103 protein-coding genes, 1 tRNA gene, 1 other RNA gene and 3 riboswitches (1 of these 108 cut by a window edge) are annotated in these 113431 nt (G+C 63.9%); of the genes, 56 read left to right on the top strand and 49 right to left on the bottom strand.

The window, feature by feature from the left end:
- The 7 genes from PSV33_RS13900 to gyrA all read right to left on the bottom strand — a co-directional run.
- On the bottom strand, nucleotides 1-252 hold the 5' portion of the coding sequence (locus tag PSV33_RS13900) for an integration host factor subunit beta (protein ID WP_096664686.1). It extends 60 nt beyond the left edge of the window; the window shows 252 of its 312 coding nt (coding positions 1-252); its start codon is at nucleotides 250-252; the stop codon falls past the left edge of the window.
- A 69-nt stretch (nucleotides 253-321) separates the two neighbouring features.
- The gene (gene rpsA / locus PSV33_RS13895) at nucleotides 322-2007 is read right to left on the bottom strand and encodes a 30S ribosomal protein S1 (RefSeq protein ID WP_300562755.1); all 1686 of its coding nucleotides are present in this window, start codon (nucleotides 2005-2007) and stop codon (nucleotides 322-324) included.
- Between the two features lie 138 nt (nucleotides 2008-2145).
- Complete coding sequence (locus tag PSV33_RS13890) at nucleotides 2146-4128, bottom strand: bifunctional 3-phosphoshikimate 1-carboxyvinyltransferase/cytidylate kinase (protein WP_300562753.1); 1983 nt, start codon at nucleotides 4126-4128, stop codon at nucleotides 2146-2148.
- Between the two features lie 10 nt (nucleotides 4129-4138).
- Nucleotides 4139-5017, bottom strand: a complete 879-nt coding sequence (locus tag PSV33_RS13885) for a prephenate dehydrogenase/arogenate dehydrogenase family protein (protein ID WP_300562751.1) — start codon at nucleotides 5015-5017, stop codon at nucleotides 4139-4141.
- Nucleotides 5018-5055: 38 nt separating this feature from the next.
- Nucleotides 5056-6138 carry a prephenate dehydratase gene (gene pheA, locus PSV33_RS13880; RefSeq protein ID WP_300562749.1) on the bottom strand — a complete coding sequence of 361 codons (1083 nt, stop codon included), beginning with the start codon at nucleotides 6136-6138 and terminating at the stop codon, nucleotides 5056-5058.
- Nucleotides 6139-6229: 91 nt separating this feature from the next.
- Nucleotides 6230-6817, bottom strand: a complete 588-nt coding sequence (locus tag PSV33_RS13875; RefSeq protein ID WP_300562747.1) for a DUF2059 domain-containing protein — start codon at nucleotides 6815-6817, stop codon at nucleotides 6230-6232.
- Complete coding sequence (gene gyrA, locus PSV33_RS13870) at nucleotides 6817-9465, bottom strand: DNA gyrase subunit A (RefSeq protein ID WP_300562745.1); 2649 nt, start codon at nucleotides 9463-9465, stop codon at nucleotides 6817-6819. Before gyrA ends, PSV33_RS13875 begins: the two co-directional genes overlap by 1 nt.
- Before the next feature lie 253 nt (nucleotides 9466-9718).
- On the opposite strand from gyrA, the gene ompA reads away from it, so the two are divergent.
- The 4 genes from ompA (at nucleotide 9719) to ssrA (ending at nucleotide 12205) form a co-directional block, all read left to right on the top strand.
- Nucleotides 9719-10351 (top strand): outer membrane protein OmpA, encoded by a 633-nt coding sequence (gene ompA, locus PSV33_RS13865; protein ID WP_300562743.1) that lies wholly within the window; start codon nucleotides 9719-9721, stop codon nucleotides 10349-10351.
- 69 nt (nucleotides 10352-10420) lie between these two features.
- A complete protein-coding gene (gene ubiG, locus PSV33_RS13860) occupies nucleotides 10421-11128 on the top strand; it encodes a bifunctional 2-polyprenyl-6-hydroxyphenol methylase/3-demethylubiquinol 3-O-methyltransferase UbiG (protein ID WP_300562741.1) in 708 nt (235 codons plus the stop codon).
- A 12-nt stretch (nucleotides 11129-11140) separates the two neighbouring features.
- Nucleotides 11141-11806, top strand: coding sequence for an HAD-IA family hydrolase (locus tag PSV33_RS13855; protein WP_300562739.1), 666 nt, complete (start codon nucleotides 11141-11143; stop codon nucleotides 11804-11806).
- 12 nt (nucleotides 11807-11818) lie between these two features.
- Nucleotides 11819-12205: a transfer-messenger RNA gene (gene ssrA, locus PSV33_RS13850) on the top strand.
- A 115-nt stretch (nucleotides 12206-12320) separates the two neighbouring features.
- Here ssrA and PSV33_RS13845 read toward each other — a convergent pair.
- The gene (locus PSV33_RS13845) at nucleotides 12321-13601 is read right to left on the bottom strand and encodes a phosphatidylserine/phosphatidylglycerophosphate/cardiolipin synthase family protein (protein ID WP_300562737.1); all 1281 of its coding nucleotides are present in this window, start codon (nucleotides 13599-13601) and stop codon (nucleotides 12321-12323) included.
- Between the two features lie 164 nt (nucleotides 13602-13765).
- On the opposite strand from PSV33_RS13845, the gene PSV33_RS13840 reads away from it, so the two are divergent.
- On the top strand, nucleotides 13766-14494 hold the full coding sequence (locus PSV33_RS13840; RefSeq protein WP_300562810.1) for a 16S rRNA pseudouridine(516) synthase: 729 nt from the start codon (nucleotides 13766-13768) through the stop codon (nucleotides 14492-14494).
- Nucleotides 14495-14577: 83 nt separating this feature from the next.
- On the opposite strand, the gene PSV33_RS13835 is transcribed toward PSV33_RS13840, so the two are convergent.
- The gene (locus PSV33_RS13835; RefSeq protein ID WP_300562736.1) at nucleotides 14578-15357 is read right to left on the bottom strand and encodes an alpha/beta hydrolase; all 780 of its coding nucleotides are present in this window, start codon (nucleotides 15355-15357) and stop codon (nucleotides 14578-14580) included.
- A gap of 157 nt (nucleotides 15358-15514) precedes the next feature.
- Here PSV33_RS13835 and PSV33_RS13830 point away from each other — a divergent pair, with 157 nt between their 5' ends.
- The 10 genes from PSV33_RS13830 to PSV33_RS13785 all read left to right on the top strand — a co-directional run bounded on the left by PSV33_RS13830 (nucleotide 15515) and on the right by PSV33_RS13785 (nucleotide 25716).
- Nucleotides 15515-16459 (top strand): YncE family protein, encoded by a 945-nt coding sequence (locus tag PSV33_RS13830; protein WP_366945603.1) that lies wholly within the window; start codon nucleotides 15515-15517, stop codon nucleotides 16457-16459.
- A 154-nt stretch (nucleotides 16460-16613) separates the two neighbouring features.
- Nucleotides 16614-17432 (top strand): polysaccharide deacetylase family protein, encoded by an 819-nt coding sequence (locus PSV33_RS13825; protein ID WP_300562734.1) that lies wholly within the window; start codon nucleotides 16614-16616, stop codon nucleotides 17430-17432.
- A gap of 4 nt (nucleotides 17433-17436) precedes the next feature.
- Entirely contained in the window at nucleotides 17437-18405 is a 969-nt protein-coding gene (locus PSV33_RS13820) for a sterol desaturase family protein (RefSeq protein WP_300562732.1), read from the top strand.
- A 133-nt stretch (nucleotides 18406-18538) separates the two neighbouring features.
- On the top strand, nucleotides 18539-19465 hold the full coding sequence (locus PSV33_RS13815) for an EI24 domain-containing protein (protein ID WP_300562730.1): 927 nt from the start codon (nucleotides 18539-18541) through the stop codon (nucleotides 19463-19465).
- Between the two features lie 16 nt (nucleotides 19466-19481).
- On the top strand, nucleotides 19482-20306 hold the full coding sequence (locus PSV33_RS13810; protein ID WP_300562728.1) for a molybdopterin-binding protein: 825 nt from the start codon (nucleotides 19482-19484) through the stop codon (nucleotides 20304-20306).
- Nucleotides 20307-20542: 236 nt separating this feature from the next.
- Nucleotides 20543-21958, top strand: a complete 1416-nt coding sequence (gene glnA, locus PSV33_RS13805; RefSeq protein ID WP_300562726.1) for a type I glutamate--ammonia ligase — start codon at nucleotides 20543-20545, stop codon at nucleotides 21956-21958.
- A gap of 148 nt (nucleotides 21959-22106) precedes the next feature.
- Nucleotides 22107-22625 (top strand): hypothetical protein, encoded by a 519-nt coding sequence (locus PSV33_RS13800; protein ID WP_300562724.1) that lies wholly within the window; start codon nucleotides 22107-22109, stop codon nucleotides 22623-22625.
- A 25-nt stretch (nucleotides 22626-22650) separates the two neighbouring features.
- Nucleotides 22651-23739 (top strand): nitrogen regulation protein NR(II), encoded by a 1089-nt coding sequence (gene glnL / locus PSV33_RS13795; protein WP_300562722.1) that lies wholly within the window; start codon nucleotides 22651-22653, stop codon nucleotides 23737-23739.
- Nucleotides 23740-23787: 48 nt separating this feature from the next.
- Nucleotides 23788-25335: a nitrogen regulation protein NR(I) gene (gene ntrC, locus PSV33_RS13790; protein WP_300562720.1), complete on the top strand. Its 1548-nt coding sequence runs from the start codon at nucleotides 23788-23790 to the stop codon at nucleotides 25333-25335.
- A gap of 144 nt (nucleotides 25336-25479) precedes the next feature.
- Nucleotides 25480-25716, top strand: coding sequence for an HNH endonuclease signature motif containing protein (locus PSV33_RS13785; RefSeq protein ID WP_300562718.1), 237 nt, complete (start codon nucleotides 25480-25482; stop codon nucleotides 25714-25716).
- A gap of 77 nt (nucleotides 25717-25793) precedes the next feature.
- On the opposite strand, the gene xth is transcribed toward PSV33_RS13785, so the two are convergent.
- The 5 genes from xth to PSV33_RS13760 form a co-directional block, all read right to left on the bottom strand.
- Entirely contained in the window at nucleotides 25794-26576 is a 783-nt protein-coding gene (xth, locus tag PSV33_RS13780; protein ID WP_300562716.1) for an exodeoxyribonuclease III, read from the bottom strand.
- Entirely contained in the window at nucleotides 26573-27061 is a 489-nt protein-coding gene (locus tag PSV33_RS13775) for a dihydrofolate reductase (protein WP_300562714.1), read from the bottom strand. Before PSV33_RS13775 ends, xth begins: the two co-directional genes overlap by 4 nt.
- A 25-nt stretch (nucleotides 27062-27086) precedes the next feature.
- Complete coding sequence (locus tag PSV33_RS13770) at nucleotides 27087-27917, bottom strand: thymidylate synthase (RefSeq protein ID WP_300562712.1); 831 nt, start codon at nucleotides 27915-27917, stop codon at nucleotides 27087-27089.
- Between the two features lie 62 nt (nucleotides 27918-27979).
- Nucleotides 27980-29392 (bottom strand): FAD-binding oxidoreductase, encoded by a 1413-nt coding sequence (locus PSV33_RS13765; RefSeq protein WP_300562710.1) that lies wholly within the window; start codon nucleotides 29390-29392, stop codon nucleotides 27980-27982.
- Nucleotides 29393-29399: 7 nt separating this feature from the next.
- Nucleotides 29400-29786 carry a DUF2069 domain-containing protein gene (locus PSV33_RS13760; protein ID WP_300516361.1) on the bottom strand — a complete coding sequence of 129 codons (387 nt, stop codon included), beginning with the start codon at nucleotides 29784-29786 and terminating at the stop codon, nucleotides 29400-29402.
- A 33-nt stretch (nucleotides 29787-29819) separates the two neighbouring features.
- On the opposite strand from PSV33_RS13760, the gene PSV33_RS13755 reads away from it, so the two are divergent.
- Nucleotides 29820-31034: a YihY family inner membrane protein gene (locus PSV33_RS13755; RefSeq protein ID WP_300562708.1), complete on the top strand. Its 1215-nt coding sequence runs from the start codon at nucleotides 29820-29822 to the stop codon at nucleotides 31032-31034.
- 34 nt (nucleotides 31035-31068) lie between these two features.
- Here PSV33_RS13755 and PSV33_RS13750 read toward each other — a convergent pair whose 3' ends face one another.
- Nucleotides 31069-31800: a ribonuclease activity regulator RraA gene (locus PSV33_RS13750; RefSeq protein WP_300562706.1), complete on the bottom strand. Its 732-nt coding sequence runs from the start codon at nucleotides 31798-31800 to the stop codon at nucleotides 31069-31071.
- Nucleotides 31800-32153, bottom strand: coding sequence for an Mpo1-like protein (locus PSV33_RS13745; protein ID WP_300562704.1), 354 nt, complete (start codon nucleotides 32151-32153; stop codon nucleotides 31800-31802). The genes PSV33_RS13750 and PSV33_RS13745 overlap by 1 nt, the downstream gene beginning before the upstream one ends.
- A gap of 62 nt (nucleotides 32154-32215) precedes the next feature.
- On the opposite strand from PSV33_RS13745, the gene PSV33_RS13740 reads away from it, so the two are divergent.
- Nucleotides 32216-32584, top strand: coding sequence for a thioredoxin family protein (locus PSV33_RS13740; protein ID WP_300562703.1), 369 nt, complete (start codon nucleotides 32216-32218; stop codon nucleotides 32582-32584).
- On the opposite strand, the gene PSV33_RS13735 is transcribed toward PSV33_RS13740, so the two are convergent.
- The 6 genes from PSV33_RS13735 to PSV33_RS13710 form a co-directional block, all read right to left on the bottom strand.
- Entirely contained in the window at nucleotides 32576-33892 is a 1317-nt protein-coding gene (locus PSV33_RS13735; protein WP_300562701.1) for a cytochrome P450, read from the bottom strand. The genes PSV33_RS13740 and PSV33_RS13735 overlap by 9 nt on opposite strands.
- A gap of 37 nt (nucleotides 33893-33929) precedes the next feature.
- Nucleotides 33930-35414, bottom strand: coding sequence for a phospholipase D-like domain-containing protein (locus PSV33_RS13730; protein ID WP_300562699.1), 1485 nt, complete (start codon nucleotides 35412-35414; stop codon nucleotides 33930-33932).
- Complete coding sequence (locus PSV33_RS13725) at nucleotides 35411-35548, bottom strand: hypothetical protein (protein WP_300562697.1); 138 nt, start codon at nucleotides 35546-35548, stop codon at nucleotides 35411-35413. Before PSV33_RS13725 ends, PSV33_RS13730 begins: the two co-directional genes overlap by 4 nt.
- A gap of 170 nt (nucleotides 35549-35718) precedes the next feature.
- Entirely contained in the window at nucleotides 35719-36042 is a 324-nt protein-coding gene (locus PSV33_RS13720) for a high-potential iron-sulfur protein (RefSeq protein WP_300562696.1), read from the bottom strand.
- A 164-nt stretch (nucleotides 36043-36206) separates the two neighbouring features.
- A complete protein-coding gene (locus PSV33_RS13715) occupies nucleotides 36207-37028 on the bottom strand; it encodes an alpha/beta hydrolase (protein ID WP_300562694.1) in 822 nt (273 codons plus the stop codon).
- Nucleotides 37025-38323 (bottom strand): O-acetylhomoserine aminocarboxypropyltransferase, encoded by a 1299-nt coding sequence (locus PSV33_RS13710; RefSeq protein ID WP_300562692.1) that lies wholly within the window; start codon nucleotides 38321-38323, stop codon nucleotides 37025-37027. The genes PSV33_RS13715 and PSV33_RS13710 overlap by 4 nt, the downstream gene beginning before the upstream one ends.
- A gap of 169 nt (nucleotides 38324-38492) precedes the next feature.
- Between PSV33_RS13710 and PSV33_RS13705 the strand changes: the two genes are divergently transcribed.
- Nucleotides 38493-38957, top strand: a complete 465-nt coding sequence (locus PSV33_RS13705; RefSeq protein WP_300516340.1) for a CBS domain-containing protein — start codon at nucleotides 38493-38495, stop codon at nucleotides 38955-38957.
- A 157-nt stretch (nucleotides 38958-39114) separates the two neighbouring features.
- Here the strand turns inward: PSV33_RS13705 and PSV33_RS13700 are convergent, their stop codons facing one another.
- Nucleotides 39115-39279 (bottom strand): hypothetical protein, encoded by a 165-nt coding sequence (locus PSV33_RS13700; RefSeq protein WP_366945602.1) that lies wholly within the window; start codon nucleotides 39277-39279, stop codon nucleotides 39115-39117.
- A 178-nt stretch (nucleotides 39280-39457) separates the two neighbouring features.
- On the opposite strand from PSV33_RS13700, the gene PSV33_RS13695 reads away from it, so the two are divergent.
- The 3 genes from PSV33_RS13695 (at nucleotide 39458) to PSV33_RS13685 (ending at nucleotide 43536) form a co-directional block, all read left to right on the top strand.
- Nucleotides 39458-41155 (top strand): ATP-binding protein, encoded by a 1698-nt coding sequence (locus tag PSV33_RS13695; protein WP_300562690.1) that lies wholly within the window; start codon nucleotides 39458-39460, stop codon nucleotides 41153-41155.
- Between the two features lie 67 nt (nucleotides 41156-41222).
- Complete coding sequence (aroC, locus tag PSV33_RS13690) at nucleotides 41223-42317, top strand: chorismate synthase (protein WP_300562688.1); 1095 nt, start codon at nucleotides 41223-41225, stop codon at nucleotides 42315-42317.
- Nucleotides 42318-42330: 13 nt separating this feature from the next.
- Nucleotides 42331-43536 (top strand): MFS transporter, encoded by a 1206-nt coding sequence (locus PSV33_RS13685; RefSeq protein WP_300562686.1) that lies wholly within the window; start codon nucleotides 42331-42333, stop codon nucleotides 43534-43536.
- A gap of 92 nt (nucleotides 43537-43628) precedes the next feature.
- Here the strand turns inward: PSV33_RS13685 and PSV33_RS13680 are convergent, their stop codons facing one another.
- Nucleotides 43629-44510, bottom strand: a complete 882-nt coding sequence (locus tag PSV33_RS13680; protein ID WP_300562684.1) for a DMT family transporter — start codon at nucleotides 44508-44510, stop codon at nucleotides 43629-43631.
- 179 nt (nucleotides 44511-44689) lie between these two features.
- On the opposite strand from PSV33_RS13680, the gene PSV33_RS13675 reads away from it, so the two are divergent.
- Both PSV33_RS13675 and PSV33_RS13670 read left to right on the top strand, forming a co-directional pair.
- Complete coding sequence (locus tag PSV33_RS13675; RefSeq protein ID WP_300562682.1) at nucleotides 44690-44812, top strand: hypothetical protein; 123 nt, start codon at nucleotides 44690-44692, stop codon at nucleotides 44810-44812.
- A gap of 12 nt (nucleotides 44813-44824) precedes the next feature.
- Nucleotides 44825-45313, top strand: a complete 489-nt coding sequence (locus PSV33_RS13670) for an aminoacyl-tRNA hydrolase (RefSeq protein ID WP_300562680.1) — start codon at nucleotides 44825-44827, stop codon at nucleotides 45311-45313.
- A 107-nt stretch (nucleotides 45314-45420) separates the two neighbouring features.
- Here PSV33_RS13670 and PSV33_RS13665 read toward each other — a convergent pair whose 3' ends face one another.
- Both PSV33_RS13665 and PSV33_RS13660 read right to left on the bottom strand, forming a co-directional pair.
- Complete coding sequence (locus tag PSV33_RS13665; RefSeq protein WP_300562677.1) at nucleotides 45421-46116, bottom strand: hypothetical protein; 696 nt, start codon at nucleotides 46114-46116, stop codon at nucleotides 45421-45423.
- Nucleotides 46117-46238: 122 nt separating this feature from the next.
- On the bottom strand, nucleotides 46239-46646 hold the full coding sequence (locus PSV33_RS13660) for a phage holin family protein (RefSeq protein ID WP_300562675.1): 408 nt from the start codon (nucleotides 46644-46646) through the stop codon (nucleotides 46239-46241).
- Between the two features lie 299 nt (nucleotides 46647-46945).
- Between PSV33_RS13660 and PSV33_RS13655 the strand changes: the two genes are divergently transcribed.
- From PSV33_RS13655 to PSV33_RS13645, 3 genes are read left to right on the top strand one after another with little or no spacing between them, the layout of a single operon-like run.
- The gene (locus PSV33_RS13655) at nucleotides 46946-47548 is read left to right on the top strand and encodes a hypothetical protein (protein ID WP_300562673.1); all 603 of its coding nucleotides are present in this window, start codon (nucleotides 46946-46948) and stop codon (nucleotides 47546-47548) included.
- A gap of 55 nt (nucleotides 47549-47603) precedes the next feature.
- Nucleotides 47604-48365 carry an AzlC family ABC transporter permease gene (locus tag PSV33_RS13650; RefSeq protein ID WP_300562671.1) on the top strand — a complete coding sequence of 254 codons (762 nt, stop codon included), beginning with the start codon at nucleotides 47604-47606 and terminating at the stop codon, nucleotides 48363-48365.
- Nucleotides 48362-48703 (top strand): AzlD domain-containing protein, encoded by a 342-nt coding sequence (locus PSV33_RS13645; RefSeq protein ID WP_300562670.1) that lies wholly within the window; start codon nucleotides 48362-48364, stop codon nucleotides 48701-48703. The genes PSV33_RS13650 and PSV33_RS13645 overlap by 4 nt, the downstream gene beginning before the upstream one ends.
- Before the next feature lie 318 nt (nucleotides 48704-49021).
- Here the strand turns inward: PSV33_RS13645 and gcvP are convergent, their stop codons facing one another.
- The 9 genes from gcvP to PSV33_RS13600 form a co-directional block, all read right to left on the bottom strand.
- Nucleotides 49022-51991, bottom strand: coding sequence for an aminomethyl-transferring glycine dehydrogenase (gene gcvP, locus PSV33_RS13640; RefSeq protein ID WP_300562668.1), 2970 nt, complete (start codon nucleotides 51989-51991; stop codon nucleotides 49022-49024).
- An 87-nt stretch (nucleotides 51992-52078) separates the two neighbouring features.
- Nucleotides 52079-52447, bottom strand: a complete 369-nt coding sequence (gcvH, locus tag PSV33_RS13635; protein ID WP_300562666.1) for a glycine cleavage system protein GcvH — start codon at nucleotides 52445-52447, stop codon at nucleotides 52079-52081.
- Between the two features lie 25 nt (nucleotides 52448-52472).
- Nucleotides 52473-53615, bottom strand: a complete 1143-nt coding sequence (gcvT, locus tag PSV33_RS13630) for a glycine cleavage system aminomethyltransferase GcvT (protein WP_300562664.1) — start codon at nucleotides 53613-53615, stop codon at nucleotides 52473-52475.
- 45 nt (nucleotides 53616-53660) lie between these two features.
- A riboswitch (glycine riboswitch) is annotated at nucleotides 53661-53762 on the bottom strand.
- Nucleotides 53763-53784: 22 nt separating this feature from the next.
- A riboswitch (glycine riboswitch) is annotated at nucleotides 53785-53887 on the bottom strand.
- Between the two features lie 17 nt (nucleotides 53888-53904).
- Entirely contained in the window at nucleotides 53905-54483 is a 579-nt protein-coding gene (locus tag PSV33_RS13625; protein WP_300562662.1) for a hypothetical protein, read from the bottom strand.
- Nucleotides 54484-54552: 69 nt separating this feature from the next.
- Nucleotides 54553-55830 carry a TRAP transporter large permease gene (locus PSV33_RS13620; protein WP_300562660.1) on the bottom strand — a complete coding sequence of 426 codons (1278 nt, stop codon included), beginning with the start codon at nucleotides 55828-55830 and terminating at the stop codon, nucleotides 54553-54555.
- A gap of 55 nt (nucleotides 55831-55885) precedes the next feature.
- A complete protein-coding gene (locus PSV33_RS13615; RefSeq protein ID WP_300518592.1) occupies nucleotides 55886-56380 on the bottom strand; it encodes a TRAP transporter small permease in 495 nt (164 codons plus the stop codon).
- 86 nt (nucleotides 56381-56466) lie between these two features.
- Complete coding sequence (locus PSV33_RS13610) at nucleotides 56467-57453, bottom strand: TRAP transporter substrate-binding protein (RefSeq protein WP_300562659.1); 987 nt, start codon at nucleotides 57451-57453, stop codon at nucleotides 56467-56469.
- Nucleotides 57454-57552: 99 nt separating this feature from the next.
- Nucleotides 57553-58560, bottom strand: a complete 1008-nt coding sequence (denD, locus tag PSV33_RS13605; protein ID WP_300562657.1) for a D-erythronate dehydrogenase — start codon at nucleotides 58558-58560, stop codon at nucleotides 57553-57555.
- Nucleotides 58561-58577: 17 nt separating this feature from the next.
- Nucleotides 58578-60263 carry an electron transfer flavoprotein-ubiquinone oxidoreductase gene (locus PSV33_RS13600; protein ID WP_300562656.1) on the bottom strand — a complete coding sequence of 562 codons (1686 nt, stop codon included), beginning with the start codon at nucleotides 60261-60263 and terminating at the stop codon, nucleotides 58578-58580.
- A 139-nt stretch (nucleotides 60264-60402) separates the two neighbouring features.
- On the opposite strand from PSV33_RS13600, the gene PSV33_RS13595 reads away from it, so the two are divergent.
- Complete coding sequence (locus PSV33_RS13595; RefSeq protein ID WP_300562655.1) at nucleotides 60403-61185, top strand: SDR family oxidoreductase; 783 nt, start codon at nucleotides 60403-60405, stop codon at nucleotides 61183-61185.
- Between the two features lie 72 nt (nucleotides 61186-61257).
- The gene (locus tag PSV33_RS13590; protein WP_300562654.1) at nucleotides 61258-61677 is read left to right on the top strand and encodes a thioesterase family protein; all 420 of its coding nucleotides are present in this window, start codon (nucleotides 61258-61260) and stop codon (nucleotides 61675-61677) included.
- Nucleotides 61678-61748: 71 nt separating this feature from the next.
- Here PSV33_RS13590 and PSV33_RS13585 read toward each other — a convergent pair whose 3' ends face one another.
- Nucleotides 61749-62324: a peroxidase-related enzyme gene (locus PSV33_RS13585; RefSeq protein WP_300562652.1), complete on the bottom strand. Its 576-nt coding sequence runs from the start codon at nucleotides 62322-62324 to the stop codon at nucleotides 61749-61751.
- Nucleotides 62325-62460: 136 nt separating this feature from the next.
- Between PSV33_RS13585 and PSV33_RS13580 the strand changes: the two genes are divergently transcribed.
- The 6 genes from PSV33_RS13580 to PSV33_RS13555 all read left to right on the top strand — a co-directional run bounded on the left by PSV33_RS13580 (nucleotide 62461) and on the right by PSV33_RS13555 (nucleotide 67450).
- The gene (locus tag PSV33_RS13580; protein ID WP_300518610.1) at nucleotides 62461-62829 is read left to right on the top strand and encodes a carboxymuconolactone decarboxylase family protein; all 369 of its coding nucleotides are present in this window, start codon (nucleotides 62461-62463) and stop codon (nucleotides 62827-62829) included.
- Nucleotides 62830-62929: 100 nt separating this feature from the next.
- Complete coding sequence (locus PSV33_RS13575; RefSeq protein ID WP_300562651.1) at nucleotides 62930-63847, top strand: hypothetical protein; 918 nt, start codon at nucleotides 62930-62932, stop codon at nucleotides 63845-63847.
- A gap of 129 nt (nucleotides 63848-63976) precedes the next feature.
- A complete protein-coding gene (locus PSV33_RS13570; protein WP_300562650.1) occupies nucleotides 63977-64315 on the top strand; it encodes a hypothetical protein in 339 nt (112 codons plus the stop codon).
- Nucleotides 64316-64622: 307 nt separating this feature from the next.
- Nucleotides 64623-64982 carry an HPF/RaiA family ribosome-associated protein gene (locus PSV33_RS13565; protein WP_300562648.1) on the top strand — a complete coding sequence of 120 codons (360 nt, stop codon included), beginning with the start codon at nucleotides 64623-64625 and terminating at the stop codon, nucleotides 64980-64982.
- A gap of 225 nt (nucleotides 64983-65207) precedes the next feature.
- Nucleotides 65208-65960, top strand: coding sequence for a metallophosphoesterase family protein (locus PSV33_RS13560; RefSeq protein WP_300562646.1), 753 nt, complete (start codon nucleotides 65208-65210; stop codon nucleotides 65958-65960).
- On the top strand, nucleotides 65957-67450 hold the full coding sequence (locus PSV33_RS13555) for a bifunctional serine/threonine-protein kinase/universal stress protein (RefSeq protein ID WP_300562644.1): 1494 nt from the start codon (nucleotides 65957-65959) through the stop codon (nucleotides 67448-67450). Before PSV33_RS13560 ends, PSV33_RS13555 begins: the two co-directional genes overlap by 4 nt.
- A gap of 58 nt (nucleotides 67451-67508) precedes the next feature.
- Here the strand turns inward: PSV33_RS13555 and PSV33_RS13550 are convergent, their stop codons facing one another.
- The gene (locus tag PSV33_RS13550) at nucleotides 67509-68063 is read right to left on the bottom strand and encodes a PAS and helix-turn-helix domain-containing protein (protein WP_293595501.1); all 555 of its coding nucleotides are present in this window, start codon (nucleotides 68061-68063) and stop codon (nucleotides 67509-67511) included.
- Between the two features lie 112 nt (nucleotides 68064-68175).
- Here PSV33_RS13550 and PSV33_RS13545 point away from each other — a divergent pair, with 112 nt between their 5' ends.
- From PSV33_RS13545 to PSV33_RS13475, 15 genes are all read left to right on the top strand, one after another.
- Nucleotides 68176-68880, top strand: a complete 705-nt coding sequence (locus PSV33_RS13545; protein ID WP_300562642.1) for a CoA transferase subunit A — start codon at nucleotides 68176-68178, stop codon at nucleotides 68878-68880.
- A 99-nt stretch (nucleotides 68881-68979) separates the two neighbouring features.
- Nucleotides 68980-69618 (top strand): CoA transferase subunit B, encoded by a 639-nt coding sequence (locus PSV33_RS13540; protein WP_096664899.1) that lies wholly within the window; start codon nucleotides 68980-68982, stop codon nucleotides 69616-69618.
- A 552-nt stretch (nucleotides 69619-70170) separates the two neighbouring features.
- Nucleotides 70171-71616 carry an AAA family ATPase gene (locus tag PSV33_RS13535; RefSeq protein ID WP_300562638.1) on the top strand — a complete coding sequence of 482 codons (1446 nt, stop codon included), beginning with the start codon at nucleotides 70171-70173 and terminating at the stop codon, nucleotides 71614-71616.
- Between the two features lie 77 nt (nucleotides 71617-71693).
- Nucleotides 71694-73400, top strand: a complete 1707-nt coding sequence (mshL, locus tag PSV33_RS13530; protein WP_300562636.1) for a pilus (MSHA type) biogenesis protein MshL — start codon at nucleotides 71694-71696, stop codon at nucleotides 73398-73400.
- Nucleotides 73401-74536: 1136 nt separating this feature from the next.
- Entirely contained in the window at nucleotides 74537-75112 is a 576-nt protein-coding gene (locus PSV33_RS13525) for a tetratricopeptide repeat protein (protein ID WP_300562634.1), read from the top strand.
- The gene (locus PSV33_RS13520) at nucleotides 75109-76824 is read left to right on the top strand and encodes a GspE/PulE family protein (protein WP_300562632.1); all 1716 of its coding nucleotides are present in this window, start codon (nucleotides 75109-75111) and stop codon (nucleotides 76822-76824) included. Before PSV33_RS13525 ends, PSV33_RS13520 begins: the two co-directional genes overlap by 4 nt.
- A complete protein-coding gene (locus tag PSV33_RS13515; RefSeq protein WP_300562630.1) occupies nucleotides 76824-78026 on the top strand; it encodes a type II secretion system F family protein in 1203 nt (400 codons plus the stop codon). The genes PSV33_RS13520 and PSV33_RS13515 overlap by 1 nt, the downstream gene beginning before the upstream one ends.
- A gap of 2 nt (nucleotides 78027-78028) precedes the next feature.
- Entirely contained in the window at nucleotides 78029-79618 is a 1590-nt protein-coding gene (locus PSV33_RS13510) for a hypothetical protein (protein WP_300562628.1), read from the top strand.
- Nucleotides 79615-80247 (top strand): hypothetical protein, encoded by a 633-nt coding sequence (locus PSV33_RS13505; RefSeq protein ID WP_300562626.1) that lies wholly within the window; start codon nucleotides 79615-79617, stop codon nucleotides 80245-80247. The genes PSV33_RS13510 and PSV33_RS13505 overlap by 4 nt, the downstream gene beginning before the upstream one ends.
- Nucleotides 80244-80807 (top strand): hypothetical protein, encoded by a 564-nt coding sequence (locus PSV33_RS13500; RefSeq protein ID WP_300562624.1) that lies wholly within the window; start codon nucleotides 80244-80246, stop codon nucleotides 80805-80807. Before PSV33_RS13505 ends, PSV33_RS13500 begins: the two co-directional genes overlap by 4 nt.
- 21 nt (nucleotides 80808-80828) lie before the next feature.
- Nucleotides 80829-81782 (top strand): type II secretion system protein, encoded by a 954-nt coding sequence (locus PSV33_RS13495; protein ID WP_300562623.1) that lies wholly within the window; start codon nucleotides 80829-80831, stop codon nucleotides 81780-81782.
- Nucleotides 81783-81847: 65 nt separating this feature from the next.
- On the top strand, nucleotides 81848-82465 hold the full coding sequence (locus tag PSV33_RS13490; RefSeq protein WP_300562621.1) for a response regulator: 618 nt from the start codon (nucleotides 81848-81850) through the stop codon (nucleotides 82463-82465).
- Nucleotides 82462-83622 (top strand): ATP-binding protein, encoded by a 1161-nt coding sequence (locus tag PSV33_RS13485; protein WP_300562619.1) that lies wholly within the window; start codon nucleotides 82462-82464, stop codon nucleotides 83620-83622. Before PSV33_RS13490 ends, PSV33_RS13485 begins: the two co-directional genes overlap by 4 nt.
- Nucleotides 83623-83698: 76 nt before the next feature.
- The gene (locus PSV33_RS13480; protein WP_300562617.1) at nucleotides 83699-84340 is read left to right on the top strand and encodes a type II secretion system protein; all 642 of its coding nucleotides are present in this window, start codon (nucleotides 83699-83701) and stop codon (nucleotides 84338-84340) included.
- A 232-nt stretch (nucleotides 84341-84572) separates the two neighbouring features.
- Entirely contained in the window at nucleotides 84573-87257 is a 2685-nt protein-coding gene (locus PSV33_RS13475) for an ABC transporter substrate-binding protein (protein ID WP_300562616.1), read from the top strand.
- A 35-nt stretch (nucleotides 87258-87292) separates the two neighbouring features.
- On the opposite strand, the gene PSV33_RS13470 is transcribed toward PSV33_RS13475, so the two are convergent.
- From PSV33_RS13470 to PSV33_RS13460, 3 genes are all read right to left on the bottom strand, one after another.
- Nucleotides 87293-87366, bottom strand: a tRNA-Gly gene (locus PSV33_RS13470).
- Between the two features lie 54 nt (nucleotides 87367-87420).
- On the bottom strand, nucleotides 87421-87861 hold the full coding sequence (locus PSV33_RS13465; RefSeq protein ID WP_300562614.1) for a DsrE family protein: 441 nt from the start codon (nucleotides 87859-87861) through the stop codon (nucleotides 87421-87423).
- A complete protein-coding gene (locus PSV33_RS13460; RefSeq protein ID WP_300562612.1) occupies nucleotides 87858-89336 on the bottom strand; it encodes an NAD-dependent succinate-semialdehyde dehydrogenase in 1479 nt (492 codons plus the stop codon). Before PSV33_RS13460 ends, PSV33_RS13465 begins: the two co-directional genes overlap by 4 nt.
- Before the next feature lie 207 nt (nucleotides 89337-89543).
- On the opposite strand from PSV33_RS13460, the gene alaS reads away from it, so the two are divergent.
- Entirely contained in the window at nucleotides 89544-92168 is a 2625-nt protein-coding gene (alaS, locus tag PSV33_RS13455) for an alanine--tRNA ligase (RefSeq protein WP_300562610.1), read from the top strand.
- Nucleotides 92169-92201: 33 nt separating this feature from the next.
- Here the strand turns inward: alaS and PSV33_RS13450 are convergent, their stop codons facing one another.
- The 6 genes from PSV33_RS13450 to PSV33_RS13425 form a co-directional block, all read right to left on the bottom strand.
- Nucleotides 92202-92702 carry a 6,7-dimethyl-8-ribityllumazine synthase gene (locus PSV33_RS13450; RefSeq protein ID WP_300562608.1) on the bottom strand — a complete coding sequence of 167 codons (501 nt, stop codon included), beginning with the start codon at nucleotides 92700-92702 and terminating at the stop codon, nucleotides 92202-92204.
- Between the two features lie 102 nt (nucleotides 92703-92804).
- A riboswitch (FMN riboswitch) is annotated at nucleotides 92805-92959 on the bottom strand.
- 91 nt (nucleotides 92960-93050) lie between these two features.
- Nucleotides 93051-93521, bottom strand: a complete 471-nt coding sequence (locus tag PSV33_RS13445) for a RidA family protein (RefSeq protein ID WP_300562606.1) — start codon at nucleotides 93519-93521, stop codon at nucleotides 93051-93053.
- Between the two features lie 175 nt (nucleotides 93522-93696).
- Entirely contained in the window at nucleotides 93697-94641 is a 945-nt protein-coding gene (locus PSV33_RS13440) for a transglutaminase family protein (RefSeq protein WP_300562605.1), read from the bottom strand.
- Between the two features lie 37 nt (nucleotides 94642-94678).
- Nucleotides 94679-97444, bottom strand: a complete 2766-nt coding sequence (locus tag PSV33_RS13435) for a circularly permuted type 2 ATP-grasp protein (protein ID WP_300562603.1) — start codon at nucleotides 97442-97444, stop codon at nucleotides 94679-94681.
- Nucleotides 97445-97599: 155 nt separating this feature from the next.
- On the bottom strand, nucleotides 97600-98244 hold the full coding sequence (locus PSV33_RS13430) for a LysE family translocator (protein WP_300562601.1): 645 nt from the start codon (nucleotides 98242-98244) through the stop codon (nucleotides 97600-97602).
- 7 nt (nucleotides 98245-98251) lie between these two features.
- Nucleotides 98252-98752 carry a hypothetical protein gene (locus PSV33_RS13425; RefSeq protein ID WP_300562599.1) on the bottom strand — a complete coding sequence of 167 codons (501 nt, stop codon included), beginning with the start codon at nucleotides 98750-98752 and terminating at the stop codon, nucleotides 98252-98254.
- Between the two features lie 103 nt (nucleotides 98753-98855).
- On the opposite strand from PSV33_RS13425, the gene PSV33_RS13420 reads away from it, so the two are divergent.
- Nucleotides 98856-99824, top strand: coding sequence for a YafY family protein (locus tag PSV33_RS13420; protein WP_300562598.1), 969 nt, complete (start codon nucleotides 98856-98858; stop codon nucleotides 99822-99824).
- Here PSV33_RS13420 and PSV33_RS13415 read toward each other — a convergent pair.
- Nucleotides 99805-103491, bottom strand: coding sequence for a DUF2126 domain-containing protein (locus tag PSV33_RS13415; protein ID WP_300562596.1), 3687 nt, complete (start codon nucleotides 103489-103491; stop codon nucleotides 99805-99807). The genes PSV33_RS13420 and PSV33_RS13415 overlap by 20 nt on opposite strands.
- Before the next feature lie 225 nt (nucleotides 103492-103716).
- Here PSV33_RS13415 and PSV33_RS13410 point away from each other — a divergent pair, with 225 nt between their 5' ends.
- The 5 genes from PSV33_RS13410 to PSV33_RS13395 all read left to right on the top strand — a co-directional run bounded on the left by PSV33_RS13410 (nucleotide 103717) and on the right by PSV33_RS13395 (nucleotide 110063).
- On the top strand, nucleotides 103717-106332 hold the full coding sequence (locus tag PSV33_RS13410) for a DNA internalization-related competence protein ComEC/Rec2 (RefSeq protein WP_300562594.1): 2616 nt from the start codon (nucleotides 103717-103719) through the stop codon (nucleotides 106330-106332).
- A 104-nt stretch (nucleotides 106333-106436) separates the two neighbouring features.
- Entirely contained in the window at nucleotides 106437-107963 is a 1527-nt protein-coding gene (locus PSV33_RS13405) for a circularly permuted type 2 ATP-grasp protein (RefSeq protein ID WP_300562592.1), read from the top strand.
- Complete coding sequence (locus tag PSV33_RS19875; RefSeq protein ID WP_366945601.1) at nucleotides 107963-108136, top strand: alpha-E domain-containing protein; 174 nt, start codon at nucleotides 107963-107965, stop codon at nucleotides 108134-108136. The genes PSV33_RS13405 and PSV33_RS19875 overlap by 1 nt, the downstream gene beginning before the upstream one ends.
- A gap of 3 nt (nucleotides 108137-108139) precedes the next feature.
- On the top strand, nucleotides 108140-109099 hold the full coding sequence (locus PSV33_RS13400; protein ID WP_300562590.1) for an alpha-E domain-containing protein: 960 nt from the start codon (nucleotides 108140-108142) through the stop codon (nucleotides 109097-109099).
- A 142-nt stretch (nucleotides 109100-109241) separates the two neighbouring features.
- Nucleotides 109242-110063 (top strand): transglutaminase family protein, encoded by an 822-nt coding sequence (locus PSV33_RS13395; protein WP_300562588.1) that lies wholly within the window; start codon nucleotides 109242-109244, stop codon nucleotides 110061-110063.
- 25 nt (nucleotides 110064-110088) lie between these two features.
- On the opposite strand, the gene mltB is transcribed toward PSV33_RS13395, so the two are convergent.
- Both mltB and PSV33_RS13385 read right to left on the bottom strand, forming a co-directional pair.
- On the bottom strand, nucleotides 110089-111030 hold the full coding sequence (mltB, locus tag PSV33_RS13390) for a lytic murein transglycosylase B (protein WP_300562806.1): 942 nt from the start codon (nucleotides 111028-111030) through the stop codon (nucleotides 110089-110091).
- A gap of 269 nt (nucleotides 111031-111299) precedes the next feature.
- Entirely contained in the window at nucleotides 111300-113312 is a 2013-nt protein-coding gene (locus PSV33_RS13385) for a DUF3488 and transglutaminase-like domain-containing protein (protein ID WP_300562587.1), read from the bottom strand.
- Nucleotides 113313-113431: the final 119 nt, after the last annotated feature.

The raw sequence follows: 113431 nt of genomic DNA, 5'->3' as shown, positions 1-113431 counted from the left end.
TTTGCCCGGCTTGAAATGGGGAACACGTTTTTCCGGGATCGCAACGCTTTCGCCAGAGCGCGGGTTACGACCCATGCGCGGCGGGCGCCGGTTGATCGAAAAACTGCCAAAACCACGAATCTCTATGCGGTGCCCACGCACCAGCGCATCGCTCATGGCGTCAAGAATTGTCTTGACGGCATATTCGGCATCGCGGTGGGTCAGCTGGCTGAAACGTGCAGCCAGTTCCTCGACAAGATCGCTTCGGGTCATAAAAATCAGGGGACAGAGAAATGGCGTGCCGTTCCGGGGAGCGGGCACGCCATGTCTCGGAAGTCCGGTTTACTTCTCGTTGTTGTCCAGCTTGGCGCGCAGCAGGGCGCCCAGGTTGGTCAGGCCGGCGCTTTCACGCGAAGACTGCTGGCTCAGGGTCGCCATGGCTTCCTGCTGGTCAACGTTGTCCTTGGCCTTGACCGACAGCTGGATGTTGCGGGTCTTGCGATCCACGTTCACCACGACTGCGGACACTTCGTCGCCTTCTTTCAGAACGTTGCGCGCGTCTTCGACGCGGTCACGGCTGATTTCGCTGGCACGCAGGTAACCGATGATGTCTTCGCCCAGATCGATCTCTGCGCCCTTGGCGTCAACCGTCTTGACCTTGCCGGTCACAACCGCACCCTTGTCGTTGATCGACACGAAGGTGGTGAACGGGTCGGAATCAAGCTGCTTGATACCCAGGGAGATACGCTCGCGGTCCACATCGACTGCCAGCACGATGGCTTCGACTTCCTGGCCCTTTTTGTAGTTGCGAACGGCGGCTTCGCCGGGTTCGTTCCACGAGAGGTCGGAGAGGTGCACCAGGCCGTCGATGCCGGCAGCCAGGCCCACAAAGACGCCGAAATCGGTGATCGACTTGATCGGGCCCTTGACGCGGTCGCCGCGCTTGGTGTCCTGCGCGAACTCTTGCCACGGGTTGGCCTTGCACTGCTTCATGCCCAGGCTGATGCGGCGCTTGTCTTCGTCGATTTCCAGAACCATGACTTCGACTTCGTCGCCGAGGTTGACGAGCTTGCTCGGGGCCACGTTCTTGTTGGTCCAGTCCATTTCGGACACGTGGACCAGGCCTTCGATGCCTGGCTCGAGTTCGACAAACGCGCCGTAGTCGGCGATGTTGGTGATCTTGCCGAAGAGGCGCGTGCCTTGCGGGTAGCGGCGGTTCACGCCCATCCATGGGTCGTCGCCCATCTGCTTCAGACCCAGCGAGACACGGTTTTTCTCGGTGTCGAACTTCAGGATCTTGGCCACGATTTCCTGGCCAGCCGTCACCACTTCGCTCGGGTGACGCACACGGCGCCATGCCATGTCGGTGATGTGCAGCAGGCCGTCGATGCCGCCCAGGTCCACGAAGGCACCGTATTCGGTGATGTTCTTGACGATGCCCTTGACGGCAGAGCCTTCTTTCAGGGTTTCCATCAGCTTGGCGCGTTCCTCGCCCATCGAGGCTTCGACCACTGCACGACGTGACAGCACGACGTTGTTGCGCTTGCGGTCGAGCTTGATGACCTTGAATTCCATGGTCTTGTTCTCGTACGGAGACAAGTCCTTGACGGGGCGGGTGTCGATCAGCGAGCCGGGCAGGAAGGCACGGATGCCGTTGACCAGAACGGTCAGGCCGCCCTTGACCTTGCCGCTGGTCTGGCCAGTGACAAATTCGCCCGATTCGAGGGCTTTTTCCAGGCTCATCCACGAAGCCAGGCGCTTGGCCTTGTCGCGGGAGAGCAGGGTGTCGCCGTAACCGTTTTCGACCGAGTCGATGGCCACGGAAACAAAGTCGCCGACCTGGACTTCGAGTTCGCCCTGGTCGTTCTTGAATTCTTCGAGGGGGACATAAGCCTCGGATTTGAGTCCGGCATTCACAACCACGTGGTTGTGATCAATACGCACTACCTCGGCGGTAATGACTTCGCCCGTACGCATTTCGGAGCGTTTCAGCGATTCTTCAAAGAGGGCGGCAAAAGATTCAGACATTGATTTTCCTAATCCACAGAGCAGGTTTCCGACGGCACCATTGCTATCGTTTTTAGAGCTGACTGCGGCGGTTGTGTGCGGGTGACCCGCGGTTAAGTTAAATGATCCCGCTGACCGTGCACTGGCGTGCGTTGAGTGTCAGAAGGGCCGGCTGCCTTGCCACCAGTCCAGCACCTGGGCTACCGATTCTTCAATCGACAGCTCGGAGTTGTCCAGGGGCCTGGCGTCATCAGCAGGCTTCAAAGGGGCGGATTGTCGTGACATGTCACGCGCGTCCCTAGCCTCCAAATCCTGCTCAATCGCGGCTATTGTAGCCGGAATTCCCTTTGAAATCAATTGCTTATGGCGCCGTTCCGCCCGGTGCCGGGCACTTGCCGTCAGGAAGATTTTCAGCGCGGCGTCCGGGAAAATCACGGTGCCCATGTCGCGCCCGTCGGCCACCAGTCCGGGCAACTGCCGAAAGCCCCGCTGCAGCTCGGTCAGGGCGTCGCGCACGGCAGGATGCACCGACACCCGGGAGGCGGCCATGCCAGCGGCTTCGCTGCGGATGGCGTCCGAGACGTTTTCCTGACCGAGGAAGACCTGGTCGCCCTGAAAACGCACCGGCAGGGTGCGCGCAACGGCCGCGACACCGGCTTCGTCATCGAGCGCCACGCCGTCCCGACCGGCGGCAAAGGCCGTCAGGCGGTACAGGGCGCCCGAGTCGAGATAGTGGTAGCCGAGGCGATGCGCCACCAGGGCGGCCAGCGTGCCTTTGCCCGACGCGGTGGGGCCGTCCACGCAGATCACCGGGATCAGCCGGCGCTCGGTCACCGACACCGATAACAGGGCTTCGAAGTAGTCCGGAAAGGTCTTGGCGACACATTTCGGATCCAGAATGCGCACCGGCAGGCGTGCCGGGTTGAAGGCCGCCAGCGAAAAACACATGGCCACGCGATGATCGTCGTAGGTGTGGATGGCGGCCGTTTTCCACCGGATTGGCGGCGTGATGCGGATGTAGTCGGCACCTTCCTCCACGTTGGCGCCCAGCTTGCGCAACTCGCAGGCCATCGCGGCGATGCGGTCGGTTTCCTTGACGCGCCAGCTGGCGATATTGCTCAGCGTGGTGGTGCCGTCGGCATACAGCGCCATCACAGCCAGTGTCATGGCCGCATCGGGGATGTGGTTGCAGTCCAGGGTGACGGCCTTGAGCGGCCAGGCGCCGCGCGAGATGCGCAAGGTGTTGGGCGAGCTGTCGATGCGGGCGCCCATCATCCGGGCTGCTTCCACAAAGCGGATATCACCCTGGATGGAGTCTGCGCCCACGCCCTGAATCTCTATGCCATTTTGGCCTTCAGCCCCCGCTGCTATTGCGCCAAGCGCTATGAAATAGCTAGCAGATGAGGCGTCCCCTTCGACATGGATCTCGCCGGGCGAGCGGTAGCGGCTGCCCCCCGGAATGGTGAAACGCTGCCAGCCCTCGCGGTGGACGGTGATGCCAAAGCGCGCCAGCAGGTTCAACGTGATTTCGATATACGGTCGGGAGATCAGCTCGCCGACGACATCGATGGAAATATCCCGTGTGGCGACAAGGGGCAGGGCCAGCAGCAGGGCGGTCAGGAACTGGCTGGAGACATCGCCACGCACGCGAATGGGCGCATCCAGCGTCAGTTGGCCGGTACGGATGCGCAGCGGCGGAAAACCGTCGTCGTCCAGGTAGTCGATGGCGCAACCCAGGCCGCGCAGCGCATCGACGAGGTCGCCGATCGGGCGCTCATGCATGCGTGGCACACCCGACAGCTCAAAGTCGCCGCCCAGCAGCGCCAGCGCCGCCGTCAGCGGCCGCATGGCGGTGCCCGCGTTGCCGAGATAGAGCCTGGCCTGCCTTTGCGCCAGCTGGCCGCCCAGGCCGTCGATGACGGCGCTGTTGCCGCTTTGCGCCACCGTGCAGCCGAGCTGTCGCAGGGCGGCAAGCATCACGGCTGTGTCGTCGGAAGCGAGCAGGTCATGCACCGTGGTGCGGCCTTGGCTCAGCGCTGCGAGCAGCAGGACCCGGTTGGAGATGCTTTTGGATCCGGGCAGGTGCACGCTGCCACCGGCACCCGTCAGTGCTGGAATGTCCAGGAACTCGGTATCGAACATGGCCCCGCGCCTATTTGATGGCTTTGGGGGGGGTGATCCGCCAGTTGGCGCGGGTATGGCTGGCGTGGTCGATACCTGCCTCCAGCGCATCGCCGTCGCCGCTGCTGATCAGTTTTTCAAGCGAATGCAGGGTGGCCTGGAAAATTTTTGACTGCTCCAGCAACTCTTCCCGGTTGGCAATCAGGATGTCCCGCCACATTTTGGGATCGCTTGCCGCGATGCGGGTGAAGTCGCGAAACCCAGGGCCGGCCAGCGACAGGTAGTCCTTGCCCTGAGCCTGGCCGGAGATGCTGTTGATCAGCGCAAACGCAATCAGGTGCGGCAGATGGCTGACGGCGGCATACGCGGCGTCATGGGACTGGGGCGACATCTTGACGACGTTGCAGCCCAGCGCCGTCCAGACATCCACTGCTTTCTGCAACTGGACGGTGAAGGTGCGCTCGATCGGCGTGAGGATGACCTGCTTTCCGGTGTACAGGTCCGCATCGGCATGTTCGACGCCCGAAACTTCCTTGCCGGTGATCGGATGGGCCGGCACAAAACAGCCGAGGTGGTCACGCAGCACCCGGCGCGCGGCGTCCACGACATCGCGCTTGGTGGAGCCGACGTCCATGATCAGCGTTGTGGGGGTCACCAGATGGCGGATGGCCTTGAAGGTGGCCTCGGTGGCGGACACCGGCACGGCCAGCAGCACGATGTCGGCGCCGGACACAGCCAGCAACGCCGAAGGCGCTTCCACGTCGATCACGCCCATCTGGCGCGCCCGCTCGGTGGTCGACGGCGACTTGCTGTAACCCACCACCCGTTTGACCAGACCTGCGCGTTTGAGCGCCAGCGCAAAGGAGCCACCCATCAGGCCGCAGCCTATCAATCCCAGTTGTTCAAACATGTCGGGGGGCCGTGGTTGCTTGCAATTGCGTCATGGTTTCAGTCGCTGACCGGATAGGTGCCCAGCACTTTGTAGAACGCGCAAAGCTGCTGCAGGTCTTTCAGGGCCGCTGCCACGTTGGGCTGCGAAGGGTGACCCTGCAAGTCGATGTAGAAAAAGTATTCCCACTGACCCGAGCGCGCGGGACGCGACTCGAAGCGCGTCATGGACACGCCATGGGTTTTCAGGGGAACCAGGATGTCGTGGACCGCGCCCGGCTTGTTGGGAACCGACACGATCAGGCTGACGCAGTCCTTGCCCGATGCCTGTGGCGCACCCAGTACCTGCGGCAGGCAGATCACGGCAAAGCGAGTGCGGTTGAAGGCGTCGTCCTGGATCGCATGGGCCGCGATGTGCAGGCCGAATTCGGCACCTGCACGCTCGCTCGCGATACCGGCCCACGCGGGGTCACTGGCCGCCAGGCGCGCGCCTTCGGCATTGCTGGAGACTGCGCGTCGCTCGGCGTCGGGCAAATGGGTGTTGAGCCAGCCCTGGCATTGCGCCAGGGCCTGTGCGTGGGCCAGCACGACCTTGATGCCTTCGAGCGATGCTGTCAGGCGCAGCAGGTTGTGACGTACCAGCAGGCTGGTTTCGCCCACCACGTGCAAGGGCGAGTTCAGGAACAGGTCCAGTGTGCGTGTCACCACGCCTTCGGTGTTGTTCTCCACCGGAACCACGCCGAACTGGGCGGTGCCGGCCGTCGCGGCGCGAAACACCTCGTCAAAACTGGCGCAGGGCACGTGTTCGATGCTGGAGCCGAAAAACTGCACGGCCGCCTGCTCGCTGAAGGTACCGGCAGGACCGAGGTAGGCCACGCGCTGGGGCGCTTCAAGCGCGCGGCAGGCCGACATGACTTCGCGCCAGATATGGGCGATGTTGTCCCCTTTGAGCGGTCCGGGATTGACGGTCTGCAGCCCCTGGATGACCTGGGCCTCACGTTCCGGCCGGAAGACCGGCGAGCCGTCCTGGCGTTTGATCTCGCCGACCTCGTTGGCCAGCGCCGCGCGCTGGTTCAGGAGCGCCAGCAGTTGCTGGTCGACCGAATCGATTTTTACGCGAAGTTGCTGAAGACTTTGGGTCATGGATAAGGCGTCTCAAGCCAGGCGGGCGAAAGGGCGCCGCACGGTTGGAAAGTTGGGCGCCGGCGCGCCGGCTGGGGGCAACGACCCCGCGTCATTTCTTCGCGGGTTTGGCCGCCGGTGCGGCGCCCGCAGGTTTGGCCGCTGGTGCCGCACCCACGATTTTGGTGGCGGTTTCATTGAACTGCTTGGCGCGGGCCTGGATCTCGGTTTTGGAGCTCTCCACCAGTTTGTTGACGAAGACGCCTACCAGATCGGGGGTGGTGGCCTTGTATTTCTTGACGGCAGGGGAGTCGAAAAAAGCGGTGAGTTGCTTGAGTTCTTCCAGAGTGAAACGGTCCATGTAGGCCGGCACCAGGGCATCCCGGTTGGCCTGACTCACCTTGCTGACAATGATCTTGTTGGCGTCTGCTGCGAACTTGGCAAGCTCGGCGTTGAGGTCTTCGGTGACCTTGGCCTGTCTGGCGGCGGGAACCGAGGTTTCAAGCCTGGATTCCCAGCCGGCGATCAGGTCCTGGGTGGCGCCGCCGGCCAGCTGTTCGACCAGGTTGTCCAGATCCGGACCCTGCTGCAGGGCGACCAGCCGGGTGGCCCATTCGAGTTTGGGGTCGACCGTCTGGGCTTGACTTGCAGCCGAGAAGGCGCAGCCGGCAATCAGGAGGGTGGTGAGCAGTTTTTTCATCAATTCGTTTCCGGGTTGGAGGCGGTTTCGCCTGAGTCAGTGTCTGTGTCATTGTCGTCCAGGCTGGCATCGTTTTCCACGATACGCTGCAGGCCGCTGAGCTGCGAGCCTTCGTCGAGGCCGATCAGCGTGACGCCCTGGGTGGCGCGGCCCATTTCCCGGATCTCGCTGACCCGGGTGCGAACCAGCACACCCTTGTCGGTGATCAGCATGATCTCATCGTCCACATGCACCAGGGTGGCAGCGACGACCTTGCCGTTGCGCTCGCTTTGCTGGATGGCAATCATGCCTTTGGTGCCGCGTCCATGGCGCGTGTATTCCTGGATGGAGGTGCGTTTGCCGTAGCCGTTTTGGGTGGCCGTCAGCACGCTTTGGGCTTCGTCTTCCGCGACCAGCATGGCAATCACGCCCTGGCCTTCGTCGAGCATCATGCCGCGTACGCCGCGGGCATTGCGGCCCATGGGACGCACGTCGTTTTCATCGAAGCGCACCGCCTTGCCACCGTCGGAGAACAGCATCACGTCGTGCTTGCCGTCGGTCAGCGCGGCGCCGATCAGGTAGTCGCCATCGTCAAGGTCCACGGCGATGATGCCGGCCTTGCGCGGGTTGCTGAAGTCTTCCAGCGGGGTTTTCTTGACCGTGCCCATGCTGGTCGCCATGAACACATACTGGTCAGCCGGGAAACTGCGTTTTTCGCCCGTCAGCGGCAGCACCACCGTGATTTTTTCGCCTTCCTGCAACGGGAACATGTTGACGATGGGCCGGCCACGCGAACCGCGCGAGCCGGCTGGCACTTCCCAGACCTTGAGCCAGTAAAGCCGGCCGCGGTTGGAGAAACACAGGATGTAGTCGTGTGTATTGGCAATGAAGAGTTGGTCCACCCAGTCGTCTTCCTTGGTGGCCGTTGCCAGTTTGCCGCGGCCGCCGCGTTTCTGGGCCCGGTATTCGGACAGCGGCTGGCTCTTGATGTAACCGGTGTGCGAGAGCGTGACCACCATGTCGGTCGGCGTGATCAGGTCCTCGGTGCTCAGGTCGAACGAGCTGTGCTCGACCTGACTGCGGCGCAGGCCCAGCTTGGACTGGCCGAACTCCTGGCGGATGACGGCGAGTTCTTCGCCAATGATGGTGGAGACACGTTCCGGACGCGCCAGGATGTCGAGCAGGTCGTCGATTTCCGCCATGACTTCCTTGTACTCGGCGACGATCTTGTCCTGCTCCAGGCCGGTCAGGCGCTGCAGGCGCATCTGCAGGATTTCCTGGGCCTGGGTTTCAGACAGGCGGTACAGCCCGTCGCTGCCCATGCCGAAGTCCTTCTCCAGCCCGTCCGGGCGGTAGTCGTCGGCATTGACCACGCCGCCGTCCGCGCGGGTGCGGGTCAGCATCTCGCGCACCAGGCTGCTGTCCCAGGGGCGCAGCATCAGTTCGGCCTTGGCGACCGGCGGTGTCGGCGCGTTGCGGATGATCGCGATGAAGTCATCAATGTTGGCCAGCGCGACGGCCAGGCCTTCCAGCACGTGGCCGCGCTCGCGCGCCTTGCGCAGTGTGAACACCGTGCGCCGTGTCACCACCTCGCGGCGGTGCGACAGGAACACCTGGATCAGGTCCTTCAGGTTGCACAGCTTGGGCTGGCCGTTGACCAAAGCCACCATGTTGATGCCAAAGGTGTCCTGCAGCTGCGTCTGCTTGTACAGGTTGTTCAGCACGACCTCGGGGACTTCGCCGCGTTTAAGCTCGATGACCAGGCGCATGCCGGACTTGTCGCTTTCATCCTGGATGTGGCTGATGCCCTCGATTTTTTTCTCGTGGACCAGCTCGGCCATGCGCTCCTGCAAGGTCTTCTTGTTGACCTGGTAGGGCAGCTCGTCCACGATGATGGACTGGCGCTGGCCCTTGTCGATGTCCTCGAAGTGGCAGCGCGCGCGCATCACGACCTTGCCGCGGCCGGTACGGTAGCCATCCTTGACGCCGTTGATGCCGTAAATGATACCGGCGGTGGGGAAGTCGGGTGCCGGGATGATTTCCATCAGCTCGTCGATGCTGGCCTGGGGGTTTTTCAGCAGGTGCAGGCAGGCATCCACGACCTCGTTGATGTTGTGCGGCGGAATGTTGGTGGCCATGCCAACGGCAATACCGCCAGAGCCATTGATCAGCAGGTTCGGTATGCGGGAGGGGAGCACCAGCGGCTCTTTTTCGCTGCCGTCATAGTTGGGCCCGAAATCGACGGTTTCCTTGTCGATGTCGGTCAGCATCTCCTGGGCGATCTTGGACAGCCGCACTTCGGTGTAACGCATCGCCGCGGCGCTGTCACCGTCCACCGAACCGAAGTTGCCCTGGCCGTCCACCAGCATGTGGCGCATGGAAAAATCCTGGGCCATGCGGACAATCGCGTCATAAACCGACTGATCGCCGTGCGGGTGGTACTTGCCGATCACGTCGCCGACGATACGGGCCGATTTCTTGTAAGGCCGGTTCCAGTCGTTGTTAAGCTCATGCATCGCGAACAGCACGCGTCTGTGCACCGGCTTGAGGCCGTCGCGCGCATCGGGCAGGGCGCGACCCACGATCACGCTCATGGCGTAATCCAGGTAGCTGCGCCGCATCTCCTCTTCAAGACTGATGGGCAGGGTTTCTTTGGCAAACTGGGTCATGAGAGGCCTGAAAAGGATATTGCAACGCGCAGGGAGATAAGCCTGCTGATTTTAAGGCCTGAGTTGGGCTTGATCGGGGTGTGGCAAGTCCGCAACAAAAAACAAAGAATCTCGATTCTGTGTCAGACGAAGCCGCTAGCGCGCTTGAACGGTCAATGAGCTATGGCACAATAACTGTAACGCTTTGAGTGATGGTCACTCACGGCGTGTATCCAATCGCAGCAAGTCTGCGGCTTTTCTCTAGAGGAGAACCATGAAGAAACTCAACAAAGTGGCAATGTTGTTTGCTTCCGCAGCGCTTGCAACCGCCGCTGGTGCACAAACAATTGACAACTGGAAAAACGGCACCAACGAGTTGGTCTGGAAAAACGGCACCAACGAGTACTGCTGGCGCGATGCCAACTGGACCCCGGCGACTGCCGCTCCAGGTTGCGACGGCGCTATTGTCCCTGTCGTTACCCCGGCTCCCGCTCCTGCAGCAGTTCCTGCCAAGCCAGCCGCTGCTGCGCCGGTAGCTCCTCCCGCAGCCACCAAAGTCACTTACGCCGCTGACGCGTTCTTTGACTTCGACAAGTCTGTGCTCAAGCCTGAAGGCAAAGCCAAGCTTGACGACCTGGTCGGCAAGATCAAGGACATCAACCTGGAAGTCATCATTGCTGTCGGTCACACCGACGCAGTGGGTAGCGATTCCTACAACCAGAAGTTGTCGGTTCGCCGCTCTGAGGCTGTGAAGGCTTATCTGGTGTCCAAGGGCATCGAGAAAAACCGCGTCTACACTGAAGGCAAAGGCGAGAAACAGCCAGTTGCTGACAACAAGACTGCTGAAGGCCGCGCGAAGAACCGTCGCGTGGAAATCGAAGTGGTTGGCACCCGCGCCAACAAGTAATCCTTCAAGGATCACTTAAAAAACCGCGCTACGGCGCGGTTTTTTTATGGGCGGGCGATAATCAGATCCATGCACACCACTGAAAACGCAGACCCGGCCGAACTGGCCAAATTTTCCGATCTGGCCCACCGCTGGTGGGACACCGAGAGCGAGTTTCGTCCCCTGCACCAGATCAATCCCTTGAGGCTGGGCTGGATCGAAGGCCTGGCGCCGCTCCAGGGCAAGCGTGTCCTCGATATTGGCTGCGGGGGTGGCATTCTTGCCGATGCCATGGCCCGCCGGGGCGCCCATGTTCTGGGCATCGACCTGGCAACCAAGGCGCTCAAGGTGGCGCAGCTTCATGCGCTCGAGGCCAATACCCAGGGTGTCGAGTACCGGGAGATCAGTGCCGAGGCACTGGCCTCCGAGCAGCCGGGGAGCTTTGATGTCGTCACCTGCATGGAAATGCTCGAACACGTGCCCGACCCGTCCTCCGTGGTGCGGGCCTGCGCGACGCTGGTCAAACCGGGCGGCCAGGTGTTCTTTTCCACGATCAACCGCAATGCCAAGGCCTTTCTGTTTGCCATTGTCGGTGCCGAGTACGTATTGAGCCTGCTCCCGCGCGGCACCCACGAATACGCCAAATTCATCAAGCCCAGCGAACTGGCCGCCTATTGCCGCCGTGCCGGGCTCGACCTGCAGCAGACCAAGGGCATGGAATACAACCCGCTGTCCGGGCATTACTGGCTCAGCGCCGACACCAGCGTCAATTACATGCTGGCCACGCAGAAACCCTGACTGATGGAGCCGATGTTCACTGATATTGAGGCCGTGCTGTTCGATCTCGACGGCACCTTGATCGACAGTGCACCCGACCTGGGCGCCGCAGCCGACAAGATGCGTACCGACCGTGGTCTGGCGTCGCTGCCGCTGGCCGACTACCGGCCCATGGCCGGTGCAGGTGCACGCGGCATGATTGGCATTGCTTTCGGCCTCACGCCCGACGATGACGGTTACGGCGACCTGAAAGAAGAGTTTTTTGCCAATTACGAAGCCTGCATGACCGAGCGCACCTATGCCTTCGACGGCGTGGTTGAGCTGATCGCACAAATTGACCGATCCGGGCTCAAGTGGGGCGTGGTGACCAACAAATCGGCGCGTTTTACCCTGCCGCTGACACGCAGGATGCCGCTGTTTGGCTCCGCGCAGACCATTATCAGTGGCGACACCACGCCGCACGCCAAGCCGCATCCGGCGCCCTTGCTCGAAGCCGCCCGTCAGCTCCAGCTCCAGCCCGGGCGCTGTGTTTATGTCGGCGATGACGAGCGGGACATCGTCGCCGGTCGCGCCGCTGGCATGCCGACCGTGGCCGCAGCCTATGGTTACCTCGGAGCGCTGGCCGATACCCGGCACTGGAAAGCCGACGCCACCATTGTTTCGCCGTCGTCCCTCTTGAATTTGCTGCGGATGGCTTAAACTACCCGGCTTGGGGCTGCATTGGTTTCGACGTGGGTTCGGACGCGGTGTGGTGCATGTCGAGCTGAGTGTGCTCGTAAAACTGATTCAAACAAACTAACTGCAAACGACGAACGTTTCGCACTCGCTGCTTAATTGCCAGTGAGCTTTACAACAGCAGGCCGATGGGCTGGGCAAGGGGTGTTTAGCGCAAGCTGAATGCTCCCGGCTGTAAAGATAATTTCATCGGCTGGCTCCGGGCTGGGTACCTTAACCCGGGGCAAGAAAATAGGGTGCTGGCGTCCTGTGTAGCGTGCGACTGCGCGACACAGGTGGCGAGACTCAAATCAGACCGCTAAACATGTAGATCTGCCCGAACAAGGCTTGCGGACGGGGGTTCAAATCCCCCCAGCTCCACCATATGCCAATACAAAGGCCGCTAACTAGAGATAGTCAGCGGCCTTTTTCTTTGGCCCATCGTAGCCCGGACCGGTCGATAGCGGGGTTTGGTGACTGCCAGACATCTGCCCGGCCTTCAGAGCTGGGACTCGAGCAGCAGCGCCAGCCGTTCCATGAGCTTTTCCTTCAGGGGGCGGTTGGCCCATTCCTCATGGGTGATTTGCCGGGAGCGTTTGAGGTCGTCCTCGAACACCCGGGTCTGCCGCGCGGCGAAGGTCTCGTCGTAGACGTTGAGGTTGGCCTCGTCGTTGAGGCGGAAGGAGCGGTTGTCGAAATTGGTCGAGCCGACCGAGACCAGCAGCTGGTCCACGATCATGACCTTGCAGTGGTACATGGTGGGCTGGTACTCGTAGATCTGCGCTCCGGCCTCCAGCAGCGGCCCCCAGCTGCCCCGGGACGCCGCACGCACGGTGTCCGTGTCGATGATTTCCCCGGGCGTGATGATGCGGATCCTGACGCCGCGTTTGAGCGCATCGGTCAGGGCCCGGGTGGTGAGCTCGTCGGGGACAAAGTAGGCGCTCGACAGGTCGATGCTTTTCCCAGCCGCGGTGATGGACAGCTGGTACATCAGCTGCATGCTCTCGCTGCCACCCGAGGGTGAACTTGAAAACACCTGGGCGTCGCTGTTGCCGACCGCCTGCAGGGCAGGGAAGTAGGCTTCGCCGTGCATCACCTTGCCCGTGACCTTGAGCCAGTTGTCCATGAAAACCGCCTGCATCTGGGCGACGGCCGGGCCGTCGAGCTGGTAGTGGGAGTCGCGCCAGTGTTCGGCGTCCTGGCCGGCGCCTGTCCATTTGGGCGCAATGCCCACACCGCCGGTGAAGCCGGTTTTGCCGTCAATGACCAGCAGCTTGCGGTGGGTGCGGTTGTTCATGCGCGCCAGGTTGTACCAGTGCGGCTTGTGGAACTTGCGGATTTCCACGCCGGCGGCTTCCATCTCCTGCAAAAACGCGTCATCGATCTTGGCGCTGCCTACCCAGTCCAGCAGCACATGCACCTTCACGCCAGCCCGGGCGCGCTCGGCCAGGGCGTCGGCAAACTGGCGGCCCACGTTGCCCGACCAATAGATGTAGGTTTCAAAGGTGATGCTGCGCTGCGCGCCGTGGATGGACTGCAGCATGGCGGGGAAGATCTGGTCGCCATTGAGCAGCTCCTGTACCCGGTTGCCGCCCACCAGGGCGGGGCCGAGCAGGGCGCCCATGGCGCGCCGGAACTGCGGGTCCTGCGTGGCATACAGGCGGGGCAACTCGCGGTTGACCTTGGTTTCTCCGGTGCTGAAATTCAGGACGAGCAGCACACCGGCCACGGTGATCAGGAAGGTGAGCAGAATGGTCAGCACAGGGCGGTTTTTTTTCATGGCGGTGGTGAAATGGGGCTGGCGGAAAAGTCGCGCCAGTCTCGGTGGCGTCGATCGGGAAAAGCTTATCCAGATGACCGGGCCACCGCTGAAAGCCGACGGGCTGTCGCGCGGTAGGTCAGCACCCTGTCCGGCCCGGCGACAATAGGCGCATGGCAAAAAACATGCAATTGCAGAACATTCTTTTCTCCCAGGGGTTTGGCACGCGGCGCGTCTGCGCCGGCCTGATTCAACAGGGTTTTGTGGCCGTAGCCGGCGTCCCCTGTACGGAACCAGCTATGGATTTTGTAGCGGATGGCCTGCAGTTCACGGTCCAGGGTGTGGACTGGGAATACCACGAGAAGGCCTACCTGATGCTGCACAAGCCGGCCGGCTACGAGTGTTCGCAAAAACCCAGCACCTACCCGAGCATTTACACCCTGCTGCCGGCGCCGATCCGCCAGCGCGGCGGCGGCGCGGCCGCTGGTGTGCAGGCCGTCGGGCGGCTGGACCAGGACACCACCGGCCTGCTGCTGCTGTCGGACGACGGCAAGTTCATCCACCGCATGAGTTCACCCAAACACCATGTGCCCAAGGTGTACGAGGTCACCGCCAAACACCCGGTGGACGACCAACAGGTCGAGAAGCTGCTGGCGGGTGTGGTGCTGGACGACGACCCCAAAGCGGTGCGCGCTGCCGCCTGCGAAAAAACCGGCGAGCAGACCTTGCGCCTGACGCTCACCGAAGGCAAGTACCACCAGGTCAAACGCATGATTGCGGCGGTGGGCAACCGGGTGGAAGACGTGGCGGGCCTGCACCGCTCCCGCATCGGTTCGCTGGACCTGCCGGCCGACCTCCAGCCCGGCCAGTGGCGCTGGCTGACGGCGCAGGACCTGGCCAGCATTGCTGGCTGAGTGCCGCCAACCCCTGAGGTTGATGATAAAAACTGCCTCCGACCCTTATGCAGCGGGCGCAGACAGCTACTGAATCAATAGCATCACGGCAACAGCCGCAGGAAGGCGGCCACCGCTTCCAGCGTGCGGTCGGGCTGATCCCGTTGTGGCGAATGCCCGCAATCGGGCAGCCGCAGTTGCACGGTCTGCGGCGCGGCCAGGGCCAGTTCGTCGAGTTGCGCCATGCTGCCGTATTCGTCGCCCAGCCCCTGGATGGCCAGCAGCGGTGCGCTGATGCGCCGGCAGTCGGGCCGGATATCAAAACTGCGAAAGCCGGGCGACAGCCAGACGTCGTTCCATTGCCAGAAAGCGCTCTCCACATCGGCATGGTGGCGGGCCAGTTTTTCCCGCAATCCTCCCGACTCAAAGGCCGCTGTTGCTTCGCCAATCGCCTGCACGGCGATGTCTTCGACCATCAGGTGTGGCGCCATGGCGATGACGGCACTCGCCGGGTGCCGGCTCGCATGGAGCAGGGCGATGCTCGCGCCGTCCGAATGGCCCAGCAGCACCGGGTGGTCGATGCGCTGGCTGGCCAGCAGGGCCGGCAACACCTCCCAGGCTTCGCGGTGCATGTAGTCGGGCGCCAGCCGGCCGGCGCCGCGCACCTCGGGCACCGGGTCGGACTGGCCATAACCGCGCCGCGAATACACCAGGCCGGCCCGGCCTGTGGCCTGGCAGACGGCTTGCGGCCAGTTGCGGCCGCGCTGGGTCCACAGGCTGACCGAACCCAGGCCTTCGTGCAGGAAAACAAGAGGCGCCAGGCCGGCCGGACCGGCGATGGATTGCACTTCAAGCCGGGTGCCGGCAATCTCGACAAAATTCATTGCCTGATCGTAAGGGATGTAAGCGGGCGGGGCTCCTGGCGCGTTGATAAAGGCCTGCCGGTAAACTTGCCGCTTGTCCGAAGAAAGTCGCTGCGTGAATTTCCCCTTCCGTTTGTTTGCCGCCGTGCTGGGCACCTGCCTGGCCGGTGCCGCTGTCCTGGCCCAGACCCCGAGCCCGCCTTCAACGCCGACCTCGACCATGCCCCTGCTGGTGCTCAATTCGCTCAGCGACAGCGTGAGCGTGATCAATCCGGCCGACTGGACGGAAACCCGGCGCATCCCCACCGGCAAGCAGCCGCACCATCTGTACCTCACCCCTGACGAAAAATCGGTGATTGTGGCCAACGCGCTGTCCGACACGCTGACCTTCATCGACCCCCGGACCGCCGAAGTCCAGCGTGTGGTGCGCGGCATCATCGACCCCTACCACCTGCGCTTCTCGCCCGACATGAAGTGGTTTGTCACGGCGGCCAACCGCCTCAACCACATCGACATCTACCGCTGGGACGGCGCCGATGTCACGCTGGCAAAACGCGTCCCCACTGGCCGGACGCCCAGCCATTTGTGGATAGACAGCAAGAGCACCACCGTGTATTCCTCGATGCAGGACAGCGACGAACTGGTCGCGATTGATCTGGCCACCCAGACCATCAAGTGGCGCACGCCGACGGGGCTGACGCCTGCCGACGTGTTCGGCACGGCCGACAACAAATTCCTGCTGGTCGCGCTGACCGGCAGCGACTCGGTCGAGGTCTACGACGTGAGCGGCATGCAGCCGCAGCGCACCCGCCTCATCAAGACCGGCGCTGGCGCCCACGCCTTTCGCGCGCTGGGCGACGGTCGCCATGTGCTGGTCAGCAACCGGGTGGGCAACTCCATCAGCAAGATCGACCTGCAGACCATGGCGGTGGTGGACGTTTACCCGGCACCCGGCGGGCCCGACTGCATGGATGTCTCGCGCGACGGAAAATTCATCTACGTCACCTCGCGCTGGGCGCGCAAACTCACGGTGATCGACATGGCCAGCCGCAAGGTGGTGCGCCAGGTCGATGTTGGAAAGAGCCCTCATGGTGTCTGGACACTTGACCACGCCCCTAGATAGGCCCCCACGGTTGCTCACTTCGTGTAGCACCCTGCCTCCCGAGGGGGGCGCTGCGCCTGCGGGCCGGCAAAGCCGGACCCGCGGCCCCGGCTGGTCTGAATACCTCCCTGGGGCGCCCAACACGGTTCGGTCTCTTGTGGCGTTTCTGGTTGCTATGTTTTTCATAGCTGCTGGCGCACGTCCGGCATGGGCTGGCGGCTGTTTTGATGCTCAAGGCAAACCCGGCAAGCCGGTGTACCTGACGCTGGACACCGGCCACATGGAAGTGGCGCCGCTGATCGCGGACATTCTCGCCAAACACCAGGTCAAGGTCACCTTTTTTGCTGCCAACGAGCGGACAAAAACCGGCGACGGCAGCCTGGGTGCAGCCTGGGCGCCCTGGTGGAAGGCCCGCGCCGCCGAGGGCCATGAGTTTGCCTCCCACACCTGGGACCACAGCTACTGGCGCGCCGACGTGCGGCCGGCGGCGGGCGGGCCGGTGCAGTTCAGGATCAAGCCCTCGGCCGGCCCGTCCGAGGGCCGGGAAGCCACCTGGACGGCCGCGCAGTATTGCGAAGAGATCGGTCGTGCCAGCGCGAGGTTGGAAACCATCACCGGCAAGAAGCCGCTGCCACTGTTCCGGGCACCGGGCGGCAAGACCTCGCCGGCCTTGCTGGCGGCGGCCAAAGCCTGCGGCTACGAACATGTGGGCTGGTCGCCCGCCGGCTTTCTGGGCGACGAATTGCCCAGCGGCACCTATCCCAACGAGCTGCTGCTGAAAAAGGCGCTGCGGGACATCCGGCCCGGCGACATTTTGCTGGCGCACCTGGGCATCTGGTCGCGCCAGGACCCCTGGGCGCCCGCGGTGCTGGAGCCGCTGATCGTCGGGCTGAAGGAGCGCGGCTTCTGTTTTGCGACGCTGCGCGAGCACCCGCGCTACCAGGCCTGGGTCGGACGCAGCGGGCCCGTCACGGCGCCCCCCGCGGCAAAATAGCACCATGGACAGCTTGATCGACCCGGTGAGCAACGCCTTTTCTGCCGTGCAGCAATGGCTGTTCGAAACTGTGGTGCAGCCGGCCCTCTTTGCGCTGGGCCTGGCCAACTTTCTGGAGGACGCCTTTCTGGGAACGGCCTGGTTCATGGTCGGCGTCCTTCAGATCCTGGTGTTGCTGTTGGTGTTCGGCCCGCTGCAGCGCTGGCGGCCGGTGGAGCCGGTGCAGGACCGCGCCACCGTGCGCACCGATATCCTGTACACCCTGATCCACCGTCTCGGCCTGTTTCGCATTGCGCTGTTCCTCACGCTGGAGCCGGTTTTTGACGAGCTGTTTGGTGTCCTGCGCACCGCCGGTTACGGCACTTTTCACCTCGACCAGCTCTGGCCCGGCGTGACCGACGGCGCGGTGGCAAGCTTCCTGATCTACCTGGTGGCGTTTGACTTCCTGGGCTACTGGATTCACCGCGGCCAGCATCAACTCGATATCTGGTGGCGCCTGCATTCGCTGCACCATGCCCAGCGCCAGATGACGATGTGGAGCGACAACCGCAACCACTTGCTCGACGACATCGCGGTCGACTGCCTGCTGGTGCTGGCCGCGCAGCTGATCGGTGTGGCGCCCGGCCAGTTCATCGCCATCGTGGCGCTGACCCAGCTCAGCGAAAGCCTGCAGCATGCCAATGTGCGGCTGTGGTTCGGGCGAGTGGGCGAGCGCCTCTGGGTCAGCCCGCGTTTTCACCGGATGCACCACAGCATAGGCACCGGCCATGAGCCGGCGGGCAACAACACCGCCAGGGGCCACAACTTCGGGGTGTTGCTGCCCTGGTGGGACCTGTTTTTCGGCACCGCCAACTTCGAGGGGCGTTACGAGCCGACCGGCATACGCGACCAGGTCGAGCAGTCGCGCGACTACGGCCGCGGTTTCTGGTCGCAGCAGTGGCTGGGGCTGAAACGCCTGTTTAACAAGGCCTGAACCTGGCGGGGTGCATCTTCGTCTTCATTCAAGCAGGGGCCGCGGGTCGGGCTTTGCCGGCCCGCAGGCGCAGCGGCCCCCTCGTGGGCAGGGCGCTACACGCAGTGAGCGACCGTGGGGGCTACACTAAGTTATGAGCAAACTCCTGGACTCTTTCTGGCGCGCGGTGGCGTACTGCCTGCACCCGCGGGTGATTGCGCTGTCGTTTTTGCCGCTGATCATCATGGTCGTCATCTCGCTCGGGCTGGGCTACTTCTTCTGGGAAGACGCCCTGGCCGCCGTGCGCAGTGGCCTGGAAAGTTATGAGCTGCTGAGCACCATGGCGCGCTGGCTCGAGGGCCTGGGGCTGGGCAACCTGCGGGTGGTGCTGGCACCTGCGCTGCTGCTTTTCATGGCGATTCCGGTGATCGTGATTGCTGCGCTGCTGTTTGTCGCGCTGCTGATGACGCCGGCCATGGTCGCGCTGGTAGCCGAGCGCCGTTTTCCGATGCTGGAGCGGAAGAAGGGCGGTTCCCTCATCGCCAGCCTGTTCTGGTCGCTCAGCTCGACCCTGCTGGCCGCCATCGCGCTGGTCGTCTCGATGCCGCTGTGGCTGGTCCCGCCGCTGATCCTGATCCTGCCGCCGCTGATCTGGGGTTGGCTGACCTACCGCGTGATGGCTTACGACGCGCTGGTTGACCATGCGAGCGCCGAAGAACGGCGCGAATTGTTTCGCCGCCACCGCGGCAGCCTGCTGGGCATCGGCGTGCTCAGCGGCTACCTGGGCGCCGCGCCCAGCCTGATCTGGGCCTCAGGCGCGATGTTCATCGCCATGGCGCCCATTCTTGTGCCGGTGGCGATCTGGATCTACACCCTGGTGTTTGCCTTTTCGTCCCTCTGGTTTTCCCACTACTGCCTGGCGGCGCTGGAGCAGCTTCGCAAACAGAACAATGCCCTGGCCCCCGACGCCCTTGCGCAGGACGCTATTGAAACGATAGCTGACGAACTTCTGCCCCAGGGCTCCACGGGGCCTGCGCCGACACTGGGGGCACCGGGTGGTCGGCCCGGCTCCCTGCCATGATTTTCCTGTTACTGCCATGACCACACACTTCGGACTCATCATCGTCGGCGACGAAATCCTGTCGGGCAAACGCGCCGACAAACACCTGCCCAAGGTCATTGAACTGCTGGCGGCACGCGGCCTGCCGCTCAGTTATGCCGATTACGTGGGCGACGACCCCGAACGCATCACGGCCACGCTGGCGCGCGCTTTTGCCGCCGCACGGGCCTCGGGTGATGTGGTCTTTTGCACCGGCGGCATTGGTGCCACACCGGACGACCATACCCGCCAGTGCGCCGCCCGTGCGCTGGGCGTGGAACTGGCGCTTCACCCCGAGGCCGAGCGCCTGATCCGGGAGCGCATGCAGGACATCGCCAGGGAGCAGGGCGTGCCCTATGAGCCGGACCGGCACGACAACATCCACCGCCTGAACATGGGCATGTTTCCGGCCGGCGCCGCCATCATTCCCAACCCCTACAACAAGATCCCGGGTTTCAGTGTCCAAGCCGGGGTGGGCGCCGTTCACTTCATGCCGGGGTTTCCCGTCATGGCCTGGCCCATGGTCGAATGGCTGCTGGACACGCACTATGCGGGCTTGCACCAAAAATTGGCTTATTCGGAAAAGTCGGTCATCGTCATGGGGGCGATGGAAGCCGCGTTGACGCCTCTGATGCTCGACATCGAGGCCCGCCACAGCGGGGTCAAGGTGTTCAGCCTGCCCAGCGTGGACCACCCCGAGTACGGCCGGCATATCGAGCTGGGCGTCAAGGGCGCCCCCGATGCTGTCAACGCGGCCTACCCGGCGCTGCTGGCGGGGCTGCACACTTTTGATGCCAAGTTGGGCCCTGAATTGGTGCGGTGATAAATTGCACCGATAAGGTGCAGATCTATTTTTGCACTTTCGTGGTGCGTTAATTTTCTCGCCGCTTTTGCGGCTTTGCCAGGCCGCCCGCCCCCAAACAGAGGCCGGATGACGGCACAATCAGGGGCTTGGCTTTAAATCACCGGCAAACACCCGCGAGGGAGGTTTGGCACAAAAAGTGCATTCGACCACGCCGAAACAATTTTTTAACCACCATCCAGCAACAGGAGATTCTGATGGCAAAGACCGTCGCAGACGTCATGAAAATGGTCAAGGAAAACGAAGTCAAGTTTGTTGACTTCCGTTTTACCGACACCCGGGGCAAAGAGCAGCACGTGACCGTGCCTGTGTCCCACTTTGACGAAGACAAATTCACTTCGGGCCATGCCTTTGACGGCTCTTCTGTTGCCGGCTGGAAAGGCATTGAAGCTTCCGACATGCAGCTGATGCCTGACCCGAAGACGGCCAACATCGACCCGTTCTTCGAAGAAACCACGCTGTTCATGAGCTGCGACGTGCTCGAACCCAGCGACGGCAAGGCCTATGACCGCGACCCGCGCTCCATCGCACAGCGCGCCGAGGCCTACCTCAAGGCTTCCGGCCTGGGCGACACCGCCTATTTCGGTCCCGAGCCGGAATTTTTCATCTTCGACGACGTGCGCTGGAACACCGACATGTCGGGCACCTTCTTCAAGATCGAAGAATACGAAGCCCCCTGGAATTCGGGCGCCAAGCTCGAAGGCGGCAACCGCGGCCACCGTCCCACCGTCAAGGGCGGCTACTTCCCCGTGCCCCCGGTCGACAGCACGCAGGACATGCGCGCCGAGATGTCCCTGATCCTCGAATCGCTGGGCATCCCCGTTGAGGTGTTCCACCACGAAGTGGCTGGCGCCGGCCAGAATGAAATCGGCACCAAGTTCAGCACGCTGGTCCAGCGCGCCGACTGGACGCAGATCCTCAAATACGTGGTGCAGAACGTGGCCAATGCCTACGGCAAAACCGCCACCTTCATGCCCAAGCCCATCGTGGGCGACAACGGCTCTGGCATGCACGTGCACCAGTCGATCTGGAAAGACGGCAAGAACCTGTTTGCCGGCGACGGTTACGCCGGCCTGTCTGATTTCGCGCTTTACTACATAGGCGGCATCATCAAGCACGCACGCGCACTGAACGCCATCACCAACCCCGGCACCAACAGCTACAAGCGCCTGGTTCCTGGTTACGAGGCGCCGGTCAAGCTGGCCTACTCGGCGAAAAACCGCTCGGCTTCGATCCGCATTCCCTACGTGGCCAACCCCAAGGGCCGCCGTATCGAGGCACGTTTCCCCGATCCACTGATGAACCCGTACCTCGGTTTCTCGGCCCTGATGATGGCCGGCCTGGACGGCGTGGAAAACAAGATCCATCCGGGCGAAGCCGCCACCAAGGACCTGTACCATCTGCCGCCCGAGGAAGATGCAAAAATTCCAACCGTTTGCCACAGCCTGGACCAGGCGCTGGACGCACTGGATGTGGGCCGCAGCTTCCTGACCAAGGGCGGCGTGTTTTCCGACAGCATGATCGACGCCTACATCGAGTTGAAGATGGGTGAGGTCACGCGCTTGCGCCAGGCCACGCACCCGATCGAGTTCGACATGTATTACTCACTGTAATTTTTTACAGTCTGTGGTCAAAAAAGGACGGCGAAAGCCGTCCTTTTTCATTGGGCCGCATGGTTATCCTGTCGCCGATTTTGCTTTTCGACACCTTTGCGGGATACTGACAGACCGTCCTTGCCCTAACAGGCGCTTGGGGTTACGCATGAAACCTACAGTACTTCTTTCAATTTCGACCCTTCTTCTCGCAGGCAGCGTGTCCGCCGCGTTCGCGCAGGAGCGCATCTACCGCTGTGGCGGCAAGGAAGGCGCAGCGCCCGAATACATCAACAATGCCAAGGATGCGCAGTCGCGCGGCTGCAGGCTGATTGAAGGCGGCAATGTGACGGTGGTCCAGGGTCTGACACAGAGCCGGCCTGCAGTACGTGTTGCGGCAGCGGCGCAGGCATCGCCCGCCGCGACCAACGAAGCACAACGCGCCCGGGACAGCGACACACGCGCCATCCTGGAGTCCGAACTCAAGAAGGCGGAGCAGCGGCTTGCCGAGCAGCAGAAAGAGTTCAACAACGGCCAGCCGGAGAAGCAGGGCATCGAAGGGCGCAACTACCAGCGCTACCTCGACCGTGTGGCTGAAATGAAGGAAAGCATCGCGCGCCACGAGAGCGACATCGCCGGCCTGAAGCGCGAAATTTCCCGTTTGCCCGCAAACACCGTCCGTCAGTAAGACGTTCTGCGTCAGAATAGAAGGCTTGAAAAAGCCCACTCTTTCTGCGCCCACCGCCGCTCCGGCCATCCCCCGTTTCCAGTCCTTTGACCTGCTGGCCACACTGGTGGCTGTCGTGCGCACCGACGGCGTGGTGGTGTTTGCCAACGCGGCCCTCGAAGATGCGCTGGGCACCTCGCGCCGCACCATCGAAGGCTCCCAGCTTCCCGACTGCTTCACCGAGCCGGTCATCCTGCACAACGCACTCGAAGGCGCTGGCAGCAATGAATTTGCCGCGCTCCGTTACGACGCCTGGCTCAAGCCGCTGAACCGCGAACCCATGCCCGTGCACGTGGTGGTGGCGCAGACCGACACACCGGGCGAGGCCATCGTGGAACTGCTGCCGCTGGAGCAACAGGCCAAGCAGGACCGCGAGGAGCGCCTGATCGACCAGGCGCAGGCCAACAAGGAGCTGATCCGCAACCTCGCGCATGAGATCAAGAACCCGCTGGGCGGGATCCGCGGCGCGGCGCAACTGCTGCAGATGGAGATCGACAAGGAGCTGACCGAATACACCCAGGTCATCATCCATGAGGCCGACCGCCTGCAGTCCCTGGTGGACCGGCTGCTGGCGCCGCACCGCCGACCGCATCTGGTGGGTGACGTCAACATCCACGAGGTGTGCGAACGGGTCCGCTCGCTGATTTTGGCGGAGTTTCCGCGCGGGCTGCGCGTCATGCGCGACTATGACATCTCGATTCCCGACTTTCGCGGTGACCGTGAGCAACTGATCCAGGCGGTGCTCAACATCGCCCACAACGCCGCGCAGGCGCTCGCTGACCGGGTGGCTGCGGGGGATGCGCAGATCACTTTCAGGACAAGAATTGCCCGACAGGTAACTTTTGGCAAACAGCGCTATCGCTTGGCACTGGAATTGCATGTTATCGACAATGGACCGGGTGTTCCGGACTCCATCAAGGACCGTATCTTCTATCCCCTGATCTCGGGGCGCGAAGGCGGCTCCGGACTGGGGCTGACATTGGCGCAAACCTTTGTTCAGCAACATCACGGCTTGATCGAGTGCGAGAGCGTCCCCGGCCGCACGGATTTCAAGTTGCTGATACCTCTGCCTTGAACTCCGTTGTCTTCCACAGATAACCGGTAGTACCAAAGGGACAAGAACATGAAACCGATCTGGATTGTGGACGATGACCAGTCCATCCGGTTTGTGCTGGAAAAAGCCCTGCTGCGTGAAGGCCTGCCGACGCGCAGTTTCACCAACCCGCGTGAAGTGCTCAACGCGCTGGAGACCGCCACCGAGGAAGACGGCCCGCAGATTCTGGTCAGCGACATCCGCATGCCCGGCGGTTCGGGCCTGGACCTGCTTGAGAAGGTCAAGGCAAAACTGCCCGGTCTGCCGGTCATTATCATGACGGCATTTTCTGACCTGGACAGCGCCGTGTCGGCCTTCCAGGGCGGCGCTTTTGAATACCTGCCCAAACCGTTTGATTTGCCCAAGGCGGTCGAGCTGATACGCCGCGCGGTGGAAGAAAGCCAGCGCGAGGAAGTGGCCGAAGAACGCATGGCCGCCACCCCCGAAATGCTGGGCCAGGCGCCGGCCATGCAGGACGTGTTCCGCGCGATCGGCCGGTTGAGCCAGAGCATGGTGACGGTGATGATCACCGGCGAGTCCGGCTCCGGCAAGGAGCTGGTGGCGCGCGCGCTGCACAAACATTCGCCGCGAGCCAACGGGCCTTTTGTGGCCATCAACACGGCCGCGATTCCGAAAGACCTGCTCGAGTCCGAGCTGTTCGGCCATGAGCGCGGGGCCTTCACCGGCGCGCAGACCATGCGCCGCGGCCGCTTCGAGCAGGCCGACGGCGGCACGCTGTTCCTCGACGAGATCGGCGACATGCCGTTTGACCTGCAGACGCGGCTGCTGCGTGTGCTCAGCGACGGCAACTTCTACCGCGTCGGCGGCCACAACGCGGTCAAGACCAATGTGCGCGTGATCGCCGCGACGCACCAGGATCTGGAGCAGCGCGTCAAGGAAGGGGGCTTCCGGGAAGACCTGTTCCACCGCCTCAACGTGATCCGCCTGCGCCTGCCGGCGCTGCGCGAGCGGCGCGAAGACGTGTTCATGCTGACGCGCCACTTCCTGCAGCAAAGCGCCAAGCAGCTCGGCGTGGAGCCCAAGCGCATTTCCGATGCGGCCCTGCAGCAGTTGAGCACCTTCAGTTTTCCTGGCAATGTGCGTCAGCTCGAGAACATCTGCCACTGGCTGACCGTGATGGCGCCGGCCCAGGTGATCGAAGCCAAGGACCTGCCGCCCGAGGTGCTGGGCGCCGTGCCCGAGCCGGGCCGGGCGCCGGTGCCCGTCGAAGGCGGCACGGCGCCGCAGCGGCCCCTGTCCGTGCCAGCCGAGTTGGCGCGGGCAGCCGCGCCCGACGTGTCGCATGCCGGCGCCGCAGTGCCACCCACGGAGGCTGCCGGCCAACCCGTGCCGGCGGCCAGCGGCGGCACCTGGGAAACCGGGCTCGAGGCCGAAGCCATGGCCTTGCTGGCGACCGGTCGCAGCGACGTGTGGGATGTGCTGACCCGGCGCTTCGAGTCCAAGCTGATCCAGACAGCGCTGCTCAACACGCGCGGCCGCCGCATCGAAGCCGCGCAGAAGCTGGGCATAGGGCGCAACACCATCACGCGCAAGATTCAGGAGCTCAATCTTGAATAAAGGCCCCCACGCTCCTCACTGCGTGTAGTCGCTGCCCCCCGAGGGCGCCGCTGCGCCTGCGGGCCGGCAAAGCCGGACCCGCGGCCCCGGCTTGCACAGAGTGAGCCTCGGCTGTTGCTGGATTTCGGAGGTTAAAGTTCAGCCATGAGCCGCTTATCCCTCACCCGCGACAAGATCTACAAAACCGTGGCGCGACAGCTGCATGGGCAGGTGCCCTGCTGGGTCTGCGGCGAACATGTGCTCCCCGCGGCGGCCACGCTGGAGCACATCCGGCCCCTCAGCGAGGGTGGCAACAGCCACGCGGAGAATCTGGCCATCAGCCACGAGGTCTGCAACGGGCAGCGCCATGCCAAAGGGGTGATCGTAGAGTCGGTCGAGTGACCGGGGCGCGTGGCCCGAAGTCTATGAATGAAATAGGCCTCCAGCCCTTATGGGGCTTGCGCAAGCAGCTCTGTTATCTATAGCAAATCGAGGTGTGCGACAACCGGCACGTGATCGCTGGGCCGCTCGTTCTTGCGCGGCAGCTTGTCGATCACGCAGCTTTTCACCGCAGGCTTGAGTGTGTCGCTGACCAGGATGTAGTCAATGCGCAGGCCGCGGTTGCGGCGGAAGGCGAACTCGCGGTAGTCCCACCACGAGTAACTTTTCTCCGGCTGTTCAAACAGGCGGAACGCATCGTGCAGGCCCAGCGCCAGCAACGCTTTCAGGTGCTCGCGCTCTTCGCTCGTGTGGTGGATGGTTTCGCGCAGACCCTCGGCGTCGTAGGTGTCGCGGTCGTCCATCGTGATGTTGAAGTCACCCACCAGCACCAGCTTGGGATGGGCCGCGAGTTCTGTCTGGAGCCAGCTGCGCAGGCCGTCCAGCCAGCGCATCTTGTACTCGAACTTGTCGGTGCCGGGCGCCTGGCCATTGACGAAATACCCATTGACCAGCCGCAGCTCGCCCTGCGGCGTGTCCAGCGTCGCGGCAATCACGCGCGACTGTTCGTCGCTGAAGCCGTTGATGTTTTTGACGATGTCGCGCGGTGGCGTGCGGCTCAGGATGGCCACGCCGTTGTAGGTTTTCTGTCCGAAGACGGCGCACTGGTAACCGGCGGCCGCCAAAGCCTCCAGCGGAAACTTGTCGTCGCTGAGCTTGAGTTCCTGCAGGCACAAGGCATCGACCGGGTTGGCGGCCAGCCAGTCGAGCACCTGCGGCAGGCGCACCGCCAGCGAGTTGACATTCCAGGTCGCGATTTTCATGGGCGTTCCAGCGTGACAAAACTGTAGGGGAGGCCGTTCCTGGCGAGGTCGGCGCTGCGGCTGGTTTCACGCCACGTGTCGTTCAGCACGGGCGCATGGGCGTCACCTTCAAAATCCTGCGCAATTTCGGTGACCTCGATGCGGCTGGCCAGCGGCTCGGCCTGCGCGTAAATCTGCGCCCCACCGATGACCCAGACCTCCGGCGCCGGGCCGGCCAGCTGCAAGGCTTCTTCCAGGCTGCCAGCGCGCTGCGCGCCTTCGGCCTGCCAGTCCGCCTGCCGCGTGATCACGATGTTGGTCCGCCCGGGCAGCGGGCGGAATTTCGGTGGCAGCGAGTCCCAGGTCTTGCGGCCCATGATGACCGGGCAGCCCTGGGTCAACTGCTTGAAGTGCGCCAGGTCTTCCGGCAGATGCCAGGGCATGGCGCCGTCCTTGCCGATGACGCCGTTGGCCGCGCGGGCGTAGATGAGGTTGATGCGGGACATGTCAGGCTTCAGGCGGTTCCGCAGACTACACGGCGACCGGCGCCTTGATCGCCGGATGGTGTTCGTATTCGAGGAACTCGAAGTCGTCGAACGCGTAGTCGAAGATCGACGCCGGCTTGCGCTTGATGTTGAGCGTCGGGTAGGGGAAGGGCGCGCGACCCAGCTGCAGCACTACCTGGTCGGCGTGGTTGCTGTAGATGTGGCAGTCGCCGCCGGTCCAGATGAAGTCGCCGACGTCGAGGTCGCACTGCTGCGCCACCATGTGGGTGAGCAGGGCGTAGCTGGCGATGTTGAAAGGCACGCCGAGAAAAATGTCTGCGCTGCGCTGGTAGAGCTGGCAGCTGAGTTTGCCCCTGCCGCCCGGCTCGGTGGTTGGTGCCACGTAGAACTGGAAAAACGCATGGCAGGGCATCAGCGCCATTTTCGAGAGCTCGGCCACGTTCCAGGCGCTGACGATGATGCGGCGCGAATCCGGGTTGGTCTTCAGGGTCTGGATGACTTCGGCAATCTGGTCGATGTGGCCGCCGTCCGGCGTCGGCCAGCTGCGCCACTGCACGCCATAGACCGGACCCAGGCTGCCGTCTTCGCGCGCCCACTCGTCCCAGATGGTGACGCCGCGTTCTTTCAGCCAGTTGTTGTCGCTCGAACCCTTCAGAAACCACAGCAGCTCGTGCACGATGGACTTGAGATGGACCTTTTTGGTCGTCACCAGCGGGAAGCCTTCGTTGAGGTCAAAACGCATCTGGTAGCCGAACACGCTTTTGGTGCCGGTGCCGGTGCGGTCGGCCTTGAACACGCCGTGGGTGTCCACATGGCGCATGAAATGTTCGTACTGGGAGCGGATAGGGCGTGTCATGGAGGCAACCTGTCGGCTGGAGCCGGAAAAAGGAGGCGGCAAGGCCGCCGTGCAGCTTTTGATTATGCCCGCAGCACCCGCCCGGGGTTCATCAGGTTCTCGGGGTCCAGACCTCGCTTGATGGCCCGCATCAGGCCCAGCGCCACCGGCGATTTGTGCTTTTCCAGCTTGTCGAGTTTGAGGCTGCCGACGCCGTGTTCGGCCGAGATCGAGCCGCCGAAAACCTGCACCGAGTCGTAGACCAGGGCATTGACGTTTTCTTCCTGATCGCGCAGGAAGGCGGCCGCGTCACCTTCGGCTGGAGCCTGCACGTTGTAGTGCAGGTTGCCGTCGCCGAGGTGGCCGAAGTTGACCAGGCGCACGCCCGGGATGGCTTTGACCAGCAACGCGTCGGTCACGCGCACAAACTCGGGAATCAGCGAGACCGGCACCGAGATGTCGTGCTTGATGTTCAGGCCTTCCTCGGCCTGTGCCAGCGGGATGCTTTCACGGATGTGCCAGAGCTGGTGCGCCTGCTGCAGGTTTTCAGCGACCACGGCATCGGTGACGCAGCCTTCTTCCATGGCTGTCTCCAGCAGGCGTTCAAACTGTTCCCGGGCGTGGCTTTCCGACTCGTGGTCGGAGTTTTCGAGCAGCACGCAAAAAGGCGTTTCTGCGTACAAGGGTACCCGCTGTTGCGGAAAGTGTCTGGCCACCAGGCCCAGCGCAAACTGGCCCATGACTTCAAAACCCGTCAGACCCGCGCCCAGGTGGCGGTGCGCCAGCCCGAGCAGGGTGACGGCGTCTTCCATCGACGGCACGGCGGCCCAGGCAGTGAGCTGTGCGGCCGGCAGGGGGTAAAGCTTCATGGTCGCGGCCGTGATGATGCCCAGCGTGCCTTCGCTGCCGATGAACAGGTCGCGCAGGTCGTAGCCGGTGTTGTCCTTGCGCAGGCCTGAGAGGCCTTCCCAGACCTCGCCCTGCGCGGTGACGACCTCCAGCCCGAGGCAGAGGTCGCGCGCATTGCCGTAACGCACGACCTGCGTGCCGCCGGCATTGCTGCCGAGGTTGCCGCCAATCGTGCAGCTGCCTTCGGCGGCCAGGCTCAGCGGAAACAGGAAGCCGGCTTTTTCGGCGGTTTCCTGCAGGGTCTGCAGGATGCAGCCGGCCTCGACCGTCATGGTCAGGTTGGCGCTGTCGATGGCGCGCACCGCGTTCAGGCGCTGCAGGCTCAGCACCACCTGTCGGCCGGAAGCGTCGGGTGTCGAGCCGCCGACCAGGCCGGTGTTGCCGCCCTGCGGCACCATGGACACGCCGGCCGCTGCGCAGGCGCTGACGACGGCTGCCACCTGCGCCGTGTCGGCGGGGCGAACCACGGCCAGGGCTTTGCCGCGTGTGCGTTTGCGCCAGTCCAGCTCCCAGGCGGAGAGGTCGCCCCCGGTCAACACGTGGGCGTCGCCGACGATGGCGCGCAAGGCATCGAGAATCTTGTCCATAGGTTTTTCAGGCAGCCGGTTGGATGGTTTTGACGCCATTTTTCAGGCGGATGCGCACATGGAGGGCGCAGGCGGTGAACAGCAGCAGGCACAGCACGACTTCGGCCATGGCCAGGTAGTTGCCGGGCGGCTTGTCGCTCCAGGCGCGCACCGCGCCTTCGGTGAAATACAGCCAGACCATCAGGCTGAGCCAGCGGTAGGTGTACATGCGGTTTTTCAGCAGGCCGGCCAGCGGAATACACAGCGGCAGCACCTTCAGGGCCAGCAGTGAGCCGCCCGGCCGCAGCGGCGCCAGCCACATCTCCCAGGCCAGGCCGAGAATGATCAGGGCGGCCAGGCTGCCCACGGCGAGCCAGCGCGTGGCGTCAATCTGTGTTGTTTTGTTGAGGGTCATGTTGATGCTTGTGTCGATGGCATGATACCGGGGATGACATTCCAGCAGTCCCTGCAGCAGTTATTGACGGACCTGTCGCGCTTTCCGTGGCGCGACACCGCCATCACGCTGCGCCAGCGTTTTCGAGACGACCACATGGGCCTGACGGCCAGCAGCCTGACCTTCACCACCAGCATCGCGCTGGTGCCTTTTTTCACGGTGGCGCTGGCCATCTTCACTGCCTTTCCGATGTTTTCCAAGCTGCAGGGCGCGCTGCAGGTGTGGCTGGTCAACAGCCTGATCCCCGACAACATCTCGCGCCAGGTGCTCGGTTACCTGACGCAGTTCGCCAAACAGGCCAACAAGCTCGGTGTCGCCGGTCTGGCGGTGCTGCTGGTCACGGCGATTGCCCTGATCCTGACCATAGACCGCACGCTTAACGGCATCTGGCGCGTGAAAAAGCCACGCCCGCTGGCGCAGCGCGTGCTGATTTACTGGGCCGCCATCACGCTGGGCCCGCTGGTGCTGGGTGCCAGCCTGGCGGTGACGTCCTACGTCATCTCCGGCTCGCGCGGCGTGGTGGGCGACATGCCCGGCGGGCTGCGCGTGCTGCTGGATGTGCTGCAGTTTTTTCTGCTGGCCGGCGGCATGGCGGCCCTGTACCACTATGTGCCCAACACCTTTGTGCGCTGGGGCCACGCCTGGGCCGGCGGCATGTTTGTCGCGGCCGGCATCGAGCTGGCCAAAAAAGTGCTGGGCCTGTACCTCAGCAACGTGCCAACCTATTCGCTGGTCTATGGCGCCTTTGCCACCTTGCCGATTCTGCTGGTCTGGATTTACGTGGCCTGGATCATTGTGCTCATGGGCGCGGTGATTGCCGCCTACCTGCCCAGCCTGCTGGCCGGCGTGGCGCGCCGCGGCAGCGCGCACGGCTGGCAGTTTCAGCTGGCGGTGGAACTGCTGCAGCAACTGCACCGGGCGCGCGGGACCGCGCGTATCGGGCTGGAAGGCTCGGAGCTGGCGCGGGCGCTGCAGGTCGATGCCTTGCAGCTTGAACCCGTGCTCGAGACCCTGATGGCGCTGGACTGGATAGGCCAGCTGACCGACCCGGAGGACGAACACGAGGCGCGCTACCTGCTGCTCGCCGATCCGGCCTCCACCGCGCTGGAGCCGCTGCTGGCGCAATTGCTGCTCAGTCAGGACCCTTCCATGCAAAACTTATGGGAAAACGGTCGCTTCTCGGCGCTGCGCCTGCGCGACGTGTTATGAAAATGATAGCGCTGCGGACATCAGCCGCAGGCGCTCACGGGCCGGTTTTTTTTGTCGCCTCGTAACGCGCCCTGTTCTCGGCGTTGGGCGGGTACAGGCCGGGCAGGGCGGCACCCTTGTCCACCTCGCTCATGATCCAGGACTCAAGCCGCTCCTGCTCGGGCGCCAGCTGCAGCATGTCCTCCAGCAGTGCCGCCGGGATCAGCACCGCGCCGTCGTCATCGGCCACGATCACATCGCCCGGAAACACCGCCACGCCACCGCAGGCGATCGGACGCTGCCAGTCCACAAAGGTCAGGCCCGCCACCGAAGGCGGCGCGGCGGCGCCGCTGCACCAGACCGGCAGGCCGGTGCCCAGCACCCCCGCCTGGTCGCGCACCACGCCGTCGGTCACCAGCGCCGTCACGCCGCGCTTTTGCATGCGGGCGCACAGGATGTCGCCAAAAATCCCGGCGTCGCTGACACCCATCGCGTCCACCACGGCGATGCAGCCCGCCGGCATGTCCTCGATGGCCGCACGTGTGGAAATTGGCGAGGACCACGACTCCGGCGTCGCCAGGTCTTCACGCGCCGGCACAAAACGCAAGGTGAACGCGCGGCCCACCAAACGCGGCTGGCCGGTGCGCAGTGGCCGGGCGCCGCGCAACCAGACGTTGCGCAGGCCTTTTTTCAGCAGCAGCGTGGTCAGGGTGGCGGTGGTGATGCCGGAAAGAATGTCCACCGCCCGGGTGTCGAGCTGCATGGGGATGCCCTGGTTGGTGTTCATCAGATCTTGACCTTGCCAGTCCAGATGTCCTTGTACATCACCCAGTCGCCCATGAAGCTGTAGAGCGGGCGCTTGAAGGACGCGGGTTTGTTTTTCTCGAACACGAAGTGACCGACCCAGGCAAAACCGTAGCCGCACAGCAGGCCGGCCAGCAGCCACCACGGGTTGCGTGTGGCGAGCAACGTGGCCAGGCACAGCAGCGAGAGGCTGGAGCCGGCAAAGTGCAGGCGGCGGCAGGTGCGGTTGCTGTGCTCGCTCAGGTAAAACGGATAAAAAGCGGCGAAGCTCTGAAATGTTCTGGCGTCGGCTGCATCGGCTGCAGCGGCTGCAGCAGGGCGGGTGGCGGTGTCCATGGCGTGTCTCCGGAATAGTCCTTGTTGCGCCATGATAACGACGCTCGCGCACAATGGCCGGCATGCCTCCTTCTTTGCACTTTCCCGACGGGCGCTGGGTCGCCTGTCTTTGTGCCGGCTGGTGCGGCACCTGCCGGGATTACCGGCCGGTGTTTGACCAGGTGGTCGCGGCGCACCCCGGCATGCATTTTCTCTGGCTGGACATCGAAGAGGAGGCCGACCTGGTGGGCGAGCTCGACATCGAGACTTTTCCGACGCTGCTGATTGCCGATGGCCCGGTGCTTCGCTTCGCCGGGCCCCTGTTGCCGCATGCCGGAACGTTGTCGCGCCTGCTGGGGTCGCTGGACAACAAGGCCGGACTCGCAGGTTCGGCCGATCCGGCGCTGACGGATCTGGTGCAGGCGCTGCACCGGCGCCTCAGCTCAGCTTGAACCCGCGGCAAACGGCGCGTTCAGAAAGCCGCGGAAACGTGCGCGCCCGCCGCGGGTTGGCGCAGCGGTGAGGCGATAGTCGGGAAAACGCTGCAGAAAGCGCCCGACAGCGATGCGGCCTTCGAGCCGCGCCAGACTCAGGCCGGCGCACTGGTGGATGCCGAAACCAAAGGCCAGGTGCCGGTTGTTTTCGCGCGTCAGGTCGAGTTGTTCGGGGTGCTCAAATTGCGCCGGGTCGCGGTTCGCCGCGCCTATGCACAGCGTGAGCAGCGCGCCTTCGGGCAGGTCCACGCCGCCGACCTGGCAGGCCTTGAGCGCGCGGCGGTTGCCGAGCTGGTTGGACGACTCAAAACGCAGGAACTCGTCAATCTCCACAGCCAAATCGGGCTCCAGCCCTTGTGGGCTCTGCGCAGGCAGCTTCACTTTTGATAGCAAGTGTTCCCGGGCGGCTGGCCACTCCTGCAGGGCGACCAGGGCGTTGCCGATCAGGTTGGTGGTGGTTTCGTGGCCGGCGTTGAGAATGAAAACGCAGTTTTGCAGCAACTCGGTCTCGCTCAGCTTTTCACCGGCTTCCTCGCCCTGGATCAGGCGCGTGAGCACATCGTGCTCCGGATCGCCGGGGCGCCTCCGCCGTTCGGCCACCAGCGTCTGCAAGTAAGCCGTGAACTCGCTGACGCTGTGGTTGCCCAGCGCTTCCTGTTCGGGTGTGAGTTTGGGTTCGAGCGCGCCCAGAATGGTCAGCGACCAGTCGCGCAGCGGGCCGCGGTCGGCATGCGGCACGCCCAGCAGGTTGCCGATGATCTCGACCGGAATCGCCGAGGCAAAGTCCTCGATCAGGTCGCCGCCGCCCCTGGCCTCGATGGCATCGAGCAGGCTGTCCACCAGGGTGACCAGCCCCGGCTCCATGTCGGTGATGGCCCGCCGCGTGAGGGCGCCCATGATGAGCTTGCGCACCCGTGTGTGCAGCGGCGGGTCGTTGAACACCAGGCTGGTGGTGTGGTGCTCCAGCAGCGGCGGGACTTTGCCGTCGCTACCGAAGGGGCCGCCATACTTGGGCGTGAACTCCACCTTCTTGTCCGAACTGAAGGTCTGCGCATCGCGGTAGACCGCCACCAGGTCGGCGTAACGCGTGAGGAAATACGAGCCGTCGGGCATGCGCCGCACCGGCGCGGTCTCGCGCAGCAGCGCGTAGACCGGGTAGGGGTTGGCGTAGAAGTCGGCGGGCAGGGCGCGCAGGTCGAAGCTGGCAGCAATCTCCCGTGCGCGTGCCGGTGACATCGGCGGGGTGATGGTGGTCATGGGTTGCATATTTCCGATTTTGCACGCAGCGGCGGGGTGACCCGGGTCAGAGGTAGGGCGACAGCAGGCCCGTCAGCCGGTCGCGCAGCTGGCCGGCCAGTGGCTGACGGTCCAGCAGCGCCACGTCAAGCGCACGGGCCTGCGCCAGACGCTGGTGCACCAGCACGTCCAGCTGCTTGACCAGCCCGGCGTCGTGGCATTCCAGGTTGTATTCGAAGTTCAGCCGCAGGCTGCGCGCGTCCCAGTTGGTTGAACCGATCAGTGACCAGTCATCGTCCACCAGAAACAGCTTGGAGTGGTCAAACGGCGGCGGTGACAGGTGAACACGGCACCCCGCATGCAGCAGGCCGCCCAGTTGCGGCCGCATCGCCCAGTCCATCAGCGGCAGATTACTGCGCGCCGGCAGCACGATGTCCACCGCCACTCCGCGCAGCGCGGTGATCTGCAGCGTCGTCAGCAAGACTTCGTCGGGCAGGAAGTAAGGCGTCATGATGCAAACGCGCCGCTGCGCGCTGGCCAGCGCGCCCAGCAGCACGAGCCGCATGTGGTCGATGTCGCCATCGGGGCCGTCGGACACGCCGCGCGCCAGCACCGGCCCGCAAGCCTGTCCCGCGTCAAACCAGGTGTCACCGAGCAGGGCCTCGCCGGTGCTGAAGGCCCAGTCGATGGAAAAAGCGCGCTGCATGTCGGCCACCACCGGCCCCCGCACCGCAAAGTGCAGGCAGCGCACAGGATGGGCGGTCTGCAGGGCCAGCTGGTGCCCGGCGCGGATGTTCATGCCGCCGGTGAAACCCAGCGCACCGTCGACCACCATGATCTTGCGGTGGTTGCGCAAATTGGCATAGGCCAGCAGACCGGGAAAACGTGGCGGCAAAAACGCCGCAGCCGTGACGCCGCGTGCGCGCAGGTGCGCCACCATGCGGGTGCGGCTGTAGCGCCCGCCCACGGCATCGACCAGCACGCGCACCGCCACGCCGCGCTCGCTGGCCTGCACCAGGGCATCGGCAAAGGCGCTGCCGACCGCGTCGAGGTCAAAGATATAGGTGGCCAGCGTGATCGACCGGCGGGCGCCGGCGATGGCTGCCAGCATCGCGGGGTAGGCCTGGTCGCCGTCAATCAGCGGCGTCACGGCGTTGCCGGCCAGCAGGGCGTTGCCGGTGGTCTGCCGGGCCAGGCGGTTGATGCCGGCCAGCGCAGGGGTGCAGGGCGCATCGGGCCCGGCGGCGCTGCCGATGGCAGGCGCGCCGCCGTGCGCGCGCTGGTGTTCGCGTTGCCAGGCCTCCTTCATGCCCAGCGCCACGCCGGCGCGCTGGATGCGGTTGACGCCGAGCACCAGGTAAAGCAGTGGCCCCACCACCGGTGCCAGCCACGCCAGCCCGATCCAGGCGACGGTGGTTGATACATGGCGCCGGGTCAGCAGCGCGTGCAGGGTCACCGCCAGCGCGAGCGCCAGATGCAGCAAGGTGGCGAGCACGGGCACCAGGCTCAGGCCCTCTCGCAGGACGCCCGGCAGCCAACTCGGCAGGTTCATGCGCCGCCCGCCAGGGCCGGTGGCCGGACGGGGCAGGCCGGGGCACCGGGTCCGCGCAGGCCGCGCTGGCCGCGCTGGCCGCGCTGGCCGCGCTGGTGCGGGGTGTGCGGAAACGGGGAGAGGTGATCGGTCATGCCCCCATGGTAGCGGCCCGTTCAGGCAGCGACAGGGCGCGGTTCTTCCGGGGCCGCGAGAGCGTCAGGTCCCGGCCGCTACTGCGCCGCCCGAATCCGGGCCGGTGCCGGGCACCTGCGGCCTGAAACCCGCGCGCCGGACGGCACAGCGCATGGCACCCGGCCGGGAATCAGGCTTTTTTCGCCCAGGCGCTGCACCAGCCCTTGGCCGCGACCCGCTTGCCGGCGAACAGGGGGCAGGGTGCGGCCGTGTCAGCCGCCTTGCCCTGGAAGAGCGCGCAGTTGGCGCAGTTCTGGCCGGCGGCGTACTTCGGGTATTTCTTGGTGTCGGTCTTGCTGCCGTCGGCCTTGTAGCCCAGGGCGACAGCGTTGGCGTCGGTGTCCTGGACCATGGGCGCGGCCGCCGTCTGGGACAGCGCCAGGCTGCTGGCCGCCAGCGCTCCGCTGGCGGTGAGGGCGTGAATGACAAAAGTGCGGCGTGAGGTGGAAGTCATGGCAATCGTGGATGTAGTGGGTTATGCGTGATGGCACAGCCACTGTAGCGGCCGGTTCCGCCTGGAACTTGACGCGAATCAACAGTTGAGTGCGTTCATCGGACATCCCCCCGACGCCGGTGCGGCCACGGGGGGGGCGCAGCCACCGCGTCCTGCCCCCTGGCTCACCTGATGTTCAGGAAATCCCGCATCGCAAACAATGTTTCTTCCGGCGCCTCGGTCATCTGGTGGTGGCCGACCGGCAGGTTGGCGACCTGCACGGTTTTGCCGTTGGCCCGCGCCTTGTCGATCAACGGCTGCGCGGCTTTGGCCTGGGTCATCTGGTCCTGCGCACCGAGCAGGAACAGCACCGGGCAGGCGATCTGCGTGATGGCGTTGTCGCCGTTGGCATAACTGTCGCAGGCCTTGAAGCCGCGGTGAAAGACATTGACTTTGGTGTTGCTCGCCAGCACGCGCCGCCCCAGCGCCATGCTGGCGCCATAGACCCAGGTGCCCGGGCCCAGCGCTGACGGTGGTGCGGCCAGGGTGCTGCGCGAAAAAACATTGATCATGGTGAGCGCCTTCATCGGCTCGTTCAGGGCGGCCTCCAGCAGGGCTGGGGACACCTTCATCGGGTAGGCAATACCGACCAGCACCAGGTGGCTCACCCGCTCCTTGAGCCGGGCGGCGGCCTCCAGCGCAATCAGCGAACCCCAGCTGTGGCCGATCAGGGCGGCCCGCTGCACGCCGGCCGCGGCTAGCAGGGCGGCGATGAAGTCTGCGGCTTCTTCCACGCTGGCGGGTGCATCTCCGTCGCTCTTGCAGTGGCCCGGAAGATCCACCGCCAGCACGTTCCAGCCATGGTGGGCCAGGTAGCGGCTTTGCAAAATCCAGACACTGTGGTCGTTGAGCACGCCGTGGATGAAAACCACCGTGGGTTTGGCGGCATCGAAGGGTTTACCGCCGGTGTAGCAGTAGGTGGTGTGGCCGTTGACGTTGAGGATCATGCTGCTTTCTCCGCAGCCTTGAGTGCGCGCTTGAGGTCGTCGATCAGGTCATCCGGGTCTTCCAGGCCGATCGAGAGCCGGATCGTGCCCTGCGTGATGCCGGCGCCCGCCAGCGCCTCGTCGGTCATGCGGAAATGCGTGGTGCTGGCCGGGTGAATCACCAGGCTGCGGCAGTCGCCCACATTGGCCAGGTGGCTGAACACCTTGAGGGTTTCGATGAAGGCCTTGCCCTGCTCACGGTTGCCCCGGATGTCGAAGCTGAACACCGAGCCGGCGCCGCGCGGCAGCAGCTTTTTGGCCAGCGCGTGGCTGGGGTGGGTCTCCAGCATCGGATGGCCGACGCGCGAAACGAGCGGGTGGCTGGCCAGGAAGGCCACGACCTTCTCGGTGTTGGACATGTGCCGCGCCATGCGCAGCGGCAGGGTTTCGATGCCCTGCAGGATCAGCCAGGCGGTGTGCGGGCTCATGCAGGCGCCGAAGTCGCGCAGGCCTTCGCGCCGCGCGCGCAGCAAAAAGGCGCCGACGGTGCTTTCCTCGCTGAACACCATGTTGTGAAAGCCATCGTAGGCCTCGGTCAGTTCGGCGAATTTGCCCGATTTTTCCCAGTCGAAGCTGCCGCCGTCCACCACAATCCCGCCAATCACCGTGCCGTGGCCGCTCAGGAACTTGGTGGCCGAGTGGTAGACCAGGTCGGCGCCATGGTCGAAAGGCTTGATCAGCCAGGGGGAGGTCAGCGTCGAGTCCACCAGCAGCGGCACGCCGGCTTCGTGTGCAATGTTTGACACGGTGGGCATGTCCAGCACGTCCAGGCCCGGGTTGCCCACGGTTTCACCGAAAAACAGCTTGGTGTTGGGTCTCACCGCCGCGCGCCAGCCGTCGATATCGCCGGGTTTGACAAACGTCGTTTCAATGCCGAAACGCCGCATCGTGTAGTGCAGCAGGTTCTGGCTGCCACCGTAAAGCGCGGTAGAGGCAACGATGTGCGAGCCCGCGCCCATCAGCGTCGCAATGCTCAGGTGCAGCGCCGCCTGGCCGCTGGCCGTGCTGATGGCGCCTATGCCGCCTTCCAGCGCGGCCACGCGCTGCTCCAGCACCGCGTTGGTCGGGTTGCTGATGCGTGAGTAGACGTGGCCGGCACGCTCCAGGTTGAACAGGCTGGCGGCGTGGTCGCTGGATTCGAAGACGAACGAGGTGGTCAGGTGAATCGGCACGGCGCGCGCGCCGGTGGTCGGGTCGGGCGCGGCGCCGGCATGCAGGGCCAGCGTGTCAAAGCCCGGGTCAGAGTAGCCAGACATGGTGTCTCCAGAAAAAAGCGGAAGGATCGGTAAAAAACGGCGGTCAGCCTGAAACAACTTGAGGTGGCTTGCGAACAGATTGTGGGCTATATTTGAACTGAAATTTCCGCCGGCCGGCACCGGGGAAGAACCTGCAGACTGCCGAGACAAATTCCTGAAGGAGTGCCCCATGAGAGTCCTTGATATCCTGCGCGTCAAAGGCAACACGCTTTATACCGTCCAGCCCGATGAGCCGCTGTCCAAGGCGACCCAGATCATGGCGGAAAAAGACATCGGCTCGCTCGTCGTCATGGAGCACGGCGACCTGGTCGGCATGCTGACCTTCCGGGAAGTGATTCTGTGCATTGTCAAAAACGGCGGTGAGATCGGCAGCACGCTGGTGCGCACCGCCATGGACGATGCGCCGCTGACCTGCACACCCGACACCGAAATCGATGAAGTCCGCCGCATGATGCTGGGCCGCCACGCGCGCTACATGCCGGTGCTCAACAAGAAGGTCCTCGAAGGCGTGATCTCGTTTTACGACGTGGCCAAAGCGGTGGTCGATGGCCAGAACTTCGAGAACAAGATGCTCAAGGCCTACATTCGCGATTGGCCGGCCGAGGAAGAGCCGAACCAGGCACCCCTTCTCTGACGCGGGCCGGGATGAGCCTTGACGGGTGGGCCAGACGCCCGCCTCCCCCGGCAGGCCAGCGGTGAAAGCCGCCAACCGGCCATGGGTGCAATGCCTGTTGCTACCAATACCATAGCTGTTACCGCCCACCTGTAAAGGGCTGGATGCATATTTTGCTTCAAGAGCATCCCGTGCCGGCGTCAATCATCTCCCGCACTCGCGGGTAAATCTGCGTATTCCACTTGCGGCCGCTGAACACGCCGTGGTACCCCACACCCGTCCGGGGCGAATGCTGCTGCGCAGGTCCTGCGCCACCACCGTCCGGCCGACGGAGCCCGGTCATCCGTACGGGGCGGCGGATCGCGTTGGCCTGGTTCACGTCGCCGTGAACCAGGGCTTGGGGCATGCCCGGTGGACTGAAAAGGCCGGGCGCTTCCCACTGGAACCACTTAACCAGTACTATCTATTCCATAAGCAAAAGTGGAGCTATTCGGCTGACACTTGAAGGGAAGAAAAAAGACATGGCTACTGTGCAATCCGGTGGCGCCTCGCCCCGACATATCCTGATCGTTGAAAACATCACGGCGCAGGCCTTGATGCTGCACCATATCCTCGAAGAAGAGGGTTACCAGGTCAGCACCGCCGACAACGGCGTGGCCGCGCTCGAAATGACGAGAGCGATTCGCCCCGCGCTCATCATCAGCGGGGTGGCCATTCCCGAAATGAGCGGTTATGAGCTGTGCCGGCAGATCAAGGCCGGCCCCGGGCTTTCCCCGGTCCCGGTGATTCTCGTCACCAGCCTGTCCGACCCCAACGAGGTCTTGCTCGGCCTGCAGTGTGGTGCCGACAGCTTCGTCATCAAGCCCTATGAGCGAAGCCACATGCTGGCGCGGGTGGAGCACGCCCTGAGCAACCGCGACGTCGCCCACATGACGGAAGACGGACCGCCGGCCGAGATTTTTTTCCATGGCGAGCGGCACCAGATCAGCGCCAGCCGCACCCAGATACTGAACCTGCTGATGTCCACCTACGACGCGGCCATGCAGCGCAACAACGAACTCCATGAAAGCCGCCAGCAGTTGCGCGAACGCACGGCCGAGGTGCTGGAGGCCAACCGTTTTCTCGACTCGATGATCGAGCACATTCCGACGCCGGTATTCATCAAGGATGCTGCCCAGCTTCGTTATGTGCGTGTCAACTCCGCGGAGGAGCAGCTGACAGGCATCGCGCGCGAGGACATGGTGGGAAAATCCGTCCACGATCTTTTTAGCCAGGAGGAAGCCGACCGGTTTACCGCCCAGGACCACCGGGTGCTGGCCAGCGGCCTCATTGAGGAGATTCCGGAAGACCGGTTTTTCTCGCAAAGCAAAGGCTTGCGCCTGCTGCACACACGCAAGGTGCCGGTTTTTGGCGAAGCCGCCGAGCCCACCCATGTGCTGGGCATCTCCGAGGACATCACCGAGAAGAAGGAACTGGAAAAGGTGATTGCCGACCTTCATTCCGCCCTGAAGCTGCGTGCCGACGAGCTGGAGGCCACCAACAAGAGCCTGGAGAGTTTCACCTCGGCGGCCTCGCATGACCTGCGTTCCCCGTTGAGCATCATTGGCGGTTATGCGGGCCTGCTGGTGAAAAATTACGCCGACCGCCTGGACGAAAAAGGCCTGCACTATCTGTCCGTCATCGGCGCCCGGGTCAAAAGCATGGCCAGGCTGATTGACGACCTGCTGTCGTTTTCCCGGCTCAGCCTGCAGGATGTCCAGAAAACCGAGGTTGACATGAACGCCCTGGCCGCGCAGGTGGTTGCCGACCTGCCGGTCAGCGGCCCGGGCGTCCCCAAACCTGTCATCCAGCTCGGTTTGCTGCCGTCGGCGCCTGCCGACCCGGGCTTGCTTCGACAGGTGTGGGTGAACCTGCTGTCCAACGCGGTGAAGTACAGCAGCCTGACAGCCCATCCGCAGATCGAGGTCAGTGGACGCGTCGAGGGCGCGGAAGCCGTCTACACCGTGCGTGACAACGGCGCCGGGTTCGACATGGCGCACTACGACAAACTCTTCGAAGTGTTTGAGCGGCTGCACACCGACCAGGAGTTCGAAGGCACTGGCGTCGGTCTGGCCTCCGTGCGTCGCGTGGTCACGCGGCACGGCGGAAGGGTGTGGGCGGAAGGCAAGGTGGACCAGGGGGCGGTGTTTCATTTTGCGTTGCCTGTTCAAGGCCGCTGAAGGCCGGGGGTGATGCGGCCGTCGGTGATTGAGGCGGGCACCAGGCCCATCTGGGATAATTCCCCCCATGAGCGGCAACACCTTCGGCACCTTATTCGCAGTCACCAACTTCGGTGAATCCCACGGCCCGGCCATTGGCTGTGTGATTGACGGCTGTCCGCCCGGCATGGCCCTGAGCGAGGCGGACATCCAGGGCGACCTGGACCGGCGCCGGCCCGGCACCAGCAAATACGTGACGCAGCGCAACGAGCCGGACGTGGTGGAGATTCTTTCCGGCGTGTACGAGGGCAAGACCACCGGCACGCCGATCTGCCTCTTGATCAAAAACACCGACCAGCGCAGCAAGGACTACGGCAACATCCTGGACACCTTCCGTCCCGGCCATGCGGACTACAGCTATTTGCAGAAGTACGGCATTCGCGACCCGCGCGGCGGCGGCCGGGCCTCGGCCCGGCTGACGGCGCCCATGGTGGCGGCCGGTGCGGTCGCCAAGAAGTGGCTGCTCGAAAAGTACGGCACCACCTTCCGTGGCTGCATGACGCAGATCGGCGATATCACGATTCCTTTTGAGGCCTGGGAGCACGTGCCGAACAACCCGTTTTTTGCGCCGGTGGCCGACGTGACCAGGCTGGAGACCTACATGGACACGCTGCGCAAGGCCGGCGACTCCTGTGGCGCGCGCATCCGTGTGACGGCCAGCGGTGTGCCGGTGGGCCTGGGTGAGCCGCTGTTCGACAAGCTCGACGCCGACATCGCTTTTGCCATGATGGGCATCAACGCGGTCAAGGGTGTGGAAATCGGCGCCGGTTTTGCCAGCGTCACGCAGCGCGGCAGCTTGCATGGCGACTCGCTGTCGCCCGCGGGCTTCAAGTCCAACAACGCGGGCGGTGTGCTGGGTGGCATCAGCACCGGGCAGGACCTGGAGGTGTCGATTGCGATCAAACCGACCAGTTCCATCCTCACGCCGCGCGAGTCCATTGACATGGCCGGCCAGCCGACCTCGGTCAGCACCAAGGGCCGGCACGACCCCTGTGTGGGCATACGCGCCACGCCGATTGCCGAGGCCATGCTGGCGCTGGTGGTGATGGAACACGCCCTGCGCCAGCGCGCGCAATGCGGCGACGTGGTGCCGCCCATGCAGGCGATCAAGGGTTCCGTGTGAACAGGTCCTGACCATGCCTGAAGCTGCGGCCAGGCGCCGCCAGCTGGTGCCGTTTGCGGCGCTGTCGGCCAGTTATTTTGCGCACATCGGGTTTTTCAACCCCTATCTGCCGCTGTGGCTCAAGGAGCTGGGCTTCAGCATCCTGGCGATCAGCCTGCTGACCTCGGTGCAGGCCGCCACGCGCCTGTTTGCGCCCTACGGCTGGGGTGCGCTGAGCGACCACACCGGGGAGCGCGTCAAGCTGCTGCGTTACGGCGCCACGGTGGCGCTGATCTCTTCCCTCGGCCTGTGGCTGGACTTTGAATCCACTTACGGCGTCTGGTGGCTCACGGCGGTGCTGCTGGTGATGTTCACCCACACGAGTTCCATGATGCCCATGAGCGAAGCCGCCATGGCGCACCTGATCAGCCAGGGCGGCGCCTTTGATGCGCGGCGTTACGGCCGCGTGCGCCTGTGGGGCTCGCTGGGCTTTCTGTTCACGGTGTTTGCCGCGGGCAGCTGGTTCGAGATCTTCGGCATGAAACACTTCCCGGCCTGGACCTTTCTGTCGCTGCTGGCCGTGACGGTCAGTGTCTGGCTGCTGCCGGACCTGAAGGAGGCGGTCAGTGCCCACGACCTGAAGTTGCCGGTGTGGCCGATTTTTCGCCAGCGCGCGGTGGTGTGGTTTTTTGCCTCGGCGTTTTTTCATGTGCTGGCGCACATCAGCATTTACGTTTTCTTCTCGCTCTACCTCGACGCCAATGGTTACAGCAAAACCATGATCGGTGTGTTGTGGGCGTTTTCGGTGGTGGTGGAAATCGGCTGGTTCTATACCCAGGGTCGCTGGCTGCCGCGGCTGAGCCTGACCGGCTGGCTGATGGTGTGTTCTGCCTCCATGGCGCTGCGCATGGGCATCACCGCTGCCTGGCCCGGTGTGTTGCTGCTCATGCTGTTCGCCCAGGCGCTGCACGCGTTGACCTTTGCGACGCACCACACCGTCTGCATTGCGCTGCTGTCGCACCATTTCCCCGGACGGTTGCGCGGCCGCGGGCAGGCGCTGTACGTGGTGGTGGCGTATGGCCTGCCGGGTGTGCTGGGTGGCCTGGCCGGTGGCTTGCTCAGTTCGGCCTTCGGGCTGGTCAGTGTGTACTGGGCCTGCCTGGCCGCGAGTCTGGTTGCGACGGCGTGTGCCTACCAGGCCTGGCGCGTGCAGCGCAGTCTGGACGCTGCCGCGCCCTGACAAGCGGCAAGCCTACAAGTGTTTCAGGCCTCTAGCCCTTTTCCCACGGGCGCGGGTAGCTATCAATACTGTAGCGTACGGCGCTGCGCCGTTCAGGGTTCCGGCGGGGCCCGGAAGGGATTGAAGCCGGTGATGAGCGCGGTGGCGGCCAGCACCAGCACGCAGCCCGGTGCCATGCCCCAGGTGACCGGCTCGCCGAGGAACATGCCGCCCCAAGCCACACCGAACAGCGGAATCATGAAAGCCGCCGAGGTGGCCGCGCTGGCCGTGATCTCGCGCATCAGGCGCATGCTGATCCAGTACATCAGGCCCGAGGTGAAGATGCCCAGCACCGCCACGGCGATCAGTGCGCCGGTGGTGTAGTGGGCCGAGGGCAAGGCCACAGCGGAGGGCAGCAGCAGGAAAACCGCGGCCGCCACATGCACCACGGCCGAGGCCGGCAGCGGGTCGTGCGCCATGGTCGCGCGTTTCATCAGGATGGCGCCAAAGCCATACGCGGCGGCAGCGGCGGTGCAGGCCAGCGCGGCCAGCACCACGCGGGGCGTCACCGCCACCGGGCCCAACTGCACCAGCAGGGCGACACCGGCAAAACCCACCGCACAGCCCAACAGGCGGCGCGACGAAAGCCGCTCCTCGCCCGCCAGCGCGGCGCCCAGCACGCCGAACAGCGGCGCCGTGGCGTTGAGCACTGCGGAGTAACCAGCCGGGATCACCAGCGCGGCCCAGTTGAACAGCACAAAAGGCGCAACCACGGTCAGCACACTGAGCAGCGCCAGGCGCGGCCAGGCGGCACGCGGCGGCCAGTGCTCGCGCAGCGCGCGCATCAGCAGCGTCAGCACCAGCGCCGCCAGCATGCAGCGCACGCCGGCCAGCAGCCACGGGCCAAACGCCGGGCTGGCAATGCGAAGCAGGGGAAAGGAGCCACCCCAGAGGGCAGACAGGGCGATGAGCTGGAGGAAGTGTCGGGTGTGCATGAAAAGCCGGTCGGATCGGGGGATTGTCCGGGATTCGGGGCGGGTGTGCACGGGGAACTCAGGCGTGTCTTGGCTCTTGTTCTCTTTCCTGACCTTATGGGTTTGCTGGTGCACATAGAAGGAACGGGGAGGCCACCGACTTGATTCATTCAGTTGCAGCGTCTCTTCTAGAATGCCCCATGCCCCTCCCCGACAACGCCCATCCACTTGCGATCATGGACACCGCGCACCTGCGTGCGGTGGAGCAGCCCACGGTTTTTGGAAAATTGCTGTCGGATTTTTTCGACACGCAGCGTCCTTAAAGCCGCCTCGCCATGCCACCCGTCGTGCCCCTGGAAGTCAACGAAGCCGAAGTCGAGATCAGCGCCATCCGCGCGCAGGGCGCCGGCGGGCAAAACGTCAACAAGGTGTCCAGCGCGGTGCACCTGCGCTTCGACATCATGGCTTCTTCGCTGCCGGAGGATGTGAAGGAGCGGCTGCTTTCCCGCCGGGCCGCCCCAAGGGAAAGCAACCCCCTCGGAGGGCAGCGCAGTACGCAAGGCGACAAGCGTGGGGGTCCATCCGACAGCCGCATCACGCAGGAAGGTGTGCTGGTGCTCAAGGCCCAGCAACACCGCAGCCAGGAGATGAACCGCGCCGACGCGTTGGCCCGGCTCAACGAAATCGTCAACAGTGTGGCCACACCGCCGCGCGTGCGTCGCGCCACCAAGCCGACCTATGGTTCGAAGCAGCGGCGCCTGGCGGGAAAAAGCCAGCGTTCGGAGATCAAGGCGTCACGCGGCAAGGGCGGTGTCAGCGAGTAGCTGGCCTGAGTTTTCAAGGGTTTCTGGCCTCTGGCCCTTATGCTACGGGCGCGAGCAGCTATTGAATCGATAGCGCGTGCGACGGAAAGTCGTGGCAGAGGACGCCGTCAGTTGGCAGGCACAGACGGCACGGATCGCGCCACAAAGTCCAGGTGTTCTGTCCACCCCTTCAGGCAAGCCTTCCACTCACCCGGTTGGCAATCAGCCTCGTACCTGCGCAACAAGGCGAAGACACTTTCCTTCGGGATGCCGGCCGCAGCGTAGGCTGAAAAATCGGTGCTGGAGTCTCCATAGGCAAAACTGACGCGCCAGCCATGGGCCAGGAAAGTTTTCAACATGCCTGTCTTGTAAGCATCAGGACGGCTGCGATCTTCATCCGTTTGCGCCACGTGGAGGCTGCCGGCAGGAAAACCGTTGTCCTGCAGCCAGCCAGGGATCCGGGCTGAAAACCAGCTGGCCCGGGTGCTGAGATAGATGATCTGGTAACCCTTGTCGGCGAACAGGCGCACCGCCCTGGCCGCATCTTCGCGCGCTTCAAAAATGGTGGTCACGGAGGGCGTCAAGGTTCCGTCAATGTCAAAAACGACGGCCTGTGCCTGCCGGGGCGGCGCGTTCACGACGTCGGCAGGAGGCAGTTGCGCGCAACTGCTGCAAAACACGGCGACCGCCAGAATGATCAGATGGCGCATGGAAGCTCCTTTGCAGGGACCAGTTCCTTGTACTGCGCAATTCTGATCCGGTGCTGACCGGAACGCATCCTCCAAATGAAGGAGGGCAAAGTCAAAAAAACCAGTACCGGCCAAGCGCCAGAAAATGCAGAAAAACAGGGCTCCAGCCCAACATAGGCGGGCGCCAGAAGATCCTCATTCAATAGCAGGTCCACAACCCGGCGACCTGTAGGCGCTACTTCAGCGGCCGCCCCGGCTCAGAGCCACACGCCGCTGCCGGGCATCTGCATCTGGATCGCATCGGGCCCGCTGTCCACCAGCACGAAGGCACCGATCACCCAGCTCAACACGGCGATGAAGATGCTGGCAAAAAACGCCGTCCAGAAGCCCGAGACCCTGAAGCCGCGCACCAGCGCAGAGACCAGCAGAATCATCAGGGCGTTGATGACCAGCAGGAACAGGCCGAAGGTCAACAAGGTCAGCGGCAAGGTCAGCACAATCAGCAGCGGCTTGACGATGGCATTCGCAAAACCGAGCAACAGGGCTGAGATGACCAGCGACGAGGTGTCAGCAAAGCTGATGCCCCGAAAGACACGACTGGCCACCCACAGCGACAGCGCGGTGATGGCCCAGTGCAGAAGGAAAAGGATCAGGTGGTCGAACATGGTGGGTGAGCGGGTGGGTGCCCGGTGGAAATTCCGGACCTGTCAACAGGAGGCATTATCCGGGTTACGCCAACCAAGCCTGCCTGTCAGCCCGGGTTTTTTTGAGCAGCTGCGGTGCAGCGCCGGCAATCACTCAGGCTGGCCGTCCCGTCAACGAACAGTCAAATGACGCCTCCAGTGGACCCCGCCATTTTGCAGTTACCATGCTTTTCCGGCCAGACGGGCTCAGTGCAAGTGGTGTGGAATGTTTTTTTTAAAATTGGGGAACGGTATTGCGTGAATTTCTGAAACTGCTGGCCTTGCTGGCTGTCGCCGCCGGGCTGAGCACGGGCTGTGCCAATCGTGCCACGGGCAGCATCAATCCCTCGACCGACCTGTCGGCACTGAAAACCATGTATGTCAGGCACTACCCGTCCGACAACAGCGGTGTGGATCTGGAAATTGCCGACAGACTCAGAAGCAAGGGCGTGGTCGTTTCAACCGGCCCGGACAAGGCATCGGGACGCTTCGACGCCATCGTGACCTACGTCGACAAGTGGCGCTGGGACATCACCATGTATCTGCTTGAACTGACCATCACCATCCGCGATCCGGAAACAGAGTCTCCGCTCGCCAGCGGCAACTCCCTGCACACCTCGCTCACCCGTTTGTCGCAGGCTCAGATGGTCGATGAAGTGGTCAACAACATCTACAACAGCGCCAGTACCGGCGTCCCCCCAGCGAACAGGCCAGGGCCCGCATCGCAAGTGGCTGTGCCTGGCCCCGCAAGCCGGGTGGCAGAGACGTCGCCGGCGAGCCCGCTGTCGCAAAAGCTGCGGGAACTCGATGCGCTCAGAAAAGGTGGCGTCATCACCGAAGATGAATACACGCTCAAGAGAAAGCAATTGATAGAGAAATTCTGAACCATCCATTGTTGAGTTCTTTCACAGGCTTTTGGCAGCGCACGCTCAAAATCAGATGACAGGACCGGACCTCAACTCCCATCCTCCCAGCACCCGGTTCAGCAGCCGGAAAGCGGCTTTTCGTCAGGGCTTCAAGGATGCGTTGCGGGCGCCGGTGCTGGTGCTGATTGCGGGCATGCTTGGCTTTGGTGCGGCGGGCCACATGTATGGTCTGGGTCTGCTGTTTACCACGGCCACCACGGTTTTTCTCTTTGCCTTGCCAGGCCAGATTGTGCTGTTTGAAATGCTGATGTCGGGGGCCTCGCTGCTGTCGGTGGGTATTGCGGTGTCGCTGACCTCGTCGCGTTTTGTGACCATGGCCGTGACGCTGTTTCCGCAGCTGCACCACGACGACCGCAGGCGCGGCCTGTATGCCTCGGTGCACTTGCTGGCCATGACTGCCTGGACGGTGGCCATGCGCGAATTTCCGTCGATGGCGCCCGAACATCGCAGCAGCTATTTTGTCGGCTTCGGCTTGCCTTGCTGGCTCCTGTCCGTGCCGGCGACGGCCCTGGGTTACGTCATCGCCGGACAGGTGCCGATGGCGGTCACGCTGAGCCTGGTCTGGATCAATCCCCTGTTTTTCCTGTTGACCTTCACCGAGGTCAAGCTGCCGTGTAACCGGCTCGCGATCTTGCTGGGTGGCTGCCTGGGGCCGGCTTTTTTCCTGCTTGACAGCGCGACCAGCCTGCTGGCTGCCGGTCTGGTGGGCGGCAGCCTGGCCTATGGGTGGCAGCGCCTGCGGTCGCGCCAGGGCGGTGTGAAGGGGCGGCCATGATCCCGAATCTGGAAGGCTGGCATACCGCCGGGGCCTTGTTGCTGGCGGCAGTGGGCACCTATGTGTGCCGCGCTGGCGGCGTGCTGCTGTCGGGGCACATCAACCAGGACAGTGAAATCTTCAGGTGGCTGTCGGCGGTCACCTATTCGATGATCGCGGCCCTGACGGTCCGGCTGATACTGATGCCCACGGGCGCGCTGGCCACGGTGCCGGTGGCCATCAGGGTACTGATAGGCGCCATCAGCCTGGGTGTGATGCTGGTCAAGCCGGGTGGACGCCTGGTGCCGGCACTGTTGACCGGGACCGGACTGATGCTGGTGTATGGCTTGCTGCGCTGAACGCCGTCTCTCCGGCCGGTCAACCAGCCGGGCACGACAAAACCGGCAATGAGTGCGAGGATGGCGCCGGGCACGTTCATGCCGTAGCTCGTCTGCAGGACCATCATCCGTTCGGAGAATTTGTGGGCTTGGTCACTCCTGGTCGTTCCACGACAGGAGCGGAGGATGACGGGCAGCGCCCCGCGCAAACTTCGTCCTCCGGTGTGGCGCGTGCGCCCTTGCCATCATAAAAAACGACGTTTTGCCCTGATGGGACGGTCGCAAGCCGCTACAAAATCAGTAGCAAATGGGGGGCGCCGACCGCCCGCCACCGGCTTCTCAGGCGTAGTCGGCCACCGGCACGCAGCTGCAGAACAGGTTGCGGTCGCCGTAGACGTTGTCGACGCGGCCCACCGGCGGCCAGTACTTGATCTGTTTGAGCGTAGCCAGCGGGAAGGCGCCGGTTTCGCGCGAATACGGCCGGTCCCACTCCGCGCCCAGCAGGCTGGCGGCGGTGTGCGGCGCATGTTTGAGCGGGTTGTTGTCCTGCGGCCAGCTGCCGTTTTCAATCTGGCGGATCTCTTCGCGGATGGCCATCATCGCGTTGATGAAACGGTCCAGCTCGGCCAGGGTTTCGCTTTCGGTGGGTTCGACCATCAGCGTGCCGGGCACGGGGAAGCTGAGGGTCGGGGCGTGAAAACCGTAGTCCATCAGGCGCTTGGCCACGTCTTCGGCGCTGACGCCGCTGGTTTCCTTCAGCGGGCGCAGGTCCAGGATGCACTCGTGCGCGACGTGGCCATTCTCACTGGCGTACAGCGTCGGGTAGTGGTCTTTCAGTCGCGCGCTGATGTAGTTGGCGCTGAGGATGGCAACCTCGGTGGCCTGTTGCAGGCCTTCGGGGCCCATCATGCGGCAGTACATCCAGCTGATCGGCAGCACGGCAGCGTTGCCCAGCGGCGCCGCCGAGATGGCCCCCACGCTTTTCACTTCGTGTAAGGCGCTGCCCCCCGAGGGGGCTGTTTTTCCTTGGGGCGGCCCGGCGGAAAAACTGGCGCCTCCACCTGGGTAACCCGCCGTGGCATGGCCGGGCAGGTAGGGAACGAGGTCGGCCACCACACACACCGGCCCGACACCGGGGCCGCCGCCACCGTGGGGAATGCAGAAGGTCTTGTGCAGGTTCAGGTGGCTCACGTCGCCGCCAAATTCGCCCGGGGCTGCCACGCCAACGAGTGCGTTCATGTTGGCGCCGTCCACGTAGACGCGGCCGCCGTGGCTGTGGACCAGGGCACACAGTTCTTTCACCTGCGTCTCGAACACGCCGTGGGTGCTCGGGTAGGTGATCATCATGCAGGCCAGGTTCGCGCTGTGCTGTTCGCACTTGGCTTTCAGGTCCGCCATGTCGACGTTGCCCTGGGCATCGCAGGCGGTGACGACGACCGTCATGCCGGCCATTTGCGCGCTGGCCGGGTTGGTGCCGTGGGCCGACGAGGGGATCAGGCAGATGTTGCGGTGGCCCTGGCCGTTCGCTTCCAGCCAGGCCTTGATGACCAGCAGGCCGGCGTATTCGCCCTGCGAGCCGGCATTGGGCTGCAGGCTGATGCCGGCGTAACCCGTTGCCTGGCACAGCCAGTCGCGCAACTGCTGGTCGAGCTCGGCGTAACCCTGCAGCTGGTCCTGCGGCGCAAACGGATGAATGTTGGCAAACTCGGGCCAGGTGACGGGAATCATCTCGCTGGTGGCGTTGAGTTTCATGGTGCAGCTGCCCAGCGGGATCATGCTGCGGTCCAGCGCCAGGTCCTTGTCGCTGAGCATGCGGATGTAGCGCAGCATGCCGGTCTCGGAGTGGTGGGTGTTGAAAACCGGGTGCGTCAGGAAGTCGCTGCTGCGGCGCAGCTCTTCGGGGATCAGCGGCTCCACGCCTTTTTCGAAGTCGCTCAGGCGCGGCATGGGCTGGCCGGGCTTGACGAAAAAGGACCAGAGCATCTCCAGGTCTTCCCGCGTGGTGGTCTCGTCGAGCGACACGCCCAGGTGGTGGTTCAGGCGGCAGCGCAGGTTGGCCCCCGACTGGCGGGCGCGTTCAGCGATTGAATTGGTAGCATCGCCGGTCTTGATGGTGACCGAGTCGAAGGCGCTGGCGTTGGTGATCTCGTAGCCCATCTGCTCCATGCCGCGCACAAAAATCGCCGTGTAGCTGGCCACGCGCTGGGCAATACGCTTGAGACCCTGCGGTCCGTGGTAAACCGCGTACATGCTGGCCAGCACGGCCGGCAGCACCTGCGCGGTGCAGATGTTGGAGGTGGCTTTTTCGCGGCGGATGTGCTGCTCGCGGGTCTGCAGCGCCAGGCGGTAAGTCGGGTTGCCGTGCACGTCGACACTGACGCCGACCAGCCGGCCCGGCATGGAGCGCTTGAACTCGTCGCGGCAGGCGAGGTAGGCCGCGTGCGGCCCGCCGTTGCCCATGGCCACGCCAAAACGCTGGGTGTTGCCCAGCACGATGTCGGCATCCCATTCGCCGGGCGGCGCCAGCAAGGTCAGCGCCAGCAGGTCGGCGGCCACACACAAGGCGGCGCCATCCACATGCGCCTGGCCGGCCAGCGGCCGCAGGTCATGGATGCTGCCGGTGGTGGCCGGGTACTGCGCCAGCACGCCAAAGTAGTTGCCCTCGGCCATCAGCATGGGCAGCGTGCTGGACGCGGTGCTCACCTTGACCTCGATGCCCAGCGGTTTGGCGCGTGTCTGGATAACCTCGATGGTCTGGGGGTGGCAGTCGCCGGCAACGATGAAGACATGGCTTTTGCTCTTGACGCTGCGTTTGGCCAGGGTCATGGCTTCGGCGGCAGCCGTGGCTTCGTCGAGCATGGAGGCGTTGGCCATCGGCATGCCCGTCAGGTCGCAGACCATGGTCTGGAAGTTGATGAGGGCCTCCATGCGGCCCTGCGAAATTTCAGCCTGGTAGGGTGTGTAGGCGGTGTACCAGGCGGGGTTTTCGAGAATGTTGCGCAGGATCACGCCGGGCGTGTGGGTGCCGTAATACCCCTGGCCGATGAAACTCTTGAAGACCTTGTTCTTCGCCGCCATGGCTTTCAGCTCTGCCAGGGCCTGGGCTTCTGTGACAGGCGCCGGGATCGCCATCGCCTGGCTGCGGGCAATGCTGCGCGGCACGATGCCATCGATCAGCGCCCGCCGCGACGCGGAACCCACGACGCTGAGCATGTGGGTTTCGTCGGCCTCATCAATGCCGATGTGGCGGGCAATGAACTCGGAAGCGTTTTCAAGCTCGCGCAGCGGCTTGGCGGTGGGCATCAACATGGCAGTTTCCCGGAACAGAGGGATAAAACGGGGCTTCGATCCTTCGACAGGCGCAGGACGGCCCGAACGGGGTGAAGAAAGGGTTGTTTACGCAGTCGCGGAGAAAGTGGTGTAGCTCGTCTCGTCCATCAGCGCGTCCAGCTGGGACTTGTCGGCCAGCTTGACCTTGAAGAACCAGCCGGCGCCCAGCGGGTCGGTATTCGCCAGCGAAGGGTCGTCGCGCAGGGCCTCGTTGACTTCGGTGACCTCGCCGCTGAGGGGCATGTAGACATCGGCCGCAGCCTTGACAGACTCAACGACACCCGCGACTTCTTTTTGTGCCAGCGTGCTGCCGACGGAAGGCAGGTCCACAAACACCACGTCGCCGAGAGCATCCTGCGCGTGGTGGGTGATGCCGACGGTGGCGACGTCGCCGTCAACGTTGATCCATTCGTGGTCTTCGGTGTACTTGATCATGGGTTTCTCCAGAATAATAAAAACTTCAACCGCGGAAATAGCGATTCGGAACAAAAGGCATGGCGCTTACTTCCATGGGCACGGGTTTGCCGCGCACGATGGCGTTCACGCGTGTACCTACAGCCGAAAATTCGGGCTTCACATAACCGATAGCCACGGGTTTGTCGATGCTCGGGCCCAGCAGGCCGCTGGTGACTTCGCCAATCGGTGTGCCGTCCAGGCTTTGCAGGGCTGTGTGGTCGCGCACGGGAATGCGCTCCAGCGCCACCAGGCCCACGCGCTTGCGGGTCAAGGCGGCAGGGTCGGCCAGCTGCGCCAGCACCTTGTCTGCGCCCGGAAAACCGCCGGCGCGCGCGCCACCGGTGCGGCGCACCTTCTGGATGGCCCAGTTCAGGCTGGCTTCGACCGGTGTGGTGGTGGTGTCGATGTCGTTGCCGTAGAGGCACAGGCCGGCTTCGAGCCGCAGCGAGTTGCGTGCGCCCAGGCCGACGGGTTTGACTTCGGGCTGGGCCAGCAGCGCCCGGGCCAGCGTGTCGGCCTGCGCGGCGGGCACGGAAATCTCGAACCCGTCTTCGCCGGTGTAGCCGCTGCGTGTGAGAAAGCAGTCGCAACCGGCGACAGAAAAACGGCCGCCGGTCATGAACACCAGGTTTTCCACGCCGGGTGCCAGGCGCGAGAGCGCGGTGACGGCCTGCGGGCCCTGCAGTGCCAGCAGCGCCATCTCGGGCATGGGAATGACCTGGCAACGCGTGCCGATTTTTGCCTCGATATGCGCGATGTCACCGACCTTGCAGGCGCCGTTGACGATGACGAAAATATCGCCGCCGTTCAGGTAGTCGCGGTTGAAAAACATCAGGTCGTCGATGATGCCGCCGTCCTCATTGAGCAGCAGGCCGTAACGCTGCTTGCCGGCGGGCAGGTCGATCACATCGACCGGGATCAGTGACTCCAGCGCGGCGGCAGCGTCGGCGCCGACGAGGCGCAACTGGCCCATGTGCGAGACATCGAAAAGCCCGGCGGCCTGGCGGGTGTGGTGGTGCTCGGCCATCAGTCCGGCCGGGTATTGCACCGGCATGGCATAACCGGCAAACGGCACCATGCGCGCCCCGAGTTCGAGGTGCAGCGCATGCAGCGGTGTTTTCAACAGGACGGGGTCGGTGGCGGACACAGGCGTTCTCCGGGGGCAAACATACAACATGGCCTTAAGCCATGGGCTGCCCCTGCTGTCCGCTTTACCTGAGAGATTCGCCTGGCGATGCAGGTTTGCTCCTTCGGTGGACCACCTCGAAGGTGGCCTCTCTCCAGTAGGGAACGCTACCCGGCCGATGCCGACCGGGTGGCGGTTGCCAGTCCTTTTGCCTGAGCGTTCAGAACACCATTGGGGTGCCGCATGCGCCTTCGGCGGTTTTCGCTGGGAAAACTCTCTCCTGACCGCGCAAGTGTAGCTGAAGCCGACCTCAGGCCACCTGCTCGGCAGGCATCAGCATGGCGATGCGCGCACTGATGGAGTCAGCCCGTTCGTGCCCCGTGATCTTCTCGATCTCCTCGATCATGCGGCTGGAGGTGGCCAGCATGGCGTCGCGCTCCCGGGCGTTGCGCAAAGCCTCGCGGAATTCCCCTGCCAGTGCGGGATGTCGCTGCGAAAACATGCGCTCACAGATGTCAAAGAGGAACATTCGTGTTGTTGCGAGCGATCTTTTGCCGTCGAACTGGTCAGAGGACACCCGGACGGTCGCCGGTGCAACGGCAGGAGCGGGCGGAAGGGGCTGCCTGTCAGGCCCGGCGGGCTTTGTTTTGCCTGCTTCAAGCATGGACGGGAGGGCCGGTTCCGGCGCCCGGCCGGGCTGAATCTGCAGAAAACCTTCCCGCATCAGCCGCAGGGCGATTTCCTCGCCCTGACCGTTGAACAGCGTCCTGAAGTCCCGCACGGACTTGCTCCCATCGGCCATCAGCAGCAGGGTGCGTTCCCGCTGGCCGAGTGTCCTGATGCCCGGTTTGAGCTCAGCCCGGGCGCGGTCTGTCTTTTGAAGCTGCATGGTCGTCCTGAGGCAATAAAGGCCCCAGCATGCATGCAGAAAATGACACGCGTATGAAGCTTTGGCGGGCTACCGGGCGTAGACCAGATCGCGCAAGCTCAGCGAGATGGCCGGGAAATAGGTGATCACCATCAGGCAGGCCAGAATCACCAGCACGAAGGGGATCAGGTGGGGAATGATGCGGTCCAGCGATATTTTGGCGACGGTGCAGGCGGCAAACAGGTTCACGCCGAATGGCGGCGTGATCATTCCCAGCGCCAGGTTGACGACCATGACCAGGCCAAAATGCACCGGGTCGATGCCGAAGTGCATGGCCACGGGAGCCAGGATGGGCGCCAGCACGATGATGGCGGCACTGGTTTCGATGAACATGCCGATGAAGAAGAGCGCGGCATTGACCCCGAGCAGAAAGAGGGTCGGCGACTGCAGCACGGCCTCCAGCCAGCGGCCGATCGCATCGGGCACGCCGGCGCGCGTGATCAGGAAGGCAAACAGCCCGGCATTGGCGATGATGAACATGATGACGGCGCTGGAGATCACCGACTTGCGCAGCACCAGCACCAGCGTCGGCAGCTTGATTTCGCGGTAAATCACCACGCCGACGATCAGCGCGTAGAACACGGCCACCGCTGCCGCTTCGGTCGGCGTGAAGATGCCGCCGTAGATGCCGCCGAGGATGATCACCGGCATGAGCAAGGCCCAGCCGGCCTGCCAGGTGGCCTTGAAAAAACCGAGGCGCCCGTCGCCGTCGCTCTTGCCCCAGCCCTTGATCTTGCAATACACATAGACAAAGGCCATCAACGCCAGGCTGATCAGGATGCCCGGGCCAACGCCGGCAATGAACAGCTCGCCGATCGAGACCTCGGCGCTGACGCCGTACAGAATCAGCGGAATCGAGGGCGGAATGATCACGCCCAGCTCGGCGCTGGTGGCCTGCAGGGCCGCGGCGTAGCTGGTGGGGTAGCCGTGTTTGATCAGGGCGGGAATCAGGATCGCACCCACCGCAAACGTGGTGGCCACCGACGAGCCGGAGACGGCGGCAAAAATCATGCAGGTCAGCACGCAGGTCATGGGCAGGCCGCCCTGGACGCCGCCGACAATGCTTTTCGCAAACTCGACCAGGCGGCGCGAGATGCCGCCGGTCTCCATCAGGTTGCCGGCCAGGATGAAAAACGGAATGGCCGCCAGCGGAAACTTGTTGATGGCGTTGAACATCTCCTTGACGGAGATCAGCATGTGGGCATTCGTTGCCTGGATGCCGAAGATGGAAGCCAGTCCGATGGACACGGCAACGGAGATCGTCAGTGCGAAACACACGATCATGGTGGTCAGCATGACGGCGGTCATTGGGCGAGCTCCGGGAAAAAGTGGTTGCTGTCGGTGTTGTTATTGATGCTGCAGCTCATGTCGCCGTCTCCAGTTCCTCGCGCTGCGGATCAAGCAGGTTGCCGATGATGCCGATCACGCAGAACATGCCGCCTATCGGCATGGCTACATAACCCCAGAACATGGAGATGGACTCCAGGCCGGCCATGGACTGCACCCGGCCGCGCACGGCGTAGTCCCAGCCCCACCAGATGATGACGCCGATCAGGGCCAGGGCCGCCAGGCAGACCACCCAGTCGAGGACGCGTTTGACCTTGATGGGGCTCCAGCGGTACAGCACATCGACGCTGACCATGGCGCCCTGGCGGAAAGCGGCCGGGATGCCCATGAAGACCATCCAGATCAGCGACAGGCGGATCAGGATCTCGCTCCACTCGGCAGGCTGCTCGAGCACAAAACGCGTCACGATCTGGAACATGCCCAGCGCGGAGGCGATGACGAGCATGAGGCAGGCCACCAGCGTGGCAAACCCGGTGGTCCAGCGTTCGAGTCTGAGAAAGGTGTTTTTCATGGAAATCCCGGTTCTGCAAGGAAAACGCCCGCCAGCCGAATGGCTGCGGGCGTGTTCAGCTACAAAAAGAGTAGCGAACGGGCAGCTTACTTGACGCTGCGGATCTTGTCGATGTTGGCCTTGCCGAATTGCTTTTCAAATTCGGCGTTCACCGGGGCCAGGGCCGCGACGAACTTGGCCTTGTCGACGTTGTCGATCACGGTCATGCCCTTGGCGCGCAGGTCGGCCACACCCTTGGCGTCGTCCTCGTCCACACGGGCGCGGTTGGCCTTGGTGCCTTCGGCGGCCGCTTCGAGGAAGGCCTTCTTGTCGGCAGCGCTGAGTTTGTCAAAGACAGCCTTGTTCATCACCCAGATGCACGGCGAATAGACGTGGCCGGTCAGCGACAGGTGTTTCTGGACCTGGTCGAACTTCGCGGAAATGATGACCGACAGCGGGTTTTCCTGGCCGTCAACCGTGCCCTGCTGCAGGGCGGTGAACACCTCGGGGAAAGCCATCGGGGTGGTGATGATGCCGAAGCCCTTGTAGGCGGCAATGTGCACCGGATTTTCCATGGTGCGCATTTTCAGGCCCTTCAGGTCGTCGGGCGTCTTCACGTCACGCTTGCTGTTGGTCATGTGGCGGAAACCGTTTTCGGCCCAGCCCAGTGCCTTGAAACCCTTGGCATCGAATTTGCCCAGCAATTCCTGGCCGATCGGGCCGTCCAGCACGGCACGTGCGTGGGCCTTGTCACGGAACAGGAAGGGCACGTCGAGAATCTTGGTTTCCGGCACGAAGTTGGGGACCGGGCCGGTGGAGGAGAAGGCCAGTTCCTGGGTGCCCAACTGCACGGCTTCAATGGACTCCCGCTCGCCGCCCAGTGCGCCGTTGTAGAAGGTCTGGACTTTGTAACGACCGCCGGTGCGTTTTTCCACTTCCTTGGCGAAGGTGTCGATGGCCACGCCCTGGTGGGAGTTCTGCGACGTCGAGATGCTGATCTTCATGGTCGTCTGCGCCGCGGCGCCGGCCACCAGGCCGAGCCCGAGCGTCATGCCCAGGGCGAGTCGGGTCAGCGTAGGTTTGAAAAAAGTCATTGAATGTCTCCTCGGGGTGAAAAAGGGGTGGAGGGAAAAGTTGTCATACAACTTGGGATTTTCACCTGCTGGCGGACCGCGCCGCCTAGGGGTTTTCGCTTAAGAGCGCGCCGGAGCGACTTCCAGGTATTCCGCGATGATGGCATCGAAACTGTCGTCGGGCAGCAAGCCCAGGCGGCGTGCGCGCGCCGCGTCGATGTGGGCCGGCCAGCTGGTCACGATGTTGGCAATCGCGGCGTCAGGTGTCCAGTCGATCAGCGCGGCCACCTCCTTGCCTGCCACGCGCTCCAGCGCCGCCGCCATGTCGCCCGGTGTTGTCTTGAGGGCGGGCAGGTTGATGGCAGTGCGCGCGCCCCAGTCGGCGTCGCCGGCTTCGACGGCCCGAATCAGGCCGTGGATGGTGCGGCTGGGCGAGGACAACGCCACGGGGGTGTCAGCGGCGACCGGGCACACGGCCCGTACGCCGGCCAGCGGCTCGCGGATCATGCCGCTCAGGAAGCTGGAGGCCGCGCCGTTGGGCTTGCCGGGACGCACACTGACGGTCATCAGGCGCACATTGCGGCCGCGGATGAACCCCTTGCGCGCATAGTCGGCCACCAGTTGCTCGCCAATGAATTTCTGGATGCCGTAGCTGTTTTGCGGCGTCGGCAAGGTGGTGTCTTCAATCACTGGGGGCAAGGGCTGCTGCGGTGAATTGCCGAACACGGCCAGTGAGCTGGCAAATACCAGCGTCGGTGAGGTTCCCAGGCGGCGGCAGGCCTCCAGCAAGGCACGGGTTGCGTCGAGGTTGCTGCGCATGCCGAGGTCGAAATCAGCCTCGCATTCACCGCTGACCGCAGCGGCAAGGTGAAAAACCACCGCCGTGTCCCGGGCAATCACGGGGCCGGCGTCCGGGGCGGCTTCGAGCAGCCCGTTCAGGTCCCCCTCGATGGCGCGCACCCGGTGGTCGGCCATCAGCTCGGCCGGTGGTGCCGCCCGGTCCACCAGGGTCACGCGGGTGATGGTTTGTGCAGGGCTGCCGGCCAGCGACAGCGTGCCTCGTTCAAGCAGTTCGCGGGCCAGGCGAAGGCCCAGAAAACCGGCGCCGCCGGTAATGACAATATTCATGAGAACCCTGCCTTTGTCTACATGCCGCTGTAGTTGGGGCCACCGCCGCCTTCTGGCGTGACCCAGACGATGTTTTGCGTCGGGTCCTTGATGTCGCAGGTCTTGCAGTGCACGCAGTTCTGCGCGTTGATCTGCAGGCGGTCGCTGTTGTCCGGGTTCTTGACGTACTCGTAGACGCCGGCCGGACAGTAGCGCGATTCAGGTCCCGCGTAGATGGCCAGATTGATGTTCACCGGCACGCTGGCGTCCTTGAGGGTCAGGTGCGCCGGTTGCTGCTCTTCGTGGTTGGTGTTGGACACAAACACCGAGCTCAGGCGGTCAAAGGTGATCTTGTTGTCGGGCTTGGGGTAAACAATCTGCGGGCATTCGGCCGCCGGCTTGAGCATCGCATGGTCGGCCGTCTTGCGGCGAATTGTCCACGGCGGGTTGCGGATGCCCAGCTTGGGCAGCAGCCACTGCTCGATACCGGTCATGAAAGCGCCGACATACACCCCTTTCTTGAACCACTGCTTGAAATTGCGCGACTGGTTCAGTTCGGCATGCAGCCAGCTTTTGGCAAAGGCTTGCGGGTAGGCGCTCAGTTCGTCATGCTGGCGCCCGGCGGTGACCGCCTCGTAGGCGGCTTCGGCCGCGAGCATGCCGGTCTTGATGGCGGCATGGCTGCCCTTGATGCGTGCGGCATTGAGGTAACCTGCTTCACAGCCGATCAGCGCGCCGCCGGGGAACACGGTTTTCGGCAGGCTCACCAGCCCGCCGGCCGTGATCGCACGCGCGCCATAGCTGATGCGTTTGCCGCCCTCGAGGTAGGCCCTGATGCTGGGGTGGGTCTTCCAGCGCTGCATTTCCTCGAAGGGGCTGAGCCAGGGGTTGCTGTAGTCCAGGCCGACCACCAGGCCCAGCGTGACCTTGTTGTCTTCCAGGTGGTACATGAAGCCGCCGCCATAGGTCTGGCTGTCCATCGGCCAGCCGGCGGTATGCACGACCAGGCCGGGCTTGTGTTTGGCCGGATCGATTTCCCAGAGTTCCTTCACGCCCAGCGCGTAGGCCTGCGGGTCCTTGCCGTCGTTGAGCTTGAACTGCGCCATGAGCTGGCGGCCCAGGTGGCCGCGTGCGCCTTCGGCAAAAATGGTGTACTTGCCGTGCAGTTCCATGCCCAGCTGGAAATGGTCGCTGGGCTGGCCGTCCTTGCCCACACCGAGATTGCCGGTCGCCACGCCCTTGACCGAGCCGTTGTCGTTGTAAAGCACTTCGGCGGCTGCGAAGCCGGGGAAAATTTCAACCCCCAGGTTCTCGGCCTGCTGCGCCAGCCAGCGCACCACATTGCCGAGGCTGACCACGTAGTTGCCTTCATTGTGGAAACATTCGGGCACAAAAAAGGCCGGCGTTTTGGTCGCCCCTGTTTCGCTGAGAAACAGCACTTCGTCACTGGTCACGGGTTGGTTGAGCGGGGCACCGAGTTCTTTCCAGTTCGGAATCAGTTCGGTGAGCGCCTTGGGGTCCATCACTGCGCCGGAGAGAATGTGCGCGCCGGGCTCCGAACCTTTTTCAAGCACCACGACAGAAAGCTCCGTGCCCTTTTCTGCGGCCAGCTGCTTCAGGTGAATGGCCGTGGCCAGGCCGCCGGGGCCGCCTCCAACCACGACCACGTCGTATTCCATCGCTTCACGGGGGCCGAACTGGGCCAGGATCTCTTGGTTATTCATGGTGGACTCGCTGATAATCAATTTCAGGAACGGTTGTCCGTCAGGGAACGGCCGCAGCGCAGCAGCTGATTTTATGTCGTGAATCCACCGATGCGAACGATCGTTCGCCTCGGTACACTTTTATCGGGAGAACCCTCTAATGGCCTATAGCCTGGATCTTTCAGGGCGTGTCGCGCTCGTGACCGGCGCCTCCGGCGGTCTGGGTGCGCAGTTCGCCAAAACCCTGAGCCGCGCGGGCGCGGCGGTGGTGCTGGCCAGTCGCAGGATGGACAAGCTCAAGGATCTGCGCGCGCAGATCGAGGCTGAGGGCGGCGATGCGCATGTGGTCCTGCTGGATGTGACGGACCACGCCAGCATCAAGTCGGCAGTGGCGCACGCCGAAACCGAGGTTGGCCCCATCGACATCCTTGTCAACAACTCCGGCGTGAGTACCACGCAGCGCCTGCAGGACGTGGGTGAGGAAGACTACGACTTCATTTTCGGCACCAACGTCAAGGGTGCTTTTTTTGTGGCGCAGGAAGTCGGCAAGCGCATGCTGGCGCGGTCGCGAGGCGCGGCGCCGGGCACCTTTTCCGGCGGGCGCATCATCAACATTGCTTCCATGGCCGGCCTGCGCGTGTTGCCCCAGATAGGCGTGTACTGCATGAGCAAGGCGGCGGTGGTGCAGATGACCAAGGCCATGGCGCTGGAGTGGGGCAGGTTCGGCATCAATGTCAATGCCATCTGCCCGGGCTATATCGACACCGAGATCAACCACCACCACTGGGAAACCGAGCAGGGCAAGAAGCTGGTGCAGATGCTGCCGCGCAAGCGCATCGGCAAGCCGGAGGACCTGGACGCATTGCTGGTGATGCTGGCCAGTGGGCAGAGTCACTTCATCAATGGGGCAGTCATTGCTGCGGACGACGGCTTCGGGCTCTGAGGCATGCGTCGCTGAGCGCCTGTCCATCGGTCACCCCGCTTTTTTCCTTTTGACTCTCGTCTTTACAACGCCATGAAAATTGAAATTCCCGAGAGCAAGAAACTGGTCTTCGAAATGCGCATGCCGATCCGCTGGGGCGACATGGACGCGATGGGCCACGTCAACAACGCCAGCTATTTTCGTTACCTGGAGACGGTGCGGATCGACTGGATGTATTCCATTGGCTGCGTGCCCGATCCGAAAGGCGAAGGCCCGGTTATCGTCAATGCGTTCTGCAATTTCTACAAGCAGCTCGAATACCCCGGCGACGTCCTGGTCCGGATGTATGCCAGCGACCCGGGTCGCACCACCTTCGAAACCTGGGGCACGATGGAGCGCGTCGATCAGCCCGGCGTGATCTACGCCGTCGGCGGCGCCACCACCATCTGGGTGGACTTCCCGAGCCAGAAGGCGGCCACTTTGCCTGACTGGATGCGCGCCATCGTCGGTTAGGCGTCAAATCGGCACCCAGCCCTTGCTGGATGGGCGGATACAGCTATTAAATAAGTAGCGACTGAACCTGCTTACTTCTGCTTCGGCAGCCGGCCCATCAGGTAGAACTCGGGGTTGGGCATCATGCTGGAGAAGCTTGCGATGCGGTTCGACAGGCCGAAGAAGGCGGTGATGGCAGCGATGTCCCAGATGTCCTCGTCGTTGAAGCCGTGGGCATGCAGCGCGGCAAAGTCGGCTTCTTCCACTTGGTCCGACGTCTGGCAGACCTTCATTGCGAAGTCCAGCATGGCGCGCTGGCGCGGCGTGATGTCGGCCTTGCGGTAGTTCACCGCCACCTGGTCGGCCACCAGCGGTTTTTTCTCGTAGATCCGCAGGAGGGCGCCATGCGCCACCACGCAATACAGGCAGTGGTTGGCCGCACTCGTGGTGGTCACGATCATCTCGCGGTCGCCTTTGCTCAGGCCCGACTCCTCGCGCAACATCAAAGCGTCGTGGTAGGCAAAAAAGGCACGCCACTCCGCCGGGCGGCGCGCCAGCGCCAGAAAAACATTGGGGACAAAGCCGGCTTTTTCCTGCACCTCCAGCACTTTGGCCTTGATGTCATCGGGCAGGGTATTGAGGTCGGGCAGGGGATATCTCGTGGTCATGGTTTGTCTCATTGCTGGTGAATGGTGCGGCAATGATACGTTCAGCTCGGGGTGACTTTGAGGGTTTGGCATGTCGGCGCAGGCTGAAGGGGACATCAGCGGCTATGCTGGCGATTTGCCAAGGAGAACCTGACCCATGGATTCCCAATTCGACAAAGGCCTCGCCACCCGCAAGCAGGTGATGGGCGAAGACTTCGTAAGCAACGCGTTCGCCAATGTCACCGACTTCACCCGACCCATTCAGGAACACATCACCGCCAAGGCTTGGGGCGATGTCTGGCAGCGGCCGGGTCTGGAGCGCAAGACGCGAAGCCTGATCACCGTGGCCATGCTCACGGCGCTCGGCAAGCAGCATGAACTCAAGGCGCATGTGCGTGGTGCGCTCAACAACGGCGCAACGGCTGCGGAGATTCAGGAAGTGTTGTTGCATGCCGCCGTTTATTGCGGTGTGCCCACGGCGGTGGACGCCTTCCGCAGCGCGGCCGAGGTGATCGACGGCAAGTAGGGGGAGCGCCGCGGCAGGATGGGTTTTCCTGCACGGTAATTGCGACGGGTCATGATCTGCCGCAAAGTCCGGGGCGAAACGGCTGCCAATAATGGACAGCATGATGTGGTTCATCCATGCGGTCCGGCGGGCCAGCCGCTACTCGATTGTGCTGCCGCTCTGGCTGGGGCTGTTCATGCCTGCATGGGGCGCCGGGGGATCGCAGGCGCTGGGGCCTGCCGGCTTGCGTGCCAGGCACGTCGCCCTGGGCCCGCAACTTGCCAGCAATCAGTTTCAGGGGCCCTTGTACCTGGTGTCGAGTGAAAGCACCGGGCAACTGGAGGGTGATGTCTACGCCTTGGTCAAGCATCCGTTCGGAACGGTCCGCACCGAGCTGAGCGATCCCGGGCACTGGTGTGACATGCTGATCCTGCATCTGAACATCAAGTTCTGCCGTGCCCGCCCCGCCGCGGCAGGCACTCAGCTGGATGTGCGACTCGGTCGCAAGCATGACCAGCCCCTGGTCGAGGCGTCCACGGTTCTTTTTTCCTACCGCAAGGTGGCCGCAGAGGCGGACTACCTGGATATAGAGCTTGAAGCTGCTGATGGTCCACTGGACACACAAGACTACCGGATCCTGCTGGAGGCCATCCCGATATCGGAAAGGCAAAGCTTCATTCACATGAGGTACTCGTTCGCCTATGGGCGCACGGGGCGCGTCGCCATGCAGTTTTATCTGGCAACCCTGGGCCGGGGAAAGGTCGGGTTCACCCAGACCACAGCGGGCATGCCCGGTCAGCCTCCAGAACTCATCGGCGGGGTGCGCGGCGTGGTGGAGCGAAACACGATGCGCTACTACCTTGCGATCGAGTCCTACCTTGATGCGCTTTCGGCGCCACTGCCGCAGCGCTTCGAGAAAGGCCTGGAAGCCTGGTTCGCAGCGACCGAGAAATATGCCCGCCAGTTGCATGAGGTCGAGCGTGCCGCCTACCTCGACATGAAACGCAAGGAGTACCAGCGGCAACAGACAGCACCTTAGGCAGAAGCCGCATGCACCGCAGTGGGCGGTTCTGGTTCATGCTGTCCAGTTGATAAATCTCAAGATATGAAAGTCAGTAGCGTGAAATGCTGAATTTTCTCGTTCATCAACCACCCCCGGAGATTTCTCATGAAAAAAGTATTGCTTCCCCTGAGTATCGTTCTTGCCCAGATGTTGGCCGTGAGTGCCTTCGCCCAGACCAAAGGCGGCGAAGCCGACCCTGAACAGTCCAAGGGTCAGACCATGCCCAAGGCGACGCCTGCTGAAAAAGCCACGGCCAAGGCCGCGCGCAAAGAGGAAGGCGCCGCTGCAGCCCACAAGGCCGTCACGCCGCGTGCAGCCGAGGAAAAAGGTGTCGGCACCGCCAAGGCAGCTACCAAGCAGGAGCGCGATGCAGCCAAGGCCAAGCGCAAAGCCACAGCCGCTGACGCCCTCAAGAAAGGCGAGATTCCTTCCGGGGAAAAATGAGCCAGCCTGGCTGGTGACTGAAAAGCGGGCCCTGCGGGGCCCGCTTTTTTTTGTGATGCGTCAACAGTGGTCGTCTGTTTTCTCGCAGTGCAGCGTACAAAAATGTCCCGGGCTCCAGCGCCTTTGGCCGGCAGACGGTGCCTTGAAAATCGTGCTGGTTTTTGAGTCACCCTACTGCTGCGGGGGAATGCGGACTACACGCCCTCGGGCGGGCAGGGCGCACAATGAATTTCCAGTCACCACTGTGTGACTTCATGGCAGCCCGGCCTTCACGCTGCGGGTTGCAGACCCTGAAAGGAAAAAACACATGCAAGTTCAAGTCAACTCCAACCACACGATCCACACCGGTGAGTCGTTTGAGCGGTGGGCGAGCACGGAACTCAACGCATCGCTGAGCCGCTTCAAGGACGACATCACCCGCATCGAGGTGCACATGAGCGACGAGAACAGCGACAAGGTCAGCGCCGACCACAAGCGCTGCATGATCGAGGCGCGGCTTGCGCACCACGAGCCGCTGGCCGTCAACCACCATGCCTCCAGCCAGGACGAAGCCTTCCGGGGCGCGAGCGAGAAACTCAAGCGTGTGCTCGAACACACGCTGGACAAGCTGCGCGACCACCGGTCACGGGATTCCATCCGCCGTGAGCCCGACCCGGAAGCCCTCTGACCTTGCAGGCAGCCAGAGCCGGTTGCCGGCAGATTTCCGTGAATCTGCTGCTGGTTTGAGGTGTTTTTGGCCTCCAGCCCAATGACTGCAAGCGCGGCTAGCTATCAATAAAATAGCAATGGCCGCCCGATGTAACCGCCCGCAGGCTGGCGGGCGAGCTCTACCGGCGGCCTCCAGATGCAAGCCTGGTATCAGCTTCAGGGCCGATGATGGGCCCCACCAGCCATGAAAACTGCCCTGCTGTCCGACATTCATGCCAACCTGCGCGCGCTTGACGCGTGCATGGACCATGCCGCCGCCCGGGGCGCGCAGCGTTTCGCCGTGCTTGGCGATCTGGTGGGTTACGGGGCCCAGCCCGCGCAGGTAGTGCGCCGGATGCGTGAGCTGGCGCAGGAAGGTGCCATCGTCCTGCAGGGCAACCACGACGCAATGGCGGCGACGCCACTCGCCCAGGCCGGCAAGATGGACCCGAGCGGCGCGGCGTGGACCCGCTCACAACTGCAGCCCGCTGACCTGGATTTCCTCGCTGGCCTGCCGCTGACCGCCACTGACGGCGCTGCTTTTTTTGTGCATGCCAGCGCCGATGCGCCGCAGCGGTGGCTGTATGTCGACAGCGGACATCGCGCCGAGGCCAGCCTTGATGCGGCCTGCGCCGACACGCGGGTGCGTTATGTTTTTGGCGGCCATGTGCACCACCAAACCCTGTATTTCCGGGGCGCCAGCCAGAGACTGCTGCGCTTTGAGCCGACAGCGGGCGTAACCATCCCGCTACCGCCACATCGCCGCTGGATTGCCACCGTGGGCTCTGTCGGGCAGCCGCGTGATGGCAACACCGACGCGATGTATGCGATGTTCGATCCGGCCCGCGCCGAGCTCACCTTTCACCGTGTCGCCTATGACCACCTCGCGGCCGCGGCGGATGTCCGGGCTGCGGGGCTGCCGGAGGATTTTGCCAAACGGCTGGAGCGTGGCTTGTGAAGCTGCTGGCCCCCGGGACGGTGATTGACGGTTTCCAGGTCGGTGACTGCCTGCATGCCGGCGGCATGGCCCACATCTACCAGGTCGCTTATGCCGGCGTTGCGCAGCGCGAACCGTTTCCGATGGTCATGAAGGTGCCGCGCATGACGGAGGGCGACGGGGCGGAGAACATCGTCGGGTTTGAGGTGGAGCTGCAGATCCTGTCGGTGCTCACCGGTCCCCACGTGCCGCGCCTGGTGGCCGCCGGCGACCTGGCGAAGCTGCCTTACCTGGTCATGGAAGAGGTGCCCGGGCGCACCCTGCAGCAGTGGCTGGATGACGAGCCCGCGCCGCTGGCCGCTGACGAGATCGCCCGGCTGGGCGCGGCCGTGGCGCAGGCCGCGCACAGCCTGCACCTGCAGGACGTCTGCCACCTGGACCTGAAGCCGGCCAATGTATTGATACGGCCGGACGGCCGGGCGGTGCTGCTTGACTTCGGCCTGTCCTGCCACGCCCACTATCCGGACCTGCTGGCCGAGGAGTTGCGGCCCGCCGTGGGGTCACCGACCTGGATGGCGCCCGAGCAGGTGGTGGGCGTGCGCGGTGACCCGCGCAGCGACATTTTTGCCATCGGTGTCATGCTGTATGAAATGGCCACGCGCGAGCTTCCTTTTGGCAATCCGCAGACCCGTGGCGGACTGCGCCAGCGCCTGTGGATGGACCCGGTGCCGCCGCGCAAGTGGCGCCCCGAGCTGCCCGAATGGCTGCAGGAAGTGATCCTGCGCTGCCTGGAACCGGAGGCGGCGCGGCGTTACGCGTCTGCCGCGCATCTGGCTTTTGATCTCTCGCACCCGCAGCAGGTGCAGGTGACCGACCGTGGGCGGCGCGACCGGGCCACCGGGTTCTGGGCGCACCTGAAACGCTGGGTGCGCGCCGCCGGCATGCACTATCAGCCCAGCGCCTTACCGTCCCGGCTGATTGACGCGGTGCCCATCATCATGGTGGCCGTCCCCAACCGCGATGTGAGTGATGCCACCCTGTATTCGCTGCGCGAAGCGGTGTCGCGTGCCCTCGGTACCGTGCCTGGCGCCCGGCTCGCCTGTGTGAGTGTGATTAACCCCGGTGAAACGCCGGGCCACGATGCTGCCTCCAGCGAGACCACGGTTCACCGGCGCTACCTCGGCATGCTGCGGCAATGGGCCCAGCCGCTGGACCTGAGCGGCCAGACGGTGTCCTTCCACATTCTCGAAAACGGTGACGTCGCTCAGGCCCTGCTGCGTTATGCGCAAGGCAACCAGGTCAGCATGATCGTGATGGGCGCGGCGACCCACGGGCTGCAGATGCAGCGGCTGCTGGCCACGGTGCCCATCCGGGTCGCCATGGCAGCGCCGTGCACCGTGGTGCTGGTCAAGCAGGCGCTGCCGTTCGGCCAGCTGGCCGCGACAGAGGACAGTTACGCACAGGACGCCGTGGACGAAAAGCCGGCGCGTGTTTCCAGGGTGACGATCTAGGAAGCCGGTGGCCCTTTGCAGGAAAGCGGAAGCTGCTATCAATAAAAGAGCGTCCGGCTCAGCCCGCCATCAGCTTGTGCACCAGGTCAGCGGTTGTTGATGCCTTGTACTTGCGCATCAGCCGGGCCCGGTAGATTTCCACCGTGCGGTGGCTGATGACGAGGGCGCGGCCGATCTCCTTGGACGTCAGGCCGTCCATCAGGTGCGCGGCGACCTCGCGCTCGCGCGCGGTGAGTTCGGCCTTGACGGGCCGGCGCGAGCTGAGGTCTTCGAAGGTCCAGATGCCGGACTCGTGCGGTGAGGCCCGGTTCAGCGCACGCCCCGTGACATGGCACCAGAAGGTCTCGCCCTTGAGGCGGCCGTCCACGCGTTTCATGATGCGGTCGTCGGCGTAATGCCCCTTGGCGTTGAGAATGGGCAGCATGCGCGCGCCTATGCGCTCATATTCATCCGCGCTCGGGTAAAGGATCTGGAACGACTGGCCGGTGAGTTGCTCGCGTGTGGCGCCAAACATCTCGCACAGATGCTGGTTGCAGTCGACAATGGCGCGGTTGCGCGAAAGCACCAGGCCCACGGGAGCCATGTCGAATGCCAGCCGGTAATCAATGTCCATGGTGGTGCAGGTAAGCGGGCGTGCGGGTTTGACTTTAGGGATAACTACGTATGTCGATAAGTAGTATCGTAATGCTTTTGAAGTTCGTGTCGAAGCTCTGCAGGAGATTTCTGTGAATAAAATTTTCCCCTCCGCCGATGAGGCCCTCAAGGGTGTCGTCAAGGACGGTCAGCTGATGGCTGTCGGTGGTTTCGGCCTGTGCGGCATTCCCGAGGCCCTGATCGAAGCGCTCAAGACCAGTCAGGTCAAAAACCTCACCGTGATTTCCAACAACGCCGGTGTGGACGGTTTCGGCCTGGGCAAGTTGCTGGAGACCCGGCAGATCAAAAAAATGATTTCCAGCTATGTGGGTGAGAACAAGGAGTTCGAGCGCCAGTACCTGGCTGGCGAGCTGGAACTGGAGTTCACGCCGCAGGGCACTCTGGCCGAGAAGCTGCGCGCGGGCGGCGCCGGCATCCCGGCATTTTTCACAAAAACCGGTGTCGGTACCCTGGTCGCCGAGGGCAAGGAACTGCGCGAGTTTGATGGTGAAACCTACCTGATGGAACGCTCGCTGGTGCCTGATGTGGCGCTGGTCAAGGCTGACATTGCCGACCGCTCGGGCAACCTGCGCTTCAACCTGACGGCGCGCAACTTCAACCCGGCCGCAGCCATGGCAGGCAGGATCTGCATCGTGGAAGTGGAGCGCATCGTTGCCACCGGCGAACTGGCGCCCGACGACATCCACCTGCCCGGCATCTACGTGCACCGCATCGTGCACAACCCCACGCCCGAGAAGCGCATTGAAAAGCGCACCACCCGCGACCGTAAAGTTTGAGGAGAAAGATATGAACCCCCACGTTCGACACTTCGTGTTCTCTCTGCCCCCCAAGGGGGCGCAAGCCTCCTTTGAGGCCGCTCGGCAGGAGGCTTAATCATGGCATGGACCCAGGACCAAATGGCCGCGCGAGCGGCGCAGGAACTCGAAGACGGTTTTTACGTGAACCTCGGCATCGGCATCCCGACGCTGGTGGCCAACTTCGTGCCCGACCACATCGAGGTGTGGCTGCAAAGCGAAAACGGCATGCTGGGCATTGGTCCCTTCCCGTATGAGGACGAGGTCGATGCCGACCTGATCAACGCCGGCAAGCAGACCGTGACCACCATCAAGGGATCGTCGATTTTCGGCAGCCACGACAGCTTTGCCATGATCCGCGGCGGCAAGATCAACCTCAGCATCCTCGGGGCCATGCAGGTCAGCGAACACGGCGATCTGGCCAACTGGATGATTCCGGGCAAGATGATCAAGGGCATGGGCGGAGCCATGGACCTGGTGGCCGGTGTCAAGCGCGTGATCATCCTGATGGAGCATGTCGCGAAGAAAAAAGACGGCACCGAAGACCTGAAAATCCTCGAAAAATGCACCTTGCCCCTGACCGGCGTTGGCGTGGTGGACCGCATCATCACCGACCTGGCCGTGATGGACGTCACGCCGGAGGGCCTGAAAGTCGTGGAACTGGCTCCTGGCGTCACCCGTGAGGCCCTGCAGGCCAAGACTGGCTGCAAGCTGCTCTGAGCCGCCGCCCCCCGTCGTCAGCCTGCGTTTTGCGCTGTCTGACGACGACACGACTTCCCCAAGCAGCCCCGTGATGGCAGCTTGATAGCGGCTTGAGGGGGGAGCATCGATCGGGCCTTGTGCCTGCGCCCCATCCTTGGGGATTGGCATCCCGGGGTCAGCCCCTTTGGGCGGTCCCATGCCGTTTCATCAAAACTCAAGATCAGGACTCCCGTCGCCCGCGGCGGAGTCCCGCTGCTTCGCACGCAAGGCAGGCCTGGTGGCGGCCGCCCACCGCCGCGCCGATATTCCCGGAATGCAACAGTTGCGCCCGTCTGACGTGTAACAAAATTTTGCATTTTCGGTTTCAAACGCATAATCCTTGCTTGAGTCGTCACCAACATGACCGCGCACCACGTGAGCATTCCTTAACAAGTAATTGAAAACATGAGTGTTCTTTACCTAGATCACTTCGGCTTGTCGACGGATCCTTTTCGCATTACACCCGACACCGGACTCTTTTTTACCGGGGGGCAGCGCGGCGACATTCTTGAAGGTTTGATCGTTGCATCCATGCATGACGAGGGAATCGTGAGCGTGGTGGGTGAAATCGGCATGGGCAAAACCATGCTCAGCAGGATGCTTCTGGAGCGGCTGCGGCCCTTGCCGTCGGACACCGTTTATCTGGCCAACCCGGTTTTTGACCGCGACGAGATTCTGGGTGCGATTGCCCATGATCTGATGCCCGAGCCACCGCAAGGCAACCGGGCGCACATGCTGGCAGCGCTGGAATCCGTGCTCATCGAGCGTTACTCGCAGGGCCGGCGCGTGGTGGTCGTGATCGACGAGGCGCACAGCATGCCGGCGACGACGCTGGAGGAAATCCGCCTGTTGTCCAACCTGGAAACGACCCAGAACAAGCTTCTCAAAATCGTGTTGTTTGGCCAGCCCGAGCTTGACGAGTTGCTGGCCGCACCACAGCTCAGGCAGGTCAAGGACAGGATCAGTCACCGGTTCGAACTGCAGCCGCTCAATGCCCAGGAGGCGTCGGCTTACCTGATGTTTCGCCTGCACAAGGCCGGGTGGAAGGGGGGCGAGCTGTTTGACGCTGCCGCGTTGCGCCTGCTGGTGCAGGCCTCCGAGGGCCGTACCCGCAAACTCAACATGCTGGCCGACAAGTCCATGCTGGCGGCGTATGCGGAGGGTGTGCCGCAAGTGGGTATTGAACAGGTTCGCCGCGCGGTTGGGGACAGCCTGCCGACCTCCCGGCGCGCTGCGCTGTTTCCCGCAAACGCGGGTGACCCGTCCTCGAGTCTGTGGCGCAGGTTTGCACCGGCAGGCCTCGGGGTCCTGGTGGCCTTGGGCGCCGGTTATCTTCTGGGCAGCGGAGGCGGCATGGACAGGCGCGAACGGGTGGCCGTGACCCAGCCGGTGACGTTGCCGATGGCCCCGGAGCCTTCTTCTATACCCGCAGCAAAACCGTCGCCCTCGTCGCCATCGCAGCTTGCCCCGGTCGCTCCGGTGGCTCCCGGTCCTGTTCTGGCTGTTGCGCCAGCTCCGCCGAGCGCCCCTGCCGCCAGTCCGGCATCTCCTGTCCCGGTCCCGGTGCCACCGTCGCCTGTCGCCACAGGAGCGCCCATCGCTGAGCCGGCGCTGGTTGCGAAGCTGAAGGACAACGCCCTGGCCGTTCGCATGCAGGTCACGGACGAGTTCATTGCCAGACCTTCCACCAAGGGGTTCACGGTTCAGTTGTTGTCCCAGCGCGCCCCCCGCGATGCCGAAGTGCTGGCAATGGCCAATGAAATCCAGGCAGCGCTGAACGGCGCAGCGCAGCCTGCCGTGCCGGTGCTCGTGCACAACCGGCTCTATCAGCGCCAGCTTTTTCACGCCCTTTATGCCGGGCACTTCGAAACCCGTGCGGATGCCCTGGAGTTCATACAATCTGCTCCTGGCGCCATCAGGCGCTACAACCCCGTTGTACGCAGCCTCGACGCCATCCGTAAGGAACCTGCCCCTTGAAAACCTTTTGCCCCGTCTGGAAGCCAATCTTGCTGGCCGTACTGGTGCTTGCAGGCTGTGCAACACCGCCGCCGCCCATGTCGAAAGGACATCTGGTCGAGGAGCCCTCCACGGTCCCGCCGCTCGCCCAGGCTCCCGCAGACGTCATCAGCATTCCTCCGCTTTCGGCCGGTGCACCTCGTCTGCCCGCACCCCGGGCGGTCAAGCCGCAGGAAACCTACAGCGTGGTGGTCAGCAACGTCAATGTTCAGACCCTGCTGTTTGCATTGGCCCGCGATGCCAAATTGAACCTTGATGTTCATCCGGGCATCACCGGCACCGTCACGCTCAATGCGCTGGATCAAACCATTTCCGAGCTTCTGGATCGCATTGCACGGCAGGTGGACATGCGCTACGAACTGGACGGGAAAAACCTGTTCGTGCTGCCCGATGCGCCGTTTTTGCGCCTGTACAAGGCGGACTATCCCAACATCTCCCGCGATTCGGTCAGCAGCACGGGTTCCGAGTCGCAGGTCGCGACCACGGGGCAGGGCACGGCTTCGGGTACCGGCAACTCCTCGTCCGCGTCGATTCGAAACACCTCCAACAACCGGTTCTGGGTCACGCTCACGGAAAACATCCGTGACCTGCTCCGGGAGACCGACAAAGTCATTGAAACGACGGCTGCCGCTGCACCTGCTGCAGCACCCGCTGCGCCGGCACCTGCCGCTTCCGTGGCCGGAGCGTTGGGCGCTGCCGCGCGAACCATCACCGGCACCGCTGCGCCAGCGGCTGCTGCCGCACCGCAGCCGATGTACCGTGAAGCCGCATCGGTCATCGCCAATCCGGAGACCGGCGTGATCAGTGTTCGCGCCACGGGCAAGCAGCATGCGCGCGTACGCGAATTTCTTGACCAGGTGGTCGGCAATGCCAGACGCCAGGTACTGATCGAGGCCACGATTGTTGAAGTGGCGCTGACCAATGACTACCAGCAAGGCATCAATTGGACGGTGATACGAAACGCGGTTGCTCCCGGAGGGACTCAACTCGGATTGTCCATGTTTCCCGGTGGTGGAACGGCATTGTCGACAGGGGTGAACCCGCCATTTCTGGGAATGTTTTCAGCTTTACGGACCGGGAGCAAGACCGACCTTGGGGCGGCGGTTCGATTGCTCGAATCCTTTGGTAAAACACGCGTTCTTTCAAGCCCCAAAGTCAGCGTCATGAACAACCAGACTGCCCTGCTCAAGGTGGTGGATAACAAGGTGTATTTCACCATCTCCGTGACGCCCGGAACACCAGCTTCGTTGGGTGTTGCCGCCACGGCAGCGGTGTACACCACCACCATCAATACCGTGCCGGTCGGTTTCCTGATGAATGTGACGGCGCAGGTAGGCGATGACAACGAGATCACTCTGAACCTGCGGCCGTCGGTGTCACGCATCACGAGCTACGCGAACGATCCCAGTCCCGCTCTGGCGCTTGCCGGCATCACCAACCGGATTCCTGAAATACAGACGCGCGAGTTCGAGTCCATCATGAAAGTACGAGACGGCGAAACCGCCGTGCTGGGCGGACTCATGCAGGACGACCGCAGCAACGCCACGGACCAGATTCCCGGTGTGGGCGACGTTCCTGTTGTTGGCGAGCTGTTCAAGCTGCGCAGCAATCAGTCCAACAAGAGCGAACTGGTCATCTTCCTGCGACCCACCATCCTGCGTGATTCGAGCATTGATGGCGACGCTTCCTTTATCCGGAGCCAGCTTTCCATCGGTACACCGGTCCCTGTGGGGCGCAGGCCATGAGCTTGCTGCTCGACGCGCTCCGGCGGGCAGAGGAGGACTCCCGCAAGCGCAAGCTTGACGCGTCAGTAGCCAGCGCAGGCCCGGTGCCCATGGCTTCCGATGGAAACACCCCGCCTGACCCTGCGCAGGCATCCGGGCCGGAGTTGACCCTGCAGGCGCAGACGCCGGTTTCGTCCCCTGACCCGGAGCCGGCCGTGGCCGTTGCGCAGGCAAGTACGACGCCACTGGTACAAGCGGCTGAGAGTGATTTTCCGGACCTGACCCTGGTGTCGGACGAAGCTGCAGACGCCGCGCCGTCGCCGCAAGCCGCGGCCGTCGCCCCGGTTGCCGATCCCCGCACGCCTATTCAACCGTATGGACGTTATGCCCGGCCAACCGGCACAGAAGCCGGGCAAACTACGGCGCCTGTCTCCGGGGGCTGGGCTGCCGCCCAGGCGGCACGCGAACCGGTGCGGCCCTCAACCGGGCCCTTCGCTACGCGAGCCCCTGTGTCCCCCGCTCCCGACGCAACGCCAGCAGCGGCAGGGTCCCTGGAACGGGCCCCGCCCCTGACGGGAACTACGCAGCGCCAGGCGATCTCTGCCGCCGGCGCAATGGCCGGTGCGGGCGCGCGGAAGGTGCCGGCCAGGCCGCAGCGACGCCAGTGGGTGCTTGTCGCCGTGGCGCTGGTGGTGGCATTGCCGGTGGCTGCTTTCCTTCTGTTTGGAGATGCGCTTTTCGGGTCGTCCGGCACCCTGGTTGCAGGCAAGACCACGGTGGTCGTTGTCGCCCCCCAGGCTGCAGCGACTGTGGCATCCGCGGCGCCCACTGCTGAGGTTTCTGTACCCGGCAACCTGCCAGTTGCGGCCGGTCAAACACCGGGTGCTGCTGCGGCACACAACAGCCTGCCTTCCGCTGCACAGCCCGTTGCCGGCATGGTCCCGGCGCCCGCCCAAGGGGCGGCTCGCGACGCAACCGTCCCCTCCTCTCGTGCTGTGGCTGTGGCGCCTCGTCCGCGCGAGCCAGCGCAAAGTCCTGCGCGCAGCGCCGTGGCCAGGCAGCCGCCAGCCAGCGGCGACGGTCGCCGCGGGTCGGACGTTGCCTCCGCAGCGGCGGGGGTAGCCTTGCGCTCGAATGCTGCAAAGCCTGCTTCGCTCATGGACGCCGCCTACGCGGCCTACCAGGCGGGCAAGACCTCCGAAGCGATCCGGCTTTATCAAGAGGTTCTGAGGGCCGATCCGACACAGCGTGATGCATGGCTCGGTCTGGCCGTTATCGCGCATGCCGACAACCAGCGCGAACCCGCCATGGATGCCTACAAACGGGTCTTGCGCCTGGAGCCGCAAAACGCCACGGCGCTCGCCGGGCTCAGCAGCCTGATCACCAACGCCGGCGAGCCCCAGCAGGAGTCCAGGCTCAGGGAAATGCTGGCCCGCTCCCCGCAGGAGGCCGACCTGAACAATGCCCTGGGGCTGGTCCTGTCCGGCGAAAAGCGTTGGTCCGAGGCTCAACCCCTGTTTTTCAAGGCCCATTCGGCGGCGCCCCAGGAGCCGCAATTTGCCTACAACCTGGCGGTCACGCTGGATCACTTGCGCAAGTCGGGCCTCGCGGCGCAGTATTACGAAACAGCGATCGGGCTGGCCCAGGGCCGGGCCTCGGGGTTCGATGAAACCAGCGCGCGCACCAGGCTGGCGGCATTAAAGGCGAGCGCAGTTGCGGGGGGCTCCCGATGAGCGCAAAACTCGACGTCTACAACCCGACGTCGTTTTACCTTGAGCTCGAGCGCAGCGGCCTGATCACCCACGACCAGGCCGAGATTGCCTGGACCGAGCGCGAAAAACGCGGTGGCTCTTTCGGCGACATCCTGGTTAGCCTGGGCATGTTGTCGCTCGATGACCTCACGGCCATCATGGCAGCGGCCAGTGCCACCGAAGCCATCCGGCTCGACGACATGGTCCCCGACGACGGGGCGATCAAGCTCATCCCGAAGACGCTGGCGCAGAACTACGACGTTTTCCCGGTTGGTTTTGACGACGAGAGCCGGCAGCTCACAGTGGCCATCAGCGATACCAACGACGTTGTGGCCATGGACCAGTGCCGCTCCGCCGTGCCTGCCGACATATCGCTGCGCTGGCGGCTCGCGTCGAAGGCCGACATCAAGGCTGCCATCGACCGCTTTTACGGCTATGTGCTGTCCATCGACGACATCCTCAAGGGGCTGCGCACCGGAAAGATGGACGACAGCGCGCTGTCCATGCGGGGCGCCGAGGCTTTTGCGCACCCGATTGTCCGGCTCATCGACGCTTTGCTGGCCGACGCCGTGCTCGAAGGGGCTTCCGACATTCACTTCGAACCCGAAGAGGGTTTTTTGCGCATCCGCTACCGCATTGACGGTGTGATGCGGCAGGTCAGGGTGCTGCACAAGCAGTACTGGCCGGCGTTGTCGGTCAGGCTCAAGGTGCTGTCGGGTATGGACATTGCCGAGACACGGGCACCCCAGGACGGGCGTATTTCCATGGTTATACGCGGTCACGATGTGGATTTTCGCGCGGCGGCGCAGCCGACCATCCATGGCGAGAACTTCGTGCTGCGTGTGCTGGACCGGCGCAAGTCCATCGTGCCGATGGACAAGATGGGGCTGCCGGCCGACCGCATGAACACCTTGCGGCTCATGCTCGCGCGGCCTTACGGCATCATCCTCGTGACCGGACCGACCGGCAGCGGCAAGACCACCACGCTGTACTCGATCCTCAATGAGATGAATACCGAGAGCGTCAACATCATGACGCTGGAGGACCCGGTCGAGTACCCGATGGCGCGTATCCGCCAGGCTTCTGCTGCCGACAATCCCAAGATGGATTTTGCCAACGGCATCCGCTCCATGATGCGGCAGGATCCGGACATCATTCTGGTCGGAGAGATCCGTGACCACGAAACGGCCGAGATGGCTTTTCGCGCCGCCATGACGGGCCACCAGGTGTTTTCGACCTTGCACGCCAATTCGGCGGTACTGGCCATCGCCCGGCTGCTGGACCTGGGCATTCCTGTGAGCGTGATGACGGGCAACCTGATCGGCATCGTCGCGCAGCGCCTGATACGCCTGTTATGCCCCAAGTGCAAGGAGTCCTACGAAGCGGGAGACGTTGAGAAATCGCTGCTGGGCGTTGCGCACCATCTGCCGTTGAGCCTGTACCGCGCTGTGGGTTGCAGCCATTGCAAAAGCCAGGGTTACAAGGGGCGAACCAGCATCATGGAGTTGCTGCGCTTCGACATGGGCCTGGATGACCTGCTGTCGCGCAACGCCCGCACCCCCGAACTGCTGGCCCACGCGCGCGGCAATGGTTTCACCACCATGGCTGAGGACGGACTGGGCCGCGTGCTGGCGGGCACGACCTCGCTCGAAGAGGTGGCTCGCGTGGTGGACCTGACCCGGCTGGCCAACTGATGCTGGAGTTCAACTACCGCGCGATCACGGCCGAAGGCCGGACCATCTCGGGGCGCCAGTCGGCCACCAGCGAGTCCGATCTGGAAGCGCGCCTGGGCCGCATGCAGCTGGAACTGCTGAAGGCGACGCCGGTGCGGGCCGCCACGCTGTTTGCCCGCAAGAAGCTGGAGAGCAAGGAGCTGATCAACATCTTCATCCACATGCAGACCATGAGTCATGCGGGTGTGCCCCTGTTTGAGTCGCTGATCGATTTGCGTGACTCTGCCGACACACCCACCGTGCGGCGCTTTATCTCGGACCTGGTGGACCGCATCGAGGGCGGCGCCAGCCTGTCGGAGGCGCTCGAACAATCGCCTGCGGGCATCGACAAGGTCAACGTGAACCTGATTCGTACCGGCGAAGCCACGGGCAAGCTGCCGGAAGTGCTGGCCGAACTGGTGGAAAGCCTGAAGTGGTCGGACGAGATCGCCGCGCAGACCAAAAAATTGCTGATGTACCCGGTGTTTGCCGGCACTGTGGTGCTGGGCGCTGTAGGTTTTCTGATGATTTACCTCGTTCCGCAGTTAATCGGTTTCATCAAGAATCTGGGAGGCACGGTGCCCATCCAGACGCGTGCGCTGGTGGCTTTTTCCGGCTTTCTGGTCAACTACTGGTACACCATTCCGTTGGTGATTTTTCTCGTTGCGGCCACTTGGATCACCGCTGTGCGCCTGTCGCCGGCGGCCCGGCTCTGGATAGACAGCGCCAAATTGCGGGCCCCCATCTTTGGCCCCATTCTCAAGAAGATCATCATGGCGCGTTTTGCCAAGTCTTTTGGCCTGATGTACAAAAGCGGCGTTTCGGTGCTCGACTCGCTCGGGTTCTGCCTGAGCCTTTCAGGCAACGCGGCCTATCGAAAGGCGATCAGCGGCGCAGCACTGAGCATTTCCCAGGGACAAAAGGTGTCCGACTCCTTCGCCGCAACCACCTTGTTTCCGCCACTGGTGGTCCGCATGATCCGGGTCGGCGAAAGCACTGGCGGCCTGGACAAGGCGCTTGAAAATGTCAGCTATTTCTACACCCGCGAAGTCAATGATTCCATTGAAAAACTCCAGGGGCTGATACAGCCGGTGCTGACGCTGGTGCTGGGCGGCATGATTGCCTGGATCATGTCGTCGGTGATGCTGCCGATCTACGACCTGATTTCCAAGGTCAAGTTCTAACCATGCGGGAATTCGCCCTCGTCATTGCGCAGCAGTCGGTGCATCTGTACCGCCTGAGCGGGGCCCGTGCCGAACCTGTGGCGGCAGCGGGTGTGGATGTTGACCCGGTCGCCTGGGTCGCCGCCCACATGCCGGCGCGCGGCAACTGCTCGCTGGTCAGCGACATCATGGACGAGGCCTACATCCGCAATGTCCTGCCGCCCATCTGGCTGGCTGGCACGCGGCAGCAACTGCTGCAACGCCGGTTGTTGCAGCAGTTGCGCGACAACCCCTACCGCGCCGCCGTGCTGGTTCCTTCTGGCTCGTGGCGACCGCCGACCCGTGTCAGCCTGATCGGCATGGGGCAAAGCGAGCGCATCGCCCAATGGCTGGTTGCCCTTACGGCGCAACACATTCGCGTCAAGGGCTTGTGGCCGTTGTCGGCCCTGATTGCGCTGGAGGTCAGGCAAAAGTTACCCCGCCGGCCGCGCACCGATCCGCTGGTGCAGGGCCCACCGGCCCCCCCGGAGCCGGCCAGCCTCAGGCCCACGCTGGCCCTGGTGGCCACGCCTGCCGGGCTGCGGCAGGTGCTGGTGCGCGGCAAGACTCCGCTGTTTTCGCGGCTGGCGCTGAGTGTGGGTGAAGGCAGTTTGTCAGCGGCCTTTGTGCTGGCCGAGGCGCGCAGAACTGTCCAGTACCTGATTTCTCAGGAATGGCTGAGCAGCGCCGATCAACCCGTAGCCACGCAGATGTGGTTGCCGTTTGATGACGCGCAGGCACTCGCAGAAGCTGCCACTGACCCTGCGCTGGACGTGCAATTCATTGAAGGCGTGTCCGACGCGTATGCCCGGCTGCTGCCGCGGCTCAAGACTGCCTCTGCGCAGCTGCAGTTTTTGCCGGACGAGTCACGCACGCAATGGCGTGCGGCCCAGATAGGGGCCAGTGCAAAGTACGGCGGCATGGCGGTTCTGGCCCTGGCCGTTTTGTGGTCGGCGGACTTGTTGTGGTTGTCCTGGGGCAAGCGCAACCTGGCGCAGGAGCAAGTGGCGCGCGCAGCGGTGATCAACCAGCAGGCCAGCCAGGAAGTCCTGCGCGCCAAGGGTGACCTGAGTCAGGCAGGCCTTGCGGTGGCGTCGGTGCAGGCCTGGCAGCAGACCATTGCGGCACAGCCCGACCAGTTTGCTGGTTTGCAGCATCTGGCCGGTGCGCTGAAAGCTGCGCCCGGGGTGGAGGTACAAAAAGTCAGCTGGTCGCTGCCGCGTCTGCAGGTGCAAGCCGCCGGCGCACCTCCCGCCGCGGCCGAGCCATTTGGTTGCCCCAAGGTGGTGGATGCCGCCGCGGCCGCCGCCGCCGCGGCCGCCGCACCTGCTGCAGAACCTGCCAAACCAGCCCTCGCCCTGTTGAGCTTCACCGCGGCGCTGCCCCTGACATTGACACAGCGGCAGGCGCTGCAGCTGCAAGACGGCTTGCTTGCCGGTTTGAATACAGCGGGCTGGTCGGCGATTCTGCTCAAGTCCACAGTGACGCTGGACCCGGTGCAGGTCCAGGGCGGCACACTCGGCGAGGTGGGTGCACGCACGATGGACCTGTGTCTGGAGAAAGTCGCGCCATGACGGACCTTCAGAAAACGCGCAGCGTCTGGCGCATGGCCGCCCGGCCGCTGGTGCTCGGCGCCATCATGTGCACAGTGGCTGCAGCCTTGGCTGGCGGCGCAAGCTGGCTGGCCCGGGACATTGCGCTGGAGCAAGGCAGGGCGCAGGTGGCGCTGAACGCAGCCAACCAGTCGCTCGAGAACACCCAGTCCGACCGGGCCAGGCTGGAGGAAAACCTTCAAATGTTTGGCAAGCTCAAGCAGTCATATTTTGCCCACACGCCCGACAGGCTGGCCATGCTGGAAGCACTGGAAGCTGCAGCCCGTGACCTGCGAAAAAGCACCCTGGTATGGGAGCTGGGCGCCCAGGAGAAGCTCAAACCCCTGAGCGACGACAAGACCGGTGAAACCGTGGCCCACATGGTGCGTGTCCCCATGAAACTCAGTGTCAGTGGTGTCCATGAGGAAGAGTGGCTGAACCTGCTGGCACGCCTGCAGGGCGGCAACGCGGGTTATTTCACGACCGACAGCTGTATTTACGATCAGAAAACTTTCGCCAGTGCCGACCGCTCGGTTCCAGCGATCGATGTACATTGTGAATTGTCCTGGCTGTACGTGGTGGTTGAAGGCGCAGCGCCCAAAGCGCCATGAAGGTGAAGCCTGTGATGAAATTCTTCCCGACGGTTGTCATGGCTCCGCGGTTCGGGGGCCGGGTTGTGGCACTCGGCTTGACAGCGTTGACTGCCTGTATAGCCATGGCGCAGACGGCAGGGCCGGCGCTGACCGTTCCTGGCGTTGCCCCCTTGTCCCGCGAGCTTGGGGCGCTGATTCTTTCGCCGGCTCAGCGCCGAAATCTTGAATCGGCACGCAACGCTGTCGGCAATCCCGACGGGGGGGTGCAGGTGCTTCCAAAAGAAACGTCGGGTGAGGCGGCCCCGGGCTTGCCGGACGCCCTGGTCGTCAGCGGCGTGGTGGTCCGTTCGGGCAACCGCAGCACGGTGTGGGTCAATGATCAGCCCTTGTATGGCCGCGCCGCCGTCAATCCCTTGCGCTCTCTGGCGGGGCAGGCGGGTGTGCTGCAGCTTGCGGGCCAGGACATGCAACTCAAAGCCAGGCCGGGTCAGGTGATTGATGTGCCGTCAGGGCAGGCGGTGGATTTGTTGCCGCCGGGGGCTATCCGGATTATTCCGCCGAAGGCGGGCGCGCGGTGATGGCAAAACCTTAGGAACTATATGAGCAATCAATCTAAAACAGTGATCCAGTGTCCTGGAAAATCTCACATCGCCAGGGTGGGTAAGCGCCGGGGCCTTTCGTTAAAAATCCGCCAGTTCGGTTTCAGTTTGATTGAAATAGCTCTGGTCCTGGTGATTGCGGGGCTCGCCCTCGGGGCGGGAATGGCTGCGCTTGGACCTCAATTGATAAACAAGAAGTTTTCAGACACGCAACGCCAATTACAGGATGCGAGCGACGCCATTGTCGCTTTCGCCATGGTTAACCGGCGCCTTCCTTGTCCGGCTACGGCAACGAGTGTTGGAAGAGAAAGTTTCTGTACAAATCCGAATCCAGCAGGGGGCTGTGGGGCAGAAGTTTTTGTGACGACTACGGCTGGAGGCGGCGCGGAACGTGGGCGGTGTTTTGTGACAGCAAACCCAAATACAGGGTTTGTGCCGGCTGCGACGCTGGGAATGGCGGGGCAGGGTGCGAATGGACTAGTCATTGATGCTTGGGCGCGTCCACTGCGCTATATCGTGCCCTCGACAGTAAACACCACCACAAACAATGGCTCCATTACCTTGGCCATCACGCCGGCAACCTGCGGGGCAAATGCATCCACTTGTTATCCGTTTACCCATGCTGACGGCATCCGGAACAGGTATTACAACCCGGTTGTCGCACCAGTCAGCGATGTCCGCGTCTGTGATTCAATTGGGGCCGCCAATTGTGCTGGTGGACGACAACTGGCGAACCCCGCATTCGCTGTTTATTCATACGCAGCAAACCTCAACGCTGCACCACCTGCCCTGAGTGTGGACGAAGCGGCAAATGTTAATAACGACAGGATTCTGGTGTCGCATCCACGTAACGAGGCAACGACTCCTGTCAACACATACTTCGATGATGTGGTGGTCTGGCTGACGGTAGAGCAGCTTATACAGAGAATGCAGGGCAATGGCGTTTTGCCCTAGTGGCCAAAGGGTAGATCTGCTTAGTGACTGCTCCTTGACTCATTTCACGACATAACCTTGTAATCATGGAAGGTCGCTCCACCGTTCTCTTTGTCGAAGATGACCCTTCCCTGCGCGATTGGTGGTGTGGCTCACTCCAAGACATCGGTTACGAAGTGCTTTCGGGTGGGGCAGCGGCTGAAGCTCTTGTGATCGCCCGGCAGGCGCATGCACCCTTTGACCTTGCCGTGCTCGACCTGGGCCTTCCACCTCACCCGAACGACCCGACAGAAGGTCTGGAGTTGCTAAGGCTGCTCATCCTGGAGCGGCCTTCGCTCAAGGTGATCGTGTTGACGGGCCAGGATGAACCCGCGGTGGCGCTGACGGCCATTGGCCTGGGTGCCTTCGATTTTCTCAACAAGCCGGCCAGCATACAACGTGTGAAAGAAGCCTTGGCCCGTGCCGTGCTGTTTCTGCAGGCTGAAAAACAACTGAACACTGACGGACAGGCGCGCATGACGCTGACCGCACCGATGGGGGAAGGTGTCAGGGAGTTCGGCGAAGCTGCGCAGGAAAAGCTTGTGCGGTCCGTTTTGGCCGATACCCAGTTCAATGTGGCACAAGCGTCTCGTAAGCTTGGGCTGACCCGCGAGCACCTTTATTACTTCATGAAGAAGTTCGGCATTGAAAGAGCGCCGTCGTGAACGACTTGTACGACGCGGCCGTAGCCCTGGTAGTGGCGGGCTTGAGCGTGGGGTTCACGATGATCTGGCTGCGCCATCTGAGCCGACTGCATCGCCAGCGCATGGACGAGCTGCTGGCCTTGCGCGAGGCCTTGCATGATGACTTGCTGGGCACGCTGGTGCGGCATCAGCACACGCTTGCGCAGTTGGGCCTGGTCAGCATGGACTGGCGGGGGAGCTGGTATGGCTCGCCGGTATTCACCCGCATGGGACCGCCCATTCCGGCGATTGTGCACGGTGCGGCCGTGCCCGGTGCACGAGGCGAGCGGCGTTTTGATGACCGCGTCCTTTGTCAGAGTTTTCAGTTTGACGATATCTCATTGGACTTTCGCATTGGCCTGAAGGGCTTGCGCGGTGAACGCCACTTGTTTGCCTTGCAGGCGGCCGGGGTCCTGTTTGCCATGCTGCAAGGCGCCCTGGCGGCCCGCCAACTGGCGCTGGTGGCAGCGGTCAGCCAGCGTGCGCGGGTAGGCGTTTTCTTGCAGCACGATATGCGCAACTTGGCCCAATGGGTGCAACTGGTGGCGGAGGACTTTGCGGGGGCAGAAGACGACCAGACCCTGATGGCGCGTGCGCGGCGCCTTCGCAGCAATGCACCCTTGGCCGCCAATCGGGCAGAGCGCATGGCCCAAGCCCTGCTGAATCCCACCTGGCAGGCTTCCCTTTCGGCGCCGTTGGCCCCCCTGGAAGAACACGAACCAGACATGCTGGACCTGGACGAACACGTTCGCCAGGCCGGTCTGCTGCATCAGGTCGCCATTGAACTGGAGGGGGGCGCGTGGCTGCAATGGGACGGTGCTGCGCTCGCCACGGTGCTCGACAATGTGCTGGGCAATGTCTCCAATCTCTCGCGTCAGCGCCAGGTAGCGGCGCATTGTCGGGTTGTTGTTGTGGACGAAGAGTCCCACATCGCTGTGCATTTCGAAACGCCACATCTGCCGCTGGAAATTGCGTTGGACAAACTGTTTGAGCCCTGGGCCAGTTCCGGCGCTGTCAACCGGGGTCTGGGGATGTACCAGGCCCGCAAGCAGGCCCAGCTTGCAGGGGGCGAGCTTTCCGCAGAACGGCTGGGCAAAGGCCTGCGCGTGACGCTGCGGCTCCCATGTAAAAATTCCTGACTCCTCAAATCCGAAAACAAAAGATACATTTAATTACCGATGCATCCCGCGTCGCGTAATTATTTTGGAGTCATCAATGAAAACATTGAAAAAACAGGGCGGTTTCACACTGGTTGAAATCGCGATAGTGCTCGTGATTGTGGGCTTGCTGCTGGCTGGCGTGCTCAAAGGTCAGGAGTTGATCGAGAACAGCAAGATAAAAAACATCGCAAAAGACATGGATGCTGTTAGTGCCAGTATTTTGTCCTACCGGGATCGCTACCGGTCGCTGCCTGCCGACGAAACGGGTAGCACCATTGCCTTGTACGGCTGGGCCGCAAATGTGGGCGCCGGCAACAACAATGGGTTGATTGGTGCAGCTTCTGTAGATCCATTTGGTGTGGCGGCTGGTGAGAACGTCAATGCGTTTCGTGCATTGCGGTATGCGGGGTTTATCGGTGGTAATCCAGCCGATGCGGGTGCAGCAGCCCGGCCTGCGCACGCTGCTGGCGGCAACATGGCACTCGGGAATACTCTGTGGGGCCTGAGTGGCAATGTCGTTTGCCTCAACAATCTGACCGGAAAATTCGCAGGCGCTCTTGACCGTCTCATCGACGATGGCGTGAACAACACCGGGATTGTGCGATCTTCAACAGTCGCGCCAGCGGCGGCTGTTGCCCCCGCAGCAGGTGCTTATCTTGAAGCGACGACTGGGTACTTTCTCTGCAAACAACTTTGATTTCTTTCTGACCTTGCAAAGCCGGGCGTTTGCCCGGCTTTTTCCGTGTCAGAAGCATTTTTTTAGTCCGCTGTTTTTCGGATAAGCAGGATTGCAGCTTGGGCTTTTAGCCGCTGGTTTTTGTGTTGAGCTGTCGAGCCGAGGATGAAACTCGCGGTACAAGAAAGTTGCGTGCTAGACTTAATTCACGATGTATCTCCTGACACGCTCACCTCAGTCCGTGGTGACTCCGGTGAAGCGTCCTGCAACTGCAGTGCTGGTTGCACTCGCATTCTCCACGCTCTGGTTTCTGTGCACCACCCCGGTGCATGCCGCAGCCGACACCAAAGCCCCCGAACGCGTCACCCTGCAGCTCAAATGGCTGCACCAGTTCCAGTTTGCCGGTTATTACGCTGCCCTGGCCAAGGGCTTTTACCGTGATGAAGGGCTGGACGTCACCATTCGCGAGGGCGGTGCCGACCGGCCGGTGATTGCCACGGTTCTCAAGGGCGACGCGCAATACGGCATTGGCGATTCAGATATGTTGATCAACCGCATCAACGGGCAGCCACTGGTGGCGCTGGCGGCGATATTCCAGCACTCGCCCTACGTCATCTTGAGTCGGGCGGACCGCCGGATTCGCTCCCCCAGTGACCTGGTCGGCGCCAAGGTAATGCTCTCCGACGCTCAGGGCAGCATCCAGCTGCGCGCCGTGCTCAAGCGCGAAGGCATCGACCCCCAGCGTGTCAACATCCTCCCGCAGTCCTGGAAGCTTGAGGACCTGATCGAGGGCAGGGTAGACGCCATGTCAGCCTATTCGACGGTGGAGCCCGCCTTGCTTCGCGCTCGCGGTGTGGTGCCCGCGACCATGCGCAGCCTGGACTATGGTGTCGATTTTTATGGCGACATTCTCTTCACGACGGAGGCCCAGGCAGAGAAAGCGCCCGAACGCACGGCCGCCTTCCTGCGCGCTACCCGAAAGGGTTGGGAATACGCCTTCGCCCACGAGCCGGAAATGGCCGATCTGATCGCAGGAATGACAGGTGTCCGGCAACGGGGCCTGACCCGCGAGACCCTGCTGGAGGAAGCGATGCAGATGCGGCCTCTGGTGCTGCCCGATCTGGTGGAGATCGGGCACCTGAACCCCGGCCGGCTGGACGCGATTGCGCGGACGTTGGCGAGCCTGGGCATGGTCAAGGCGGACTACTCGCTGGCGGGACTGATGTTCGAGCCGAAGACGGGCCTGCATCCAGACCTGGTGCGATGGCTGGCCGGCGCGGTGTTTGGTATTGGCACTCTGCTGACACTGGTGCTTCTGTGGAATTTGCAGATGCGCCGAAGTGTTCGTGAGCGCACCCGGCAGCTTCAAACCGAGGTGTTGCGGCGTACCGAAGCGCAGCAGCAGCTCAAGGTGAGCCAGGACATGGTTCAGCTGATGTTTGGCACCGCGGCTTCAGGCATCGTGATGAACACGCCGGACGGACGCTTCCTGATGGCCAACCCCGCCTACTACGCCATCGTGGGCTACTCCGAGGCCGAATTGCAGGCGATGGATACGCGCGAGCTGACCCACCCCGATGACCGGACGCGTTATGCCGCGCAGAGGGACCGGATGCTGGCCGGCGAGCTGGAGAGCTTTTCGGACGAAAAAAGGTATTTGAAAAAGGATGGCTCGGCCGTATGGGTTCATTCGACGGTGTCCATGGTGCGGTCGTTGTCGGGCGAGGCCACGCACATCATTTCGGTGACTGAAGACATCACGGACCGCCGGGCGATCCAGGACAAGCTGCGCCAGAGCGAGGCCCTGCTCAGGATTGCCGGGCGCACCGCGCGGATTGGCGGCTGGATGCTGGATCTGCCTGGGAATCATGTGGTCTGGTCCGACGAAGTCTGCAAAATCCATGAGGTGCCGCCCGGCACCCGACCCTCCCTGAAGCAGGCGCTGGAGTTTTACGGATCGCCGGAGTGGCGCGGGAGAATAGAGGCGGTGGTCCAGGCGTGTATTGACACTGGGGCGCCCTTCGATGAAGAGCTGGAGATCACCTCTGCTGGCGGACGCCGCGTCTGGGTCAGGGTCATTGGCGAAGTGGTGCGTGATGACAGCGGCAGGGTCATCCGCCTGCACGGCTCGACCCAGGACATCACCGAGCGAAAGCAGGCCCAAGAAAGCATCCTGCGCCTCAATGCCGACCTGGAGGAGCGGGTACGGAAGCGCACCTCGCAACTCGAAGCCCTGAATCGCGAGCTGGAAGCGTTTTCGTATTCCGTGTCGCACGACCTGCGTTCACCGCTCAACACCATTGACGGCTTCAGCCAGCTGATAGAACGCATGGCGTCGGAAAAAGTCGGGGCTCAGGGAAAACATTACCTCAGCCGTATCCGCGCCGGCACCCGCCAGATGGGCGAGCTGATCGAGGGCTTGCTGTCGCTCGCCAAGCTGTCGCGGGACCCGCTGCGTGCGGGACCCGTGGATCTGGCAAAAATTGCCCTGCAGGTGGTTCAGGCGTGCCGCGAGCGGGAGCCGGAGCGCGTGGTGGAGATCCACGTTCAGGAGAACCTGTTGGTGCTTGGCGACCCGCTCCTGCTCTCCGTGGTGATCCAGAACCTGGTGGGCAATGCGTGGAAGTTCACCTCCCTGCAGCCGCTGGCGCGTATCGACGTGGGGTGCAAAACGGGTGCGGACGGCGAGGCCGTCTATTTCGTCAGGGACAATGGCGCCGGCTTCGACATGGCTTACGCCGACAAGTTGTTTGGCACCTTCCAGCGGCTGCATTCCTCCACCGACTACGCAGGCACCGGCATCGGGCTGGCCACCGTCAAGCGCGTCATTGAGCGGCATGGGGGGCGGGTATGGGCCGAGGCGGCCGAAGGGCTGGGCGCAACCTTTTACTTTACCCTTGGCGCGGTGGTGGTTGACAGCCCGGCTGTCGCCGCTTGAAGTCACGCCGGCCGGCTGCCGGAGTGGGAAAAATGTGGAGCGGGTGATGGGAATCGAACCCACGCTATTTGCTTGGGAAGCAAAAGTTCTACCATTGAACTACACCCGCATTCAGGCTGAGAGCACCGCCCGATTATAAAAGTGAACTGCCAGGCAAAAACGCTCAGGGCCGCAAATAAGCCCAGCCTTCGCCCTGTTTCTTCATGATCTCGGTCACCCCGGCAGGAACGTAGCTGATGCCGGACTGCATGTCGTCCCTGGTCAGCTTCGCACCGCGCATGGTGTTTTCACACGCCACCACGCGCACATTGGCTTTCAGCGCCTCGGCTATACGCGGGCCGACCGGCGACTCCAGCTTGAGCATGCCTATGCCCGGACCGTAGGCAACGATCGCAATGTCGACGTTGGCGGCGCCCACGTCCTCCTGCACATTTTTGGCATTGTTCAGGGCCAGGTTCCATTTAGCCGGGTCGTTGTCACTGACCTGGATCACGAGTTTGTGGCGTTTTTGGCCTGCAGCCCCCATGCCCTGGGCGCCGGCAGCTACCAAAAACGTAGCGCCTGCGACCGCGACACCGGCATGGATAAAAAGTCGGCGCTTCATTTGAGGATGTCTCCCAGGCAAAGGTATTTCATTTCCAGGTACTCCTCCATGCCGTGGCTGGAGCCTTCGCGGCCCAGGCCGGACTGCTTGACGCCACCAAAGGGCACATGCTCGGTGGCGATCACGCCGGCATTGATGCCGACCATGCCGTACTCCAGCGCTTCGGCGACGCGGTAGATGCGGCCGATGTCTCGGCTGTAGAAGTAGCTGGCCAGGCCGAACTCGGTGTTGTTGGCGGCGTCAATGGCTTCCTGCTCGTGCTTGAAGCGGAACACCGGTGCAAACGGGCCAAAGGTTTCCTCTTTGGCGCAAAGCATGTCGCCGGTCGCTTCCGAAATCACGGTGGGCTCGAAAAACTGGCCTTTGAGCTTTTTGCCGCCGGCTAGCAACTTGCCGCCTTTGGCAATGGCATCGTCGACATGGCGCTGCACTTTGTCGACCGCCGAGTCCTCGATCAGCGGGCCCTGCACCACGCCGTCCTCGAAGCCGTTGCCGACCTTGAGCAGCTTGACCTTGGCGGCGAATTTTTCGACGAACTGGTCGTACACGCCGTCCTGCACATAGATACGGTTGGCGCAGACGCAGGTCTGGCCGGCGTTGCGGTATTTGCTGGCCATGGCGCCTTCGACGGCCGAGTCCACGTCGGCGTCGTCGAACACAATGAAGGGCGCGTTCCCGCCGAGTTCAAGGGCCAGCTTCTTGATCGAGGGCGCGCTTTGCGCCATCAGGATGCGGCCGACCTCGGTGGAGCCGGTGAAGCTGATGTGGCGCACGATGTCGCTGGCGCAGAACACCTTGCCCGCAGCAATGGAGTTGTCGCTGTCGGCGGTAAGCACATTGAGCACGCCGGCCGGGATGCCGGCGCGCACGGCCAGTTCGGCCGCAGCCAGCGCCGTCAGCGGCGTCAGCTCGGCCGGCTTGATGACTACCGGGCAACCGGCGGCCAGTGCTGGCGCCACCTTGCGCGTGATCATGGCCAGCGGGAAGTTCCAGGGCGTGATGGCCGCGCAGACACCGATGGGTTGCTTCAGGACCATCAGACGGCGGTTGTTGTCAAACTGGGGCAGGGTTTCGCCGTTGACACGTTTGGCCTCTTCGGCAAACCACTCGACAAAACTGGCGCCATAAGTGACTTCACCCTTGGCTTCGGCAAACGGCTTGCCCTGCTCGGCGGTCATGATGCGGCCCAGGTCTTCGACATTGGCCATCAGGAGCTGGTACCACTTGAGCAGGATGGCGTGGCGCTCCTTGCCGGTCTTGCTGCGCCAGGCGGGCCAGGCGGCGTTGGCGGCGGCAATGGCGGCTTCGGCGTCCTTGGCACCCAGATTGGCCACGTCGGCCAGCTTGAGGCCGGTGGCGGGGTCGTTGACGTCAAAACGCGAGCTGCCCTTGACCCACTGGCCGTTGATCAGGGCGTCGGTCTTGAGCAGGCTGGGGTCTTTGAGCAGCGAAATCGGGGAGGTTTTCATGTCCATGAGGGTCTCTTTCGGGGGTGCCGCGGCTGCGCGGCTCATTGGCACAACCTGCAAGCATAGCGTGTCGGGCGGTATTACGCAGAGCGGGCGGGCGCTTGGTCCGCGAAACTTATAATCAAAGGTTCAGGCAAATCAAGCATCCAGGTGCGGTCGGCCGCTCCGGGCCCGGGCCTGGCCGGCGCCGGCGTCATCAGCAACCAACAAAACATGAGCACACCCACTTTCACCGTCGCCGACATCCGCAAGACCTTCCTGGACTTTTTCGCGTCCAAGGGCCATACCGTGGTGCCTTCGAGTTCGCTGGTGCCGGGCAATGACCCGACGCTGATGTTCACCAACTCGGGCATGGTGCAATTCAAGGATGTGTTTCTCGGTACCGACAAGCGCTCCTATGTCCGTGCGGCCTCGGTGCAGGCCTGCCTGCGGGCGGGCGGCAAACACAACGACCTGGAAAACGTCGGCTACACCGCGCGCCACCACACCTTCTTCGAGATGCTGGGCAACTGGAGTTTTGGCGATTACTTCAAGCGTGAATCGCTCAAGTGGGCCTGGGAGTTGCTGACCGAGGTCTACAAGCTGCCGGCTGACCGCCTGCTGGCCACGGTGTATGAAGAGGACGACGAGGCCTACGACATCTGGACCAAGGAGATCGGCCTGCCGCCCGAGCGCGTGATCCGCATCGGCGACAACAAGGGCGGGCGCTACAAGTCCGACAACTTCTGGATGATGGCCGACACCGGCCCCTGCGGCCCCTGTTCCGAAATTTTCTACGACCACGGCGACCACATTCCGGGCGGACCACCCGGCAGTCCCGATGAAGACGGCGACCGCTTCATCGAGATCTGGAACAACGTGTTCATGCAGTTCAACATGGCTGAAGACGGCTCGGTGACGCCACTGCCGGCACCGTGCGTGGACACCGGCATGGGCCTGGAGCGCCTCGCCGCCATCCTGCAGCATGTGCACAGCAACTACGAGATCGACATCTTTGCCGAACTGATCAAGGCAGCTTCACGCGAGACGGGTGAAAAAGACCTGGGCAACAAGAGCCTGTTCGTGATTGCCGACCACATCCGCGCCACTGCCTTCCTGGTCAGTGACGGTGTGAACCCATCCAACGAAGGCCGCGGTTATGTGCAGCGGCGCATCATCCGCCGCGCGATCCGACACGGCTACAAACTGGGCAAGAAGACGCCGTTTTTCCACAAGCTGGTGGCAGATCTGGCGCGCTTGATGGGTGATGCCTATCCCAAGCTCAAGACCGACGAGAAGCGCATCACGGCCGTGCTCAAGGCGGAGGAGGAGCGCTTCTTCGAGACGCTTGAAATCGGCATGACCATTCTCGACACGGCGCTGGCCGACGGCGGCAAGGTGCTGCCAGGGGAGGTGGCCTTCAAGCTGCATGACACCTATGGGTTCCCGCTGGACCTGTCGGCAGACGTTTGCCGTGAACGCGGTGTGGCGGTTGACGAAGCCGGTTTCAAGGCTGCGATGGCCAAACAGAAAAACCAGGCGCGGGCGGCAGGCAAATTCAAGATGGACCGGGCACTCGAATACGCCGGCGAAGGCAATGTGTTCACCGGCTACGAAGCCCTGGAAGCCAGCGGAAAAATTGTTGCCCTGTACGCCGACGGCGTCTCGGTGGCAGCGCTCAAGACCGGCCAGCAAGGCGTGGTGGTGCTGGACAACACCCCGTTTTATGCCGAAAGCGGCGGCCAGGTGGGCGACCAGGGCGAACTTGTCAGCGGCTCAGCCCACTTCGAGGTGGGCGACACGCTCAAGATCAAGGCCGATGTTTACGGCCACCATGGCAGCGTGGCGCAGGGGACGCTCAACGTGGGCGACCATGTCTCGGCCCGTGTCAACCTCGCCTTGCGCGCCGCCACCGTGCGCAACCACAGCGCCACCCACCTGATGCACAAGGCCTTGCGCGAAGTGCTGGGCGACCACGTACAGCAAAAGGGCTCTCTGGTTGATGCCGAGAAAACGCGCTTCGACTTTGCCCACAACGCACCGGTGACCGACGAACAGATCCGGGAAATTGAGGCACGCGTCAACGCCGAGATCCTGGCCAACGCCGCTACCGACGCCAGCGTGATGGACATGGAGGCCGCCCAGAAAACCGGCGCCATGATGCTGTTTGGCGAGAAATACGGCGACAAGGTGCGCGTACTGAGCATTGGCTCGAGCAAGGAGTTGTGCGGCGGCACCCATGTGGCGCGCACGGGCGACATCGGCTTTTTCACCATCACGGCCGAAGGCGGCGTGGCGGCAGGCGTGCGGCGCATCGAGGCCGTCACCGGCCTGGCGGCGCTCAACTACGTGCAGGCCATGGAAGCCACCCTGGGCGGGGTGGCGGGAACGCTCAAGGTCACCCCGCATGAAGTGCCGGCCCGCGTCAGCGGCCTGCTTGAGCAGATGCGCGATCTGGAAAAAGAGCTGACGGCCATCAAGGGCAAGCTGGCTTCGGCGCAGGGCGACGAGCTGATGTCGCAGGCGGTGGATGTCAAGGGCCTGAAGGTGCTGGCCGCCAGGCTCGAAGGCGCCGACGCCAAGACGCTGCGCGACACCATGGACAAGCTCAAGGACAAGCTCAAGACCGCGGTGATCGTGCTCGCCGCCGTGGACGGCGACAAGGTTCAGATCGCGGCTGGTGTGACCGCCGACAGCGTGGGCAGGGTCAAGGCCGGTGAACTGGTCAACTTCGTCGCCCAGCAGGTCGGCGGCAAGGGCGGCGGCAAGGCCGACATGGCCATGGCTGGCGGCACTGATGCGTCGAAACTGGCGGCGGCGCTGGCGTCGGTGCAGGGCTGGGTGACTGAGCGAGCCTGATTTCTCAGCCCTACCAGCAGGCAAAAAAAGCGCTCAGCCGGCCATCAGCCCGGTCACCCGCTGCAGGCTTGCCAGCGTGCGCAGGCAGGCCTGCGCGACTTCGGTGCCTTTGACAACAAAGTGCTCACTGAAAAAGCGGCGATGTTCCTCATGCTCATGAAAGTGCTGTGGCGTGAGCACAGCTGAAAACACTGGTACGCCGGTGTCCAGCTGCACCCGCATCAAGCCACTGATCACGGCATCCGCGACGAAGTCATGGCGGTAGATGCCGCCGTCCACCACCAAGCCGCAGGCAACGATGGCGGCATACCGGCCCGAACGTGCTAATTGCTGCGCATGCAGTGGAATCTCAAAGGCGCCCGGCAACTCGAACAGGTCGATGTCCTGCGGGTCCACGCCGTCTCTGGCCATCTCTGCCAGAAAGGCATCGCGTCCCTGGTTCACGATGCTGGCGTGCCAGCTGGCCTGGATAAAACAGAATCTGGCGGGATGCTGCGGCGGCAAGGCGGCGGCCTGAGGATGTCTTTGGCTCATGGGCTACTCCTGAAAATGATCACCAAAATCAGGGCGCACGAGCCTGCGGCCCCTCCTGTAAGCCGGCGTGCGAACGCCGGCCCATGAGATGGGCCGTAAACATCGCGCTCTCTTTCATCCGGACTGTGACCGTCGGCTTCGGAGTTGAACCGAATCTGCTGACCCCGGCTTCCGTGAAGAGGCCGGGCGCTCGCGGGCTGATGCGTTTACACGCAAACACCGCCGGTGGGGAATTTCACCCCGCCCTGAGAACGCTGTTCCCGAATCGCTTCGGGCACGAATGATTCTAAATCCGCCTGCGAGGCGGTGCTACCGACTTGTGTCGCCGGCCTGACCGGCAAAGCGGGGTCAGGCGACTTCGGCGATCAGCTCGATTTCGACGCAGGCACCCATCGGAATCTGCGCCACGCCGAAAGCGCTGCGGGCGTGCGCGCCGGCCGTGCCGAACACCTCGCCCAACAGCTCGCTGGCGCCGTTGGTCACCAGGTGCTGCTCGGTGAAGTCGCCGGTCGAGTTGACCAGGCTCATCAGCTTGACGATGCGTGTGACCTTGCCGAGGTCGCCGACGGCGGCATGCAGTGTGCCCATCAGGTCGATCGCAATGGCGCGTGCGGCGGCCTTGCCTTCTTCGGTGGTCATGTTTTTGCCGAGCTGGCCGACCCAGGGCTTGCCGTCTTTTCTGGCAATGTGGCCGGAGAGGAAAACCAGCTTGCCAGTCTGCACAAAAGGCACATAGGCGGCCGCCGGCGTGGAGACCGGTGGCAGGGTGATGCCCAGGGTTTTCAGCTTGTCGTAGATGGGGCCGGTGGGGTGGCTCATGAAATGCTCCTGTGGGTGGATGAATCGGGGATTGATAGTGAAATAGGCCTTCAGCCCATACCGGACGGGCGCCAGCAGCTACAAAAAAAGTAGCGGCTGGGGCAGGCTGTTCAAAAGATTCTAGCGCCGGCATGCCTGCCCGCCGCCGGGCATGGAACGCTCAGTTCAGCTCAACTCAGTTCGGGTCCGGCAGTTTGTCGATGGGCGTCATCGTCACGGCCACGTCCAGCACATGGCGCGCGCCGCCGCGTATCACGCCGCGCATCGGCGAGACGTCGAGGAAATCGCGGCCCGTGGCCAGCGTGACATAGTCCTCGCCCGGCGCGCGGTTGTTGGTGGGGTCGAAGTCCAGCCAGATGCCCGGGCTTTGGCCTTCTGCCAGCGCCAGGCCACCGGCCTTGCTTTCCACCGGGCAGTACACCGAGGCCCAGGCATGGGAGGCATCGCTGCCGATCAGGCGCGGCTGGCCGGGTGCCGGCGAGGTCAGCAAGTAGCCGCTGACATAACGCGCCGGCACACCCATGGCACGGCAGCAGGCGACCATGATGTGGGCAAAGTCCTGGCACACGCCCTTGCCCAGGTGCAGCGCCTCCAGCGCCTGCGTGCCCACCTCGGTGCTCTCGCTGTCATAGATCATGCCCGTGTGGATGCGCTCCATCAGGTTCTGCGCCGCTTCGGGCAGGGGCCGCCCGGGCGTGAAGCTGGGCCGGGCAAATTCGGCAAACGCCTCGTCGCGCGGGATGTAGGGTGAGGCAAATACGAACTCGCAGGCGCTGTCATAGGCGGCGCCGGCGTGGTAGCGGAACTGCTCGCGCACCTGCTCCCACGGCAGACCGGCCGGCGCGTCTGCCGGCGTTGCCGCAAGCGCCAGGGTGGAGACAATGCTGTCGGCCACCACCGTCAGTTTGTCATGCGGCGTGTGCAGCGAGAAATGGCTGCGGGCGTTGCCATACACGTCGGTCCGTTCCTGCAGCCGCGCCGGTTGCGGGGTGATCGTCAGCTGGTGGCGCAGCAGTTGCTGGCCGGCGTGGCTGGCCGGCTTGAGGTGCAGCACATGGTGGGCACTTTCCACGGCGGGGCTGTACGCATAACGCGTCTCGTGAACAAGGTGAAGCAGCATCGCTCGAAAAATGGGAAGGTTGCAGGTGGAGGCGGCCTCAGGCGCCCAGGCTGTGTTCGTCCGGGGCCACGTGGCTGAAGTAACGCCGGCTCAGCGTGTCCGAAAGCTCGAAAGCGGCGCTGCAACACAGCTCAAGCTGCGCCAGCAGGCCCGCGTACGGGCCGCTGTCCTGCGCGCCGGAAGTGGGGTTGCACAGGTCACGGAGCAGCCAGCTGCCGGGGTCGGGCAGGGTGGGCGTCAGGTCGGGCGCCGGCTGCGGCGCACCCGCGGTGTTTTCGGCCAGGCGCGCCAGCCGGCCGCGCAGGGTCTGGGTGACCCAGCCGAGTGAGCGCGGGTTGTCCCGGTCCAGCACCAGCAGGTCCAGCAGCGCCGATACATCGCGTTGCTGCTGGTACTGGGCATGGAAGGTGATGGTGCTGTCGAACAGAGCCAGGATGGCACCGAAACCGCCTTCGTCGAAGACGGCACCGGTCTCGAAGCCGAGGATCAGGGAGGACGCCAGCGTGTTGAGCCGCTCGATGTGGCGGCCCGTGCTGAGCAAGCGCCAGCCGTCGTCGCGGCTCATGCGGTCGGTTTGCGCGCCGGTCATGGCGGCCAGGAAGCCGCTGGCAGACTCCAGTGCCGCCAGCGCTTCCACCGAGGAGTATTCGAGGGTCTGCGAGGCAGGGTGGTCGGGCCCGCTGAAGGCGCTGCAGCGAGAGGAAAAATCGGCCTCGGTCCGCATGATCACGTGCCACTGTTCCTGCGACAGCCGCTCGCGCACCGCCGAGGCCGCGCCCTTGAGCGCGCGCAGGTTGTAGCCCACGCTGGCGGCGCGCTCGGTGTCTGCCAGGCTGGCAATCAGTGAGCGTTCGAACACGCGGCGCGACTGCGTCGCAGGCGGCACCGAGTCCATCACCAGGCCGTTTTTCACGGCCAGCTCGGACAGCCAGGCCAGCAGCGGCTGCGAGGACTGGTCTTCGCCGTTGAGGGACTGCAGCGTCAACTGCGCCATGCGGATGGCGTTTTCGGTGCGCTCGGTGTAGCGGCCCAGCCAGAACAGGTTTTCGGCGGCGCGGCTGGTGACCGGGGGCTTGTGCCGCACCGGGGTCGCCGATCGGGGTGGGGTGCCCGGTTCGGCGGTGGCCGGCGCTGTGGCCTGCGGCGCACCCCGTCCGGACTCGCCCGGCGCCCACACATCGGCGCTGCTGCCGCCTTGCTGCATGGAGGCAATCTTGTCATTGGGGCCGGCCAGCCGCGCGAGCCCGCCGGGCAGCACCTGCCAGGAACCTGCGCCGTCGGCCACCGCGAACACCCGCAGCATGGTGGAACGCGGGGCAATTCTCTGGCCCTGCCAGGTCGGCGTCTGCGACAGCGGCAGATAGGCCTGCACCGTGTAGTCTTCGTTGCGCCGGACCAGACGACCGGCCCATTCGTCGAGTTCGCGGCGCGACAGCGTCTGCCCAATCACGGACTCAATGCCGGACTCCGGGTAGGTGCCCTTGATGACACATTCCTTCAGGCGCGGCAGCACGGCCTGCAGTGCGGCCTGCTCGCCGCACCACCAGGTCGCCAGCGAAGGCAGGGCCAACGGCTCGTCGAGCAGGTGGCTCGACAGGGCTGGCAGAAAGCCCAGCAGCGCGCTGGATTCGAGAAAGGCCGAGCCCGGGGCGTTGGCCACCAGCACGTTGCCGGCGCGTATCGCCTGCAGCAGGCCGGGCACGCCGAGCGTGGAGTCCGAACGCAGCTCCAGCGGGTCCAGAAACTCGTCGTCCAGGCGCTTGAGCAGGCCGTGCACGGGCTCCAGCCCCTGCAGGGTCTTGAGGTAGAGCTTGTCGTCGCGCACCAGCAGGTCGCTGCCTTCCACCAGGGTCAGGCCAAGGTAACGCGCGAGGTAGGCATGTTCGAAATAGGTCTCGTTGTAGGGGCCGGGCGTCAGCAACACGATGCGGCTTTCTTCGCCGCGCGCGCGCGCCGGGCTGGCGGCCTTCATGCCATCGACCAGCGCCTTGTAGGAGGCCGCCAGGCGCTGCACCTTCAGTTCGCGAAAGGCCTCGGGGAACAGCCGCGAGATCGCCAGGCGGTTTTCCAGCAGGTAACCCAGGCCCGAGGGCGCCTGCGTGCGTTGCGACACCACCCACCAGCGCCCGTCGGGGCCGCGCGCCAGGTCGAAGGCGGCGATGTGCAAAAAGGTGCCGCCGGCCGGCCGCACGCCGTGCATGGCGCGCAGATAGCCGGGGTGGCCCTGCACCAGCGCCGCAGGCAGCAGCCCTTGTGCCAGCAGCTGCTGCGGGCCGTACACGTCGGCCATGATGTGCTCCAGCAGCCGGGCACGCTGGTGCACACCGGCAGCGATCTGCGCCCAGTCCTGCGCCGACAGGATCAGCGGAAACAGGTCCAGCGACCAGGGCCGCTGCGGGCCGTTGGCGTCGGCATAAACGTTGTAGGTCACGCCGTTGTCGCGGATCTGGCGCTGCAGGTTGGCGGTGCGGTGATTCAGGTCCTCAAAACCGTCGCCGCCCAGAAAGTTGAAGAAGCGGCTCCAGTCGGGCGCCAGGCTGGCCGCCGGGCCAGCGGTCGGGCCGGGGCCGGGTGCTGGCGCGGGCGCAGCGGCGCTACCCGCCAGCTGCAGCATTTGGGAGGGCTGGCTGGTCTGGCTTTGGTACTGGCCCTGCATCTGGCCGACCGCGGGCGGGGCCTTGTCCAGGGTTCGGCCGTGCAACTCGTCAAAATGGCCGGCGGAAGCCGGCAGTGCCAGGGCCAGCGCCAGATCGACAGGCGCTTCCAGCGCGGCGGCTGCAAAAAGGGAGGGGTTGTTTTCCAAGGTGGCCCAAGTATGCCTTTATGCTTAACGCGTGAGCAGCTCCGTTGCCTGTTGTTCCGGCGCGGAGCACACGATGGCAGCGCAAGCCGCCATCGTTGTTGCAGCCATAAGACAATTTCTGAGCGATCCCGAGGTCCGCGGGGAGTCGCCGCCTGTCAAAAACCGCGCCATCCTCCCCATGCGGTGTACAGCGCCCCCAGCACCAGCACTGCGCCGACCGCCTGGCCGGCCCAGACCTGGCCCTCGGGGTGGCCGCGCAGCCAGTTCCGGGCACCCGCTGCGCCCAGGGCCAGGGCGCCATACACCCCGGCCTGTGTCAAGGCGATGATCAGCCCCAGCACCACGGCCTGCAGCCAGACCGGGCCGTACTCGGGTCGCAGGAACTGCGGAAAGACGGCCAGCATGAAGACATAGGCTTTCGGGTTCAGCAGGCAGGTCAGCAGGGCGCGGCCGAAAGTCGCCGGCAGGGAGCGGGAGCGTGTTTCTCCGACTTCGCCCAGCGCCGTAGCGCCGCGCCACAGTGACAGGCCGATCCAAGTGATGTACAGCGCGCCGGCCATCGCCATGGCGGTAAACGCCGCCGGGAACAGCTTGAGCACCACGCCGATGCCGATGGCGCCCAGCGTCACATGCACCGCGCCGCCGGCGACGATGCCGGCGACCGCAGACAGTCCGGAACGGCGTCCGTCCATCAGCGAACTGGCCATGACAAAGGCCATGTCCAGGCCCGGTAGCACGATGATGCCGAACACCATGGCGAAAAACAGCCACAGGTGGGTGGTCTGGGTCAAACCGGGCATGTCCATTTCAAGCTCGCGTGCGTGTAAAAGACATGACCCAGTTGGTCTCCCAGCTGGCGCCTTCATCGGCCGAGTACGCCTGTTCCCATTGCGGGGTGTCACCGCTTGTGTGGGACCAGGTGTAGCGAACGCGCACCGGCCGGCCGTCATGAACGTCTGTGCCTTCAAAAATGCCGGTCCCCCCCGCAAACGCGCCGCGCACGGGAGGCTGCAGGAGACCGTCGTGCGGGGCGACCCAGTAGATCACCCACTGCCGGGCCTGAAGGTCAAACAGGCGCAGTGAAACGCCCACAGGCCCCGCTTCGTTGCGCATTTCGTCCGTGTTGCCCAGGCCGTCCAGCAGGGGCTGGCAGGATTGCGTGGCTTCAAAGCTGTCCCATTCGGTACACCCCAGCAGGCGTTGGTGCAGGCGCCTGTTGTGCACCCGCCAGTGGCCGTGCAGGAAATCGAAATCATGTCGCCCGCCTTCATGATGGCGGGCTGCAGCGGTCTGGATGGCGAAGCTCATGGATATTTCCTTGTGTCTGAGACCGGTCATCGGCTCTGGAGGAATTCAATGTAAAAGCGTAATAGGGCGATATTGGCCCTGATTAGGTTTTAAACTCATCCACATGTATTCGCCCACCACACGCGTGCTCACGGTGCTGGAGCTGCTCCAGACCCACGGCCGCCTGAGTGGCGCGGAACTCGCGCGGCGGCTGGAGGTGGACGGCCGCACCTTGCGCCGCTACATCGCCAGGCTGGAAGACCTGGGTATTCCGGTGTTGGCCGAGCGTGGCCGCTACGGCTGTTACCGGCTGATGGCCGGCTTCAAGCTCCCGCCCATGATGTTTACCGACGACGAGGCGCTGGCCCTGTCGGTCGGCCTGGTGGCGGCGCGTGGGCTTGGGCTGGCCGAAGCAGCGCCAGCGGTGCAAAGCGCGCAGGCCAAGCTGGAGCGCGTGATGCCCGGCAAGCTCAAGAACCGCATTCGGGCTCTGGGCGAGACGGTGAGGCTTGATCTGGCTGGTTCAGTCGCGCCGGGCGACAACACCGCCTTGCTGGCCCTGAGCAGCGCCGCCCACGGCTGCCAGCGTGTGCACCTGGCTTACCGTTCTGCCGAGGGTGTGCTCACCGGGCGGGATCTGGACCCTTATGGCCTGGTCCACCGCGGGGGGCGCTGGTATGTCGTGGGCCTGTGCCACCTGCGCCGGGGTCTGCGTTCCTTCCGGCTGGACCGTGTGCTGGAGGTGCAGGCGCTGAACGCCGTGTTCACGCCGCCGGCAGACTTTGATGCGGTGCAACATCTCGCGCTGGGGATCGCCACCTTGCCGCGGGCTTTCAGCATCCAGGTGTTGCTGCGCACCGGCATGGAAACCGCACAGGAACAGCTGTTTGAAGGTGTCGGCCTGTTCCAGCCCTGCGCTGAGGGCGTGCTGCTGCACGCCCAGGCCGATGACCTGAACTGGTTTGCACGCCAGCTGGCGCGGCTGTCGTTTGACTTCGAGATTCGCCAGCCGGCAGAACTGCACGGCGCATTCCGGGCCTGCGTGGAACGCCTGCGCGTGCTGGCTGGGGGGCCTAACGCAGATCCAGCGTGAACGGAAACTCCCGGCTTGGTTGCGCCGGCTGGACGCGCATCTTGCCCGCCGTGTGGCCCATCTGGAAAAACCGGTTCAGACGCCGGCTCTCGGCCTCATACGAGTTCACCGGCAGCGTGTCATAGCTCAGGCCACCCGGGTGCGCCACGTGGTACTGGCAACCGCCCAGCGAACGTTCCATCCAGGTGTCCACGATGTCAAACGTCAGCGGCGCATGCACGCCGATCGACGGGTGCAGGGCCGAGGGCGGGTTCCAGGCCTTGTAACGCACGCCGGCCACGTAGTCGCCGACCGTGCCGGTGCTTTGCAGCGGCAGCGCGCAGCCATTGGCGGTGATGACGTAGCGGTTGTCGTTGAGGCCGGTGACATGCACCTCCACGCGTTCGAGCGAGGAGTCCACATAACGCACGGTGCCGCCGGACGAGCCTTCTTCACCCATCACATGCCAGGGCTCGAGCGCACTGCGCAGGGTCAGCTCGATGCTGTTGGCCTTGACCTGACCGATCATCGGGAAGCGGAACTCGAAATGCGGTTCGAACCAGGCCATGTCAAAGGCGTAGCCGGCCTCGTTGAGCTCGGTCAGCACGTCGGCAAAGTCCTGACGCACAAACGCAGGCAGCAAAAAGCGGTCGTGCAGTTCGGTACCCCAGCGCGTCATGCGGCCGTGGTAAGGCTGGTTCCAGAAACGCGCGACCAGCGCGCGCAGCAGCAGCTGCTGCACGATGCTCATGCGGGCATGCGGCGGCATCTCGAAAGCGCGCAGTTCCAGCAGCCCGAGCCGGCCGGTGGCCGAGTCGGGGGAATACATCTTGTCGATGCAGAACTCGCTGCGATGCGTGTTACCGGTGACGTCGACGAGGATGTTGCGCAGCGTGCGGTCCACGATCCAGGGCGGCATGTCCTGGCCGTATTTTTCGCGGTTGGCGGTAATTTCGCGTAGCGCGATTTCCAGTTCGTAGAGCTGGTCGTTGCGCGCCTCGTCCACCCGCGGCGCCTGGCTGGTCGGGCCAATGAACATGCCCGAAAACAGATAACTAAGCGACGGGTGGTTGTGCCAGTAGGCGATCAGGCTGCCCAGCATCTCGGGCTTGCGCAGAAAGGGGCTGTCCGGTGGCGTGGCGCCGCCCAGCACAAAGTGGTTGCCGCCGCCGGTGCCGGTGTGGCGGCCATCGGTCATGAACTTTTCGGCCGACAGGCGCGTCTCGTGGGCAATTTTGTAGAGGAACTCGGTGTGTTCGACCAGTTCGTTCCAGTTGTAGGCCGGGTGGATGTTGACCTCGATCACGCCGGGGTCAGGCGTGACCTGCAGCATCTTCAGGCGCGGGTCGCGCGGCGGCGGGTAACCTTCCAGAACGATCTGCAGTCCAAGGGTTTGCGCGCTGGCCTCGACAGCGGCCAGCAGATCGAGGTAGTCCTCGAGGCGTTCCAGCGGCGGCATGAAGATGTAGAGCGCGCCAGTCTCCGCCTTTGCGCCTTTTTCCTTCGGCGCGGCCTTGGCTTTGGGTTTTTCCTGGGGGCCGTTCGCGCGTGTCGGGTCGCGCACTTCCACACACAGCGCGGTGCGTGTCAACCAGGCGGCGGACTCGCCAGGTTTGGGCATGCGGGCGTTTTCATCTGCCACTGCCGGCGCCGCCCTGGCCGCGGCGGCGGGCGCTTTTGCGCTTTGGTCGAAGCGCGTGTCGGTGCCGGGCGTGGCCGGCCTGAACTGCAGCAGGCGGCTGGCTTCGTTGCGCGGGCCGCTGGCCGTCATGTAACGCGCCATGTACTGGGCCAGCATGCTGGCGCTGTTGTGGCCGGTCGCGCGTGCAGCCGCGGCAGGTGCGGGAACCGGCGCGGCCTGCCCGGTGGCGGCGTTGTAACGCGCCGCCAGGGCAGCCGTAGAGGGAAGCTCGTCCCGCGGCGCAAACGGGTCGGCCTCGGTCATGTAGGGGAAATCGGTTTCCGACACCCAGGGCACCGAGTCCAGCGGCAGGCGGTAACCCATGGGCGAGTCGCCCGGCATCAGGTACATGCGTTCATCGCGGAAGAACCACGGCCCGGTGGACCATAACGGGCCTTGCCCTTGTGCTTCGATGTCGCCCCCACGCTCCCCCACTGCGTGGGGGTCGCTGCCCCCCGCGGGGGCCCTCGCGCCTTGGGACGGCCCGGCGGCGCTCCCTTCCCGGACCTTGAGGGGCAGCACATACCCGACCACTGCGTCCAGCCCTTGGGAGAACACGCGGCGCAGGCGCGCGCGCTCCATCGCATCATCGAGCTTGGTGTCGAAAGGGTCTACGTTGACCGGCAAGCGGCGCTCGCGCCACAGGTAGTACCAGGTGTCTTCGTAGCCCGGCGTGATGTGTTGGGCGGACAGGCCCAGCTTGCCGGCCAGCGTCTCGGTGAAACGGCGCGCATCGTCACTGGTGTAGTTGCAGGGCTGGCGCTCGTCGGTGAACAGCGCGGGGTTCTGCCAGACCGGCTGGCCGTCCTTGCGCCAGAAAATGCTCAGCGCCCAGCGCGGCAACTGCTCGCCCGGGTACCACTTGCCCTGGCCGAAGTGCAGAAAGCCGCCTTCGCTGTATTCGGCGCGCAGCTTCTGCACGAGTTCGGTCGCGTAGCCGCGTTTGGTCGGGCCCAGCGCGTCGATGTTCCATTCGGCGGCGTCGCGGTCCTGCGTGGCCACAAAAGTCGGCTCGCCGCCCATGGTCAGGCGCACGTCGCCGGCGACCAGGTCCTGGTCCACCTGGTGTCCGAGTTTGAGCACATCGGCCCACAGCGCGTCGGTGTAGGGCTGGGTCACGCGTGGTGATTCGAAGATGCGCTGAACACCCATGTGGTGGGAAAATTCGACTTCACTTTCGTCCACACCGCCTTCAATCGGCGCCGCGCTCGAGGGCTCGGGCGTGCAGGCCAGGGGGATGTGGCCTTCGCCGGCCATCAGGCCCGAGGTCGGGTCCAGGCCGACCCAGCCGGCGCCTGGCAGGAACACCTCGCACCAGGCGTGCAGATCGGTGAAATCGCTTTCAGCACCGCTCGGGCCGTCCAGTGACTTCACGTCGGCCTTCAGCTGGATCAGGTAGCCCGATACAAAACGCGCGGCCAGGCCGAGGTGGCGGAACAGCTGAACCATGAGCCAGCCGGTGTCGCGGCAGGAACCGACGGCGAGTTTCAGGGTTTCTTCCGGCGTCTGCACGCCGGGCTCCATGCGGATCGCGTACTTGATGTCGCCCTGCAGCTTCTGGTTCAGCCCGACCAGGAAGTCGATGGTGCGTTTGGGCGTGCGGTCGATTCCGGCGAGATAACTTTTGAGCAGTGGCGTTGCCGGCTCGGTGGCCAGGTAGGGCGCCAGTTCATGCGCCTGTTCCTTGCTGTATTTGAACGGGAACTCCTCGGCTTCGGGTTCGAGGAAGAAGTCAAACGGGTTGAACACCGCCATTTCGACCACCAGGTCCACCGTGACCTTGAACTCGCGTGTCGGCTCGGGGAACACCAGCCGTGCCTGGTAGTTGGCAAACGGGTCCTGTTGCCAGTTGATGAAGTGGCCCTTGGGCTCGACGGTCAGGGAATACGACAGCACCTTGGTGCGGCTGTGTGGCGCTGGCCGCAGCCGGACCACCTGTGGGCCGAGGCGAACCAGCCGGTCGTATTGGTAGTGGGTGATGTGACTGAGGGCTACATGAATGGACAAGGCAATCTCGCTTTTCGAATATTTCAGGCGCTATGCTGGCACTATGCCGCAGAAACAGCACGCCGGCCGCGACCGGCGCCTGAATAACGGTTTTAATGCCACCCCTGCAAGCAAGAGCTGCGCCAAAGGCCGAGATGCCTGTCAGCGCAAGGCCTGTGTTCTCCGTTAAGCAGGGAATCTTACAAACGCAGGGCAGCAAAAGGGGGAGGGCGCTTGGTCAGAGTGATGTCAGCCGCGACGCCTCCCGGGGCCAGGCTGCTGGGCCCGCTGCTGGCCGGCTGGGTGGCCGGCGCGGCCCTGCAGTTGCAGCAGCGCGGGCTGTGGGATGCCGGGCTGTATGCCGGCATCGCCGGCGCTGTGGTCGTGCTGGCCGGACTGGCGGCGGCGGTAGCCTTCCCGGCGAAGGCGGTCTGGTCCGCGCGCAGCCTGATGGCACTGCTGCTGGCGCTGGCGGCCGGGTTTGCACTGACCGGCCTGCGCGCGGCGGCCTTCCAGGCCGGCGCGCTGGCCCCTGCGCTGGAAGGCAAGGACATCGAGGTGACGGGACGGGTGCTGGCTATGCCCCAGCGCAGCGACGACGGCCTGCGTTTCCGGTTCGCGGTGGAAAGCGCCCGGTTGGACGGGCAGCCGGTGGTGTTACCGGCGCAGGTCTACCTTGGCTGGTATGCGGGTTTTGGCAGCAGGGAACCCGCCGACATCGAAAGCCTGGATGCCCCGGCGGCGCTGCTTGCGCTGCAACGCCAGCCTCAGAACCTGCGCGCCGGTGAATCCTGGCGCATGACGGTGCGATTGAAGGCCCCGCACGGCAACAGCAACCCTTACGGCTTTGACTACGAACTCTGGCTTTGGGAGCAGGGCCTGCAGGCCACCGGGTATGTGCGCGCCGGACCGCGCGATGCGCCGCCCCAACGGCTCGCCGACAGTTGGCGCTACCCGGTCGAGCGCGCACGCCAGTCGCTGCGCGATGCGGTGTACACGCGGGTGACCGACCGCCAGCTGGCCGGCGTGGTGGCCGCCCTGCTGGTGGGCGACCAGAATGCCATCGAACGCGCCGACTGGGATGTGTTCCGGGCCACCGGCGTGGCCCATCTGATGAGCATTTCCGGATTGCACATCACCATGTTTGCCTGGCTGGCCGCGCAGGTCATGGGCTGGCTGTGGCGGCGCTCGGCGCGCTGGAGCCCGGCCCTGTGTCTGGCGGTCCCGGCGGCGAGTGCCGCGGCCTGGGGCGGGCTGCTGCTGGCGGCGGCGTATGCGCTGTTTTCCGGCTGGGGCGTGCCGGCGCAGCGCACGGTCTGGATGCTGGCGGCCGTGGTGCTGCTGCGCCAGAGCGGCAAACGCTGGCCCTGGCCGCAGGTGTGGCTGCTGGCCATGGCCGTCGTGGTGGCGCTGGACCCCTGGGCCTTGCTGCAGGCCGGTTTCTGGTTGTCGTTTGTGGCGGTGGGCGTGTTGTTTGCAGCGGGCTCGCAACAGCCTCAGCATGCTATGGATTCAGGAGCTGTTGGCGCCCGTGGGGAAAGGGCTGGCGGTCAAAACGATCAGAGAAAAGAGCGACGCCATGAAGAAGCGCAGGGAGAGCCATTTTCCGATGGGCCGCCCCCGGAAAAATTGGCCCCATCGAGGGGCAGCGCAGCACGCGCAGTGGCAGGCGTGGGGGCCCTATTTCGCGAGCAATGGGTGGTGACCCTGGCGCTCACGCCTCTGTCGTTGTTGCTGTTCAACCAGGTCTCCCTGGTCGGCCTGCTGGCCAACGGGCTGGGGATTCCGTGGGTGACCCTGCTGGTCACGCCTTTGACCATGCTGGGCGTGCTCTGGGCGCCGTTCTGGGATCTCGCGGCCGCCGCGGTGGCGGCCCTGATGGTGTTTCTGCAATGGCTGGCACGCTGGCCGCTGGCCAGCATCAGCGTGGCGGCCGCGCCGCTGTGGTGTGCGGTGGCCGGTGTGGCGGGCGGTTTGTTGCTGGCCATGCGCCTGCCCTGGCACTGGCGCGTGTTGGGTCTGCCGTTGCTGTTGCCGGTGCTGCTGTGGCAGCCGCTGCGGCCACCGGTCGGGGAGTTCGAGCTGATCGCCGCCGATGTGGGGCAGGGCAATGCGCTGCTCGTCCGCACCGCCGGCCACACGCTGGTTTATGACAGCGGGCCGCGCTTTTCGCGCGAGAGCGACGCCGGGCACCGGGTGCTGGTGCCCTTGCTGCGCGCCCTGGATGAGCGCGTGGACATGCTGATGCTGAGCCACCGCGACAGCGACCACATTGGCGGTGCGCCGGCGGTGCTGGCGATGCATCCGCAGGCGGCCCTGCTCAGTTCCATCGAGGACAGCCACGAGCTGCAGGCGCTGCGTCCTGCCACCCGCTGCGTGGCGGGCCAGCGCTGGCAGTGGGACGGGGTCGATTTCGAGGTCCTGCATCCGGCCGCCGGTGACTATGCTGCGCCGGCCCGGTCCAACGCCATGAGCTGCGTGCTGCGCCTGTCCAACGGCCGGCGCAGCGCCTTGCTGGCCGGTGACATCGAGCTGGCGCAGGAGCAGCGCCTGGTGGCCGCGGGCACGGTGCTGCGGGCCGACGTGTTGCTGGTGCCGCACCACGGAAGCAAGACCTCGTCCAGCGCGGCCTTTCTCGATGCGGTGCAGCCCACGCTGGCGCTTGCGCAGGCCGGTTACCGCAACCGTTTCGGCCACCCGGCGCCGCCGGTGCTGGCACGTTATCGCGAGCGCGGGATTGTGGTGGTCAGCTCGCCGGTCTGCGGCGCCGCCAGCTGGGACAGCCAGCACCCGGCGGGGGTCCGCTGTCAGCGGCAGGCGGCGCTGCGTTATTGGCAGCACCGGATGGACGCGCCGCCGTGAATGGAAATCTGCACAAATAGTGATTGGCCTACGAACGGCTGGCGCATTACTTGCTAAGCTAGCTATATAACGATCCATTCGTAAATTTGCTGGAGACCAAGCCGATGAGCCGCCCCATGTTTGACGAGATGAATGCAACGGCGTCCAGCGTCCGCGAGCACTACCAGGCTTACCAGCGCTGGCTGGCCAGGCAGCCTGATCCGGTCATGCAGGCCAGGCGTGCCGAGGCCGAGATGATTTTTCGCCGCGTGGGCATCACCTTTGCCGTCTATGGCGACAAGGACGACGGCAACCCCGACAACGGCGGCACCGAACGGCTCATTCCCTTTGACCTGATCCCGCGCATCATCCCCGCGCACGAGTGGGCCAGCATGGAAAAAGGGCTGATCCAGCGTGTCACGGCGCTCAATCGCTTCATCCACGATGTCTACCACGACCAGGAAATCATCAAGGCCGGCGTGATTCCGTCCGAGCAGATTTTCCAGAACGCGCAGTTCCGCCCAGAGATGATGGGCGTCGAGGTGCCCGGCAACATCTACTCGCATATCAGCGGCATCGACATCGTGCGCGCCCCGAACGCCCAGGGCGAGGGCGAGTACTACGTGCTGGAAGACAACCTGCGCGTGCCCAGCGGCGTGAGTTACATGCTGGAAGACCGCAAGATGATGATGCGGCTGTTCCCCGACCTGTTCAGCGAGAACCGCGTGGCGCCTGTCGCGCATTACCCCGACCTGCTGCTCGAGACCCTGCGCGACAACTCGCCGGCGCATCGCGCCGAGCCGACGGTGGTGGTGCTGACGCCCGGCATGTACAACTCGGCCTATTTCGAACACGCCTTCCTCGCGCAGCAGATGGGCGTGGAACTGGTCGAGGGGCAGGATCTTTTTGTGAAGGACAACTTCGTCTACATGCGCACCACCCGCGGCCCGAAACGCGTGGACGTGATCTACCGCCGTGTCGATGACGACTTCCTCGACCCGCTGGCCTTCCGGCCGACCTCCACGCTCGGCTGCGCCGGCCTGCTCAATGTCTACCGCAGCGGCAACGTCGCGCTGTGCAACGCCATCGGCACGGGCGTTGCTGACGACAAGTCGATTTACCCCTATGTGCCCAAGATGATCGAGTTCTACCTCGGCGAAAAACCCATCCTGAAAAACGTGCCGACCTACATGTGCCGCAACGAGGACGACCTCCAGTACACGCTGGCCAACATGAAAGACCTGGTCATCAAGGAAGTGCACGGCGCCGGCGGCTACGGCATGCTGGTTGGCCCGGCAGCCACACAGGCCGAGATCGAGGATTTCCGCAAGGCCGTGCTGGCCAACCCGGCCGGTTACATCGCCCAGCCGACGCTGAGCCTGTCGACTTGCCCGACCTATGTCGAAAGCGGCATCGCGCCGCGCCACATCGATTTACGGCCGTTTGTGCTCAGCGGCAAAACCGTGCAGATGGTGCCGGGTGGCCTGACGCGTGTGGCGCTGAAAGACGGCTCCCTGGTGGTCAACTCCTCGCAGGGCGGCGGCACCAAGGACACCTGGGTGCTGGAAGATGATGCGCACGCCCCGGGGCAGTCGCAAACGCAGTCGCAGTCGGGGCAATCACAAAGCCAGTCGCAGGGAGGTAGCAAATAATGTTGTCACGTACCGCTGATCACCTCTTCTGGATGTCCCGCTACACAGAGCGCGCCGGCGACATGCCGCAGGCATTCGCGGGGATGACTGACAAGTGCGCGCAGCGCTTGTCATGGCATCACCAAAATACGCAAGGCGCGCCAGCGCTTTCGGTGTTTGAGGCGAGGAGTTAAACCATGCTGTCACGAACTGCTGATCACTTGTTCTGGATGTCCCGCTACACAGAGCGCGCCGAAAACACCGCGCGCATGCTGGATGTGAACTACCAGACCTCCTTGCTTCCGCAATCCACCGCCGTGGCGCAGGTAGGCTGGAAGGGCCTGCTGAGCATCAGCGAACTCTCGGGTGCCTATGAAAGCAAATACGGCGACGTCAATGCGCGCGACGTGATGGACTTCATGGTGCGTGACGAGAAAAATTCGTCCAGCATCATTTCCTGCCTGAAGAATGCACGGGAAAATGCGCGCGCCGTGCGCGGAACGCTGACCACCGAGGTCTGGGAAACGCAGAACCAGACCTACCTCGAAATCTTCCGCATGCTGCGCAATGGCGATTTCGAACGCGACCCGAGCCAGTTTTTCGAATGGGTCAAGTTCCGCTCGCACCTGTCGCGCGGCGTGACCGTCGGCACCATGCTGCAGGACGAGGCGCTGTACTTCATGCGGCTGGGAACCTTCCTCGAGCGCGCCGACAACACCGCACGCCTGGTCGATGTCAAGTTTCACGCGGTGCAAAGCGACTTTTACGGCGCTGCCAGCGTGAAAGACCAGGAGTACGACTTCTACCACTGGAGCGCGATCCTGCGCAGCGTCAGCGCCTTCGAGATCTACCGCCGGGTCTACCGCAATGTGATCAAGCCCGAACGTGTGGCCGAATTGCTGATCCTGCGTGCCGACATGCCGCGTTCGCTGGCTGCCAGCCTGCAGGAGGTGGTGAGCAATCTGGCGAAGGTCACGGATGACCAGACCTGCGAGACCGTGCGCCGTGCGGGCAAGCTCAGTGCCGACCTGCAGTACGCGCGTATCGACGAGATCCTGGCCACCGGCCTGCACGCCTACCTGACGCAGTTCCTTGACCGCGTGAACGAACTCGGCGCCCACATCAGCCGCGACTTCCTGGTTCCGGCAACGGCGTGAACCGCGATCCTATGCACCCTCCGAAAGTGGGGGGTAAATCCCCTTCAAGCAGGGGCCGCGGAACCGGCTTTGCCGGGCCGCAGGCGCAGCGGCCCCCCCGGGGGGCAGCGACTCACACGAAGTGGGGGAGCGTGGGGGCCTTATGAAATTACACGTCCGTCACACCACGCGTTACCGCTACACCGAGCCGCTGCGTTATGCGTTGCAGACGCTGTGGCTGACGCCGAAGTCCGGCCCCTCGCAAACTGTGCTTTTCTGGACGCTGGGTGCCCCCGGCGCGTTGCATGAGCAGCACGACGGCTGCGGTAACAGCATCCACTCCTACACCTTTGTCGCCGAAGCGTCCGCCCATGTGACCGGCAGCCTGGTCAACGCCGCGGGGCAGGTGGACACGTTGGGTGTGGCCGAATTCACCGACGACGCGGCCATGCCTCATCCGGCTTTTTTTCTCAGGCCGACGGCGCTGGCCGCGCCGCATGCCTCATTAGCTGAGTTTGGCCGCCGCTTCGTGCAGCCGTCCACACCCGCGGGTGTCACGGCCCTGAGCATGCTTTTGGCCCTGAGCCAAGGTGTGGCGGGCGCCGTCAGCTACCAAAAAAATAGCACCAGCGTGACCACCACGGCGCTGCAGGCCTTTGAGGCCGGCGCCGGTGTCTGCCAGGACCAGGCCCATGTGATGGTGGCCATCTGCCGCAGCCTGGGCATTCCGGCGCGTTATGTCAGCGGTTATTTCTACGCCGCCAACGAACCCGACTTGGCCAGCCACGCCTGGGCCGACATCTGCCTTGACGTGGCGGCACGGCGCTGGGTCAGCATCGACGTCACCCACAGCTGCCTGATCGACCAGCGCCACGTGCGCCTGGCCGTGGGCACCGACTACAACGCCTGTCCGCCGATCAAGGGGATACGCCATGGCGGCGGGGAGGAAGAGATGCTGGTGGACATCACGATAGAGCCGGTGTGAATCGGGCCGAATCCCCTGCTGGCGCTTACTTCACCCGCGCCGCCACTTCCCGTCCCAGCTCAATCACCGCCATCGCGTAATAACTGCTCCAGTTGTAGCGCGTGATCACATAGAAGTTTTCCGTGCCCGCGACGTAACTTGGCGCGCTGCCGCCGTTGTCGGGGTCGCCATTGAGCAGCTCGATCAGCGCCAGCGGCCCGGGGTGCTTCAGGGCTTCGCCTTCGAGCACCGCGCCTTTGGCGGTGAAGCGGGCCACACTGAAAGTTGGCAGGATGTCGGGCGCCATCAGCGCGTCCATCTCCAGCGTGGCGCTGTCAAAACGCACCGGGTAATGGGTGGGCATGCCGGGCTGCCAGTTGAAGGCCTTGAAATAACTGGCGACGGAACCGATCACGTCGGCCGGGCTGTTCCAAAGGTCGACCTTGCCGTCGCCGTCGAAGTCCACCGCGTACTTGACCCAGCTCGAAGGCATGAACTGCGGCATGCCCATGGCGCCGGCGAAGCTGCCGCGCGGCGCCAGCGGGTCGCTGCCCAGGCGGTTCTGGTGGCTCAGGAACTGTTCGAGTTCGCCTTTGAAAAACGCGCTGCGCTCGCTGGCCCGCGCATGGGTGGACGGAAAGTCGAAAGCCAGCGTGGTCAGTGCGTCCAGCACGCGGAACTTGCCGGTGTCGCGGCCGTAAATGGTTTCCACGCCGATGATGCCAACGATGATTTCGGCGGGCACGCCGTATTCCGCTTCAGCACGTGCCAGGCTGGCCTGGTTGTCCTGCCAGAAAGCTGCGCCCGCTGCGATGCGGACCGGGTCAATGAAACGGCTGCGGTAGACGCGCCAGTTCTTGGTAAAGGTCTTGGCGGGCGGTTGCATCAGCCGTACGACGGTGGGGCTGAAACGCGCCTGGCTGATGGCGTTGCGCACCCACGGCACGTCGAGGTCGCGCCGACGGGCCATGTCTTCGGCAAAAAACATGGCGTCGGCGCGGCTGGCATAGGTGCTGCCCGACTCTGCCGCCTGCTGCACCTTGATTCTCCGGGGTTTGAGATCTTTTGCGGTGCTGGCGCTTGCTGTGCCTGCGCCGACAGCTATCAAAAGCAGAGCGGCCAGGAGGCGGGGCGAGGCGGGGGTAGAAAACGGGCGGGCAATCATGCGGGAGGGGCGGGTCCAGAAAAAAAGATGGAAAACAAGGCAGGCTGACAGTATGGCGCCAAGCGCATATCCCACGGCGCAGAGCGGGAAAGTCAGGGCGGCCAGCGCAGGGCGGCGTATTGTTTGCCAAGCCGGGCCACGCTCGTGGTCGTGCCGCTGCCGGGCCTTCCGGCATAACGCTGCGCTTCAAGTTGCAGCAGCCAGTCGTGCAGCGCCTGGCCGTCTGTGCCGTAACGTTGCGTGACCTGCAGGGCCAGTTGGCGCGGGGAGGTCGCGGCATGGCTGTCCAGCCCGGCCTTGGCCAGCTGTTTGCGGGCGCGGCCCAGCAGGCGCAGCCAGGGGTCGTGCTGGCTGCGGTCCCACAGGGTCCAGGCCATACCGGCCAGGCTGACCCCGACAACGATAGCGATCAGCACATAAGCCAGGTCTTCCCAGCTCGGTGACTCAAAACCGATGTCCTTGAGCAGTTGCAATTGCTTGCCCTGCGTGTAGGTAAGGATCCACTGGTTCCAGCGATTGTTCACGGCCTCCCAGGTGGCGCGCAGCTGCGCCGACAGGGTCGGACTGAAGTTGCCCAGCGCCTGGCCAACCAGTCCCTGCGGAGCCGCCAGCCGCTGGAAGGCGCCGGTGCGCCCGGGCGCCACGGCCGAGGTCGGGTCCACGCGGATCCACCCCTGGCCGGCCTGCCAGACCTCGGTCCAGGCGTGGGCATCGCTCTGGCGCAGCACCCAGAAACCGTCCACGGCATTGAGTTCGCCGCCCTGGTAACCGGTGACGATGCGGGCCGGCACGTCCATGGCGCGCATCAGCACCACAAAAGCCGAGGCAATGTGTTCGCAAAAACCCTGCTTGCGGTCGAACCAGAATTCGTCGGCCGTGTTGGCGCCGTACACGCCGGGCTCCAGCGTGTAGGTGTAGCCGCCGGTGCGCAGTCTCTCCAGCGCGGCCTGCACCAGCGCCCGGGTATCGGCCTGGGCGTAACGCGGGTCGCGCCGGATCTCGGCGGCCAGCGCCAGCGTGCGCGGGTTGAAGCCGGGCGGCAGTTCGACAAACTCCTGCAGGCCCACTTCCTGCCGATCGGGCCCGTGCCTGAACACCGGGTGGCTTTTCACCTGGTAACGGACCAGGTCGGTGATGGGACGGTCGGTCAGCCATTGCAGGTCGCTGCTCATGCGGGTCCGGTAGCCGGCGGGCAGGCTGGGGCTCTCGGCGGCTGCGTCCATCACAAACAGCCAGGGCCGGCTGGTGGGCTCGAGCGTGACCTGGTAGGCGATGGGCTCGCCCTGAACAGTCAGGTTGTCGGCCAGCTTGTAGCGGGACGGAAACCCGGACCCGGACGAGGGCCGCCACTCCCGCCCGTCAAAAGCAGAGAGCACCGGTCCGCGAAAGTACAGCTCGCGCTGCGGCGGCGGGCGGCCTTCAAACGCAATCCGCATGGCAATGCTGCTGTCGAGCGCCAGGCTGGCAATGGTGCCGACCTGCATGGTGGCGCTCAGGCCGCTGCGGCCCGTCATGGCGTCCGATGGCACGCCCCACAGCGGCGCCAGGCGTGGGAACAGCACAAACAGCAGCACCATCACGGGCGCACCGAGCAGCGCCATCCAGCCGGCGGTTCTGGCGGCCTGCAGCAGCGGCGGTTTACCGACCGGCATGTGGGCATTGACCAGGGCCGTTAGCAGGCCCAGCAGGCCCAGCAGCATGCTGAAAGCCGTCAGCAGCGACTGGGAGTAGAAGAAGTTGGTGAGCATTGTGAAGAAGCTCAGGAAAAACACCACAAAGGCGTCGCGCCGGGCGCGCAGCTCCAGCGTCTTGAGTGCCAGCAAGATCACGATCAGCGTGACACCGGCATCCCTGCCCAGCAAGGTCTTGTGGGTCAGCAGTGTCGCGCCCACAGCAACCGCCAGCAGCGCCAGCAGCCACCATTTGCTCGGCAGCGGCTTGTTGCCCAAGGCCAGCCGGCCGCGCCACAGCAACATGCCGGCGGCCAGCGCGCTGCACCACCAGGGCAGTGCGTTGACTTGCGGCAAAAGCACCCAGGCGATGACCACCAGCAGGAAGAGGGTGTCGCGGCTGTCGCGGGGCAGGGATTGGAGGCGGGCTAACATTTCCCGCCTGTTGATTGTGGGGTTGAGGCTGCGGAGTGGACCGAAGGCCAGTGGTCTGCCAGCAAGCCGGGGGTTGCCCGGCGGCAACTCACTTTTCTTTTGCGTCGCCAAAAGAAAAG

It is taken from the genome of Polaromonas sp., from assembly GCF_029945895.1.
Taxonomy (GTDB): domain Bacteria; phylum Pseudomonadota; class Gammaproteobacteria; order Burkholderiales; family Burkholderiaceae_C; genus Polaromonas.
This window is presented reverse-complemented; position numbering and strand designations above follow the sequence as displayed.

Bases quoted from the DNA above. Each gene is read 5' to 3' on its own strand.
- PSV33_RS13615 (WP_300518592.1), bottom strand. From the start codon at position 56,380: ATGAAAAACACCTTTCTCAGACTCGAACGCTGGACCACCGGGTTTGCC.
- PSV33_RS13845 (WP_300562737.1), bottom strand. From the start codon at position 13,601: ATGAAAAAAAACCGCCCTGTGCTGACCATTCTGCTCACCTTCCTGATC.
- PSV33_RS13515 (WP_300562630.1), top strand. From the start codon at position 76,824: ATGCTGGAGTTCAACTACCGCGCGATCACGGCCGAAGGCCGGACCATC.
- PSV33_RS13740 (WP_300562703.1), top strand. From the start codon at position 32,216: ATGCCTCCTTCTTTGCACTTTCCCGACGGGCGCTGGGTCGCCTGTCTT.
- PSV33_RS13700 (WP_366945602.1), bottom strand. From the start codon at position 39,279: ATGACCGGGCTCCGTCGGCCGGACGGTGGTGGCGCAGGACCTGCGCAG.
- PSV33_RS13765 (WP_300562710.1), bottom strand. From the start codon at position 29,392: ATGGACAAGATTCTCGATGCCTTGCGCGCCATCGTCGGCGACGCCCAC.
- PSV33_RS13540 (WP_096664899.1), top strand. From the start codon at position 68,980: ATGGCATGGACCCAGGACCAAATGGCCGCGCGAGCGGCGCAGGAACTC.
- denD (WP_300562657.1), bottom strand. From the start codon at position 58,560: ATGAATATTGTCATTACCGGCGGCGCCGGTTTTCTGGGCCTTCGCCTG.
- aroC (WP_300562688.1), top strand. From the start codon at position 41,223: ATGAGCGGCAACACCTTCGGCACCTTATTCGCAGTCACCAACTTCGGT.
- PSV33_RS13405 (WP_300562592.1), top strand. From the start codon at position 106,437: ATGAGCCGCCCCATGTTTGACGAGATGAATGCAACGGCGTCCAGCGTC.
- PSV33_RS13840 (WP_300562810.1), top strand. From the start codon at position 13,766: ATGCAATTGCAGAACATTCTTTTCTCCCAGGGGTTTGGCACGCGGCGC.
- PSV33_RS13855 (WP_300562739.1), top strand. From the start codon at position 11,141: ATGTTCACTGATATTGAGGCCGTGCTGTTCGATCTCGACGGCACCTTG.
- PSV33_RS13385 (WP_300562587.1), bottom strand. From the start codon at position 113,312: ATGTTAGCCCGCCTCCAATCCCTGCCCCGCGACAGCCGCGACACCCTC.
- PSV33_RS13725 (WP_300562697.1), bottom strand. From the start codon at position 35,548: ATGACCGATCACCTCTCCCCGTTTCCGCACACCCCGCACCAGCGCGGC.
- PSV33_RS13425 (WP_300562599.1), bottom strand. From the start codon at position 98,752: ATGAGCTTCGCCATCCAGACCGCTGCAGCCCGCCATCATGAAGGCGGG.
- alaS (WP_300562610.1), top strand. From the start codon at position 89,544: ATGAGCACACCCACTTTCACCGTCGCCGACATCCGCAAGACCTTCCTG.
- PSV33_RS13820 (WP_300562732.1), top strand. From the start codon at position 17,437: ATGGACAGCTTGATCGACCCGGTGAGCAACGCCTTTTCTGCCGTGCAG.
- PSV33_RS13810 (WP_300562728.1), top strand. From the start codon at position 19,482: ATGACCACACACTTCGGACTCATCATCGTCGGCGACGAAATCCTGTCG.
- PSV33_RS13495 (WP_300562623.1), top strand. From the start codon at position 80,829: ATGAGCAATCAATCTAAAACAGTGATCCAGTGTCCTGGAAAATCTCAC.
- gcvP (WP_300562668.1), bottom strand. From the start codon at position 51,991: ATGTTGATGCCCACCGCCAAGCCGCTGCGCGAGCTTGAAAACGCTTCC.
- PSV33_RS13400 (WP_300562590.1), top strand. From the start codon at position 108,140: ATGCTGTCACGAACTGCTGATCACTTGTTCTGGATGTCCCGCTACACA.
- PSV33_RS13885 (WP_300562751.1), bottom strand. From the start codon at position 5,017: ATGTTTGAACAACTGGGATTGATAGGCTGCGGCCTGATGGGTGGCTCC.
- ntrC (WP_300562720.1), top strand. From the start codon at position 23,788: ATGAAACCGATCTGGATTGTGGACGATGACCAGTCCATCCGGTTTGTG.
- PSV33_RS13450 (WP_300562608.1), bottom strand. From the start codon at position 92,702: ATGAGCCAAAGACATCCTCAGGCCGCCGCCTTGCCGCCGCAGCATCCC.
- PSV33_RS13560 (WP_300562646.1), top strand. From the start codon at position 65,208: ATGAAAACTGCCCTGCTGTCCGACATTCATGCCAACCTGCGCGCGCTT.
- ubiG (WP_300562741.1), top strand. From the start codon at position 10,421: ATGCACACCACTGAAAACGCAGACCCGGCCGAACTGGCCAAATTTTCC.
- PSV33_RS13890 (WP_300562753.1), bottom strand. From the start codon at position 4,128: ATGTTCGATACCGAGTTCCTGGACATTCCAGCACTGACGGGTGCCGGT.
- PSV33_RS13695 (WP_300562690.1), top strand. From the start codon at position 39,458: ATGGCTACTGTGCAATCCGGTGGCGCCTCGCCCCGACATATCCTGATC.
- PSV33_RS13420 (WP_300562598.1), top strand. From the start codon at position 98,856: ATGTATTCGCCCACCACACGCGTGCTCACGGTGCTGGAGCTGCTCCAG.
- PSV33_RS13625 (WP_300562662.1), bottom strand. From the start codon at position 54,483: ATGCAGCTTCAAAAGACAGACCGCGCCCGGGCTGAGCTCAAACCGGGC.
- PSV33_RS13440 (WP_300562605.1), bottom strand. From the start codon at position 94,641: ATGCTGCTTCACCTTGTTCACGAGACGCGTTATGCGTACAGCCCCGCC.
- mltB (WP_300562806.1), bottom strand. From the start codon at position 111,030: ATGTTTTTTGCCGAAGACATGGCCCGTCGGCGCGACCTCGACGTGCCG.
- PSV33_RS13595 (WP_300562655.1), top strand. From the start codon at position 60,403: ATGGCCTATAGCCTGGATCTTTCAGGGCGTGTCGCGCTCGTGACCGGC.
- PSV33_RS13745 (WP_300562704.1), bottom strand. From the start codon at position 32,153: ATGGACACCGCCACCCGCCCTGCTGCAGCCGCTGCAGCCGATGCAGCC.
- PSV33_RS13650 (WP_300562671.1), top strand. From the start codon at position 47,604: ATGACAGGACCGGACCTCAACTCCCATCCTCCCAGCACCCGGTTCAGC.
- PSV33_RS13520 (WP_300562632.1), top strand. From the start codon at position 75,109: ATGAGCGCAAAACTCGACGTCTACAACCCGACGTCGTTTTACCTTGAG.
- PSV33_RS13785 (WP_300562718.1), top strand. From the start codon at position 25,480: ATGAGCCGCTTATCCCTCACCCGCGACAAGATCTACAAAACCGTGGCG.
- PSV33_RS13755 (WP_300562708.1), top strand. From the start codon at position 29,820: ATGACATTCCAGCAGTCCCTGCAGCAGTTATTGACGGACCTGTCGCGC.
- PSV33_RS13465 (WP_300562614.1), bottom strand. From the start codon at position 87,861: ATGAAGCGCCGACTTTTTATCCATGCCGGTGTCGCGGTCGCAGGCGCT.
- PSV33_RS13490 (WP_300562621.1), top strand. From the start codon at position 81,848: ATGGAAGGTCGCTCCACCGTTCTCTTTGTCGAAGATGACCCTTCCCTG.
- PSV33_RS13750 (WP_300562706.1), bottom strand. From the start codon at position 31,800: ATGAACACCAACCAGGGCATCCCCATGCAGCTCGACACCCGGGCGGTG.
- PSV33_RS13645 (WP_300562670.1), top strand. From the start codon at position 48,362: ATGATCCCGAATCTGGAAGGCTGGCATACCGCCGGGGCCTTGTTGCTG.
- PSV33_RS13395 (WP_300562588.1), top strand. From the start codon at position 109,242: ATGAAATTACACGTCCGTCACACCACGCGTTACCGCTACACCGAGCCG.
- PSV33_RS13680 (WP_300562684.1), bottom strand. From the start codon at position 44,510: ATGCACACCCGACACTTCCTCCAGCTCATCGCCCTGTCTGCCCTCTGG.
- PSV33_RS13710 (WP_300562692.1), bottom strand. From the start codon at position 38,323: ATGTCTGGCTACTCTGACCCGGGCTTTGACACGCTGGCCCTGCATGCC.
- pheA (WP_300562749.1), bottom strand. From the start codon at position 6,138: ATGACCCAAAGTCTTCAGCAACTTCGCGTAAAAATCGATTCGGTCGAC.
- ompA (WP_300562743.1), top strand. From the start codon at position 9,719: ATGAAGAAACTCAACAAAGTGGCAATGTTGTTTGCTTCCGCAGCGCTT.
- PSV33_RS13500 (WP_300562624.1), top strand. From the start codon at position 80,244: ATGAAGGTGAAGCCTGTGATGAAATTCTTCCCGACGGTTGTCATGGCT.
- PSV33_RS13505 (WP_300562626.1), top strand. From the start codon at position 79,615: ATGACGGACCTTCAGAAAACGCGCAGCGTCTGGCGCATGGCCGCCCGG.
- PSV33_RS13670 (WP_300562680.1), top strand. From the start codon at position 44,825: ATGCCACCCGTCGTGCCCCTGGAAGTCAACGAAGCCGAAGTCGAGATC.
- PSV33_RS13620 (WP_300562660.1), bottom strand. From the start codon at position 55,830: ATGACCGCCGTCATGCTGACCACCATGATCGTGTGTTTCGCACTGACG.
- PSV33_RS13525 (WP_300562634.1), top strand. From the start codon at position 74,537: ATGGACGCCGCCTACGCGGCCTACCAGGCGGGCAAGACCTCCGAAGCG.
- PSV33_RS13835 (WP_300562736.1), bottom strand. From the start codon at position 15,357: ATGAATTTTGTCGAGATTGCCGGCACCCGGCTTGAAGTGCAATCCATC.
- PSV33_RS13550 (WP_293595501.1), bottom strand. From the start codon at position 68,063: ATGGACATTGATTACCGGCTGGCATTCGACATGGCTCCCGTGGGCCTG.
- PSV33_RS19875 (WP_366945601.1), top strand. From the start codon at position 107,963: ATGTTGTCACGTACCGCTGATCACCTCTTCTGGATGTCCCGCTACACA.
- PSV33_RS13660 (WP_300562675.1), bottom strand. From the start codon at position 46,646: ATGTTCGACCACCTGATCCTTTTCCTTCTGCACTGGGCCATCACCGCG.
- PSV33_RS13675 (WP_300562682.1), top strand. From the start codon at position 44,690: ATGCCCCTCCCCGACAACGCCCATCCACTTGCGATCATGGACACCGCG.
- gcvH (WP_300562666.1), bottom strand. From the start codon at position 52,447: ATGATCAAGTACACCGAAGACCACGAATGGATCAACGTTGACGGCGAC.
- xth (WP_300562716.1), bottom strand. From the start codon at position 26,576: ATGAAAATCGCGACCTGGAATGTCAACTCGCTGGCGGTGCGCCTGCCG.
- gyrA (WP_300562745.1), bottom strand. From the start codon at position 9,465: ATGACCCAGTTTGCCAAAGAAACCCTGCCCATCAGTCTTGAAGAGGAG.
- PSV33_RS13815 (WP_300562730.1), top strand. From the start codon at position 18,539: ATGAGCAAACTCCTGGACTCTTTCTGGCGCGCGGTGGCGTACTGCCTG.
- PSV33_RS13610 (WP_300562659.1), bottom strand. From the start codon at position 57,453: ATGACTTTTTTCAAACCTACGCTGACCCGACTCGCCCTGGGCATGACG.
- PSV33_RS13460 (WP_300562612.1), bottom strand. From the start codon at position 89,336: ATGGACATGAAAACCTCCCCGATTTCGCTGCTCAAAGACCCCAGCCTG.
- PSV33_RS13770 (WP_300562712.1), bottom strand. From the start codon at position 27,917: ATGACACGCCCTATCCGCTCCCAGTACGAACATTTCATGCGCCATGTG.
- PSV33_RS13570 (WP_300562650.1), top strand. From the start codon at position 63,977: ATGAAAAAAGTATTGCTTCCCCTGAGTATCGTTCTTGCCCAGATGTTG.
- PSV33_RS13720 (WP_300562696.1), bottom strand. From the start codon at position 36,042: ATGACTTCCACCTCACGCCGCACTTTTGTCATTCACGCCCTCACCGCC.
- PSV33_RS13590 (WP_300562654.1), top strand. From the start codon at position 61,258: ATGAAAATTGAAATTCCCGAGAGCAAGAAACTGGTCTTCGAAATGCGC.
- PSV33_RS13730 (WP_300562699.1), bottom strand. From the start codon at position 35,414: ATGAACCTGCCGAGTTGGCTGCCGGGCGTCCTGCGAGAGGGCCTGAGC.
- PSV33_RS13410 (WP_300562594.1), top strand. From the start codon at position 103,717: ATGTCAGCCGCGACGCCTCCCGGGGCCAGGCTGCTGGGCCCGCTGCTG.
- PSV33_RS13600 (WP_300562656.1), bottom strand. From the start codon at position 60,263: ATGAATAACCAAGAGATCCTGGCCCAGTTCGGCCCCCGTGAAGCGATG.
- glnA (WP_300562726.1), top strand. From the start codon at position 20,543: ATGGCAAAGACCGTCGCAGACGTCATGAAAATGGTCAAGGAAAACGAA.
- PSV33_RS13585 (WP_300562652.1), bottom strand. From the start codon at position 62,324: ATGACCACGAGATATCCCCTGCCCGACCTCAATACCCTGCCCGATGAC.
- PSV33_RS13580 (WP_300518610.1), top strand. From the start codon at position 62,461: ATGGATTCCCAATTCGACAAAGGCCTCGCCACCCGCAAGCAGGTGATG.
- PSV33_RS13430 (WP_300562601.1), bottom strand. From the start codon at position 98,244: ATGCCCGGTTTGACCCAGACCACCCACCTGTGGCTGTTTTTCGCCATG.
- mshL (WP_300562636.1), top strand. From the start codon at position 71,694: ATGTCGAAAGGACATCTGGTCGAGGAGCCCTCCACGGTCCCGCCGCTC.
- PSV33_RS13800 (WP_300562724.1), top strand. From the start codon at position 22,107: ATGAAACCTACAGTACTTCTTTCAATTTCGACCCTTCTTCTCGCAGGC.
- PSV33_RS13480 (WP_300562617.1), top strand. From the start codon at position 83,699: ATGAAAACATTGAAAAAACAGGGCGGTTTCACACTGGTTGAAATCGCG.
- PSV33_RS13825 (WP_300562734.1), top strand. From the start codon at position 16,614: ATGTTTTTCATAGCTGCTGGCGCACGTCCGGCATGGGCTGGCGGCTGT.
- rpsA (WP_300562755.1), bottom strand. From the start codon at position 2,007: ATGTCTGAATCTTTTGCCGCCCTCTTTGAAGAATCGCTGAAACGCTCC.
- PSV33_RS13445 (WP_300562606.1), bottom strand. From the start codon at position 93,521: ATGAGCCACCCCACCGGCCCCATCTACGACAAGCTGAAAACCCTGGGC.
- PSV33_RS13565 (WP_300562648.1), top strand. From the start codon at position 64,623: ATGCAAGTTCAAGTCAACTCCAACCACACGATCCACACCGGTGAGTCG.
- PSV33_RS13685 (WP_300562686.1), top strand. From the start codon at position 42,331: ATGCCTGAAGCTGCGGCCAGGCGCCGCCAGCTGGTGCCGTTTGCGGCG.
- PSV33_RS13715 (WP_300562694.1), bottom strand. From the start codon at position 37,028: ATGATCCTCAACGTCAACGGCCACACCACCTACTGCTACACCGGCGGT.
- PSV33_RS13760 (WP_300516361.1), bottom strand. From the start codon at position 29,786: ATGACCCTCAACAAAACAACACAGATTGACGCCACGCGCTGGCTCGCC.
- PSV33_RS13875 (WP_300562747.1), bottom strand. From the start codon at position 6,817: ATGAAAAAACTGCTCACCACCCTCCTGATTGCCGGCTGCGCCTTCTCG.
- PSV33_RS13705 (WP_300516340.1), top strand. From the start codon at position 38,493: ATGAGAGTCCTTGATATCCTGCGCGTCAAAGGCAACACGCTTTATACC.
- PSV33_RS13535 (WP_300562638.1), top strand. From the start codon at position 70,171: ATGCATGACGAGGGAATCGTGAGCGTGGTGGGTGAAATCGGCATGGGC.
- PSV33_RS13735 (WP_300562701.1), bottom strand. From the start codon at position 33,892: ATGCAACCCATGACCACCATCACCCCGCCGATGTCACCGGCACGCGCA.
- PSV33_RS13575 (WP_300562651.1), top strand. From the start codon at position 62,930: ATGATGTGGTTCATCCATGCGGTCCGGCGGGCCAGCCGCTACTCGATT.
- PSV33_RS13775 (WP_300562714.1), bottom strand. From the start codon at position 27,061: ATGTCCCGCATCAACCTCATCTACGCCCGCGCGGCCAACGGCGTCATC.
- PSV33_RS13510 (WP_300562628.1), top strand. From the start codon at position 78,029: ATGCGGGAATTCGCCCTCGTCATTGCGCAGCAGTCGGTGCATCTGTAC.